At 73.4% G+C, this 114,257-nt stretch carries 102 protein-coding genes (1 of these 102 running past the window's edge); 45 read left to right on the top strand and 57 right to left on the bottom strand.

The features are described 5' to 3' along the window. Together QI554_RS00775 and QI554_RS00770 are read right to left on the bottom strand one after the other, a co-directional pair. Window positions 1–2,496: the 5' portion of an alpha/beta hydrolase fold domain-containing protein gene (locus QI554_RS00775; protein WP_281464622.1), read on the bottom strand. Its footprint begins 957 nt before the window's first position; only the first 2,496 of its 3,453 coding nucleotides appear in the window; its start codon is at window positions 2,494–2,496; its stop codon lies off the left edge, out of view. A 215-nt stretch (window positions 2,497–2,711) separates the two neighbouring features. Next, window positions 2,712–3,386, bottom strand: a complete 675-nt coding sequence (locus tag QI554_RS00770) for a DUF4097 family beta strand repeat-containing protein (protein ID WP_281464620.1) — start codon at window positions 3,384–3,386, stop codon at window positions 2,712–2,714. Between the two features lie 252 nt (window positions 3,387–3,638). Here QI554_RS00770 and QI554_RS00765 point away from each other — a divergent pair, with 252 nt between their 5' ends. From QI554_RS00765 to QI554_RS00755, 3 genes are all read left to right on the top strand, one after another. Then, window positions 3,639–4,373: a GbsR/MarR family transcriptional regulator gene (locus QI554_RS00765; protein ID WP_281465161.1), complete on the top strand. Its 735-nt coding sequence runs from the start codon at window positions 3,639–3,641 to the stop codon at window positions 4,371–4,373. Between the two features lie 70 nt (window positions 4,374–4,443). Next, a complete protein-coding gene (locus QI554_RS00760) occupies window positions 4,444–7,251 on the top strand; it encodes a VWD domain-containing protein (protein ID WP_281464618.1) in 2,808 nt (935 codons plus the stop codon). 119 nt (window positions 7,252–7,370) lie between these two features. Further along, window positions 7,371–7,823, top strand: a complete 453-nt coding sequence (locus QI554_RS00755) for a DUF6247 family protein (RefSeq protein WP_281464616.1) — start codon at window positions 7,371–7,373, stop codon at window positions 7,821–7,823. A gap of 164 nt (window positions 7,824–7,987) precedes the next feature. Here the strand turns inward: QI554_RS00755 and QI554_RS00750 are convergent, their stop codons facing one another. Both QI554_RS00750 and QI554_RS00745 read right to left on the bottom strand, forming a co-directional pair. Beyond that, the gene (locus tag QI554_RS00750) at window positions 7,988–8,683 is read right to left on the bottom strand and encodes a hypothetical protein (protein WP_281464615.1); all 696 of its coding nucleotides are present in this window, start codon (window positions 8,681–8,683) and stop codon (window positions 7,988–7,990) included. Continuing rightward, window positions 8,680–10,371: an amidohydrolase family protein gene (locus tag QI554_RS00745; RefSeq protein ID WP_281464613.1), complete on the bottom strand. Its 1,692-nt coding sequence runs from the start codon at window positions 10,369–10,371 to the stop codon at window positions 8,680–8,682. The genes QI554_RS00750 and QI554_RS00745 overlap by 4 nt, the downstream gene beginning before the upstream one ends. 152 nt (window positions 10,372–10,523) lie before the next feature. Here QI554_RS00745 and QI554_RS00740 point away from each other — a divergent pair, with 152 nt between their 5' ends. After that, on the top strand, window positions 10,524–11,342 hold the full coding sequence (locus QI554_RS00740) for a uracil-DNA glycosylase family protein (RefSeq protein ID WP_281464611.1): 819 nt from the start codon (window positions 10,524–10,526) through the stop codon (window positions 11,340–11,342). 18 nt (window positions 11,343–11,360) lie between these two features. On the opposite strand, the gene QI554_RS00735 is transcribed toward QI554_RS00740, so the two are convergent. Then, window positions 11,361–13,613 (bottom strand): hypothetical protein, encoded by a 2,253-nt coding sequence (locus QI554_RS00735; protein WP_281464609.1) that lies wholly within the window; start codon window positions 13,611–13,613, stop codon window positions 11,361–11,363. A gap of 199 nt (window positions 13,614–13,812) precedes the next feature. Here QI554_RS00735 and QI554_RS00730 point away from each other — a divergent pair, with 199 nt between their 5' ends. Continuing rightward, window positions 13,813–14,931 carry a baeRF3 domain-containing protein gene (locus QI554_RS00730; protein WP_281464607.1) on the top strand — a complete coding sequence of 373 codons (1,119 nt, stop codon included), beginning with the start codon at window positions 13,813–13,815 and terminating at the stop codon, window positions 14,929–14,931. 18 nt (window positions 14,932–14,949) lie between these two features. On the opposite strand, the gene QI554_RS00725 is transcribed toward QI554_RS00730, so the two are convergent. Together QI554_RS00725 and QI554_RS00720 are read right to left on the bottom strand one after the other, a co-directional pair. Then, on the bottom strand, window positions 14,950–16,239 hold the full coding sequence (locus QI554_RS00725; protein WP_281464605.1) for an FUSC family protein: 1,290 nt from the start codon (window positions 16,237–16,239) through the stop codon (window positions 14,950–14,952). 42 nt (window positions 16,240–16,281) lie between these two features. Continuing rightward, entirely contained in the window at window positions 16,282–16,680 is a 399-nt protein-coding gene (locus QI554_RS00720) for a hypothetical protein (RefSeq protein ID WP_281464603.1), read from the bottom strand. Window positions 16,681–16,938: 258 nt separating this feature from the next. Between QI554_RS00720 and QI554_RS00715 the strand changes: the two genes are divergently transcribed. From QI554_RS00715 to QI554_RS00700, 4 genes are all read left to right on the top strand, one after another. Next, on the top strand, window positions 16,939–17,928 hold the full coding sequence (locus QI554_RS00715; RefSeq protein ID WP_281464601.1) for a polysaccharide deacetylase family protein: 990 nt from the start codon (window positions 16,939–16,941) through the stop codon (window positions 17,926–17,928). Between the two features lie 611 nt (window positions 17,929–18,539). Beyond that, window positions 18,540–19,634, top strand: coding sequence for a baeRF2 domain-containing protein (locus tag QI554_RS00710; protein WP_281464599.1), 1,095 nt, complete (start codon window positions 18,540–18,542; stop codon window positions 19,632–19,634). Window positions 19,635–19,661: 27 nt separating this feature from the next. Next, window positions 19,662–20,957 carry a phosphoribosyltransferase family protein gene (locus QI554_RS00705; RefSeq protein ID WP_281464597.1) on the top strand — a complete coding sequence of 432 codons (1,296 nt, stop codon included), beginning with the start codon at window positions 19,662–19,664 and terminating at the stop codon, window positions 20,955–20,957. Window positions 20,958–21,237: 280 nt separating this feature from the next. Beyond that, on the top strand, window positions 21,238–21,675 hold the full coding sequence (locus QI554_RS00700) for a hypothetical protein (protein WP_281464595.1): 438 nt from the start codon (window positions 21,238–21,240) through the stop codon (window positions 21,673–21,675). Between the two features lie 53 nt (window positions 21,676–21,728). On the opposite strand, the gene QI554_RS00695 is transcribed toward QI554_RS00700, so the two are convergent. After that, entirely contained in the window at window positions 21,729–22,853 is a 1,125-nt protein-coding gene (locus QI554_RS00695; protein ID WP_281464593.1) for a carboxylate-amine ligase, read from the bottom strand. Window positions 22,854–22,990: 137 nt separating this feature from the next. Between QI554_RS00695 and QI554_RS00690 the strand changes: the two genes are divergently transcribed. Next, window positions 22,991–23,380 carry a trypco2 family protein gene (locus QI554_RS00690; protein ID WP_281464591.1) on the top strand — a complete coding sequence of 130 codons (390 nt, stop codon included), beginning with the start codon at window positions 22,991–22,993 and terminating at the stop codon, window positions 23,378–23,380. Between the two features lie 235 nt (window positions 23,381–23,615). Here the strand turns inward: QI554_RS00690 and QI554_RS00685 are convergent, their stop codons facing one another. From QI554_RS00685 to QI554_RS00650, 8 genes are all read right to left on the bottom strand, one after another. After that, window positions 23,616–24,545, bottom strand: coding sequence for a class I SAM-dependent methyltransferase (locus QI554_RS00685; protein WP_281464589.1), 930 nt, complete (start codon window positions 24,543–24,545; stop codon window positions 23,616–23,618). A 109-nt stretch (window positions 24,546–24,654) separates the two neighbouring features. Next, window positions 24,655–25,257, bottom strand: a complete 603-nt coding sequence (locus QI554_RS00680) for a helix-turn-helix domain-containing protein (protein WP_281464587.1) — start codon at window positions 25,255–25,257, stop codon at window positions 24,655–24,657. Between the two features lie 176 nt (window positions 25,258–25,433). Then, complete coding sequence (locus tag QI554_RS00675; RefSeq protein ID WP_281464585.1) at window positions 25,434–26,510, bottom strand: ABC transporter ATP-binding protein; 1,077 nt, start codon at window positions 26,508–26,510, stop codon at window positions 25,434–25,436. Then, window positions 26,507–27,529 carry an ABC transporter ATP-binding protein gene (locus tag QI554_RS00670; protein ID WP_281464583.1) on the bottom strand — a complete coding sequence of 341 codons (1,023 nt, stop codon included), beginning with the start codon at window positions 27,527–27,529 and terminating at the stop codon, window positions 26,507–26,509. The genes QI554_RS00675 and QI554_RS00670 overlap by 4 nt, the downstream gene beginning before the upstream one ends. 7 nt (window positions 27,530–27,536) lie before the next feature. Beyond that, window positions 27,537–28,547, bottom strand: a complete 1,011-nt coding sequence (locus tag QI554_RS00665; RefSeq protein ID WP_281464581.1) for an ABC transporter permease — start codon at window positions 28,545–28,547, stop codon at window positions 27,537–27,539. Window positions 28,548–28,589: 42 nt separating this feature from the next. Next, window positions 28,590–30,413, bottom strand: coding sequence for an ABC transporter substrate-binding protein (locus QI554_RS00660; protein ID WP_281464579.1), 1,824 nt, complete (start codon window positions 30,411–30,413; stop codon window positions 28,590–28,592). A gap of 74 nt (window positions 30,414–30,487) precedes the next feature. Further along, window positions 30,488–31,486, bottom strand: a complete 999-nt coding sequence (locus QI554_RS00655) for an ABC transporter permease (RefSeq protein WP_281464577.1) — start codon at window positions 31,484–31,486, stop codon at window positions 30,488–30,490. 296 nt (window positions 31,487–31,782) lie between these two features. Then, window positions 31,783–32,661, bottom strand: a complete 879-nt coding sequence (locus tag QI554_RS00650) for a metallophosphoesterase family protein (protein WP_281464575.1) — start codon at window positions 32,659–32,661, stop codon at window positions 31,783–31,785. Between the two features lie 204 nt (window positions 32,662–32,865). Between QI554_RS00650 and QI554_RS00645 the strand changes: the two genes are divergently transcribed. Together QI554_RS00645 and QI554_RS00640 are read left to right on the top strand one after the other, a co-directional pair. Beyond that, window positions 32,866–33,711: an ATP-grasp domain-containing protein gene (locus tag QI554_RS00645; protein ID WP_281464573.1), complete on the top strand. Its 846-nt coding sequence runs from the start codon at window positions 32,866–32,868 to the stop codon at window positions 33,709–33,711. Further along, the gene (locus QI554_RS00640; RefSeq protein ID WP_281464571.1) at window positions 33,708–34,538 is read left to right on the top strand and encodes an ATP-grasp domain-containing protein; all 831 of its coding nucleotides are present in this window, start codon (window positions 33,708–33,710) and stop codon (window positions 34,536–34,538) included. The genes QI554_RS00645 and QI554_RS00640 overlap by 4 nt, the downstream gene beginning before the upstream one ends. Here QI554_RS00640 and QI554_RS00635 read toward each other — a convergent pair. The 4 genes from QI554_RS00635 to QI554_RS00620 form a co-directional block, all read right to left on the bottom strand. Then, window positions 34,464–35,177 (bottom strand): HAD family hydrolase, encoded by a 714-nt coding sequence (locus QI554_RS00635; protein WP_281464569.1) that lies wholly within the window; start codon window positions 35,175–35,177, stop codon window positions 34,464–34,466. The two genes, QI554_RS00640 and QI554_RS00635, sit on opposite strands and share 75 nt — an antisense overlap. 125 nt (window positions 35,178–35,302) lie before the next feature. Then, the gene (locus QI554_RS00630; RefSeq protein ID WP_281464567.1) at window positions 35,303–36,262 is read right to left on the bottom strand and encodes a fumarylacetoacetate hydrolase family protein; all 960 of its coding nucleotides are present in this window, start codon (window positions 36,260–36,262) and stop codon (window positions 35,303–35,305) included. Between the two features lie 72 nt (window positions 36,263–36,334). Next, window positions 36,335–36,742 carry an MmyB family transcriptional regulator gene (locus QI554_RS00625; RefSeq protein ID WP_281464565.1) on the bottom strand — a complete coding sequence of 136 codons (408 nt, stop codon included), beginning with the start codon at window positions 36,740–36,742 and terminating at the stop codon, window positions 36,335–36,337. Between the two features lie 140 nt (window positions 36,743–36,882). Further along, window positions 36,883–37,677 carry an alpha/beta fold hydrolase gene (locus QI554_RS00620; protein ID WP_281464562.1) on the bottom strand — a complete coding sequence of 265 codons (795 nt, stop codon included), beginning with the start codon at window positions 37,675–37,677 and terminating at the stop codon, window positions 36,883–36,885. Between the two features lie 146 nt (window positions 37,678–37,823). On the opposite strand from QI554_RS00620, the gene QI554_RS00615 reads away from it, so the two are divergent. From QI554_RS00615 to QI554_RS00605, 3 genes are all read left to right on the top strand, one after another. Beyond that, window positions 37,824–38,660, top strand: coding sequence for an alpha/beta fold hydrolase (locus QI554_RS00615; protein WP_281464560.1), 837 nt, complete (start codon window positions 37,824–37,826; stop codon window positions 38,658–38,660). Window positions 38,661–38,827: 167 nt separating this feature from the next. Further along, window positions 38,828–39,889 carry a class I SAM-dependent methyltransferase gene (locus tag QI554_RS00610; RefSeq protein ID WP_281464558.1) on the top strand — a complete coding sequence of 354 codons (1,062 nt, stop codon included), beginning with the start codon at window positions 38,828–38,830 and terminating at the stop codon, window positions 39,887–39,889. Window positions 39,890–40,132: 243 nt separating this feature from the next. Beyond that, window positions 40,133–43,711, top strand: a complete 3,579-nt coding sequence (locus QI554_RS00605; protein ID WP_281464556.1) for a LuxR C-terminal-related transcriptional regulator — start codon at window positions 40,133–40,135, stop codon at window positions 43,709–43,711. Between the two features lie 5 nt (window positions 43,712–43,716). Here the strand turns inward: QI554_RS00605 and QI554_RS00600 are convergent, their stop codons facing one another. The 5 genes from QI554_RS00600 to QI554_RS00580 form a co-directional block, all read right to left on the bottom strand. Next, window positions 43,717–44,094, bottom strand: coding sequence for a RidA family protein (locus QI554_RS00600; protein WP_281464554.1), 378 nt, complete (start codon window positions 44,092–44,094; stop codon window positions 43,717–43,719). Window positions 44,095–44,415: 321 nt separating this feature from the next. Beyond that, complete coding sequence (locus QI554_RS00595) at window positions 44,416–44,613, bottom strand: hypothetical protein (protein ID WP_281464552.1); 198 nt, start codon at window positions 44,611–44,613, stop codon at window positions 44,416–44,418. Next, on the bottom strand, window positions 44,606–44,803 hold the full coding sequence (locus QI554_RS00590; RefSeq protein WP_281464550.1) for a hypothetical protein: 198 nt from the start codon (window positions 44,801–44,803) through the stop codon (window positions 44,606–44,608). Before QI554_RS00590 ends, QI554_RS00595 begins: the two co-directional genes overlap by 8 nt. A gap of 61 nt (window positions 44,804–44,864) precedes the next feature. Further along, window positions 44,865–46,577 (bottom strand): SulP family inorganic anion transporter, encoded by a 1,713-nt coding sequence (locus tag QI554_RS00585; protein WP_281464548.1) that lies wholly within the window; start codon window positions 46,575–46,577, stop codon window positions 44,865–44,867. After that, window positions 46,574–46,915 carry an ArsR/SmtB family transcription factor gene (locus QI554_RS00580; protein WP_281465159.1) on the bottom strand — a complete coding sequence of 114 codons (342 nt, stop codon included), beginning with the start codon at window positions 46,913–46,915 and terminating at the stop codon, window positions 46,574–46,576. Before QI554_RS00580 ends, QI554_RS00585 begins: the two co-directional genes overlap by 4 nt. A 329-nt stretch (window positions 46,916–47,244) precedes the next feature. On the opposite strand from QI554_RS00580, the gene QI554_RS00575 reads away from it, so the two are divergent. Next, window positions 47,245–47,814, top strand: coding sequence for a COG4315 family predicted lipoprotein (locus QI554_RS00575; protein ID WP_281464546.1), 570 nt, complete (start codon window positions 47,245–47,247; stop codon window positions 47,812–47,814). 72 nt (window positions 47,815–47,886) lie between these two features. Here the strand turns inward: QI554_RS00575 and QI554_RS00570 are convergent, their stop codons facing one another. The 3 genes from QI554_RS00570 to QI554_RS00560 form a co-directional block, all read right to left on the bottom strand. Further along, window positions 47,887–48,387: a GyrI-like domain-containing protein gene (locus QI554_RS00570; protein WP_281464544.1), complete on the bottom strand. Its 501-nt coding sequence runs from the start codon at window positions 48,385–48,387 to the stop codon at window positions 47,887–47,889. A gap of 98 nt (window positions 48,388–48,485) precedes the next feature. Next, complete coding sequence (locus QI554_RS00565) at window positions 48,486–48,854, bottom strand: YciI family protein (RefSeq protein ID WP_281464542.1); 369 nt, start codon at window positions 48,852–48,854, stop codon at window positions 48,486–48,488. A gap of 241 nt (window positions 48,855–49,095) precedes the next feature. Beyond that, a complete protein-coding gene (locus QI554_RS00560) occupies window positions 49,096–49,923 on the bottom strand; it encodes an oxygen-binding di-iron domain-containing protein (protein WP_281464540.1) in 828 nt (275 codons plus the stop codon). A gap of 318 nt (window positions 49,924–50,241) precedes the next feature. Between QI554_RS00560 and QI554_RS00555 the strand changes: the two genes are divergently transcribed. From QI554_RS00555 to QI554_RS00545, 3 genes are all read left to right on the top strand, one after another. Further along, the gene (locus QI554_RS00555) at window positions 50,242–54,150 is read left to right on the top strand and encodes an ATP-binding protein (RefSeq protein ID WP_281464538.1); all 3,909 of its coding nucleotides are present in this window, start codon (window positions 50,242–50,244) and stop codon (window positions 54,148–54,150) included. Between the two features lie 126 nt (window positions 54,151–54,276). Beyond that, complete coding sequence (gene ctaD / locus QI554_RS00550) at window positions 54,277–56,007, top strand: aa3-type cytochrome oxidase subunit I (RefSeq protein ID WP_281464536.1); 1,731 nt, start codon at window positions 54,277–54,279, stop codon at window positions 56,005–56,007. Next, complete coding sequence (locus QI554_RS00545) at window positions 56,004–56,366, top strand: hypothetical protein (RefSeq protein WP_281464534.1); 363 nt, start codon at window positions 56,004–56,006, stop codon at window positions 56,364–56,366. Before ctaD ends, QI554_RS00545 begins: the two co-directional genes overlap by 4 nt. Here QI554_RS00545 and QI554_RS00540 read toward each other — a convergent pair. The 3 genes from QI554_RS00540 to QI554_RS00530 form a co-directional block, all read right to left on the bottom strand. Beyond that, window positions 56,338–56,982 (bottom strand): hypothetical protein, encoded by a 645-nt coding sequence (locus QI554_RS00540; RefSeq protein ID WP_281464532.1) that lies wholly within the window; start codon window positions 56,980–56,982, stop codon window positions 56,338–56,340. The two genes, QI554_RS00545 and QI554_RS00540, sit on opposite strands and share 29 nt — an antisense overlap. Continuing rightward, window positions 56,982–57,638, bottom strand: coding sequence for a hypothetical protein (locus QI554_RS00535; protein ID WP_281464530.1), 657 nt, complete (start codon window positions 57,636–57,638; stop codon window positions 56,982–56,984). Before QI554_RS00535 ends, QI554_RS00540 begins: the two co-directional genes overlap by 1 nt. A 182-nt stretch (window positions 57,639–57,820) precedes the next feature. Continuing rightward, a complete protein-coding gene (locus QI554_RS00530; protein ID WP_281464528.1) occupies window positions 57,821–59,503 on the bottom strand; it encodes a TlrC/CarA/OleB/SrmB family ABC-F type ribosomal protection protein in 1,683 nt (560 codons plus the stop codon). Window positions 59,504–59,737: 234 nt separating this feature from the next. On the opposite strand from QI554_RS00530, the gene QI554_RS00525 reads away from it, so the two are divergent. Continuing rightward, complete coding sequence (locus QI554_RS00525; protein WP_281464526.1) at window positions 59,738–60,343, top strand: TetR/AcrR family transcriptional regulator; 606 nt, start codon at window positions 59,738–59,740, stop codon at window positions 60,341–60,343. A gap of 39 nt (window positions 60,344–60,382) precedes the next feature. Here QI554_RS00525 and QI554_RS00520 read toward each other — a convergent pair whose 3' ends face one another. Next, a complete protein-coding gene (locus QI554_RS00520; protein WP_281465157.1) occupies window positions 60,383–60,853 on the bottom strand; it encodes a hypothetical protein in 471 nt (156 codons plus the stop codon). Window positions 60,854–61,016: 163 nt separating this feature from the next. Beyond that, the gene (locus tag QI554_RS00515; protein WP_281464524.1) at window positions 61,017–61,436 is read right to left on the bottom strand and encodes a TOBE domain-containing protein; all 420 of its coding nucleotides are present in this window, start codon (window positions 61,434–61,436) and stop codon (window positions 61,017–61,019) included. A gap of 287 nt (window positions 61,437–61,723) precedes the next feature. Between QI554_RS00515 and QI554_RS00510 the strand changes: the two genes are divergently transcribed. The 3 genes from QI554_RS00510 to QI554_RS00500 are packed head-to-tail and all read left to right on the top strand — an operon-like array spanning window position 61,724 to window position 64,539. Continuing rightward, window positions 61,724–63,295 carry a PucR family transcriptional regulator gene (locus QI554_RS00510; RefSeq protein ID WP_281464522.1) on the top strand — a complete coding sequence of 524 codons (1,572 nt, stop codon included), beginning with the start codon at window positions 61,724–61,726 and terminating at the stop codon, window positions 63,293–63,295. A gap of 35 nt (window positions 63,296–63,330) precedes the next feature. Then, window positions 63,331–63,780 (top strand): SRPBCC family protein, encoded by a 450-nt coding sequence (locus QI554_RS00505; protein ID WP_281464520.1) that lies wholly within the window; start codon window positions 63,331–63,333, stop codon window positions 63,778–63,780. A gap of 18 nt (window positions 63,781–63,798) precedes the next feature. Next, window positions 63,799–64,539, top strand: a complete 741-nt coding sequence (locus QI554_RS00500) for a VOC family protein (protein ID WP_281464517.1) — start codon at window positions 63,799–63,801, stop codon at window positions 64,537–64,539. Between the two features lie 37 nt (window positions 64,540–64,576). Here QI554_RS00500 and QI554_RS00495 read toward each other — a convergent pair whose 3' ends face one another. Then, on the bottom strand, window positions 64,577–64,957 hold the full coding sequence (locus tag QI554_RS00495) for a hypothetical protein (RefSeq protein WP_281464515.1): 381 nt from the start codon (window positions 64,955–64,957) through the stop codon (window positions 64,577–64,579). A 164-nt stretch (window positions 64,958–65,121) separates the two neighbouring features. Here QI554_RS00495 and QI554_RS00490 point away from each other — a divergent pair, with 164 nt between their 5' ends. Continuing rightward, on the top strand, window positions 65,122–65,397 hold the full coding sequence (locus QI554_RS00490) for a DUF4873 domain-containing protein (protein WP_281464513.1): 276 nt from the start codon (window positions 65,122–65,124) through the stop codon (window positions 65,395–65,397). Window positions 65,398–65,485: 88 nt separating this feature from the next. Here the strand turns inward: QI554_RS00490 and QI554_RS00485 are convergent, their stop codons facing one another. The 3 genes from QI554_RS00485 to QI554_RS00475 are packed head-to-tail and all read right to left on the bottom strand — an operon-like array spanning window position 65,486 to window position 71,936. Beyond that, window positions 65,486–66,772: a type 1 periplasmic-binding domain-containing protein gene (locus QI554_RS00485; protein ID WP_281464511.1), complete on the bottom strand. Its 1,287-nt coding sequence runs from the start codon at window positions 66,770–66,772 to the stop codon at window positions 65,486–65,488. A 47-nt stretch (window positions 66,773–66,819) separates the two neighbouring features. Beyond that, on the bottom strand, window positions 66,820–69,663 hold the full coding sequence (locus QI554_RS00480) for a branched-chain amino acid ABC transporter permease/ATP-binding protein (RefSeq protein ID WP_281464509.1): 2,844 nt from the start codon (window positions 69,661–69,663) through the stop codon (window positions 66,820–66,822). After that, window positions 69,660–71,936, bottom strand: coding sequence for an ATP-binding protein (locus QI554_RS00475; RefSeq protein ID WP_281464507.1), 2,277 nt, complete (start codon window positions 71,934–71,936; stop codon window positions 69,660–69,662). Before QI554_RS00475 ends, QI554_RS00480 begins: the two co-directional genes overlap by 4 nt. Window positions 71,937–72,046: 110 nt before the next feature. On the opposite strand from QI554_RS00475, the gene QI554_RS00470 reads away from it, so the two are divergent. Together QI554_RS00470 and QI554_RS00465 are read left to right on the top strand one after the other, a co-directional pair. Then, complete coding sequence (locus QI554_RS00470; protein ID WP_281464505.1) at window positions 72,047–72,769, top strand: TetR/AcrR family transcriptional regulator; 723 nt, start codon at window positions 72,047–72,049, stop codon at window positions 72,767–72,769. A 98-nt stretch (window positions 72,770–72,867) separates the two neighbouring features. Beyond that, window positions 72,868–74,862 carry a protein kinase domain-containing protein gene (locus QI554_RS00465; RefSeq protein ID WP_281464503.1) on the top strand — a complete coding sequence of 665 codons (1,995 nt, stop codon included), beginning with the start codon at window positions 72,868–72,870 and terminating at the stop codon, window positions 74,860–74,862. A gap of 12 nt (window positions 74,863–74,874) precedes the next feature. Here QI554_RS00465 and QI554_RS00460 read toward each other — a convergent pair whose 3' ends face one another. The 5 genes from QI554_RS00460 to QI554_RS00440 form a co-directional block, all read right to left on the bottom strand. Then, a complete protein-coding gene (locus QI554_RS00460; protein WP_281464501.1) occupies window positions 74,875–75,735 on the bottom strand; it encodes a MerR family transcriptional regulator in 861 nt (286 codons plus the stop codon). An 87-nt stretch (window positions 75,736–75,822) separates the two neighbouring features. Continuing rightward, complete coding sequence (locus QI554_RS00455; protein ID WP_281464499.1) at window positions 75,823–76,449, bottom strand: TetR/AcrR family transcriptional regulator; 627 nt, start codon at window positions 76,447–76,449, stop codon at window positions 75,823–75,825. A gap of 53 nt (window positions 76,450–76,502) precedes the next feature. After that, the gene (locus QI554_RS00450) at window positions 76,503–78,029 is read right to left on the bottom strand and encodes an MFS transporter (protein ID WP_281464497.1); all 1,527 of its coding nucleotides are present in this window, start codon (window positions 78,027–78,029) and stop codon (window positions 76,503–76,505) included. A gap of 57 nt (window positions 78,030–78,086) precedes the next feature. Then, window positions 78,087–78,917: an arylamine N-acetyltransferase family protein gene (locus QI554_RS00445; RefSeq protein WP_281464495.1), complete on the bottom strand. Its 831-nt coding sequence runs from the start codon at window positions 78,915–78,917 to the stop codon at window positions 78,087–78,089. A gap of 129 nt (window positions 78,918–79,046) precedes the next feature. Next, on the bottom strand, window positions 79,047–79,934 hold the full coding sequence (locus QI554_RS00440; RefSeq protein WP_281464492.1) for an AraC family transcriptional regulator: 888 nt from the start codon (window positions 79,932–79,934) through the stop codon (window positions 79,047–79,049). A 332-nt stretch (window positions 79,935–80,266) separates the two neighbouring features. Between QI554_RS00440 and QI554_RS00435 the strand changes: the two genes are divergently transcribed. After that, complete coding sequence (locus tag QI554_RS00435; protein ID WP_281464490.1) at window positions 80,267–80,479, top strand: hypothetical protein; 213 nt, start codon at window positions 80,267–80,269, stop codon at window positions 80,477–80,479. Between the two features lie 54 nt (window positions 80,480–80,533). Further along, complete coding sequence (locus QI554_RS00430) at window positions 80,534–81,643, top strand: acyl-CoA dehydrogenase family protein (protein ID WP_281464488.1); 1,110 nt, start codon at window positions 80,534–80,536, stop codon at window positions 81,641–81,643. Window positions 81,644–81,670: 27 nt separating this feature from the next. Here the strand turns inward: QI554_RS00430 and QI554_RS00425 are convergent, their stop codons facing one another. The 3 genes from QI554_RS00425 to QI554_RS00415 all read right to left on the bottom strand — a co-directional run bounded on the left by QI554_RS00425 (window position 81,671) and on the right by QI554_RS00415 (window position 84,509). Then, window positions 81,671–82,972, bottom strand: a complete 1,302-nt coding sequence (locus QI554_RS00425) for a glycosyltransferase (protein WP_281464485.1) — start codon at window positions 82,970–82,972, stop codon at window positions 81,671–81,673. Continuing rightward, on the bottom strand, window positions 82,965–83,567 hold the full coding sequence (locus tag QI554_RS00420) for a TetR/AcrR family transcriptional regulator (RefSeq protein ID WP_281464483.1): 603 nt from the start codon (window positions 83,565–83,567) through the stop codon (window positions 82,965–82,967). The genes QI554_RS00425 and QI554_RS00420 overlap by 8 nt, the downstream gene beginning before the upstream one ends. A gap of 114 nt (window positions 83,568–83,681) precedes the next feature. Then, the gene (locus QI554_RS00415) at window positions 83,682–84,509 is read right to left on the bottom strand and encodes an AAC(3) family N-acetyltransferase (RefSeq protein WP_281464481.1); all 828 of its coding nucleotides are present in this window, start codon (window positions 84,507–84,509) and stop codon (window positions 83,682–83,684) included. Window positions 84,510–84,643: 134 nt separating this feature from the next. On the opposite strand from QI554_RS00415, the gene QI554_RS00410 reads away from it, so the two are divergent. Continuing rightward, the gene (locus tag QI554_RS00410; protein ID WP_281464479.1) at window positions 84,644–85,372 is read left to right on the top strand and encodes an ATP-binding protein; all 729 of its coding nucleotides are present in this window, start codon (window positions 84,644–84,646) and stop codon (window positions 85,370–85,372) included. A 38-nt stretch (window positions 85,373–85,410) separates the two neighbouring features. Continuing rightward, window positions 85,411–85,755, top strand: coding sequence for a hypothetical protein (locus tag QI554_RS00405; RefSeq protein WP_281464477.1), 345 nt, complete (start codon window positions 85,411–85,413; stop codon window positions 85,753–85,755). 85 nt (window positions 85,756–85,840) lie between these two features. Here the strand turns inward: QI554_RS00405 and QI554_RS00400 are convergent, their stop codons facing one another. The 3 genes from QI554_RS00400 to QI554_RS00390 form a co-directional block, all read right to left on the bottom strand. Beyond that, window positions 85,841–86,344, bottom strand: a complete 504-nt coding sequence (locus QI554_RS00400) for a nucleoside deaminase (protein WP_281464475.1) — start codon at window positions 86,342–86,344, stop codon at window positions 85,841–85,843. A 35-nt stretch (window positions 86,345–86,379) separates the two neighbouring features. Then, window positions 86,380–88,713, bottom strand: coding sequence for a xanthine dehydrogenase subunit D (pucD, locus tag QI554_RS00395; protein WP_281464473.1), 2,334 nt, complete (start codon window positions 88,711–88,713; stop codon window positions 86,380–86,382). 141 nt (window positions 88,714–88,854) lie between these two features. Continuing rightward, entirely contained in the window at window positions 88,855–89,550 is a 696-nt protein-coding gene (locus QI554_RS00390; protein WP_281464471.1) for a TetR/AcrR family transcriptional regulator, read from the bottom strand. Window positions 89,551–89,816: 266 nt separating this feature from the next. On the opposite strand from QI554_RS00390, the gene QI554_RS00385 reads away from it, so the two are divergent. Beyond that, window positions 89,817–91,220, top strand: coding sequence for an MFS transporter (locus tag QI554_RS00385; protein ID WP_425527898.1), 1,404 nt, complete (start codon window positions 89,817–89,819; stop codon window positions 91,218–91,220). On the opposite strand, the gene QI554_RS00380 is transcribed toward QI554_RS00385, so the two are convergent. Continuing rightward, window positions 91,200–92,117, bottom strand: coding sequence for a LysR family transcriptional regulator (locus QI554_RS00380; protein ID WP_281464467.1), 918 nt, complete (start codon window positions 92,115–92,117; stop codon window positions 91,200–91,202). The two genes, QI554_RS00385 and QI554_RS00380, sit on opposite strands and share 21 nt — an antisense overlap. Before the next feature lie 96 nt (window positions 92,118–92,213). Between QI554_RS00380 and QI554_RS00375 the strand changes: the two genes are divergently transcribed. The 3 genes from QI554_RS00375 to QI554_RS00365 are packed head-to-tail and all read left to right on the top strand — an operon-like array spanning window position 92,214 to window position 95,639. After that, window positions 92,214–92,936, top strand: a complete 723-nt coding sequence (locus QI554_RS00375; protein ID WP_281464465.1) for a succinate dehydrogenase cytochrome b subunit — start codon at window positions 92,214–92,216, stop codon at window positions 92,934–92,936. 4 nt (window positions 92,937–92,940) lie between these two features. Next, complete coding sequence (locus QI554_RS00370; protein WP_281464463.1) at window positions 92,941–94,887, top strand: fumarate reductase/succinate dehydrogenase flavoprotein subunit; 1,947 nt, start codon at window positions 92,941–92,943, stop codon at window positions 94,885–94,887. Continuing rightward, entirely contained in the window at window positions 94,884–95,639 is a 756-nt protein-coding gene (locus QI554_RS00365) for a succinate dehydrogenase/fumarate reductase iron-sulfur subunit (RefSeq protein ID WP_281464461.1), read from the top strand. The genes QI554_RS00370 and QI554_RS00365 overlap by 4 nt, the downstream gene beginning before the upstream one ends. Before the next feature lie 168 nt (window positions 95,640–95,807). Here QI554_RS00365 and QI554_RS00360 read toward each other — a convergent pair whose 3' ends face one another. The 4 genes from QI554_RS00360 to wrbA all read right to left on the bottom strand — a co-directional run bounded on the left by QI554_RS00360 (window position 95,808) and on the right by wrbA (window position 99,027). Next, on the bottom strand, window positions 95,808–96,161 hold the full coding sequence (locus tag QI554_RS00360) for a hypothetical protein (protein ID WP_281464459.1): 354 nt from the start codon (window positions 96,159–96,161) through the stop codon (window positions 95,808–95,810). A 75-nt stretch (window positions 96,162–96,236) separates the two neighbouring features. Continuing rightward, on the bottom strand, window positions 96,237–96,644 hold the full coding sequence (locus QI554_RS00355) for a DUF3224 domain-containing protein (RefSeq protein ID WP_281464457.1): 408 nt from the start codon (window positions 96,642–96,644) through the stop codon (window positions 96,237–96,239). 92 nt (window positions 96,645–96,736) lie between these two features. Continuing rightward, on the bottom strand, window positions 96,737–98,380 hold the full coding sequence (locus QI554_RS00350) for an MFS transporter (RefSeq protein WP_281464456.1): 1,644 nt from the start codon (window positions 98,378–98,380) through the stop codon (window positions 96,737–96,739). An 8-nt stretch (window positions 98,381–98,388) separates the two neighbouring features. Then, the gene (wrbA, locus tag QI554_RS00345; protein ID WP_281464454.1) at window positions 98,389–99,027 is read right to left on the bottom strand and encodes an NAD(P)H:quinone oxidoreductase; all 639 of its coding nucleotides are present in this window, start codon (window positions 99,025–99,027) and stop codon (window positions 98,389–98,391) included. 82 nt (window positions 99,028–99,109) lie between these two features. Here wrbA and QI554_RS00340 point away from each other — a divergent pair, with 82 nt between their 5' ends. Next, on the top strand, window positions 99,110–99,568 hold the full coding sequence (locus tag QI554_RS00340) for a MarR family winged helix-turn-helix transcriptional regulator (RefSeq protein WP_281464452.1): 459 nt from the start codon (window positions 99,110–99,112) through the stop codon (window positions 99,566–99,568). A gap of 50 nt (window positions 99,569–99,618) precedes the next feature. Here the strand turns inward: QI554_RS00340 and QI554_RS00335 are convergent, their stop codons facing one another. Then, window positions 99,619–101,082, bottom strand: a complete 1,464-nt coding sequence (locus QI554_RS00335; protein WP_281464450.1) for a hypothetical protein — start codon at window positions 101,080–101,082, stop codon at window positions 99,619–99,621. Window positions 101,083–101,247: 165 nt separating this feature from the next. On the opposite strand from QI554_RS00335, the gene QI554_RS00330 reads away from it, so the two are divergent. Continuing rightward, window positions 101,248–102,303: an agmatine deiminase family protein gene (locus QI554_RS00330; protein ID WP_281464448.1), complete on the top strand. Its 1,056-nt coding sequence runs from the start codon at window positions 101,248–101,250 to the stop codon at window positions 102,301–102,303. Window positions 102,304–102,546: 243 nt separating this feature from the next. Next, window positions 102,547–103,680: an agmatine deiminase family protein gene (locus QI554_RS00325; protein ID WP_281465155.1), complete on the top strand. Its 1,134-nt coding sequence runs from the start codon at window positions 102,547–102,549 to the stop codon at window positions 103,678–103,680. A 35-nt stretch (window positions 103,681–103,715) separates the two neighbouring features. Here the strand turns inward: QI554_RS00325 and QI554_RS00320 are convergent, their stop codons facing one another. Then, window positions 103,716–104,294, bottom strand: a complete 579-nt coding sequence (locus QI554_RS00320; protein WP_281464446.1) for a CGNR zinc finger domain-containing protein — start codon at window positions 104,292–104,294, stop codon at window positions 103,716–103,718. A 74-nt stretch (window positions 104,295–104,368) separates the two neighbouring features. Between QI554_RS00320 and QI554_RS00315 the strand changes: the two genes are divergently transcribed. From QI554_RS00315 to QI554_RS00305, 3 genes are all read left to right on the top strand, one after another. Then, window positions 104,369–105,625: an MFS transporter gene (locus QI554_RS00315; protein WP_281464444.1), complete on the top strand. Its 1,257-nt coding sequence runs from the start codon at window positions 104,369–104,371 to the stop codon at window positions 105,623–105,625. Window positions 105,626–105,715: 90 nt separating this feature from the next. Continuing rightward, window positions 105,716–106,057: an NIPSNAP family protein gene (locus tag QI554_RS00310; RefSeq protein WP_281464442.1), complete on the top strand. Its 342-nt coding sequence runs from the start codon at window positions 105,716–105,718 to the stop codon at window positions 106,055–106,057. Beyond that, window positions 106,054–106,569: a GNAT family N-acetyltransferase gene (locus QI554_RS00305; RefSeq protein ID WP_281464440.1), complete on the top strand. Its 516-nt coding sequence runs from the start codon at window positions 106,054–106,056 to the stop codon at window positions 106,567–106,569. Before QI554_RS00310 ends, QI554_RS00305 begins: the two co-directional genes overlap by 4 nt. A 13-nt stretch (window positions 106,570–106,582) precedes the next feature. On the opposite strand, the gene QI554_RS00300 is transcribed toward QI554_RS00305, so the two are convergent. After that, window positions 106,583–107,293 (bottom strand): AAA family ATPase, encoded by a 711-nt coding sequence (locus QI554_RS00300; RefSeq protein WP_281464438.1) that lies wholly within the window; start codon window positions 107,291–107,293, stop codon window positions 106,583–106,585. 124 nt (window positions 107,294–107,417) lie between these two features. Next, window positions 107,418–108,050, bottom strand: a complete 633-nt coding sequence (locus tag QI554_RS00295; RefSeq protein ID WP_281464436.1) for an AAA family ATPase — start codon at window positions 108,048–108,050, stop codon at window positions 107,418–107,420. 713 nt (window positions 108,051–108,763) lie between these two features. Here QI554_RS00295 and QI554_RS00290 point away from each other — a divergent pair. The 5 genes from QI554_RS00290 to QI554_RS43505 form a co-directional block, all read left to right on the top strand. Continuing rightward, window positions 108,764–110,029: a glycosyltransferase gene (locus QI554_RS00290; RefSeq protein ID WP_281464435.1), complete on the top strand. Its 1,266-nt coding sequence runs from the start codon at window positions 108,764–108,766 to the stop codon at window positions 110,027–110,029. 124 nt (window positions 110,030–110,153) lie between these two features. Then, window positions 110,154–111,179, top strand: a complete 1,026-nt coding sequence (locus QI554_RS00285; protein WP_281464434.1) for a UDP-glucuronic acid decarboxylase family protein — start codon at window positions 110,154–110,156, stop codon at window positions 111,177–111,179. Between the two features lie 10 nt (window positions 111,180–111,189). After that, a complete protein-coding gene (locus QI554_RS00280) occupies window positions 111,190–112,176 on the top strand; it encodes an NAD-dependent epimerase/dehydratase family protein (protein ID WP_281464433.1) in 987 nt (328 codons plus the stop codon). Then, window positions 112,164–112,946: a WecB/TagA/CpsF family glycosyltransferase gene (locus QI554_RS00275; protein WP_281464432.1), complete on the top strand. Its 783-nt coding sequence runs from the start codon at window positions 112,164–112,166 to the stop codon at window positions 112,944–112,946. The genes QI554_RS00280 and QI554_RS00275 overlap by 13 nt, the downstream gene beginning before the upstream one ends. 123 nt (window positions 112,947–113,069) lie before the next feature. Next, on the top strand, window positions 113,070–114,257 hold a 1,188-nt coding region (locus QI554_RS43505; RefSeq protein ID WP_281464431.1), incomplete at its 3' end, for a glycosyltransferase family 4 protein.

Genomic DNA, 114,257 nt, shown 5'->3' with positions numbered 1-114,257 from the left:
GGGGACGCCCGCCTCGGCGTCGACCTCGACGCGCTGGAGCGGCGGGTGCATCATCATCTCCGCGATGTCTCCGCTCGGAACGACGAGGTCGAAGCTCTCGGAGCGGCTCCCCACGGTGAGTTCGAGGTGTCCGGCGCCCAGCACGTCGAGCAGGTGGGCGCCGTCGGTCGTCGGCGTGATGCGCGTGCGCATGACGATGGACGCGGTCCCGGGCGGCATCGCGCCGGGGATGAACACGGCGTAGCTGTCGCACCGTTGGCCGGTGTCCAGTACCGAGCCGTCCACGCCGCGGAATTCCAGGCCGACGCCCGGACGCCCGGTGGCGGGGTCGACGGCGGTGGCGGACGGCAGCGGGGGGAGCCGGCGGTGGGTGAACACGCCCTCGCGTACCGTGATCTCGACGTCGGCGCCGAGCGCCGCGCGCAGTCCTTCGGGGACGCCGACGACGTGCGGCGGGGTCACGTGCGCGCTCCCGCCGCCCTGTGCGGAGAGGCGGACGGCGTTCGGGCCGATGAGTGCGACGCGTGCGATCGCGGCCTTGTCGACGGGGAGCGTGCCGCCGCGGTTCTCCAGGAGCACCATGGCACGCGCGGCGATCGCGCGGATCTGCGCGTCCGCGTCGGCGGGGGTGGTCACACCTTCGGGCGGGGCGGTGTCGCCCAGGACGCCGACGCGCGCCGCCAGTCGCAGGACGCGCAGCACCTTGTCGTCCAGCACCGCGGGGTCGACCCTGCCCTCGCGGAGGGCCTCGAGGAGGTGTTCGCTCCATACCGCGCCGAAGCCGGGCATCGCGACGTCGGTGCCGCCGAGGTAGGCGGGCTCGTTCGAACGCACCGCCATCCAGTCGGAGACCACGACGCCGTCGAATCCCCACTCGGCCTTGAGGACGTCGTTCTGGAGGCGGGAGTTCTCCGTCATGGAGTGGCCGTTGGTCGCGTTGTAGGCGGACATGACCAGCCAGACGCGGGCCTCGCGGACGGCGGCCTCGAACGGCGCGAGGTACACCTCGCGCAGTGCCCGCTCCCCCACGCGGCTGTCGTACGTCATCCGTTCGTTCTCGGAGTCGTTGGCGACGTAGTGCTTCATCGTCGCGGCGACGCCCGCGGACTGGACGCCCTCGACGAAGCCGACGCCGATCTTCGAGGTCAGCAGCGGGTCTTCGGAGTAGCACTCGAAGTGCCGTCCGCCGAGCGGCGAACGGTGCATGTTCACCGTGGGGGCGAGCAGGACCTGGATGTCCTTGTCGCGCGCCTGCGCGCCCATCAGGACGCCGACGCGGCGGGCGACCTCGGGGTCCCAGGTGGCGGCCTGCGCCGTGGGCGAGGGCAGCAGCAGCGAGGTGTCGCCGCTGTCGAGCTCCGTGCCGCGTACGCCGACCGGGCCGTCGGACATGCGCAGTTTGCGCAGGCCGATCTGCGGCAGCTCCGGCAGCGACCAGAAGTCCTCGCCGACGATCAGCCGCACCTTGTCTTCCAGTGACAACCGGGCTACCAGGCCGCGTAGTTCGTCGTCGCCGATCGACGCGCTCCTGCTGTGGTCGGCGGCGAACAGGTCGGCGAGCGCGTGCGCGGCGTCCGCCATGGCGGTCCGCGCGGTCCCGGACAGGCCGAGCATGTCGAAGCTGCCGTGGACCAGGCCCGGAACGTCCTGGTGCACCACGGGGATTCCCGCCGCGGCGAGCTTGGCGGCGTAGGCGGCGCCCTCGTCGCGCAGCGGGTCGTACTCGACGGTGACGACCAACGCGGGCGGGACCGACCCGAGGTCCTCCGCGAGCAGCGGTGACACGCGCGGGTCGGTGGGGTCGCCGTCGGGGCCGAGGTAGCGGGCGACCGCGCGGTGGAGTTCGGCGGTCTCGAACATGTAGCCCGTCGCGTACCGTTCGCGCGAGGGGTAGCCGTCGGCGTCGAGCCGCAGGTCGGTGGCCGGGTAGACGAGGAGCTGCGCGGCGAGCGGGACGCCGTGCTCCGGCGTGCGTTGGGCGAGCACGGCGGCCAGGTTGCCTCCCGCGCTGTCGCCGCCGACGCCGATCCGGGCCGGGTCGCCGCCGAGTTCGCGGATGTTGTCGCGCACCCAGCGCAGCGTGGCCGTGCAGTCGTCCAGCCCAGCCGGCCAGGGCGCCTCGGGGGCGAGCCGGTAGCCGACGGACACGACGGCGACCCTGGCGAGCTCGCACAGCGCGCGGGCGGCGGTGTCCCCTGTGTTCACGCTGCCGGACGCCCAGCCGCCGCCGTGCATCCACAGCAGCGTGGGCACCGGCCCGGGCTCCTCCCGCACGGGCAGGTAGACCCGCACGTCGACGGGCCCGGCGGGGCCGGGGACCGTCCTGTCCTCCGCCGACGCGACGGTGCCGCGCTCCTCGGGCGGAGTGACGAGCTCCGCGCCCGCCTCGTGCAGCGCCCGTCCCTCCTCCACGGTCGTGTCGGGGCCGCCGGTCAACTCGGGCGGCGCGTCACGCAGCACGTCGACGAGGGCGGCTATCTCGGGGGCGAGCGGCACTGGTGCTCCTTGGCGGTGGTACGGCGCGGACGAATTGTCTGCGGGCGCAGGAATATATTGTCGGCACCCGCAGAAAACAAGACTCCGCCCGCAGGCGCGCGACGCAGGCCCGCACGGCCGTACGGCCGCACAAACGCCACCGCCCTCCCGGCCGTAGCGGGGAGGGCGGTGGCGTGGAGTTCAGCGGGATCCCGTCCGGATCGGCGCTCCGCGAATCAGAGGCTGCGCGCGGTGATGTCGCCCTGGGCGACGGTGGCGTGGATGTTCAGCGCGGCCTCGGCGCCGTCGGCGTTCTTGAGCGCGTTGTCGATGCGGCCGTAGGTGGTGCCGGCGTCCAGGGTGGCCGAGACGCCGCGGGCGGCGTTCACGGTGATGTTGCCGGACTGGGTGCTCACCACGACCTTGCCCTGGTGGGCCTCGGCGACGGTGATGTCGCCGCGCATGGTGGTGATCTCGGCGGGACCGGCCAGGCGGCCGACGGCGACGCTGCCGTCCTGGAAGGCGAGGCGTGCGCTCGCGGCCTCGTCGAGCTTGATCGTCGCCTGGGCGCCCTCGAAGGCGACGTCGCCGAGCCGTCCGACGCCCCGGAGCTCGGCGCCGGCCGCCTTGGCCTCGACGTTCGAGCCGGCGGGCAGCTGGACGGTGACCTCGACGGACCCGGACGGGCCGAAGATCCGGTTCCGGGTGGCGGGCGAGGACACGATCCGCAGCACGCCGTCGGCGTAGCCGACTTCCGCCTGTTCCGCGGCCTTGACGTCGCGGCTCTTCGCGGCGTCCGCGGGCCGGACCTCGACGGTGGTGTCGGCCCGGTCGGCGGCGATGAGCTGGATGCGTCCGGCGGGGATGTCCAGGACGACCGAGACCGCGGCGGGGGTGTCGAACTTCTGCATCGTGCGCTCCTTCTGCTGTGTCGCGCGCCCCGAGGGCCCGCTCTTTCCGACAACGGAAACGCTACGTTGCATTCACCATCCTGGCAACACACACGTTGCGCCGAATGACCATTATTGCAGGCCACAGCCTCGCAATCGTTGCAACGGTCTCGCGTTTAACGCAACGACCGCACCTGACCACGTTGCAATGGAATGGCGGTGAACGCTACGCTGGGGGCCCTGGAGGCGCCACAGACCGCGAAGGAGACCGCGATGCCGGGAGGCAGACTCACCCAGCCCGAGCGCCGGCAGATCGCGCTGGGGCTCGCCGACGGCCTGGCGTACGCGGAGATCGCGCGGCGGCTCGACCGCCCGACCTCGACCGTCACGCGCGAGGTGCTGCGCAACGGCGGCCCCGCCGCCTACCAGGCCGACGCCGCGCACCGCGCCACCGAGCACCGCGCGCAGCGCCGCAGGCAGACCGCCCCGAGGGGCGGCACGACGCCCCCGCAGGCCCACGGGCGCGACGCCGACGCGGTGCGCGCGTACGAGGAGGCGTTCACCGCAGTCCTCACGCAGTCCGGGCTGCCCGCGATGATGTCCCGGGTGCTGGTCTGCCTCTACACGACGGACGCGGGCAGCCTCACCGCGTCCGAGCTCGTGCAGCGCCTCGGGGTCAGCCCGGCGTCGGTCTCCAAGGCGGTCGCGTTCCTCGAGGGCCAGGGGCTGGTGCGCCGCGAACGCGACGAACGCCGCCGTGAGCGCTACTTCGTCGACGACGACGTCTGGTACCAGTCGATGATGGCCAGCGTCCGGTCCACCGCGCAGGTCGTCGACGTCGCCCGGCAGGGGGTCGGCGTCCTCGGCCCCGGCACTCCGGCGGGCACCCGCCTCGAGAACATCGCGCGCTTCTGCGACTTCGTCTCCGAGAGCGTGGCCCGCGCCGCCGAGCAGGCCCGCGACATCCTGTACGCGAAGCCCGCCGCGCCGCCGGACGACCCGGTCTGAGACGGGCACCGGCATCCCCCGCACGGCCTAAGCGGGGAGTGCCCGCGCCCCGCCCGGGGACACGCACCCCATGGTCGCGTCCCGCTCGCGCAGCAAGCGCTCCCCCGGCACGAGGCTCCGGACCGCCGCGGCGTCACTCGCCGCGGCCGCGCTGCTGCTCGGCGGCTGCGGGTCGGACGGCGGCAAGGCCGAGGGCGGCGCCGTCGAACCCACCGCCTGGCAGAAGGTCCTGGAGATGACCGCGCCCGACGGCACCGTCTCCACGGCCATGGCGCTGTCCGCGTTCGCCACCGCCTTCGGCCCGATCCCCGGGGCACGGCCGCAGACCGGCAGCCTGACCGACCTGCGGACGGGCTCGGCGGCGCTGCGCTGGATCTCCGGGCGCTGGACGGACCTCACCGGAGAGCAGCAGCAGGCGGTGCGGGCGATGTCCGGCTGGGCCGACCTGCCGATCGGGTCCGGCACGGCGAACGCGCCCCAGGCCCGACCCGCCGCGCTCACCACCGCCCCGCAGAAGGCGCCGAGCTGCGCCGCCGGCACCCGGCCCGACCCGGAGTCGGCCCCCAAGGTCCGCGACTGGTGGACGAGGCTGTCCGCGAAGATGGGCGTGCCCGCGGCCTCGGCGCTCACGGTGTGCCGGACCGAAGGCAGCTTCACCCGGAGCCCGTCCGGCGTACCGGACCCCAAGGTTCCGGCCACCGGCGCCGGGTGGATCGACCCGTCGGGGCCGCAGTGCCGGATCGTCCTGTACCCGGCGTTCCGCGCGCCGACCATGGGCGACCCGCAGCGCGACGAGTTGCTCGTGCACGAACTGACGCACTGCGCCGAGGGGATCCTCCTCAACAACCCCGCGGCGTTCAACGCGATGCCGAACTGGGTCGCCGAGGGGCTCGCCGAGTGGACGTCCGGCAAGCTGACCGGCCACTACTCCAACCCCGGGACGTGGGGCCTCTACCTCAACCGCGCGCGCCCGATGCTGACGCAGCTCGGGTACTCGGCGGTGGGCTTCTGGTGGGAGCTGGACTACCGCGGCGTGGACGTGTGGGCGTCGTCCCGCGCCGCCGTCCTCGCCTCGGCCCCCGGCGGGGTCCCCAACGACGCGGGCGCCTTCGCCGCCGCGCTCGGCGGCAAACGGCAGCAGGTGCTGGAGGGCTGGCCCGCGAGCTACCTGCGCGACCTGCCCCGCCAACTCGCCTGGGACATCAACGGGGTGGGCATCACCGGCGACAAGCCCAAGCTGAACCCGCCGCTGCTGATCGCCAGTTCGAAGCAGACGGTCACCGTCACCAGCCCGGCGTTCGACCCGAACCTGACCCCGCTGGACATCACCGCGGAAGTGCTGCGCCTGTCCCCCGGCGGCGCGGTCTTCGGACGGTTCGGCCCCGGCCCGCACGGGGACTACCCGCTCAGCTCCCGCGCGGGCGAGGTCTTCTGCACGCTCGGCGCGAAGTGCGAGTGCCCCGAGGACACGCCGGGGGCGGGCACCCGCTTCGAACGCATCGATCCGGGACGCGGGTTCGTCGCGATCAGCGGCGGCGAGGCCGCCGCGTCGCTCGGCCTGACCGGGCAGACGCTCAAGAGCTTCTGCGGCGAGCCGAAGGACAAGCCCACGCCGAAGCCGCCGGCCAAGAACTGCTTCGGGCCGTGCCCGGACGGCCCGCACGCCGGCAGCAACGGCGACCCGCACCTGACGACGTTCGACCGCATGTACTACGACTTCCAGGCCGCGGGCGAGTTCACCCTGGTGGCCGCCACCGACGACGGGCTGCGCGTGCAGGCCCGGCAGGTGCCGTTCACCGGTTCGCCCCGGGTCAGCGTCAACGCCGCGGTGGCCGCGAGCGTCGCGGGTGACCGCGTCACCTTCACCCTCGATCCCGCGGTCGACGCCGGACCGACGGTCCGCCTCAACGGCGCGACGCTCACCCCCGGAGCCGAGACACCGCTCCCCGGCGGCGGCACGCTGACCGTCACCGGCGCCGGGCCCGACGCCGCGTACGGGCTCTTCTGGCCGGACCACACCGCGCTGTACGTCACGCCGATCGGCCACTACGGGCTCAAGGCCGACGTGGCCCTCCCCCTGTCCCGCCGGGGCCGCGTCCAGGGTCTGCTCGGCAACGCCGACGGCGCGGCCGCGAACGACCTCGACGCGGGCGACGGCCGCGTCCTCCAGCCGCCCACGAACGACGCGCCGCCGCCGTTCGAGGACCTCTACCACGCGTATGCCGACCACTGGCGGATCCGCCAGGAGGAGTCGCTGTTCGACTACGCGCCCGGCCAGTCGACCGCGACCTTCACCGACCGCGCGTTCCCGCAGCGCCCGGCCGACGTGGCGAGCGTGCCGGGCACCGAGGAGGCCCGCCCGGTGTGCGCGAGGGCCGGCGTCACCGTCCCGCAGCTCCTGGACGGGTGCGCGGTCGACGTGGCGCTCACCGGCCGCACCGAATTCGCCGACGCCGCCGCCGACCAGGAGGACTTCCTCGACGCGGCCCCGGTCGGCGGCACGCCCGAGCCGGTCGAGGCCCCGGACTCGGGCAAGCTGCTGGGGCCCTTCTCCGGCGACGGCTCCTGCCCCGTCACCGCCGGCTGGGTGGCCCAGTGCACCGGCACCCTCACTCCGGCGCAGCCCACCGCGACGATCAGGTTCTCCGTCTCGGGGTTCACGAAGCTCCTGTTCGTGGCCGAACCGGCCACCGACTGCCGCGTCCGCTTCGCGCTCTTCGCCTCCGGTTCCGACACACCGGTCCTCGACGACCGCTCGGTCTGCGACCTCAACGTCACCGGAATCGACCTCGCCCAGCCCGCGTACACGATCCGCCTGCGCTCCGACGAGCCGACGGCCACCCTCGCCTACGCCTTCACGATGGGCGGCATCGGCTGAGCAGTCCCGTCCGACGCGTGGCCACCGGGCGGCGACCACCGCCGCACGCCCGGTTGGTCGGACGCGGAATGTTCACCCGCCTCTCGCCCCGGCGATGCGGGTCGGCCACACTGACAGCCATGGGAAAGACCGGCTCGTCAGAGCGCAGCAGACCGGCGGTTCCACTGGAGATGACCGGACCGGCCGTCTACGCGGCGCTCGCCGACGACGACCGGCACAGGTTCGACGAGGCGTTCCGCGAGGCCCTCGACGAGGCGACCGCCACCTTCGACCTGGAACCGCTCAGCGAGGTCGTCCGCCGCTGGTGGGTGGCCTCCGGAGGCGACCCGGCGGTGGCCGAGGCCGACCGGGCCGCCGGAGCCGACCGCCCCCGCGTGCATCCGGTGAACGGTTCCGACCACCGCACGACCATGCCGTTCTCGGACGGCCGCGCGGTCGCGGTCCGCTTCGAGGAGGCGTTCCGCCACGCCGCCCAGGAGGCGGCGGAGACGCTCGACCACCTGCCGCTGCGCTACCTGGCGTCGGGCTACGCGGCGGACGAGGCCGCGGACGAGCGCGAGCAGCGCAACTGAGGCCCGGCGCCGGAGCCGACCGCGGAGGCCGCGCGGCACCGCCGGACCGGTCGGCGCCGGGTCACCGACCGGCGCCGACCCTGCCGCGGCCGACGGTTCCGCGGGCCCCGCGGTCGTTCAGCTCACACCCGTGCGGGCCTTCCCGAAAGCGGCTCCGGGCGGCGTCACTTCTTGCGCCGCGCCGAGCGCGACGTGTCGGCGATCTTGGTGTGCTTGCGCCACTCCGGGTACTGGGCGCCGAACAGCTGCTGGATCTTGCCCGCGGCGCTGGTCACCACGTAGCCGCCCTTGGTCATGTGGAACGGCGTGGTGACCTTGTCCAGCCAGTCGAACTGCTGGTGCTTGCCCGCCTGGCGGTCGAACCAGCGCGGGGTGACGAAGTTGGACACCGAGACCGCTCCGGCGCCGGGCACGTTGATCTCGTACGAGTCGGACTCGACCGGGTCGGCGACCTCCAGCGCGTACAGCGTGCCGGTGCCGTCGTCCGCCCACAGGTTCACGTGCGGGTCGACGAGGGTCTCCAGGACCTCGTGGCTGAGCACGGCCGAGACGCTGAGCGAGCCCTTGAGCACGGTGCCGCCGTTGTCGAGCACGGGGGCGGCGAACACGCGCCCGAAGATCAGCTCGCCCTCGGACTCGGTGTGCCAGCCCAGCGCGTCGGCCTGGTCCGGGTCGTCGAGGACGGCGATCACCCACGCCCCGGGAGGGGCCTCCTTCTCGCTGGCGGCGTACACCACGGGGATGGGCAGCACGCCCCAGGCCGGCGCGGCGTGCTTCTGCACCTGTGTCGCGCAGGCGCGGGTCATCGTGAGGACGTCCGCGTCCGTGCAGCGGGTCGACTTGTTGACGACGGTGATCATGACTTGCGTCCCTTCGGTCGTGCGGCGTGCGGGTCGTGCGGGTGGGCGTGCGCTTTGGACAGCAAGGCCACAAGCGCGGTCCGGTAGTGCTCGGGAAGGTCGATCTCGGCCCCGAGCCGCTTGAGGAACACGGCGTCGCGGGCGGCGGTGAGCCGGTCGAGGACGACGGCGGCGAGGTCGCGGGTGCGGACCGCGAAACCGCGCGGCGGCGGAGTGGGGCCGCTGGGCTCGCCCTCGGTGCCGGGCAGCGGCAGCCGGGGGCGCAACTCGGCTCCGGTGGGCTGGATTTCGTCGAGGGCCAGCCGCCAGTCCCCGTTGCTCTCGGACGTGCCGGCCCGGCGCGCGCGGCGGGCGCGACGCGCCGACGGCCGGGGCAGGTCCTGGAGCGCGCGGGTGAGTCGGTCGGTGGCCTCGGCGAGGGTGAGCCCGGCGACGAGCGGGTCGCCGGCCTCGTCGTGCAGGTTCAGCGCGCGGTCGGCCGGGACGCCGGGCCCCGCGTCCTCGATGTCGGCCTCGGACGCAAGGGCCTTCATGAGCCGGGTGGTCCCGTAGCGGGCGGTCCCGGCGATCACCACCAGGGCGATCTCGGTGTCCCGGGCGTCCACGAGGCGCGTGTACGGGTCGCCGTCCGCTTCGGCGACCACGAGCAGGTCGGCGTAGTGGCCGGGCTGGAGCGAGCCGAGCCGCTGGTCCCAGCGCAGGATCGCGGCGGCGTCGCACGTGGCCATGGCGACGAGTTCGCGGTCGCTGAAGACGGATCCGGCGGCCTGGGAGGCGAGTTGCGCGGCCTTGAGCTCGCCGAGCAGCCCCTTGCTGCCGGAGACCGACCAGTCCGAGCCGAGGCCGATCCGCACGCCCGCGGCCTTCGCGGCGGCGATGTCGGCGGTCTTGCCGTAGAGCAGCAGGTTGGACAGCGGCGACCACACCATCGACCCGCCGTGGTCGGCGAGGACCTGGAAGTCGTCCGCGGAGAGCGCGGTGCAGTGGATGCCGACGAGGTTGTCGGTGATCGCCCACTGCCCGGGCTCGATCTCCAGCGCCTGGAAATGCGCGCGGGCCGCGTCGTCGATGCCTTCGGCCAGGTGCAGCAGCAGGCGGTGCGGCTTGCGCAGCCGGTCGAGGAACTTGGCGGCCTCGGTGGCCTCGACGTCCGAGATCCGCGACAGCGCCTGCGGCAGGTCGGGGTCGCCCGTCTGCTCGACGTTGCGGACGACGCCGCGGTACATCCGGCGCGAGCCCGTGTTGCTGAACAGCGCGATGCCCTGGCTGGTGGTGGTGCCGTTCACCAGGGCCTTGGCCTCGACGTAGCGCACCACCGCGGGCATCAGCTGCGGGTCCTCGCCGAGCACGGTCATCGGCCCGGTGACCAGGCGGTGGTAGTCGGAGATCCCGCCCCACTGCGAGCGGTTGGTGAAGGCCCGGGGCACCTGCCACAACGGGAGTACGTCGTACGGCAGGTGGTTGTGCAGTTCGATCAGGCCGGGGTACACGGTGCCCCGGGTCGGCACGACGGCCACCTCGTCGAACCCGTCCGGCGGCGACGCCGTGGCGGGCTGGACGGCGGCGATGGTGGTGCCGTCGAGGTAGACGACGCCGTCGTCCAGCACCGTGCCGGCGGCGTCCATGGTCACGATCCGCCCGCGCAGCGCGGAGCGGGCGCCCTGTGGCGCGTCCGGGTTCGGCGGCATCCGACGGTCCCTCCGCTGCGCGACACGCCTGCCCGCTTCACAGCGTGACAGCCCCGTCACTGGCGATCATGGCGTCAGGGCAACGCTCCCACGCCCTCCGCCGTACCCCAAGCGCCCATTCGAAGGACACCGAAGCGACAGGAGCCCCTGGCATGCACGACTTCGACCCCGGCTACGGCCGTGAGCCCTACGCGTCCCTGGTCCGCACATTCCCCGGCACCGAGACCTACCCGAGCACCGACTTCCGCACCGAGTGGGGGCCGATCTTCCACCGGGGCCGCCTGGACGGGACGGCCAAGGTCCTCGTCCTCGGCCAGGACCCGGCCGCCCACGAGTCCGTCGCCCGGCGCATCCTGGTCGGCACCGCCGGCCGGCGCTTCCAGGGCTTCCTCGCCAAACTGGGCATCACCACCAGCTACACCCTGATCAACACGTTCCTGTACAGCGTCTACGGGCAGCACGCGGGCAACACCCACGCCCACGACCCGGCGATCGCCGCCTACCGGAACTCGTGGATCGACGCCCTCGTGACCGACAACCAGATCCGCGCCGTCGTCGCTCTGGGCAGTCTCGCCGACACCGCGTTCCAGGCCTGGAAGTCCACGTCGCCGAACGGCACTTCGTACACCGGCGCGTACCGGCACATCCTGCACCCCACGTATCCCGACAGCGCCGCCGCCTCGGGCACCGACCGCTCGGTGGCGATGGCGAAGATGCTCGCCGACTGGAACGGCGCCCTGGACGACCTCCACGGCGCCATTACCGACCCCGACCAGCCCACACCGCTCGTGCACTACGGCAGCGACCTCACCCCGGCCGACCTCGCCACCATCCCGGAGATGGACCTCCCGCCCGGGCTTCCGGCGTGGATGCGCTCCGACGAGCCGTGGGCGAGCCGCCAGGGGGCCACCGCCCCGGAGAAGCGCGCCACGATCGTCGTGCAGGTGCCGGAGGACCAGCGGCCCTTCTGACCCGCGGGCACGCGGCAATCAGGAACGGAACAGGCGTTGCCTCAGTGTCCGGTGGGCACTGAGGCGCCGTTCCAGGTCGGTGAAGACCGGCAGGGCGGCGAGGCCGCAGCGTTCCGCGCGGGCCCGCAGCCCGCGGAGCAGGCCATGGTAGTCGGCCCGGGCCCACCGCTGCAGGTCGGCGCGGGAGGTGATGCCGACGGCCAGGAACACCTGGAGTACGTCCGCCCGTTCGAAGTCTTCGTGTGTTCCCGCCAGTTCGGCGATGTCGGCGAGGTGCGCGACGACCAGGGGCGAGGCCTTGAGGTAGTCCGCGAGCACGGCGCGGTGCGCGTCGTCCGCGGTCCGCAGCCGCAGTTGGCGGAACGTGGTGACGCCGGCGGCGGAGAGCGCGTCGGAGTGCGCCGCGAAGGGCGGCAGGTCGAGCATGCCGACGCGGCGGAGGCCGAGGTCGCTGGCGGCCCGGCCCGACCAGCCGCCGTCCTGCAGGAGTTTCCAGAACGACGGGTCGTACAGCAGGCCTTGCCGGTCCTTGCCGGGGGCGAGCGCGAAGGTGAGGTAGTCGAGCGACTCGGTGGATCCGCGGCGGCCGGCGTCGAGTTCCTCCAGCAGGGCGAACGTCGCGGCGTAGTTCTTCGCGAGCCTGGGCGACGGATGCGGCATGCGTTCGGAAGCGTCCCAGGCCAGTTGGTCCGGCTTCGGGTCGTCGCCGGCGGCGAGGAAGCCGACCAGGGCCTTCAGGTTCCGGGCGGCCGGGTGCATGGCCTCGGTGAACCGGCCGACCGCCTCGTTCGCCTTGTCGGCGGCGTGGGCTTCGCAGCTGCGGACCAGGTCGTCCGCCGACCGCGTCGCCGCCGTCAGCGCCCGCTCGTGGTCGTCGCTCACCGGCTGCCCGTTGTTCAGCGCCATGAGGTAGTAGTTCGCGCGGATGGCCGTCTGGCTGAACATGACGCGCATGTTGACCACCTCCCAGCCGTCCTTCGCCTTACCGTCGACCTCGGAGAGCGCCCGCAGTTCGTCGAGCAGGCGGGCGAAGCGGAGGCGGTTCTCGGCGGTTCGTGGCGACGCCTCGAAGAGCGCGATGAGGTAGTCGAGCCGTCCGAGGCCGTAGCCGGGGTCCGCGTTGACGGACGCCCTGAGCAGTTCGAGACGCGTCTCGCCGTCGACCATCAGCGCCCGCTCTCCGGCGATCATCTGGAACGCGACGCTCCGCCAGTGGGTGGCACCGCACAGGCCCGTCCTGAGCTTCAGGTGCGCCTGGCTGAGCTGCAGCAGCACGCACGCCGCGGCGCTGGTCAACAGCTGGGCGCGGGCGCGGCCTTGCTCGGCCTCGAGCTGCGCTCCGTCGACTCCGGCGGCGAGTTCGGGCAGGCCGAGGTTCTTGCGGCTGATCACCTCGCTGTTGATGTGCAGGCCGTTGCGCGTGAGCGTGACCGCGACCCGGTTGAGGTCGACGAGGGTGACGCGGGCGCGCCAGGTGAGGCCGGGGCTGATCGCGTAGAGGATGCGGGCCATCGCGGTGGCGATCGCGCCGGCGGGGATGGCGCTGAGGTCCTCGCTGGTCAGCTTGCTGAGCTCGCTGCCGCGGGCGATGCCGAGTTCGGGCGCCTTGGTGCCGAGCGACTGCAGGCGGGCCAGGACGTAGTCGGTCGCGGCCGCGTCCACCTTGCCGTCGGCGCCCTGCGCCTCGACCTGGAGCTTGAGCTTCTGGCCGAGCGCGATGGATGTGGCGGTGACGCCGAGCACGGCCAGGGCGACGTACGCGACCAGGAGCCGGTCGTGCTCCCCCCACGAGAAGAAGCAGGAGACCAGGACCGCCCACACCAGCAGCACCACGCACAGCGTCTCGACGGGCAGCCCGCCGGTGCCCGCGTCGCGACGGACCCTGAAATCGCGCGTGACCTTGAGCTGCGTCGCGAACGCCGCCGGAAGCGCGACCCCGAGCGCCGCCCCGCACAGGAACACGGGGGTGAGCCAGGTCCCGTCGTCGAACGGGTGGCACATGGGGTACACCGGCAGGAACACCGCCGCCGCGAGCAGCGCCGTGTATCCGACGACCGTCCAGAAGGCGAGGGCCGGTTGCTCCCACGAGACGGTGTCCCGCCGGACCATGAACCGCGTGGTCAGCCCGCTGACCGCGACCAGCACGACCAGGGCGATCGCCAGCGGAACGATGAGTTGCGTGAGCGGCACGACCCATACGCGGTAGAACTCGTCCCAGCCGTTGGTGTCCAGGCCGTCGGTCGGTGTCGTCGTCCCCGTCAAGCGCTTCATCGCGGAACCTCGTGCGTGAATCAGCTCCCTTTTATCGACGCTAGGGCGTCCCTCCACGCCACGCACCCGGAAGTCGCGGCCGCGGCGGCGCGGTGCCACCCGCGTGGTCCACCCCGGTGGCGGGCCGGTGCGGGCCGCCGCACGGTGGAGGTGTGGCGGCTGTGCCGCGACACGCCCACCGACGAGAGCGGGAGTACGGATGGAGACCCAGGACCTGACCGCGGCCGTGCTGCGCGAGCTGCGTGCCGAACGGCCCTATCCGGCGGTCTCCGTCACGATGCCGACGCACCGCCGCGAGCCGGACAACGCGCAGGACCCGATCCGGCTGCGGAACCTCCTGGCCGAAGCGGGGCACCGCATCGACGGCGTGGCCGAGCTGTCGTCCGCCCAGCGCACGTCGCTCAAGGAGCAGTTGGAGCGCGCCGCCGCGGAGGTGGACCTGCGCTACGCGCTCGACGGGCTCGTGCTGTTCGCGACCGCCGACCGGTTCCAGTCCTGGACGCTCCCCCGCACGGTCCCCGAGCGGGTCGTGCTCGCGTCGAGCTTCCTCACGCGCAACCTGGTGGCGGCGCGCGAACAGACGCGCCCGTACTGGGTGATGGCGGTGGACAGCGAGCACAGCACGCTGTGGAGCGGGTCGGACGGGCGGCTCTCCGAGCACACCGGGCGGGGCTTCCCCGCCGAGCGCGAGGAGCTCGAGTTCAACCCGCAGCGCGAGGAGCGCATCGGCGACGAGCCGAGCACCTTCGCGGACGAGGAGACGCGCCGCTACCTGCGCGACGTGGACAGCGCCCTGGCGGACGTCCTCAAGGCGGCCCCCCGCCCGCTCTACCTCGTCGGCCTCGCGCAGGCGCTGAGCCTGCTGGACGACGTGGGGACCGCGGCCCACGGCGCCGCCGCCACGATCACCAAGGGCGGCCTGGCGGACGGCCCGGGCCCGGCGCTGGTCGAGGCCCTCCGCCCCGCGCTCGCCGACGTCGAGGCCGGCCGCCAGGAGCGCGCGGCCAAGCTCCTGGACGGCGCCCGCAGCCGCAAGTCCTACGCCGGCGGTCTGGACGACGTGTGGACGGCGGTGCGCGAAGGGCGCGCCGAGACCGTCGTCGTCGAAGCCACCTACCAGCGCACGGTCCGCATGACCGAAGGCCACCTCGAGCCCTTCACCGGCGACCTCGGCCCGGACGCCTGGGAGAACGGCGTGCGCGAGGACATCGTCGACGAGATCGTGGAAACGGCGCTGGACACGCACGCCGAGGTGCTGTTCGTCCCGGACGACGCGATCGCGGACAGCGGCCGGATCGCGGCGGCGCTCAGGTACTGACCCTGCGGGCGGCCCGGGTCACCGGGGGATCTGGGGCGGCCCCTGTGTCCAGGACTTGGCGGCCGCACCGCGGCTCCGGGACGCGGCCGAGCCCGGAGGGCCCGCGATTCGGGCCCGGCGCAGGCGCTTCAGGTGCCGGGCCGCGCGGGTCGCGCCGGTGTGGTGCTTGGCCGCGGCCAGCCGGGGCGCGGCGCGCTTGTCGACGTCCAGCTCGTCGAGGATCTGGTCGACGCTGGCCAGCAGGGATCCGTGCAGTTCCCACGTGTCGGGCTCGAACTCGGTCTCCGAGCGGAGCAGGCCCGCGATCCGGTCGCGGTCGCGGCGGCCCTCGGTGAGCGCGCGGCCGAGCTCGGCCTCGGCGTGCTCGGCGCGGTCGCTGACCTCCGCAGTGACCATGCGGCCGAAGCTCGTCACCGCGTCCGCGAGGTCGCGCAGCAGGTCGTCGAGGGCCGCCGCGACGTCCGCCGGGTACACGGCCTCGTAGCGGCCCGACTCCTGGCTCAGGTCGGACAGTCCCCGGCAGACCGAGCGCATCGTGACCGTGCAGTGCTCCAGGCTGTCGAGGCCGCTGCGCAGCACGATGCCGGCGTTCAAGGCGTGCCGTGCGGCACGCGGGTTGAGCCGCAGGCTCTCCTCGGCCTGGGACAGCGCGCCGTCGACCTGCACGATGTCGCCGTCCAGGACGCGCGCTTCCTCCAGCCAGGATTCCGCGTGCCGCGGTGAGGCGCCCTGCCGGAGGTCCTTGCCGATGCGGTTGAGCAGGCCGTTCAGGCGGACGCTGAGGTCTTCGATCGCCTCGCCCGCCGGCTGGATGTAGGTCGGCGGCGCGTAGATGAAGTTGCAGAGCATGCCGACGGCCACGCCGATGAGGGTCTCCCCGACCCGCCCGGCGGCCGTGGAGTGGGCGGCGTGCAGGTTGCCCACGCCCAGGACGAGCATGCCGCTGATCGCCACCTCCTCGACGAACGGGTCCACCCGCAGCAGATGCCCGGCGACCAGCGACGCGAGGATGAGAGCGCCCAGGCTCCACCAGTTCAGGTCCACCAGTTCCGCGAACCCGACGGCGATGAGCACGCCGAGCAGCACGCTGAACATGCGGCGGATGCCGGTGGTCAGGGTCGCGTAGGTGGTGACCTGGACCACCAGCAGCGCGGTCAGCGGTGCCAGCAGCGGTGCGGGGTTGTCGGACAGCCACAGCGCGACCACGAACGCGGCCACGGCGGCCACGGTCATACGCAGCGTCCGGACCACGACCGGCTCGTTGCGCCGCTTGACCAGGCCGAGGACGGGTTCCGGAGTGATCGGCATAAGGTTCCCATCCCCGCTGAACGGCCCGCCGACGCGGCCGTGTCAGCCCGCGCCGTGGAAGGTCACCACAACCTCCCTGCCTTCGTCCCACGAGTCGTCGCTGACGACGAGCGCGAACGCGAAGCGGATGCGCTTGACGGGCCGGCCGCGGGAGTTCAGCAGCACCAGTGCCAGGACCTCGTCGCTCGCGGTGGGGTCGTCGGCGCGGTTCGCGGCGACCCAGGCGGTGAAGGCCTCACTCCGGTCGGCGCCGCGGACGAGGATCATGTCGGTCACGTCGTGCGGCAGCACGCCGTCGTCGGCCATCGCTCCGTCCGGGTAGCGGTCGAGGCTGTCGACGTACTCCTGTTCGAACTCGAACACGCGGACGTCGCGCAGTGTCTCCACCGGGACACCGTCCAGCTCGACCTGCCACCTGCCGGTCAGATCCGCACGTGCCACCACGCCTCCCCCTGTCGGTCCTCTCGACCCCGCCCGTCACACCCGGGCGCACGGTCGCCCCCGGGCAGCTTTTCATGAGCGGATCTCGAACACGCGATCGACTTGAGCCGAGGCCGCTCAACCCAACAGCGTGCAAAATCACCCAAAAAAGGAAAATATTGGCAACTTGCCCGTTTGGATCACCCTTACGGTGGAAGAGCGACACGCGCCGACCGCGGCTTCCGCGGTCGGCGCCCGACTGTCCGAGGGAGTTTGCCCATGACCCGTCCGCCCCGCCGCATACGCCTGACCTCCGGCCTCCGTGTCCTCACGGGGGCCGCCGCACTCACGATCGGAGTCGCGGCCTGCGGAGTGGGCGGCTCGGCGGGGAGAGACGTGGCCGCCGGCGCGCACGCGGCGCCGGCACCGCTGCCGTCCCAGCGGTCGCAGGAGCCCCCGGCGTCGCCGTCCACCCAGCCGACGCAGCCGTCGACGTCCCCCACACCGTCGGCGAGCTCCGGCTCCCCCACGCCTTCCGGCACGCCGAGCACGTCTGGTTCCCGGACGCCGTCGGGCACGCCTTCGGCGCCCGGCACCGCCCGCGGAACGGCTCCCGCCCCGCCGCACTCGTCCAACGCGCGGCCCGGGATCCCGGACCAGGCGTCCGCGCCGCCGCTGATACGCCGCGCCGACGCGCCCGGCCGCACCGTCGCGCTCACGTTCGACGACGGCCCCAGCGCGCAGTGGACGCCGCAGATCCTCGAGGTGCTCGACCAGTACGGCGCCAAGGCCGTGTTCTGCCAGATCGGCCCCAACGCGACCGCGAACCCCCGCATGGTCAAGCGCGTCGTGGCCGACGGGCACCGGCTGTGCGACCACAGCATCACGCACGACGAGGGCATGGCGAAGCGCCCTCAGGCACAGATCCAGCACGAGGTCGACGGCGCCCGGCAGCAGATCGCGGCCGTGGCCCCGCCCGGCACCCCGGTGCACTGGTACCGCGCGCCCGGCGGCGGCTGGTCGTCCCAGATCCGGCAGACGGTCGCCGCGTCCGGGATGCGCTCGCTCGACTGGTCGGTCGACACCCGCGACTGGGAGAAGCCGGGCGTCGACGCGATCGTCGCCAACGTGAAGCGCGAGCTGCGGCCCGGCGGCGTGATCCTGATGCACGACGGCGGCGGCGACCGCGCCCAGACCGTCGCGGCGCTGAAGGAGATCCTGCCGTGGCTCGTCCAGGAGGGGTACACCTTCACGTTCCCCGCGTCCTGACCGGGGAGCCCGGCACCGGAGGCGGGGACCGGAGTCGCGGCGCGCGGAGCGGCCGGCTCGACGGGGAGGGACGTGACCGCTTCCCCGCGTCCTGGCCCGCCCCGCGCCGGAGGCGCCCGCCGCGACTCCGATCCCACCGCTCCGCCGCGGCCGGTCCTTGTCGCCCCAGGCGCGCGCGGGCGGCGGGCACTCGTGCGGCAGCGTGGACGGCGGCAGCGCGTCGTCCGGCACCGCGCCACTACCTGCGCCGACGCCGCGGCCACGGCCCTCCCCGTCGAGCCGCCCGCTCCGTTCCCCCGCGTCCCGGCCCGCCCCGCGCCGGAGGCGTGTAGGACGCCGCCGGTGCCGCCCCCTGCGTGTCGGCGCGGGGCGGTGTGGCGCCCGGGTCCCGCGCGCCCGCCGCGGGCGGGACCGGCGGCGCGAGGTGCCGGCCGCGGTGCCTCGGCGCGGGGCCGCGTAGCGCGGCGGGTCCCGGGCGCCCGCTCGCGGGCGGTTCCGGTGGGGCGCGCATTGGCATTCGGCCGCCCGGCGCGTGAGCCTGGAAGAGGAAGCCGATCCCAGACTCCCGTCCGCAGCCGTGCGCGCCCACGGCGCCGAAGTGGAGGGAAACCGTGAAGCTCACCTTCCTCGGACCGTTGTACGCCCGGCCCGGCCCGTACGCGTGCGCCTACCTGGACACCTCGCGTGACGTCGAGGAGCCCGACAGCGCGATCGACCGACGCCGACGGCACGTCCACGAGGAGCTGGCCGCGCAGGGCGCGGATGTGGCCAGCACCGGCACGGTCGCGCGCGTGCTGGGCGCCGACGAGGACATTCCGGGGCGCCACGGGCAGGCGGTGTTCGCCGCGCGCGGGCATCTGGCGCTGGTCGAGGAGCTGCCGCACCCGCCGGAGCGGGAGACGGCGACGTTCACCACCGTGCCGGACGCGATGCCGCTGGCCCGCCAGCACGCGCCGGACATCCCGTACGTGGCGGTCGCCGTGCACCGCGCGCACGATCCCGAGGACGTCCCGGTCGACGTGTGGGAGATCGGCGTGCAGTCCGGCCGCTGGCCGGTCGCGCGCCTGGCCCCCGGCCCCGTGGATCGCCGGACGGTGCCGTACGACCAGTGGCCGCGCGCCGCCGCGGAGGTCGCCGCGGGCCTCGCCGCCGCGGCCGACGGCGGCGAGGCGGAGACGATCGTGCTGTGCGGGCCGCCGCGGATGACCACGGCTCTGGCGGGCCGGCTGCCCCGACGGCTGTCGGGCCGTGTCACACGCGTCGCCAAGGACGCGGACCGCGCCGAGGAGTGGCCGGAGCCGCCCGGGCGCGCCATCCTCGAAGCTGATCTCGCACGCGTGTTCGACGGCCGCCTGGCGGCACTCGACCAGCAGCGCCTGGAACGCTTCCGCTCCTGCCGGGCCCGCGGCGAGGGCTGCGTCGACGGCCTCGCCGACACGCTGGACGCGCTGCGCCGCGGCGAGGTCGAGGCGCTGTTCGTCACCGACCCTCCCGAGCCCCGCCCGCCGCTGTACGTCGGGGTCACACCCAGGCAGGTCGGGCTGAGCGCCGAGGAGGTGTTCGCGCAAGGCGTGGACTCGTGCTGGCAGGAGTCGGCGCCGGACGCCGCGCTGATCCGGGTCGCGGTGGGAACCGGCGCGGACCTCGTCGTCGTCGCCCGGAACCGCCTCGCCCTCGCCGACGGCGTGGGGGCGCTGCTGCGCTAGTCCGACGATCCGGAGGAGGCGACGACCATGACCTACGCCGACCGCCGCGAGGCGGGCATGGAGCTCGCACCGCTCCTGGAACACCTGCGCGGCGCGGACGTCGTCGTGGTCGGGCTGCCCCGCGGCGGCGTCCCCGTCGCGTACGAGGTCGCCCGCTCGCTCGGCGCGCCGCTGGACGTGATCGCGGTCCGCAAGCTCGGCGCGCCGTTCCAGCCCGAGCTGGCGATGGGCGCGATCGGCGAGGACGGCACGCGCGTCCTGCACGAGGAGGTCCTGCGCGGCTTCGACATCAGCGGCGCCGAACTCGCCGACGCCGAGGAGCGGGCCCGCGAGGAGATCGCGGCCCGCACGGCGCGGTGGCGCGCCGACCGCGACCCGGTGCCGCTCAAGGGCCGTACCGCGGTGGTCGTCGACGACGGGGTGGCCACCGGATCCACCGCCCGCGCGGCCTGCCAGGTGGCCCGGGCCCGCGGCGCCGAACGGGTCGTTCTCGCCGTGCCGGTCGGCCCGCCCGACCTGGCCCGGGCGATGGCCGACGTCGCCGACGAGGTGGTGTGCGCGATGACGCCGGTGTTCTTCCACGCGGTCGCGCAGGGCTATGTCGACTTCACCCAGACGACGGACGACGAGGTGACCGCGCTGCTCGACCGCGCGGCGCACCCGGAAGACACCGAAGTCACCCCGGACCCGCCCGCCTTCGACGACGAGGTCGAGGTCGACGTCGGACCGGTGCGCCTGCCGGGCCACCTCACCCTGCCCGACGGGGCATCCGGAGCCGTCGTGTTCGCCCACGGCAGCGGCAGCAGCCGCCACAGCCCGCGCAACCGCGCGGTCGCCGCCCACCTCAACCGCGCGGGGCTCGGCACACTCCTCTTCGACCTGCTGACCCTCGACGAAGAACCCGACCGCGACCGCGTGTTCGACATCCCGTTCCTCGCCGAACGCCTCCTCGGCGCGGTCCGCTGGCTGCGCCGCCGGCCCGACACGACCGGCATCGCGATCGGCGTCTTCGGCGCCAGCACCGGCGCGGGCGCCGCCCTCTGGGCCGCCGCCGAACACGACAGCGGCATCAGCGCCGTCGTCTCCCGAGGCGGCCGCCCCGACCTCGCCGCCGACCGCCTCGACGACGTCACCGCCCCGACGCTCCTCATCGTCGGCGGCAACGACCCCCAGGTCCTCGCCCTCAACCACGACGCCTACGACCGACTCCCCGGCACCAAGCACCTGACCGTCGTCTCGGGCGCCACCCACCTGTTCGAGGAACCGGGCGCGATGAACGTCGTGGCGGGCCAGGCCGCGCGGTGGTTCACGACGCACCTGTGAGCGAGCGGGGTCGAGGGCGGCGCGGGCGAACGTGCACCGCCGGCACCGACCGAGACCCGCGCGCGGCCTGCTTGCCCCGCCGACCGAGACGCACTACCGGACGCGCATACCGCGCCCGACCGCAACCGGGCCGACGACTCGCCGCTGCTACCCCCGTCGACGAACGATCCCGGCCCCGGCCGCAGCTCGACGTGCGTCGGATGCCGGCCCGGACCGGGGACCGGCCCCGCGCGGCGGCCTACGATATTGGGGAATCCGTACTGACAGAGGTCTCCCCACCATGAGCACGACCACGCCCGGACAGCCCGCCTTCGAAGACCTCATGGCCGAGGTCATGGCCGACGCCGAACGCTTCGGCCACCGCGAGCACGTGCGGCTCACGTGGCTGGCCGTCCGCCGGTGCGGCGTGCCCGGGGCGGTCGACCTCGTCGGCAACGGCATCCGGCGTACCGCGGCCAGGGCGGGTGTCCCCGAGAAGTTCCACGCGACCATGACCCGCGCGTGGGTGGAACTCGTCGGCCACCACGCGGCCGCGGACCCCCGCGACGATTTCGCGGCCTTCGCCGAGGCGAACCCGGACCTGCTGGACAAGGACCTGCTGACCCGGTTCTACCGCGAGGAGACCCTGGCCGGCGCACCCGCTAAATCGCGATGGATCGCGCCCGACCGCGCGGCGTTCCCGTGGGAGCGGGGCGGGGCGGTGTCCGACCGCGGGTGATGCCCCGCGGGCCGCGCGGGGACGCGGACGGGCGTCGGAGAAGGGTCGTCCCGTCAGGTCGGCGGGGTGTCGGGGTGGCGGGTTTCCGTGGCCAGGCGCTGGACCAGGGTGCGGAGCGGGGTGCCGGCTTCGGCGGCCCGGCGGAGGCGGGATGCTGATCCGCCGGTGGCGAGTTCGGTGTCGGCCAGCGCGGTGACGCGGTCGTGGTCGCCGTGTGCCTGGAGGGTCGGCTCGTGGCGCTTCAGGAGTGCGCGGACGAGGTCGGCGGCGGGGACGGCGTGGCCGGAGACCGGGTCGAGCAGGTCACCGGCGAGGCCGGAGCGGGCGGCGCGCCAGGTGGCCGCGCGGAGCCATTGCTGGCGGGGCACGCGCGGGGCCCCGCCGGTGCCGACGGCCTGGCACGCGTCCACGACCATGGCGCGGAAGAGGCCGGCGAGCAGGACCACGGTGTCGACGCGCGGGCACGAGTCGCAGACGCGCAGTTCCAGCGTCCGCTGGTGCTCCGACGGGCGGATGTCGTAGTAGACCATGCCCCGGTCGCCGATGACCTCGCCCGCGAGCAGGGCGTCGACGAGCGCGTCGTACTCGGCGGCGGAGGCGAAGGACCCGGGTGGGCCGGCGCTGGGCCAACGCTGCATGACCAGGGTGCGCCAGCTCGCGTAGCCGGTGTCGGTGCCCAGCCAGAACGGCGAACTCGCGGACAAGGCGAGGAGGACCGGGAGCCATGGTGCCAGCACGCCCATGGCCCGGACGCCGGTGTCGCGGTCGGGCACGTCGACGTGCACCTGGGCGGCGCAGACCAGTTGCTCGTCGGCGACCGCCCCGTACTCGCGCGAGATGTGCTCGTAGCGGGGCGCGGCGGTCACGTCGACGCTGCCGGTCTCGGACAGCGGCACACTGCCCGCCGCCACGACGGCCAGGCCCAGAGGTTCGGCCGCGGCCGCCAACCGCCGGCGCGCGCGGACCAGGTCGGCCCGCAGCGCGTCAAGGGTGGTGTGGACGTCGCTGTTGGTCTCGACGACGGACTGCTGGAACTCGCGGACGAACGTGCGTTCCGGCAGCCGGTCGAGCAGCCCCGGCGCGGCGGGCGCCAGCAGGCCGGTGGCCGCGTCGACGATGTGGAACTCCTCCTCGACCCCGACCGCGACACCGCCGTCCGGCCCGGATCGGTCGTCCACGTGTGGCTCCTCCTCGGCGGGGAACGGTTCGGCCGTACGTACCTCGGCGTGCGGACACGTCGCGACGCACGCGGCCCTTCGCTTGCGGCTGCTGCCCCGAAGACGCCGGATCAACCGTGGCCCGCCGGACCGCCGCGATGAGCCGTACACCGGACCGGGCCGCCGACTACACTCCGGTCCTCGACGGGCACAACGGCGTGCGGGGGGGGTTGCACATGTCGACGGAGTCGTGGGCGGAACTCGGAGACGCCATCGGGGCGATCCGCCAGGAGCTCCAACGGGCCATGGCGGACGGCGACGGTCAGCAGCTGCGTTTCCGGGCCGGCCCGGTCGAACTGGAGTTCACCGTCGAGGTGACCTTGGAAGGCAGCGCGGGAACGAAGGTTCGGGTCCTGCCGTGGAGCGTCGAGGCCAAGGGCGGCGTGACGGCGGCGCGTTCCAATCGCGTCAAGATCACCCTCCAGCCGGTCGACGCGGACGGCGCCGACGCCGAGATCAGCTCCAGCAGCGACCGGCGCCCTGAGTAGGACACCGAACGTCTCAGTCCACAGCTGAGAGCCGGACCACGCCCACGGACGCGGTCCGTCCGCTCACGCTCGCGGCACACGCCCGCCGGCGCCCGGCCTCGACCGGGACGGGCGCCTGCTCGGGGCCCCCCTCCCCCGCCGGGATACACGACGTCCAACGCGCTCCCGGGCGTCACGGAGTCCATCAGCACAGCCACCCCGTCGGTCGCCCAGACCCCGCAGTCCTCCCACGCGGTCAGCGGGGGCGGCGGGCGGCCCAGGTGGTGCGTTCGGTGCGGACGGTCAGGTCGCGGCGGCGCAGGATGCTCTGCGGGCTGTCGGGATCGAGGAGCCGGTCGAGGGCCGCGAGGTCTTCCGAGGGCAGGGTGTCACCGATGCTGCCGCGCATGCGTTCGAAGGCTCCGAGGGCGTAGCGGGCGACGGCGGGGTTGTCGGTGCCGTCGAGGTCGACCTTGACGGTGCCCTTGTCGACGACGGTGAACCCGGCGGCGGTCAGCAGGGGTTCCCAGTCGGCACCGCGGTAGGGCATGTGCTCGGCGTGGAGGCGGTCGCTCGCCGCGTGGCAGCGTTCTTCGAGGCCGGGGCGGTCCTCGGGGGCGTTGTCGGGGAGGAACCGCGGCAGGCCGGACAGCTCGACGAGGGCGAACAGGCCGCCGGGCGGGAGCGCGTCGTGGACGGCCCGCAGCGCGTGGTCGGGGTCGGCCATGTGGTGCATCGACGCCGAGGCCCAGACGAGGTCGGGAGTGCCGAGGTCGGGCCAGGCGGTGTCGAGGTCGGCCTGGACGGCGTGGACGCGGTCGCCGAGGTCGCGCGCGGCGGCGTTCCGCCGGAGCCGGTCGAGGTGCTCCGCCGAGGAGTCGACGGCGGTGACGTGGGCCTCGGGGAAACGGGCGAGGAGGGCGAACGTCCCTGCGCCGGTGCCGCAGCCGAGATCGACGATGCGGCGCGGGGCCGCGCCCAGCGGCAGCCACGCGGTGATGGCATCGGTGTACTCGGCGAGCACTTCGGCGTCGAGGTCGAGCAGCTCCGCCGTCCCGGCGCCGTCGTGGGCGCCGTCGTGGGCGCCGTCGTGGTCGTGGGCGTGGGCGTGCTGATGCGAGTGCCCGTGCTGGTGCTGCGGTCCGTACCGGTGAGCGTGCCGGTCGTGCGGAGCGGGGTGGGTCATGGCGTCACCCTAGGTCGGCCGTGGGCGTGGATCGGCGCGGCTTGCCGGACCGGCAAGGCGATGCCCCTCCGGCCTGCCGTACGCGCAAGGCGCCATGGTCGAGCGGGGGTCAGCGGCTGGCGCGCCGCGTACCGCCGGCGTCGCGATCGCCGTCCCCGCGCTCGTGGTCGCGGCGGGCGACGCGGTCGAAGATGCCGAGGATCTCGCAGGGCCCGCCCTCGGCGCCGATGGCGTGCGGGAGCATCGTCGGGAACTCCGCGGCCTGGTTGGTCTCGACGCGCAGGCGGCGGTTGCCCAGCAGCAGGACGGCGGTGCCGGACAGCACGACGAGCCATTCGCGCCCGGGGTGGGCGCGCATCCGCGCGGGGTTGTCCGGCGGCGGCTCGGTGATGCGCTGCCGGACGACGGTCATGCCGGGTTCCGCCTTGACGGGCCAGCGCATCAGGCCGCGGGCGGCGTCGGTCATCGGGCTGACGACCACGTCGTCGGCGGCGGTCTCGACGAGCTGGTCGAGGCTGGTGTCGAGGGCGCGGGCGAGTGTGACGAGGCTGTCGAGCGCGAGCCGCCGCTGGCCGTTCTCGATGCGGCTGAGCGTGGACGGACTGAGCCGCGCCCGCCCGGCCAGCTCGTCGAGCGACCACCCTTGCGCGACCCGCAGCGCCCGGATGCGCCTGCGGACCAGGGTGTCGAGGTCACCGTCGTCTTGCGTCATGAGCAACAGCGTATGCCGCTGCTGCAAAGCTTGAGGGCGGCCACCACGCCGCCCGCATTGTCGGTCCGCGCCGCGACCGTCCGTCGGCTCACCGCACCCGCGCCCGGGAGGAGACACACAGCGCGCGGCTTCGCCCATGGGCGGGTCGGGGCTGGTGGTTCGGTCGGCCGAGCCGGTCAGGAATTCGGTTTGGCCAGGCTGACGGGGCCCTTCGTCCCGGCCGGCTCGTTCTCCGGGAAGTGGCAGGCCACCTGGTGGCCCGACCGCAGTTCGCGCAGGGGTGGTTCGACCTGGCGGCAGATCTCCTGGGCCTTCCAGCAGCGGGTGTGGAAGCGGCAGGCCGGGGGCGGGTCGATCGGGGAGGGGACGTCGCCGCTGAGGAGGATGCGCCGGTTGCGGTCGCGGCCGCCGGCCTGCGGGACCGGGACGGCGGACATCAGCGCGACGGTGTACGGGTGCATCGGCGTCCGGTACAGCGACTCGCGCCCGCCGACCTCGACGATCTTGCCGAGGTACATCACGGCGACCCGGTCGGACACGTGCCGCACCACGGCCAGGTCGTGCGCGATGATCACGTAGGTCAGGCCGAGTTCGTCCTGGAGGTCGTCGAGCAGGTTGACGATCTGCGCCTGGATCGACACGTCCAGCGCGGACACCGGCTCGTCGGCCACGATCATCTTCGGCCGCAGCGCCAACGCCCGGGCCACGCCGATGCGTTGCCGCTGGCCGCCGGAGAACTCGTGCGGGTAGCGGTTGTAGTGCTCGGGGTTGAGGCCGCACAGTTCGAGCAGGTCCTGCACCGCGCGTTTGATGCCCTGCTCGGTCTTGATGTGCTGGAGCCGGAACGGCGCTCCGACGATCCGGCCGACGGTGTGCCGGGGGTTCAGGGACGAGTACGGGTCCTGGAAGACCATCTGGAGGTCGCGGCGGTGCGACCGCATCGCGCCGCGGCTCAGGTGCGTGATGTCGTGTCCCTCGAACGTGATCCGCCCGGCGGTGGGTTCGTCGAGCCGCATGACCAGCCGCGCGGTGGTGGACTTGCCGCAGCCGGACTCGCCGACGATGCCGAGCGTCTGGCCGGGTTCGACGGTGAAGTCGATGCCGTCCACGGCGCGGACGGCGGAGATCTCGCGCTGCATCAGGCCGTGCCGGATCGGGAAGTGCTTGACGAGTCCGGAGACCTCGAGCAGTGGGGCGTCCGGGGGCCGCTCGGTCGGCGTCTTCGCCTTGCCGTTGCCCAGGGAAATTCTCATAGCCGCGGTCGCACCTCCTCGCGGAACACCCGTGCGCGGACCTCCGCTTCGAGGTGGCACGCCACGAGGTGCCCCGGCTCGCCCGTCTCGCGCAGCTTCGGCACCTCGTCGAACGAGCGTGTGCCGTTGAGCTTCGCGTACGGGCACCTCGGGTGGAACGGGCACCCTTCCGGCACCCGGATCAGGCTCGGCGGCTGCCCGGTGATGGGCACGAGCCGTTCCTGCCGCTCGCGGTCCATGCGCGGGACGGAGCTGAGCAGCCCCCACGTGTACGGGTGCTGGGGCCGGTTGAACACCGATTCGGCGGGGCCGGTCTCGGCGCTCTTGCCGGCGTACATCACCAGGACGTCGTCGGCGAGTTCGGCGACGACGCCCAGGTCGTGCGTGATGATCATGACGGCGGAGCCGAACTCCTGCTGGAGGTCCCGGATCAGGTCGAGGATCTGCGCCTGCACGGTGACGTCGAGCGCCGTGGTCGGCTCGTCGGCGATGAGCAGGTCCGGGTCGTTGACGAGCGCCATGGCGATCATCGCGCGCTGCCGCATGCCGCCGGAGAACTGGTGCGGGTAGTCGTTGGCGCGGCGGTCGGGCTGCGGGATGCCGACGCGGCGCAGCATCTCGACGGTGCGCGTGCGGGCCTCGTGGCGGCCGGCCTTCGGGTGGTGGACCTTGTAGGCCTCGTCGATCTGCCGCCCGACCGTGTAGAAGGGGTGCAGCGACGTGAGCGGGTCCTGGAAGATCATCGCCATGCGCCGCCCGCGCAGCCGCCGCACGGCCTCCGGGGAGGCGCCGACCAGTTCCTGCCCGTCGAGCAGGATCCGGCCGTTGATGTTCACGCGTGCGCTGCGGTGCAGTCCCATGACGGCCAGCGAGGTGACAGACTTGCCGGAGCCTGACTCGCCGACGATGCCGAGCGTGCGGCCCTGTTCGAGGCCGAAGGACAGTCCGTCCACGGCGCGGACCACGCCGTCCTCGGTGCTGAACGTGACGTGCAGGTCGTCTACTTCGAGGAAACTCATGGCGGCCTCACGAATATCGCACGCGCGGGTCGAGGACGACGTACAGGATGTCGACGAGCAGGTTCGCGATGACGATGAAGAACGCCGCGAGCGTGGTGACCGCCATGATCTTGGGCAGGTCGTTCTCGTTGATCGCTTGGACGGCGTACTGCCCCACCCCCGGGAGTGAGAACGCCGTCTCGGTGAGCACCGCGCCGCCGAGCAGCAACCCCAGGTCGAGGCCGAAGATCGTGACGATCGGGGTGAGGGCCGCGCGCAGGCCGTGCCGTACGACGACGACGCGCTCGTTCAGCCCTTTCGCGCGTGCGGTGCGGATGTAGTCCTCGGCCATCGTCTCGAGCATCCCGGCGCGCGTCAGCCGGGCGTATAGGGCCGAATAGAGGAAGGCAAGGGTCACCCAGGGCAGGACGAGGTTCTTCGCCCAGGCGACCGGATCCTGTGTCAGTGGTACGTAGTGCAGGTTGGGGAAGATCGCCCACTTGTAGCTGAACAGCGAGAGCGACACCAGCGCGGTGAAGAAGATCGGGAGCGACACGCCGGCGAGGGCGATGCCCATCGACAGCCGGTCGAAGATGCTTCCGCGCTTGAGCGCCGAGATGACGCCGATCGTGACGCCGGTGAAGACCCAGATCACCGCGGCGCCGAAGGCGAGGGACAGCGTGACGGGCAGCCGCTGCGTGATCTGCGGCCACACCGGCAGGTGGGTCTTGAACGAGTAGCCGAAGCACGGCACCGCGCAGTGCGACGCGTCCGGCCCGTAGTGGAACGTGCGGCCGGCGAAGATGCCGTGGATGAACTGCCAGTACTGCGTGTAGAGCGGCTGGTCGAACCCGAGGTTCTTCTTGACCGCCGCGAGCGCCTCCGGGCTCGGGTCGCGGCCGACGTACTGTGCGGCGAGCTGCGAGCTGGACTCCCCGGCGAGGCGCGGCACCAGGAAGAAAATCGCGAACGTGATGGCGCTCACGACAAACAGCAGCAGTATCGCCGCCAGCGTGCGTCGTATGACGTATGCACCCACGACCCGTCACCCGGGTTTCGGGCTACCGCCCGACGGCACCGGTTACTTGGTGCCGACGAGCAGGTAGTCGTACATGCCGTACGCCGGCGTCACGAACACGTTGGTCGCGGCGTCCGGTCGGTACAGCGGGTCGAGGCGGTACAGCAGCGGGACCAGCGGGGCCTGCTGCATGGCCGCCTTGTCGATGTCACCCCACGCCGCGGTGCGCGCGGCGTTGTCGGTGTTGGAGATCGCGGCCGCCAGCATCTGGTTGACGTTGGGGTCGTTCAACTCGGACAGGTTGCTGTTCCCGGACGCCTTGATCGCGTTGCCGTCCAGGATCTGTTCCAGGAAGCCGTAGCCGGTCGGCCAGTCAGGGGCCCAGGCCATCATCATCAGGCCGAGGTCGTTGGCGTGGACGAACGCCGGAGCTCCCGCGTTGTCGGTGAAGTACTTGCCCGACGGGTACTGCTGGATGTTGACGTTGATTCCCACCTGCTTCAGGGAGGCTTGGACGGCCTGCGCGATGGCGACCTCGTTCGGCCGGTCGGAGCGTGCCGAGAGGTTGGTGCTGAAGCCGTCGGGGTGGCCGCACTGCGCGAGCTGGTCCTTGGCCTTCTGGAGGCCGTCGGGCGAGTTCGCGCCCTTGTTGTCGGTGGTCGGGTACGCGTTGTACGGCGTGTATCCGCTGACCGAGGTCGGCAGGATCGTGCTCGCGATCTCACCGCGGATCGGCCCGCCGGTGGCGGTCTGCACCGACTGCTTGTCGATGGCGTATTCCACCGCCTGCCGGCAGTGGACGTTGTCGAGCGGCGCGACGTTGGTGGACATCGCCACATAGGCGAGCGCACCGCTGACGGCGTCGTCGACGTGTGCCTTCTGCTGCGGGTTGCCGAGGACGGTGGCCTGAGTGGCCGCCGCCATTCCGGCTCCGGCGAGGTCCATCGTCGCGTTGCCCGCGATCAGGTTGTTGTCGACCGTGGTCTGCGCGATGTTGAACTGCACGTTGATCCGGTCCGGGTACTGCTTGCGGATCGGGTCGCTGGCCGGGTTCCAGTTCGGGTTCTTGACCAGGCTGGCGCCGACGCCGTCCTGGTAGGACGCGAACATGTACGAGCCGGACGCCACCACGTTCTTGACGTAGTCGGAGCCGTTGTCCTTCGCCTGCGGAACCGGCGCGGTCTCCGGGCTGCTCACCAGGTAGTCGAAGTCCGCGAAGGGCTGGTTGAGGTGGAAGACGATGGTGGTCGCGTCGGGTGTCTCAATGGAGTTGAGGCCGCCCGTCTTGTCCTTGTACGGCCCCTGGTAGGCCGGGGTGTTGTCCTGCAGGTACTGGTGGAAGTACGTCGGCCCGTTGGACAGCGCCTCGGGGGCGAAGTTGCTGCGCTCGACGGCGTACTTGACGTCGGCCGTGGTGATCGGCGTGCCGTCGGAGTACTTCAGGTCGGGCCTGATGTGGTACGTCCACGTCCGTCCGCCGTCGCTCGGCGCGCCGAGGCCGGAGGCCAGGTCCGGGACGAGCTTGAGCCCGTCCTGCCCGGGAGCCGGCTGGAACGTGGTGAGCGCACGCGTGTACAGCCGCGAAAAGTCCCACATGAACGCGTAGTACGTGTTGCCCGGGTCCATCGAGTCGGGCGTGCTGGACAGCTGGTACGTGACCGTGCCGCCGGCGTGGTCCGACTCGTTGACGATCCCCTTGTTGCCCGCGTTGAACTCGGCCTTGGCCGAGGACCCCGACGGGCCGGCACCGCTGCTGGTGCTGCTTCCCCCGGACGATCCGCACGAGGTCATCACGAGCGCACCCGTGGCGGCCACGGCGATGATCGCTGCGGTCTTCCCCCGGCGTCCCCCCGTCCGTCGCCGGACGCGTTTCGTACTGCCGGGCATGGTCTGACTCCTCTCGGAACGGTGAGCTGGATGGGACGCGGTAGGGCGCGGAGCGCGCGGGTCGCCGGGCGACATCACAGGCCCCGCGGGTCGAGGGCGTCGCGCAGCCCGTCGCCGAGCAGGTTGAACGCCAGGACGGTGACGAAGATGGCGAGGCCGGGCACGATCATGAACTCCGGGTCGGCCTGGTAGAGGCTCACGGCCTGGTTGAGCATGCCGCCCCAGGACGCCTGCGGCGGTTGGATGCCGACGCCGAGGAAACTCAGGCCGGCCTCGAACAGGATGTTCGTCGGGATCAGCAGCGTCGCGTACACGATGATCGGCGCGACGAGGTTGGGAAGCAGTTCGCGGAAGAGGATGTACGGGCCGCGTGCGCCCAGGCTGCGCGCCGCGTCGACGAACTCCCGCGAGCGCAGCGACAGCGTCTGGCCGCGGATGATGCGGCCCATATAGGGCCAGCTGAAGAAGCCGATGACGAAGATCAGGACGCTGATGTGCAGCGTGAGGCCGTGCAGTCCGAACGCGCCGTTCTGCAGGGACGCGGACAGCGCGATGGCGAACAGAAGCAACGGGAACGCGAGGAAGATGTCCATGAGGCGGCTGATCACGCTGTCGACCCAGCCTCCGTAGTAGCCCGCGGTCACCCCGAAGACCACGCCGAGGACGACGGACAGCAGCGTCGCGCCGAACGCCACCGCGAGCGACACCCACGAGCCCTCGATGATGCGGGCGAGCAGGTCGCGGCCGAACTGCGGCTCGACCCCCAGCGGGTGGTCCCAGCTGATGCCGCCGAGGGCGCCCTTGGGGCGCAGCAGCTCGGGGTTGATCAGATCCTGGTGGAACCTGTTCGGGTCGAGGGAGAAGATGCGCTCGATCGGCTTGGCCAGCAGCGCCATGAGGACCAGGCAGCCGGCGACGATGCCGCCGGCGACCGCCCAGCGGTCCCGCTTGAACCGCACCCAGGCGATCTGCCAGGGCGAACGCCCCTCGACGGCCTGCGAGGAGACGCCGGAGAGCGTCGCTTCCGGACGCGCCTCTTCGGCCGACTCGGGGAATTCGACGGGACTGACCATCGCTGCGCAGCCTCCCAGGCTTGCGGAGACCGGCGCCCACCCCGAGCTTCGGGTCAGCGAAGAGGCGCCTGTGTCACGGGTGTCACGGGAACTATGTGCTGAAGCTGTGTGTCACAACCGGCTCGTGTGCCGCTGGTCCGTCACCCGCTCTCGCGCTGTCAGGCGTGTTAGGTGCCGGGCGCCGTGCCGTTCGGCGGGTCGCCCGCAGAGCGCCGCTACCCCGTGCGCGGTGGATGACGCAGCACTGTTTTCCGCGTCACCACGCACCCACGGGTCGCGCCGTTCGGAACCGGGCGTCAGCGCGCCGCGGCGACCAGTCCGGCCAGGTCCAGGCTGTCCCCGCACACCTCGGTGAGCCACGCGTCGTCGATGTACTCGAACACGCCCGTCTCGGTGTCGAGCAGGCCGACGCTCCCGTCCGTCACCCGCTGCTCGGGGTTGACGGGCTCCGGATCCCACTTGGTCACCCGCGGCCGCACCAGCTGCGCCAGCGCGAACGACGTCGTCCGCCCGTAATAGCGCGGCCCGTTGGGGTGGTGGTAGTGGCCGCTGATGTGGAACCGCGGCTGGAGGTGCTCGATGAGCCGGGTCAGCTTGGCAGACCCCTGGACCTCGCCGTGGCGGTTCTGCGACATGCCGTACGGGCCGTCGTGGGTGACCAGGACGTCCACGCCGCCGGGCTCGGCGGCCATCAGCCGGTCGTACGCGTCGGGCTCGAAGTCCATGTATCCGGGGGACTCGATGAGGCCGAGGAACGCCGTCCGCTCCCCCGCGACGTCCACCACGTTGCCGCAGGCCACATGCCGGTACGCGCCCAGCGGATCCACCGGCACGACGTCCGCGCCCGCGGCCTCGTGCAGCCCGTCCAGCCACTCGTGGTCCTCGTGGTTGCCGCTGACGAACAGCACCGCCGGGACCTCGTCGAGGGCCGCGCGGACGCCTTCCGCGAACCCCGGCGCCGGGTCGAGCAGCCGGACGAAGTCGCCCTGCGCCGGGTGGTCCCGGCCGAACCGCCGGCTCGGCTCGTCGTACCGCTCGGGCGTCGGATAGGCGCCGAGGTCCCCCACCTGCACCACGGCGTCGAGCCGGACCCCGCGCCGGGCCTGCAGCATCACGGCGGCACCGAGCGCGTGCAGCACACAGCCGTGGACATCCCCTAAGAACGCGATCTTCATCTGCGCATCCCCCTCTCGCGTGCCGGCTTTCGGCACATCGCGAGCGTGGCACACCGCGCCGCCTGTCGGGCACGAGTCGGCGGCCCGCGTGCCGGAGCACGGGTGAGCGGTGGGCGGGGCGCCGTCGTGCGCGCCGGAGTGGAATCCTTGTCGCGGCGTATTTCCACCGGCCGGGTCGCGGCCACGGCGGACGGGTGTGGCGGTGTGAAGCTCTGCTTCCTGGTCGAGGACAAGTACCGGCGTGACGGCATGCCGCTCGACCTCATCGGGCGGTTGTCCGCGTGGGGCCACGAGGTCGACGTCGTCGAGCCCGGCCGGTCGCTGGTACCGCTAGACGTCCTGCGGCGGCGCGGGCACGACGCGTGGATCCTCAAGACCGTCTCCGAAGGCCCCGGCCTGAGCCTGCTCGACGCCGCGGCTGCCTGCGGGATCACCACGATCAACGACGCGCGGGCGGTGCGCTCGGTCCGCGACAAGGCGGTCGCGGCCGCGGTGGCCCGGCGGTGCGCGCTGCCGGTGCCGGAGACGCTGTACGCGGCGGTGGCGGACGTCGTCGACGTGGTGGACCCCGACCGGTATCCGATCGTCGTGAAACCGGTCGCCGGGCACGCGGGCAAGTCGGTCCACCTCGTCCGCACCCCGGACGAACTGGCCGCGGCGCGGGACGCTCTGCGTGGGACGGGCGCGGTCCTGGTGCAGTCGTACGTCCCCAACTCGGGCGTCGACTACAAGGTCTACAGCCTCGGCGGGGACATCCACGCGACGCTGCGCACCTCGCCGCTGCACCCGGATCGCGCGGTCCGCCCGCGCGAGGTGCCGGTACCGGACGACATGGCGCGCACGGTCGCGGGCATCGGCGAGGTGTTCGGCCTCGACCTGTTCGGCGTGGACGTCGTGGAGGGCCCGGACGGCTGGGTGGTCGTGGACGTCAACGACTTCCCGAGCTTCCGCGCCGTACCCGACGCCGTCGACCGCGTGGCCCGCACCATCCTGCGGCTGGCGGCACGCCCGGTCGTCCCGCCGCAGGGCCGTTCCTGGACGGCCGTGTGAGGATCGCCGTCATCGTCGAGCGGGACGACCACGCCATGCTGGTGGAGTACGCGGCGCTGATGCGCGCCCGCGGCCACGAGGTGGCGTGGCAGCACCCCGGCGCCCGCCGACCCGACCTCTCCGCCGACCTGTACCTGCTGAAGTCGCGCACCCCGCGGGCGCTCCGGCTCGGACGCCGGGCCGAGGCCCTGGGCGCCGCGGTGTGCAACACCGTGGCAGCGACCGAGGCCTGCGTGGACCGCGCGGCGATGGCCGCGCAGGCGCGCGCCGCCGGGCTGCCGTTCCCCGTGACGCACGTGTACCCGCGCGGCGCCGCGGTGTCGGCGCCCGGTCGGCTCATCATGAAGAGCCGGTACTGCCGGCACGACGAACCGCTGCCCGTCGTCGGCGAGGCCGCCGACCTGCGCGCCGCCGGGTGGCGGGACGAGCCGGTGATCGCGCAGGAGTTCGCCGAGGGCGACGGCTGGGACCACAAGTTCTGGGTCATCGGCGACCGGGTCTTCGCCGGCCTGCGGCGGCCTCCGCTGGACGGCGCGGCGGGCGACCCCAAGCACACCGTGCCCGTGCCGAACGTGCCGTCGGACCGGCTCGACCTCGCCCGCGCCGTCGGCGGCGCGTTCGGGCTGCGCGTGTACGGCGTCGACATCATCGCCAGCGACGCGGGGCCCGTGGTCGTCGACGTCAACGCCTTCCCCGGCTTCAGCGGCCTGCCCGGCGCGGCCGAGGCGCTGGCCGACCTGACACCGCGCGTGCTAGACGGGGACGGCGCCGAGGGCCCCGAGGTAGTCGGGCAGTTCCGAGATGTGCCGGAGCGTGTCCGGGCGTGACAGGTCCACCCCGTCGCGGCGGTCCGCGCGCGGCACGTGCACGGACTGGAACCCGTGCGCGCGCGGGCCGAAGACGTCCTTGGCGAGGTTGTCACCCACGAACAGGATGTGCTCGGCCGGGACCCCGCAGGCCGCCACGACGGCGGCGTAGAACCGCGGGTGCGGCTTGCGGTAGCCGATCTCGCAGGACAGCACCGCGTCGGCGAAGCAGTGCGCGATCCCGGCCGCGGTGAGCGTCGCCTTCCGGGCGCGGAGCGAACGCTCGGTGTTGCACGCCAGGACGCACCGCCAGCCGCGCCGGTGCAGCCGCCGCACGGCGGCCGCCGCCTCGGGGTCCACGGCCGCATCGGGCACCGCGGCGAACACGGCTTCGGCGGCCGCGACCGGGTCGGGGACGTCGGCGCCGGACCGGGCCGCCGCCTGCGCGATCACCGTGGCGAACGCGGTGTGCGTGTGCGCCCGCCGGTCGGCCCGGGCGACCTCGTCCTCGACCGCGTCGAACGCTTCCCGGAAGGCCGCCGGGAGCGGCCGGCCCAGCAGGTCCGCGAGCACGGACGCGACGAGGGACGCGTCGGGGTTGGGTCCCGGCCATGCCAGCGTTCCGCTGAAGTCGATCGCCAGTGCCCGGATGTCGTGCATGACCGCCCCCCTTCGCCCGCAGAGCGGTCCGTGGTGTTGGCGGTCATGCTAAGGCCCTCTGACCGGCCACGACGACGCGGCGTGCCCGCGCCGACGCGGCCGGTCCGAACCGGTCTACGGCCGCGTCACGGCCGGTCGCGCGGGCGGCGTCGCCCGGTCGGGATCGGCAGCTGCGCGACGCCGGGCACCACGGTGTTGGAGACCGTGCCGATGCCTTCCACCGTGAGGGTGACCGTGTCCCCGGGCTTCAGCGGCGCGGGCTCCCGCGTGCCGCGTACGCCCCACAGTTCGGCGAGGCAGCCACCGTTGCCGCACGTGCCCGAGCCCAGGACGTCGCCGGGGCGGACGGCGGTGCCGCGCGAGGCGTAGGCGACCATCTCCTCGAACGTCCAACTCATGTTGGACAGCAGGTCCTTGCCGACGACCTCGCCGTTCACCTCTGCGGTCAGCGCCATGCGGAGGAAGCCGTCGGCGTCGCGGAACCGCTCGAGTTCGTCGGCCGTGACCAGGTACGGGCCGAGCGTGGTCGCGGTGTCCTTGCCCTTGCACGGGCCGAGGTTCACCTGCATCTCGCGGGACTGGAGGTCGCGGGCGGACCAGTCGTTGAAGACGGTGTAGCCGACGATGTGTTCGCGGGCCTGCTCAGGGGTGAGGTCCCGGCCCTCCCTGCCGATCACGGCGGCCACTTCGAGCTCGAAGTCGAGCACGGTGGACCCGGGCGGAACGGGCACGTCGTCGTCCGGGCCGATCACCGCGTACGGGTTGGTGAAGTAGAACGTCGGCGCGTCGTACCAGGCGTCGGGCACACCGGCGGTGCCCTTCACGGAGCGGAGTGCGCCCTCGACGTGCTCCTCGAAGGTCATGAAGTCGCGCACGGTGGGCGGCTGGAGGGGCGCGAGGAGCCGAACCTCGCTCTCGTGCGGACCGGCGGGCCCGGCGAGGGCGGCGGCGCCTGCGGTGTGCAGTGCCTCGTCGCGGACGAGCGCGAGCAGGTCGTCGTGGCCGGTCAGCGGGTGCAGGTGCCCGTCGTCGGCGAGGACGCCGACGTGGGTGCCGTCGTTGTGGGTGTAGCGGGCGAAGCGCATGGGATCTCCGGCTCCGAGGCTCAGACGGGTGGGCGACCAAAATCGTAGATGGCGCCGTGCTGGCGTGGCCGCTCAGCTCGCCGCGTGCAACAGGGTTGTCTCGCGGCCCGGTTCCGTTTGGCCTGGCGGCGCCGCGCGGCCAAGGTGCCAGTGGCGGCGGAACACCGGGCTCTGCTCCGACATGCCCGCCACCAGCGCAGCGAGCACGGCGTCGTCGGGGCGGTCCGCGTGGTACGCGCGCAGCCCGGCGACGAGGTCGGCGCCGACGGTGTCCTGCAACGGCCGGTTCCGGGCCGCGGAGGCGACCGGGCAGCAGAACACCTGCCACAGCAGGTTGCGTTCGTGCGCTGGACGCGCCTCCAGGTCACCCATCAGCCGCGCGGCGACCGGGTTCCAGACGAGGATGTCGAACGTCGGCCCGACCACCAACGCCGGTGTGCGGTCCAGCGTGTCGAGCAGCGCCCGCGTCGTGGCGCCCACGCGCGTGACCGCGGTCCGACGCGGTGCGGGGGTCGCCGCGAGCCGGAGCACGTACGCGTGTTCGTCGGCGTCCAGCGGCAGGGCGCGGGCGACGGCGTGCAGGACGGACGGAGCGGCCTGTGTGGAGGGGTCGGCGTCGGTCAGCCTGCGAGGAAGTCCGCGACCAACCCGCCCAGCACGTCCGGGCGTTCGAGGTGCACGTCGTGGCCTGCCCCCGGGACGCTCACCGCGACCGTGTCCGGCCGTCGGCGCAGCATGTCGGCGACCTCGTCCCCCGGGATGAACCCCGACTGCGCGAACACCGCCAGCGTGGGGCAGGTGACGCGCTCCCATTCGGCCCAGTAGGCGCGTTCCGCGAGCTCCGCGACCGAACGCACCATCGCCTCGGGGTCGAAGCGCGGCCACCAGCCCCCGTCGCGTTCCTCCAGCCCGGCCGCCCAGCCCTCGGCGGCCGGGCCGGCGCCGAAGAACGCGGCCGCCTCCGCGCGCGAGGGGAACGGTGTCGGCCAGGACTCCAGCCAGCCGCCGATGTCGTCGGTGATGTCGGGACTCGGTCCACCCGCCCCGGCCTCGACCAGCACGAGCGCGGCGACCCGCTCCGGATGCGCGGCGGCGGTCAGCATCGCGGTGTGGCCACCGAGCGACTGCCCGACCAGCACCGCCTCGTCGAACCCGACGTGGTCGAGGACGGCGACCACGTCGGCCACGTACGCGGCGCGCGAGCAGTCCACGGGCGCGCGCTCGGCGGCCCCGTGCGCGCGCTGGTCCACGGCGACGACCCGGTGCCGGGCGGCGAGCGGCCGCGCGACGGCGTCCCACTCCCCCGCGTGCCCGGCCAGCCCGTGCAGCATGACGACGGCCGGCCCTGCCCCGCCCGAGTCGCGGCACACCAGGCGCACGCCGTCGCGCCGGAGAACGACCTCGGTCCAGTCCACGCGTGCCCCCGTACGTACGCACCGATCCGTGCCCGCCCAACCCTAGCGATCATGAACCGGGTGCCGTCGGTCTCGCAGTCCCACTCCGATGTGGCGTCCCGCAGCTTGGCGCCCGCGGCGGCACAATGGGCGCGATGAGCGAACACATGATTGACACACGCGGTGTCTCGCTGTGCACCGAGTCCTTCGGGGATCCGTCGGACCCGCCGGTCCTGCTCGTCATGGGCAGCGGCGCCTCGATGCTCTGGTGGGACGCCGACTTCTGCCGGATGCTCGCCGACCGCGGACGGTTCGTGATCCGCTACGACCACCGCGACACCGGCCGCTCGACCACCTACGAGCCGGGCCAGCCGGGCTACACCGGCGTGGATCTGGCCGACGACGCCGTCGGCGTGCTCGACGCCTATGGGCTGCCCGCCGCCCACCTGGTGGGGGTGTCGGCCGGCGGGGGGCTCGCGCAGCTGGCCGCCCTCGACCACCCGGAGCGCGTCCGCTCCCTCGTCCTCGTCAGCACCACCCGCGCGGTCCCCGGCGGCCCCGAACTACCCCCGCCGACCGAGGACTTCATGCACTTCGCCGCGTCCGCACACGTCGACTGGTCGCAACCCGACTCGGTCGTCGACTACCTCGTCGACTACTCCCGTGTACTCACCGGCGGGCGGCGGCCGTTCGACGAACTTGCGGCCCGCGACCTCGTGCGCCGCGACGTCGAGCGGGCGCACGACATCGCCGCCATCCAGAACCACGACGTCCTTCCAGACGACGACCGCACGCACCCGCCTCTGTCGTCAATCGCCGTACCCACGCTGGTGATCCACGGCACCGCGGACCCGATGTTCCCGCTCGCGCACGGCGAGGCGCTCGCCGACGCCATCCCGGGCACGGCGCTGTTGCCTCTGGAAGACGCGGGCCACGGCGTCGAACGACCCGACTGGGAAACGATCGTCCGCGCCGTCGTCGCCCACACCGCTCCGCGGAGCTAGTGCACGCCACTTCCGGGTCGCGGGCCGCGTCGGCGGGTGGTCCGTGGGCGGTCCGTGGCGGGTACGGATCCGTGGTTCCCGTGGCCGGCACGGAGGTGCCGGGGGCGGGCTCCGCATGAGGCTTTTCTCCGTTGGGATTTCCCCCAAGCGAGAGAAGGAGACTCACCATGACCCACATCGACCAGGAGAAGCTCGAGCGGTTCGTCGGCCAGGCCGTCGGCGACATGGCCGCGGCGATCTCCGGGCTGCTGGTGCACGTCGGCGACCGGCTCGGGCTGTACCAGGCGATGGCCGGCGCCGGGCCGCTCACCGCCGAGGAGTTGGCGCGGCGTACCGGCACGACGGCCCGGTACGTCCGCGAGTGGCTGTGCAACCAGGCCGCCGGCGGCTACGTCGTCCACGATCCCGAGCACGACACGTTCGAACTCCCGGCCGAGCACGGCGCGGTGCTCGCCCACGAGGACAGTCCGGTGTTCCTGGGCGGTGCGTACGAGGCGATCGCCTCCTGCTACTCCGACCACGCCATGCTCATCGAGGCGTTCCGCACGGGCTCCGGAGTCGGCTGGGAGCGGCACGACCACCGGCTGTTCTCCGGCGTCCGCCGCCTCTTCCACCCCAGCTACACCAACTTCCTGACCAGCGCCTGGATCCCGGCCCTGGACGGGGTCGAGGCCAAGCTCAAGGCCGGCGCCAGCGTGGCCGACATCGGCTGCGGCCTGGGTTCGTCGACCGTCATCATGGCCGAGGCCTACCCGCACTCGACGTTCGCCGGCTTCGACTACCACGGCCCGTCCCTCGAGGCCGCGCGCGGCGCGGCCGCCGAGGCGTCGGTGCAGCACCGGGTGCGGTTCGAGACCGCGGCCGCCGACGCCTTCCCCGGCACCGGGTTCGACCTGATCTGCCTGTTCGACTGCCTGCACGACATGGGCGACCCGGTAGGCGCGGCCCGGCACGTCCGCCAGGCCCTCGCCCACGACGGGACGCTGATGCTGGTCGAGCCGAACGCCGGCAACACCCTGCAGGACAACCTGAATCCGGTGGGCCGGACCTTCTACGGGTTCTCCACCACGGTGTGCACTCCGGCCTCGCTCGCCCAGCCTGTGGGCCTGGGCCTGGGCGCCCAGGCGGGGCCGTCGCGGCTGACCCAGGTGCTCACCGAGGCCGGGTTCTCCCGGGTACGGGTGGCGGCCGAGACTCCGTTCAGCCTGGTTCTCGAAGCCCGTCCTTGACCGGAGGTTCCGCCGGGCGGTCGGGGGCCGCCCAGAGGGGGGAACCGGTGCCGGTCGGTTGTCGCGGACAGCCGACCGGCGCCGGGGGTTCGCGGCACAGCGCCGCCGACGGCCGCTCACGCACCGTCGGCACGGCCCGCCGCCGGACACCTTGTCGGCCATGACTCGCACATCACGTCGCGAGTCCGTCGGATCAGGCGCGGTTCCGCACGGCGGCCCCGACCGCTGGGCGACAATGACGTGATGCGCACCGACCCGACCCCCTTCGCCGCGGTCGTCTCCGGCCGGGAAGCGGAGGTGCTCGCCGCCGTCGGGGAGCACCTGACGAACGCCGAGATCGCGGAACGGCTGTTCATCTCGGTGCGGACGGTCGAGAGCCACGTCTCCTCGCTGCTGCGGAAGCTCGGGGTGGGCGACCGCCGCGCGTTGGCCGGGCTGGCGGGGAGCGCGGCCGACGGTGCCGCGGCGCAGGCTGAACGGCGGCGTCAGGCCGCGTCGCTGCCCACGCCGTTGACGCCGTTCGTCGGCCGCGCGGACGAACGCGCGGCCCTGGCGGCCGCGTTGGCCGAGCGGCGACTGGTCACCGCGGTGGGCCCGGGCGGCATCGGCAAGACCCGGCTGGCGCTGGCGGTCGCCGCCGAACAGGCCGGGCGGTTCGCCGACGGCGTCTGGTACGTCGACCTGGTCCCGGTGACCGACCACGCGATGGTGGGCCCTGCGGTGGCCGACGCGCTCGGCCTGGGCGAGCAACCCGGGCGGTCCGCCGAGGAGTCGGTGACCGCCTGGCTCGCCGACCGTGAGGCGCTGCTGGTCCTGGACAACTGCGAGCATCTCGCCGACGGAGTCGTCATGGTGGTCGAGCGACTGCTGACGGCCTGCCCGCGGGTTCGGGTCCTGGCGACCAGCCGGGCGCGGCTCCTGGTGCCGCACGAACGGGTGTTCTCCGTCCCCGGGTTGGCGGTGTCCGGCGACGGCGGCGACGCGGTCGAGCTGTTCCTCGACCGGGTCGCGTCGGCCGACGCCCCGGAGCGGACCGTCGACCGGCACCGGATCGCCGGGATCTGCCGCGGCCTCGACGGCGTCGCGCTCGCGATCGAGCTGGCCGCCGCCCGGCTGCCCGCGCTGGGGTTGGACGGCCTGGAGGCCGGGCTCGACGACCGGCTCGGACTGCTGGCCGGCGGGCGACGGCTGGACGACCGGCACCGGTCGCTGCGCTCCGCGCTGGACTGGAGCCACGCGCTCCTGGACGAGGCCGAACAGGCGGTGCTGCGGCGCGTATCGGTGTTCTCCACGCCGTTCACCGCCGAGGCGGCCGGAACGCTCGTCGCGGGCTGGCCGCCGGCCGGCGCGGGCATAGCCGCCGGGCTGGCGCGGCTCGCCGACCACAGCCTTCTGACGGCGATCGCCGCGCCGGACGCCGCGACCCGGTACCGGGTGCTGGAGACCATCCGCCAGTACGGCGCCGAACGCCTGGCCCGCACCGGCGAGTCGGTCGAGGCCCGGGCCCGGCATCTGCGCTGGTGCCTCGCCCAGGCGGAGGCCGTGCGGGAGTCGCTGCGGGCGGGCGGGGACGACGAGGGGACGGCGCCCGAGCGGCTCATGCCCGGCGGGATCGTCGGCGGACCGCAGGCGTCCGAGGGGGTCGCGGGCGGACCGCGGGCGACCGACGGGGGCGCGAACGCATCGCGCAGGCCCGACCAACTAGGCTCCGACAGAATCCCGTTCGACCGGCACGCCGCCGCACGGCTCGCCTTCGACCGGATCGCGGACGAGTTGCTCGCCGCGCTGGACTGGGCGGCCGGGGAACCGGACCGCCGCGCCGACGCCTACGCGCTCGCGACCCTTCTGGCCGACCTGTACTTCGAGATCGGCCGCCCCCGCGAGACGCAACGGCGGTACGAGCAGGCCGCCTTACTCGCCGCCGACGACCGCGAGGCGGCGGCCGCGTTCGCGAATGCGGCCGCCGCCGCGGAGATCCGGCACTTCGGCGGGGAGGCGATCAGGCTCCACCGCGCCTGCGCCGAGGCCGCACTGCGCGCGGGCGACCGGCCGCTGGCGGCGTGCCACGTGGCGCTGGTCGCGGAGCGGGTCAAGCGCGGTCCCGGTCTCGTGCAGGCCGACGCCATACCTGACGTCGCCGCCGCGATCGCCGAAGCGGCCCGGCTCGCGGACGGCGACCCGGCGGCACTGGCCCGCATCGCGGTCGCCGAGGGGTTCAGCAGCACGGCGTCGGCGATCGCCGACGGCGAGCCCGTTGCCGGAACGGTCGACGGGGACGGGGCACCGATCAGCAGTACGGCGACGATCCCGACCGAAGGCAACCTAGGCCCGGGGCAACTCGTCGGCATTGGAAGACCGTTCAGCCGAACGGCCACGACAACCGACAACGGCTCCGCCTTCGCGCCGACCAGCAACGACGCAACGCCACCGAGCGGCGCGGCCTCGGCGCCGGCCGACGGCGGCCCTGCCCTCGGGCGAAGCAGCGACGACAGAGCCCCGTTGAGCGGTAAGGGCTCGGCGCCGGCGGACGGTGACCCCGCGTCCGAACGCACCGGCGGTGACGGACCACCGCTCAGCAGTGGCTCAGCGGCGTCAGCCCGTGGTGGCACCGATGCCGACCGCCACGACGGCGCCGCCCCGGCGGACGACGGAACATCGTCGAGCCGTACGGCTTCGGCGCCGACCGATCGCGGCCCCGTGTCCAAGCGAACCGACCGTGACGGACCACCGCTCAGCGGTGCGGCGACGGGCCGCGGTGGCTCTGGCGCCGTCCGCGAGGTCGGCGGCGCCGCCCCGGCCTCGCTCGCCTCAGCCGCCGCCGACGTTCCCCACCGTCCGTCGCCCGGCACCGAATCCGCCGAGCACGCCCTCGCCCTTGCCCGTCGGGCGGGCGATCCGCTGGCCGAGAGTGCCGCGCTCGATCTGCTGACCAGCATTCAGCTGGCCCGCGGCGAGATACGCGCCGCCGCCGACAGCTCCGCGCAACGGACAGCCCTGCTCGCGCCGTTCCGGGACCGGGCGCTCGCCTGCGGGCTGGAGTTGTTCGACGCGTACCAGATGGCCGCCGAGACGGCTCTCGCGGTCGGTGACCTGCCCGCGGCGCGGCGGCTCGCCGAGCAGGTCCGTGATCTGCCCTTCTACCGCGAGGAGGGCCATCTGGCCACGGCCCGCCTGCTGGTGGTGACCGCGTTCACCGGGGACTGGGACGAACACGCCGTCTTCGGCGAGCGGTTCCTGCACGGATGGGAGCGCGCGGGGCGGCCGAGGGCGGGCAACCTCAGCCGGGCGCCGTACGCCGCCGCGGCCGTGTGCGGGTTGCGCGGTGACGAGGCCGGCCGTGCCCGGTGGCTCGCGGTGGTCGACGCCATCGCCAATCCGAGCGTCCCGATCTCGCGGATCCACCACGGCGAGTTCTTCGACGCGCTCGTGCTGCTGCACCGCGGTCGGGCGCGGGAGGCGGTGGCCCTGCTGTCCACGCCGCCGGAGGAGTTGCGGACCTGGTACAGCGGCATGTGGCGGACCTTGTACGCGTCCGTGTGGGCCGAGGCGGCCGTTCTCGCCGGCGAGCCCTCCGCCGCGGACCGGATCGCCCGGGCGCGCCGCGACGCCGCCGACAACCCGGTCGCGCTGGCGGTCGTGGAGCGGGCCGCGGCGCTCGCCGCGGGCGACCGGAAGGCGGTGCTCGCCACCGCGGACCCGCTGCGCGCGGCGGGCTGCCGCTACCAGTGGGCCCGCACGCTGGTCCTCGCCGGCGGCCCGGAGCGGGCCCGGGGCCTGGAGGAGCTGGCGGCGATGGGCGCGGCGCCGATGGCGGCGGACTGACGGCGTCAGGCCTCGGCGATCACAGCGACGGAGATCTTCATCCCGTCGGGCCGGATCGGGAGTCGAGCCCCCTGCCGGGCCGGGGGCTCGGCCGGGAACCACCGCGCCCACTCCTCGTTCATCCCGGCGAAGTCCTCTTCGTCGGCGAGGATGAAGGTCGCGCTGAGCACCTTCTCGAGGCCGCTCCCCGCGGCGTTCAGGACTGCCTCGACGTTGGTGAGGCACTGCCGGGTCTGCTCCTGGATCGTCGTTCCGACGATCCGGCCGGTGACGGGGTCCAGCGGCGCCTGGCCGGACACGAACACCAGCCCCGCGCCGCGGACCGCCTGGCTGTAGACGGACGAGGCCGGGGCGTCGGGCGTGCGGACGATGTGCCTGGACATGGCGGTCAGCTCCTCGGACTGCGGGGCCGGCACGGGCCGTACCCCGGTCGGGCGAACGGCTGTCCCGTTCGCCACGAGCTTCGGCCGACCCCCGCTCACCCCGCATCCGTGCCGACCACGGAACCCCGTCCGTACCGGGCGTTGCGGTGTCGGCCGGATAGACGGCCTCGATGGCCCCAGGCGTGGTACCCAGCTGGAGGACGTCCGCACTCGGCGCTCTCCTCGAACGCCTCGCGGCACGGTGGCGACGCCGGCCTCCGGACACGCCGGGTCTCGGCCGTATGGCGGCCGGGAATTCACCCGGGTGGAGACGGGCGCGGTTCAGGTGCCGCCGTGGCCGGTCAGGTAGATCACGAGCCAGATGACGCCGCCGATCAGGTGGGTGCCGAAGAAGAACACGAACATCCAGCGCAGCACGCCGCGTTCGATGTCCTTCTGGGACTCGCCGCGGCGGACGGGCGGGGTGGGCGGCGATGCGGGCTGTGGGGCGGCCGGCTGTGCCGTCGGGGTGTCAGGCATCGGTGTTCTCCTGTGCGGTGGCCGGGAGTTCGTCGGCGGGTGCCGCGGGCCGGCGGCGGGGGCTGATGCGGAGACGCCTTCCGTGGGCGGCCGCCTCGTCGAGGAGGACGCGCACGGTGTCGGCGTCGGCGAGCACCGGCCCGGCGGGTGGTTCGTCGTCCGGGGTGATGACGGTGATCTCGTAGGACATCGGGCGTCTCCTCTCGGGTGGGGCGCGGTCGGGTCGGCGGCGGCGCGGATCGGCGGCCGCGTCAGGGGTTCTCGGCGTCGGGGGTCGCCGCGGCGGGGACGAGGCGGTGCAAGTCGGCGCGGGCGGCCGCGATCGCCTCCGGCGTGGTGGCGAACACCCGTTTCTGGGCGCGGAGTTCGTCGAGGACGCCGAGGGCGTCCAGGGTGCGGTCGTGGCCGTCGCGGGTGCCGGAGACGTAGACGGCCGTTCCACGGTGGTGGAGCCGGTCGACGGCGTCCTTGAGCACCAGCGCGCCGGAGGCGTCCAGTGCCGTGACCCGGGACATGCGCAGGATGACCGCGTGGACGTCCGCGACTTCCGACAGTTCGAGCAGGAACCGGTGCGCGGCGGCGAAGAACAGCGGTCCGTCGATGCGGTACGCCACGATGTGCTCTGCCAGCAGCGCGTGTTCCTCGTCGGTGTGGTCCTCGGGCAGGTCGTCCTTCAGCGGCACCTGGTCGAGCCGGGCGTTGCGGGCCACCGCGCGGAGCGCGAGCGCGCCGGCGACCAGGAGTCCGAGGACGACGGCTTTGACCAGGTCGAGCGCGAGCGTCGCGGCCGCCGTCGCGACCAGCACCAGCGCGTCCGAGCGCGTGGACCGGACCATGGCGCGTACTGAGCCGACCTCGACCATGCGTACCGCGGTCGCGACCAGCACCCCGGCGAGGGCCGCCAGCGGGATCTTCGCGACCAGCCCGGACGCGGCGAACACCACTGCCGCCAGCACCAGTCCGTGCGTCACCGCCGCGAGGCGGGAGACCGCTCCCGTACGGACGTTCACGGCGGTGCGCGCGATCGCGGCCGTCGCCGGGACGCCCCCGAACAGCGGCACGGCGAGGTTGGCGATGCCCTGGCCGAACAACTCCCGATCCGGGTCGTGCTTCTGATTGACCGTCATGCCGTCGGCCACGGTCGCCGACAGCAGCGACTCCAGGGCGGCCAGCGCGGCGACCGCGACGGCGGGCGCGAGGAGCGAGGCCGTCGCCGACAGGTCGAGGAATCCCAGCGAGGGGGCGGGCAGCCCGGCCGGGAGTTCGCCGATGCGGGCGACGTCCAGGTGCGCGGCCTGGGCGAGCGCCGTCGCCGCCACGACGGCGAGCAGCGAGAACGGGATGCCGGGCCGCCACCGCGCGCCGGCCAGCATCAGCGCCGCAACGCCCGCGGAGAGCGCCAGCGCGGTCCCGTGCGGGTTCCGCGCGAACTCCTCGACGGCGCGCCACGCCACGACGGCGGTCTTGTCCCCCTCCGGGGCGGGCACGCCGAGCGCCGCGGGGACCTGCTGCAACGCGATGACCGCGGCGATGCCGAGCGTGAAGCCCTCCACCACCGGCGCGGGCACGTACGCCATGTACCGCCCGGCGCGCGCGAGCGCCAGCGCGATCAGCAGCAGGCCGGCGAGGAATCCGACGGTCAACACGCCGGACGCGCCGTACTCGTGCACGATCGGCACGAGCACGACCGTCATCGCCCCGGTCGGGCCGGACACCTGGAGGTTCGACCCGCCGAACACCGCCGCCAGCACGCCCGCGACCACGGCGGTCGCGAGCCCGGCCTCGGCGCCCAGGCCCGACGAGATGCCGAAGCCGAGGGCGAGCGGCAGCGCGACGACGGCGACGGTGAGGCCGGCGACCAGGTCCCGGCGCGGCCGGCGGCGCGCGGCGTCCAGGTCGGCACGGCACGGCAGCAGCGCCCGGACCCGGGCGTACGCCGCCCCGGCGGCGGCACGCGCGCTCACGGGGCGGTAGCCGCGGCCTCGCGCAGTTCGTCCAGCAGTTCGTTCTGCCCGACAAGCATCTCGGTCAGGATGCGCCTGGCCGCGCGGAGGAGGTCGGCGACGTCCGGCCCGGCCAGCTGGTAGACCACGGTGGAGCCGTCGCGCACGGACAGCACGATGCCGGACCGGCGCAGCACCGCGAGCTGCTGCGACAGGTTCGACGGCTCGACCTCGATCTGCGCCAGCAGGTCGCGCACCGGCATCGGGCCGTCCTGCAGCAGCTCCAGCACCCGGATCCGCACGGGGTGCCCGAGCATGCGGAAGAACTCCGCCTTCGCCTGATACAGCGGAACCGGCACCATTACTCAGCCCCTTTCGCACGGGTCGGTCTCGGCGGCGTCCGGGCGCGTCGCGCCGAGGAGGCCGACCGCGCGCCCGACTGACCCGGCCGACCGCACATGACCAGAGCCGAACGGCCCTCACAGCCCGTCGGGCGGCCCTCCTGGCATGTACGGGATCATCATGTGTCGAATTGAAGATTCTTTCAAGTCGTCAATCGATGGCGGGCGCGTGCATCTGGCGCAGACGTCTTCGCTCGGTCGGGTTACGGCCTGGCGTGGCTGACCGGACGCCGCCACGTCCTCGGCGGTACTGGTGCTCCCGTCCCCGCTTGTGCCTGAGGAGAGACGTGCCCCGTCCCCGCCTGGTGATCGCGTCGATCGGCGCCGCGGCCCTGGCCGCCGCGCTGGTCGGCGGCTGCTCCGACAACAACAAGTCGTCGACCTCCAAGACGAGCCCGCCGGCGAGCAGCGCTCCGGCCGCCCCGCCGGTCGCGCCCGTCTATCCGTCGGCGAGTCCCACGGCCGGCGCGACCGGCAGTCCGGGCGTCGGCGCCGCCTCCCTCTCGACGCAGAGCGTCGACAGGTTCGGGCAGGTCCTGGTCGATGCCAAGAGCAAGACGCTCTACCTGTTCGAGGCGGACACCTCCTCGACCTCGACCTGCTACGACTCCTGCGCCGCCGCGTGGCCCCCCGCACTGGTCACCGGCACGCCGACAGCCGGGTCCGGCGTGGACCAGTCGAAGCTGTCCACCACCACCCGCCAGGACGGCGGGACCCAGCTGGTCTACAACGGCCACCCGCTGTACACGTACACCGGGGACACCGCGTCCGGCCAAGCCAACGGCGAGGAGTCCACGGCGTTCGGCGCCAAGTGGTACCTCGTCAACGGCGACGGCAACAAGGTCGAAGGCGACTGACCCCGCACGCGAAGGGGCGGCGCGGCCCGAGAACCGCGCCGCCCCTTCGCCGTGGTGCGCGCCGCATGCGGGTCAGGCCGCGATCAACCAGGTCAGCTCGGTCCGCAGGTCGCGCGGGTCCATGTCCGGTGCCGGCTGGGTCACGTACGTCTCCCACCGGAGTTCGCCGCCGGCGAGGCCCTGACCGGCCATCCACGCGCCGAGCCGCTCCCACGACGCGCCCAGCGCGTCGAACGCCCCGTAGTGCACCAGCCGGGCCGCCCGGCCGCCCGGGAGCGACGCGGGGACGACGTCTCCGTCCGCGGTCATCGGATGATCCGTCGGAAACCCGATCTCGAGGTCGAGCGGCTCGATCGGCAGCCCCCGGTACACACAGAACGCCGGGCCCGCGACGGCCACGCCCTGCGCGGCCAACGCCGCGCCCATGGCCTTGAACGACCCGTCGAAGAAGTCCCGCAGCCCCGCGAACGTGACCGTCCCGCGAACGACCGCCGTGGACATCGGCACGAGGGAGACCAGTTCGGGCTCCCCGGGGCCCTGCGCCGGATGCGGCTCGGGTTCGTTGCTGCTCATGCTGCTCCTGTCGTCGGCCTGCTGCGTGCGCGGTCCCGGATCCGCGCTCGCATCCACCATGGGCCAAACACGGCGGCGGTGCAGGTCAACTCGCTTAGTCAGCCCGGAAAGCCGTCCGGAGGGGCGTCCATACAGGGGCGCACCTCGATCGGGGCGTCGGCCGCCGCGCTGATCCGGGCGGCGATGTCGAGGGCGCGGGCCTCGTCCTCGACGTCGACGATCCAGAACCCGGCCAGCGAGCCCTCAGGGTCGGCATAGGCGCCGTCGGTGGCGACCGGGATGCCCTCGTACGGGCGGACGGTCTTCGCCTGCGCGGCCTCGGCGAGGCCCTGCTGGAAGACGAGTTCGCCCGACGCCGCCAGCTCCTGGTCGATCCGCCGCATGAACGCGATCATCTCGGCGATCCACGCGGTCGGCCTCCCCGCGAGGTCGGCCTGCCCGCCGAAGGTCATCAGCATGTACTTCATGCCCCCATCATCACGCCGGTGCCGGCGGGGCGGCGGCAACCTCGCCCCGGACGGACGGCGCGCCCGCCGCGCGGAGGGCTCACTCTCCGCGCGGCGGGCTCTTGCGGCGGCCGCACCCCCATGGACACGGCCGCAGTTCACCGGCGCTCCCCCCAGGGAGCCGGTTCACCGTGCGGAGCTCCCCCACTCCGCACGGCGGTTCATCGGACGGCCGGGCCCGTTCGCCCGCCGCTTCCCGGCGTCAGACGCGCACCGGCTCGTGCAGGCCGGCCGCGGCCAGGATCTCGTCGAGGACCGGCTGGCCCGGGGCCGGGACGACCGGCGCCCCGGCCATGGCGTGCGCCTTCAGGTACGCGTCGGCCAGCCCGTCCTCGCGCAGCACCGGTCCGTGGCACGATGCCGCGACCTTGACCGGCAGGGCCGCGAGTTCGTCGAGGTGTCGGCCGTAGCGGTCGGCGTCGAGCCAGCCGTGCCACGGGTTGCTCATGCTGTTGAACGGCATGAACACCTCGTCCCACAGGCCCGGCGGCAGGTCGCCCTGCTCGTGGATCTCGCCCGGCGTCGGCGCCCCGAACGCGTCCGCGGCCCACATCACGCCTGTCGCGGTGTCGACGAAGCCGCGCGTTGTCGGTGCGTCGAACTGCGGCGGCAGGATCGCCTGGAGCGTGCGGTCGCCGAGGTCGAGGCGCTCCCCCGGGTTGAGCCACCGCATGCGGTGCGGCGGGACGGGGGTGTGCACGGACATGCGCTGCCACGCGCCGAAGTCGGTCACGAGTGTGGCGTTCGGGCACATCTCCAGGGCCGTCGCGAGGTTGCCCATGTGGTCCATGTCCTCGTGGGACAGGAAGATCCACCGCACGTCCTCGGGCTCGACGATGCCGAACACGTCCTCGCGCCACGCGTCGGCGTGGATCAGCGCGCCGGTGTCGACGAGCACGGGCTGCTCGCCGGTGACGACCATCGAGTTCACCGGCACGAACCCTGCCTCGCCCGCCGGCACCAGGCGCGGGACGAGCCACGTCTCGGCGGCGACGCGGTACGGCGTGCAACGGGGTACGTCGGTGGTCATGAGTGCTCCCTCGGCAGGTTCCTGGCGTCTCGTCGGCCGTTCGGGCGTCCGCCCGTCGCTCCGACGTGATGAGCTTCGGGCAGCGGCCTTACCGGACACTTGCCGTGCGGTTGTCGCGACCCGCTTATGAAAAGCCTCGGCACTTACAGCCCACTTGCGGAGGACTTGCGGCCGTGCGGGACGCGTCCCGTACGGCCGCCCACGTCGGCCGTCACCCCCTGGCTCTGCGCGCGGCGTTCGAGCGCGCGATCATGGAGGCGGTCATCCCGTGGGGGCGGGGAAGCGGGCGACGAGGAGAAGGACGAGGTGGGGGGACGGATGTCCCGCGACGACGCGGCGACGTGGACGGCCGTCGGCGACGAGGCCGACACGGGTGGGGCCGTGTCCTCCGGCACGGACGCACGCGGGGACGCCACGGTGCCGGCACGCCGGGAGGCCTCGGTGGCGGCACGCCCCGGCACCGGCGTCGCCGAGGAGGCGGGACCCCCCGCCGCCGACGGTCCGGTCGAACGAGTGGGTCAGACTGCCGGTGCGGACACACTCGCCGGTGCGGGCCTCACGGTGGCCGTGCTCGGCCCGCTGTCGGCCGCCGTCGACGGCCGTGACGTGCCGCTGCCCGGCCGCCGCGAGCGCATGGTCCTCGCGGTGCTGGCCGCCGCCCGCCGCTCCCCGGTGGCCGCGGACCGGCTCATCGACGAGCTGTGGGCGGGCGGTCCCCCGGCCACCGCCGCGGCCGCGCTCCAGGTGTGCGTGTCGCGGCTGCGCTCGACGTTGGAGCCGGGCAGGCGGCCGCGGACCGCGTCGGTCATCGTGACCACGCCGGGCGGCTACGAGTTGCGGCTCCCGCACGACGCCGTGGACGCCGACCGCTTCGCCGACGCTCTGGACGACGCCCGAGCCGCGTTGTCGGCCGGCCATGTCGTGGCCGCCCTTGCCCGCCTGGACGCGGGCCTCGCACTGTGGCGGGGCGCGGCGTACGCGGACCGCGGTGACCTGGTGGGCCCCGGCGAGGAGGCCGGCCGACTGGACGAGCTGCGGCTGCTCGCGTACGAACTGCGCCTGGACGCCATGCTCGCCCTCGGCCGGCACGCCGAGGCCGTACCGGACGCCGAACTGCTGGTACGCGAGCACCCGTTCCGCGAACGGCTGACGGAACTCGCCGCGCTCGCCCTCTACCGCAGCGGCAGGCAGGCGGACGCCCTCGCCGTGCTGGCCCGTACGCGCAAGCGCCTCGCGGACGAACTGGGGGTGGATCCGCGCCCGGCGCTGCGGTCGTTGGAGAGCGACATTCTCGCGCAGGCACCGCGACTGGACGCGGGGGTGCGGGCGACGTACCTGCTGCCGGCCGGGCCGGGCGCCGGGGACGGCCGGGTCGGCATGCCGGAGTCCGTGTCGGCGCCGTCCCCGGCGCTCGCGCCGGTGGCCCCGGGGACGCCCGCGATCACCCCGCACACACCCACCGCGTCCACGCCCGCGAGCCACCTCGCGGCCGCTCGCGTGCGACCGGACGCGGCCGACGCGCGACATGCCGGGCGGACGGCCGCCCTGGCCCCGTCGCCCCCCGTCCCTGGCGCGCCTGCCGTCGCGGCCCCGCCCGCCGAACCGCTCACGGGCGCCCTCCCGCGGCCCGGCTCGGACGCCGACGGCCCCGCCCCCATCATCGGCCGCCGACCCCAGCTCGCGGCACTCGACGTCGCGCTCGCCGACACCCTCGCCGGCCGCGGCGGGCTCGTGGTCGTCAGCGGCGAGCCCGGTATCGGCAAGACCCGCCTGCTGGCCGAGCTCCGCGACCGGGCCCGGCTGCTCGGCGTACGCACACTGTGGGGGCGCTGCCACGAGACCGACGCCGCGCCCGCGTTCTGGGCCTGGCGCGCCATCGTGCGCGACGCGGACGGCGACCCGTCCGGGTCGGACAACGCACCGGGCGGATCCGCCTTCCTCGGCGTCGACGGCGCGCACGCCGCCGACGGCCCCGACACCGGCGAGCTCGGCATGCCGAGCGCCCCCTGGCGCGTGTACGAGGCCGTCACACAGCGGCTCGCACGGCACGCGGCCGCGCACGGACCGGTCGCCGTCGTCCTCGACGACATCCACTGGGCCGACCCGTCGTCGTTGCACCTGCTCGGCTACGCGGCCGAGATGCTCGCGGGCCACCCCGTCCTGCTCGCGGTCACCATGCGCGACAACCATCCCCGCCCCGACACCGCGCTGGACGCCTGCCTGGCGACCCTCGCGCGCAGCCATCCCGTCCGGCTGCACCTGGCCGGCCTGGACCCGGCGGAGATCGGCGAGCTCCTGCGCCAGAGCGTCGGCGCGGACATCGGCTGCGCCATCGCGAACATGATCCACGCCCGCGCCGACGGAAATCCTTTCTACGCCCGGGAGTTGGCTCGGCTTCTCGCGCGCGACACCGGGTTCGACATGACCGGGGCGCGGTCCCCGGAGGTCCCGGAGATCCCCGAGATCCCGGACGGGGTGCGCGACGTCGTCCGCCGCCGCGTCGGGCTGCTTCCCGAGACCGGCCGCACCGTGCTGCGCCTCGCGTCGGTCGCCGGCCGGGGCGTCGACGCGGACCTGCTCGCCGAGGTGTCCGGCGGCGCCCTGGACGACCTGCTCGACGCGTGCGACCTCGCCGCCGCACACGGCCTCCTCGAGGAAACCGGCGCGGGGCACTACCGGTTCACCCACGCGCTGGTGCGCGAGACGCTGTACGACGACCTCGGCGCGGGGCGGCGCGGCCGACTGCACGGCGACATCGGGTCCGTGCTGGAGGGCAGGCTGCCGGAGCGGCCCGAGCTGCTCGACGACGTGGCGTACCACCTCGCGCTCGGCGCGGCCATGCGTCCCGCGCTCGCCGACGCGGCGGTGCGGCACGGCATCGCGGCGGCGCGGCAGGCGGGCCTCCAGTACGCGTACGACGACGCGTGCGCGCGGTGGCAGCGCACGGCCGACCTCGTCGCGGCCCGGCCGGGCCTCGACCCGCGGGTGCGCTTCGACGTGATGCACGGGCTGGGCACGGCCCGTCGGCAAATCGGCGATCTGGCAGGCGCGCAGCGGGCGTTGACCGACGCCGTGCGGCTTGCGCGCGAGCTGGACGACGCCGAACTGCTCGCCGTCGCGGCGGTCGCGAACGGCGGGCCCGAATTGTGGAACTGGCGCGAGTACGGGGCGTACGACACCGAGGTGATCGCGGTCCTGGAGCAGTCCCACGCGGCGCTCCCGGACGGTCCCCTGCGCTGCCGCGTGACCGCGAACCTCGCGGTCGAACTCGTCTACACGTGGGACGCGCGCCGGGCCGACGCGTTGTCGGCGGAGGCGGTCGAGGCGGCCCGGCGGTTGGGCGACCCGGAGACCCTCATGTACGCCCTCGGCTGCCGCTACCTCGCGATCTGGCGCCCCGGGACGGCGCCGGAGCGGCTCGCCGCGGTCGAGGAACTCACCGCCCTCGTCCGGTCCCTGGGCTGCACCGACCTCGAACTGGTGGCCCGGTTCCTCCGCGCGGTGGCGCTGGTCGAGCTGGGGCGGGTCGCCGAGGCGGACGCCCAGGCGGCGGCGTGCGAGGCGCTCGCCGCGCGGCTGAGGCGCAGCAGCACGGCGATCCAGCTGACGTGGTGGCAGTGCATGCGGATGCTCATGGACGGACGCGGCGAGGACGTCCTGGCGCTGCTTCCCGACGCCGTCCGCACGCACCGCGCGACGACGCTCGTGGGGCACTCCGAGTGCGAGGGCGCGGCGCTCGCGCAGGCCGCGGAACTGACCGGACGCCTGCACGAGGTGCTGCCGAGGCTCGTCGAACTGGTGGACGGGTCGCCGTACCCGGTGTTCCACGCCGTGGTCGCGCGGGCGGCGCTGGTCGCGGGGCGTCCGGAACTCGCGGCCCGGCTGCTGCCGCCCGCCCCGCCCGCCGACTTCGCGGGCAGCTGGCAGTCGCTGGCCACGGACTGCCTGCGCGCCGAAGTCCTGGCCGGGTTGGGGCGGTTGGCGGAGATGGCGCAGGCTGAGGAGCGGATCCGCCCGTACGCCGACACGATCGCGATGTACGGCAGCATCGGGTGCTTCGGATCCGCCCACTACTACCTGGGCGTCTGTGCCGAGGCCCGCGGCGACACCGCGGCGGCGGCGGAGGCCTTCACCCGCGCGGCCGACGCCCACCGCGCGGCGGGTGTGCGGTCCTGGCTGTCCCGCAGCGAGACCCGGCTCGCGGCCCTCGGGAAACCCGGGGGCTGACGGCGGATTCACCCGGTTGCCGCGCCTGGCCCCCGGATGGGGGACGGTGTCGCGGCCATCCGGAGGGGCGGGTTCCGGGACGATGCGCTGAGATCCGGATCTCCGACACCCGCGAGGTACCCGCCCATGACTGTTGAGGCCGGCACGGCGCGCTACGCCACCGCCGCGCGTCGCATCCCTCCCCGCCCCAAAGCGCCCGGCAACACCGTCGTCAGGTGGATGACCACCACCGACCACAAGACCATCGGCAGCCTGTATCTGATCACGTCGTTCGTCTTCTTCGTGTTCGGCGGCATCATGGCGCTGGTCATGCGCGCGGAGCTCGCCCGCCCGGGCATGCAGTTCCTGACCAACGAGCAGTTCAACCAGCTGTTCACGATGCACGGCACGGTCATGCTGCTGATGTTCGCGACGCCGCTGTTCGCCGGTTTCACGAACTGGATCATGCCGTTGCAGATCGGGGCGCCGGACGTCGCGTTCCCACGGCTCAACATGCTGGCGTACTGGCTCTACCTGTTCGGCTCGACCATCGCCGTGGCGGGGTTCCTGACCCCGCAGGGCGCGGCCGACTTCGGCTGGTTCGCGTACGCGCCGCTCAACGACGCGGTGCGATCCCCCGGCATCGGTGCCGACATGTGGATCATGGGCCTGGCGTTCTCCGGCTTCGGCACCATCCTCGGTGCGGTCAACTTCATCACGACGATCATCGCGATGCGGGCGCCCGGCCTGACGATGTTCCGGATGCCGATCTTCTGCTGGAACATCCTGCTGACGTCGCTGCTCGTCCTGTTCGCGTTCCCGGTGCTGGCCGCCGCGCTGCTGTGCCTCGAGGCCGACCGCAAGTTCGGCGCGCACATCTTCGACGCGGCCAACGGCGGCGCGCTCCTATGGCAGCACCTCTTCTGGTTCTTCGGCCATCCCGAGGTGTACATCATCGCGCTGCCGTTCTTCGGCATCGTCTCGGAAGTCATCCCCGTCTTCTCCCGCAAGCCGATGTTCGGCTACAAGGGCCTGATCGGCGCCACGATCGCCATCGCGGGTCTGTCGGTGGCGGTGTGGGCGCACCACATGTTCGCCACGGGCTCCGTCATGCTGCCGTTCTTCTCGTTGATGACGTTCCTGATCGCGGTGCCCACCGGAGTGAAGTTCTTCAACTGGATCGGCACCATGTGGCGCGGGTCCCTGAGCTTCGAGACGCCGATGCTGTGGACGGTCGGGTTCCTGGTGACGTTCGTGTTCGGCGGTCTGACCGGCGTCATCCTCGCCTCGCCGCCGCTCGACTTCCACGTGTCCGACTCGTACTTCGTCGTCGCCCACTTCCACTACGTGGTGTTCGGCACGGTCGTGTTCGCGATGTTCGCCGGCTTCCACTTCTGGTGGCCGAAGTTCACCGGCAAGATGCTCGACGAGCGGCTCGGGAAGATCTGCTTCTGGACGCTCTTCGTCGGTTTCCACACGACGTTCCTGGTGCAGCACTGGCTCGGTGCGGAGGGCATGCCCCGCCGCTACGCCGACTACCTCGCCTCGGACGGCTTCACCTCGCTGAACATGGTGTCGACGATCGGCTCGTTCCTGCTGGGGCTGTCGGTCCTCCCGTTCCTGTACAACGTGTGGAAGACGCAGATGTACGGCAAGAAGGTCACGGTCGACGACCCGTGGGGCTACGGCCGTTCGCTCGAGTGGGCGACCTCCTGCCCGCCGCCGCGGCACAACTTCACCTCGATGCCGCGCATCACCTCCGAGTCCCCCGCGTTCGACCTGCACCACCCCGAGATCTCGGCGCTCGAGGTGACCTACGGCAGGGAGTACGACACGCTCGCCACCCGCACCGAGTCCGAGGGCGACGACCGCGCGTGACCCCCGACGACGACGTCCAGGCGGGACTCGCCCGCCTGGACGGCTACCTGTACTGGCAGCACCAGCTGGCGGAGGGCCGGGCGTACGCCGAGGCCGCCGCCGACCACCTCCCGTGGATGACCACGGCCCAGCGTGAGGACCTCGTCCGCGTCCTCAGCGCCGCGCACACCGAGATGGCCCGCGGCACCGTGCGGCAACTCGCCACCCGTGCGCAGGAACTGCGCGCCGAATACGAGCAGCGCTACCGCGGCCTGCGGCGGCGCATGGCCGTGACGGTGGTCACCGCCACCGCACTCGCGGCCGCCCTCGCGGGCCTCACCACACCGTGGCTCATCGGCCTGGTGCTGGTCTCCCGCTGACGCGGGGCGGCCCCGCGGCGGCCGACGGCGCCGACGCGCCGCCTACAGCAGGACGTACGCCGGCAGCAGCGCCACGACGGCTCCGAGGGGCAGCAGCCACACCGTGAACGGGGCGGGCGTGTGCCGGTCCTGTTCCGTGGGGCGCACCAGTCGTGGTCAGGGCGGTTCGGGTCACGGCGGTTCGGGTCGCGTCGGCTCCGCCGGGAACGGTGAGTGCGACGGCCGCGCCCGCCACCGGCATGCCGTACAGCACCGCCTCGGACATGCGCTCCGAGGCGCCCGGTCCCGGCAGGTCGCAGACGAACAGCGGGGTGTGGCCGAAGTGGTCGTCCGCCGGGTAGACGACCGTCCGGCCGGGGCGCGGCTCGCGGGCGAGGACCAGACGCGCGGGCGACGTGCCGGTGAGCAGGCGTGCCGCACGCCGCGGCGTGACGAGCGTGCCGGCCAGGACGACGAACCCGGCCCCGGCGGCCGACAGGCCCGCCCAGGCCAGGGGTGAGAGGTCTGTCAGGTCGGCGGCGTAGGAGTAGCCGCGGTAGTAGAGCGCACCGTCCCTTTCGGACTCCTCCCCGGGGCGGGGCGGTGGCTTCCCGGACCCGTCTTCGACGGCCACCATCAATACGTGGTGCCCCTCTTCTCCTTGGGGATCAGCAGGCTTTCGTACGCCACCACGGGCGCGTCGGATCGGTCCGGCTTCACGCCCGCACCGAACGCCGCGCACAGCACCGCGACCGCGACCACCACCGCGGAAGCGCCCGCCGTACGCACGAGCCGCCGCCGGTCCCGCAGGGCCGACGACGGGACCGCGGCCTGATCGAGCCCGTCGGCGGCCAGCACCTCGGCCTGTCTGCGCGCCGCGACCAGCCGTGCGACCGACGCCGCGAGCCCCCACGCCAGGCCGGCCGCCAGGAGACCCCAGCGCCACGCGGCGTCGTCCGTCACCGGATCCGCGTACGCGGCGGCGACCGCGACGGCTGGCACACACAGCACCGCCAGCACCGCCAGCCTGACCAGGGACACGACGTACACCACGACGAGCCCAAAGGTCACCGGCAAGGCCGCGCCCGGGGCACAGGTGCCTCCGGACGGGCACCCCTCCGGCTCCGCCGTGAAGAGCACGGTGAGCGCGGCCGCGACCATGGCCGCGACAGGCCACCCCGCCCGCAGGAACCACGGCACGTGGACGGCCGCCCAGACCTCGGCATCGGCGGTCGTCCACGGCCGCACACCGGCCGGCTTGTCCCCTTCGGACAGGACTGTGTGATCAAGCACCGGCGCAGTATCGCGGACCGCCCCGACACGGCAGGCGCGTTGTCCGGAGCGCGCGACCACCGTACGAACGTCGGGGATCACCCGGGTTGTTGCGCGTGTCCTGCCCCTCCCGCCTGCGGTCAGCCGGGCCCGCCGAGCGCGGCGGCGGAGAAGGCTCCCTACCGCCACCGCGCTCGGGCCTGTCACGCCGCGGCGTGGACCCGTGTGCCGGACTCGACGACCCGGCCGGCGTCGAGGGCCAGGCGGGTGCCGGAGAAGCGGCTGCGCATGCGGCGGTCGTGGGTGACGATCACGACCGCGCCCGGGTAGTCGGCCAAGGCCGCCTCCAGTTCCTCCACCAGGGCCGGGGCCAGGTGGTTCGTGGGTTCGTCGAGGAGCAGCAGGTCGACCGGGTCGGCGACCAGCCGGGCGAGTTCGATGCGGCGGCGCTGCCCGTAGGACAGCGTCCCGACCGTGCGGTGCAGGTCTGCGGGGGCGAACAGGCCGAGCGAGAGCAGGTGCTCGGCGTGCCCGTCCAGGTCGCCCGGTCGGCCCTGTGCGAAGGCCTCGACCACCGTCGTCCCGGGCGGCCACGGGGTTTCCTCCTGCCGCAGGTGGCCGACCCGCCCGTGGATGTGCACCGTCCCCTCGTCGGGCGGGAGTTCGCCCGCTATGACGCGCATGAGCGTGGTCTTGCCGGCGCCGTTGGGGCCGGTGACGAGCAGTCGTTCGCCCGCCCCGACGGCCAGTGACGGCATGTGCAGACGGGTGCCGACGCGGACGCCGTCGAGCGTGACCGGGCTCTTCCCGCCTCCCGACTCCGGCCGCCCGAGAGCCCTTTCGCCGCCCTCGGTCGTGATCCGCGCGGCGAACACCAACGGCTCGGGCGGCGGCGCGACCGGGTCGCCGGTCAGCCGCGCCACCCGCTCCTTCGCGTTGCGGATGCGCCCCATCGCCCCGTGGCCGCGCCCGCGGGCCCGGAACGCGCCGTGCCCGAACACCGCGAGCGGGACCTTCGTCGGTATCGCCGCCATGCGCGCGACGTTGGACTCGACCAGCTGTCGGTTGCGCGACAGTTCGGCCTTCCAGTCCTCGTACTCGCGCAGCCTGCGCCGACGCTCGGCGGCCTTGGCGGCGAGGTAGCCGTCGTAGCCGTCGCCGTAGCGGGTGACCCGGCCCTCCGCGACCTCCAGGATCGTGGTCGCTACGCGCTCGAGGAACACCCGGTCGTGGGTGACCGCGAGCACCGTGCCGCGGTGCGCGCGCAGGTGGCCCTCGAGCCAGGCGACGGCCTGGTCGTCGAGGTCGTTCGTCGGCTCGTCCAGCAGCAGGAGCTCGGGCCGGGACGCGAGGGTCGCGGCCAGCGCGAGCCGGGAGCGCTCGCCGCCGGACAGCGCGCCGAGCGGCCGCCCGCGGTCCAGGCCGGGCAGGCCGAGGCCGTGCAGCGCGACGTCGACGCGGGCGTCGGCGTCGTAGCCGCCGCGGGCCTCGTACCGCGCGACCAGAGCGCCGTACTCCTCCAGCGCCGCCGCCAGTTCGCCGTCGTGCAGGCCGCGCAGCCCTGCCTCGGCCTCGCGCATGCCGGCCTCGAGGCCGCGCAGGTCGGCGAGTGCGAGGTCGACGGCGTCCTGGACGGTCGCGGTCGGCGGCAGTTCGAGGGTCTGGGCGAGGTAGCCCACGCCGCCCGGCGCGACCACGGTGACCTCGCCGCCGTCGGGCCGGTCCACGCCGGCGACGAGGCGGAGCAGTGTGGACTTGCCCGCGCCGTTGTCTCCTATGATCCCGGCCTTCTCCCCCGGCCTGACGGTGATCGACACCGCGTCCAGGACGACGTGGTCGTCGTAGGAGCGCGAGACGTCGTGCAGGGACAGTTGTGAACGGAACATGGATGCATCCCCCTGTTCTCGGCAGAGCCGGTGGTGTCGGTCGTGGTGGAGGCTCCGCGGTGTGCGCGGCGGGGTTCGGCGGCGGGCTGGACCGGTCAGGCTGACTCTCCTTCGACGTCGACTTCGAATCTCCGAGACGAGACGGTCCGTCTCGTCGACGTGCTCGAGTATGCAGCGCCAGGTCGGCCGAGTCAAGACGGACCGTCTCGTCTCACCAACTGCTACCGTGGCCTCGTGACGCCGACCTCAGCCCCAGCCCCGAACGCCGCCCGCCGCCGCGAGTCGTCCCGCCGCGCGATCCTCACCGCGGCCTTCGAGCTCGCCGGCGAACTCGGGTACGCGAAGCTGAGCATCGAGGCGATCGCCGCGCGCGCGGGCGTGGGCAAGCAGACGATCTACCGCTGGTGGCCGACCAAGGGCGCCGTGCTGATCGACGCGTTCCTCCTGCTCAGTGAGACCGAGGCGGGCGACACCGAACTTCCGGACACCGGCGACCTCGAAGCCGACCTCAAGGCCGTCCTGCACGCGACGGTCACCGAGCTCAACGACCCGCGTATCGCCGAACCGATGCGCGCGCTCACGGTGGAGGTGGCGACCGACCCCGCCCTGGCCGCGACGTACGCCGAACGCCTCGACGAGCCGGTCCGCGAGCTCAAGCGGCATCGCCTGCGCGCCGCCCAGGAGGCCGGGCAACTCGTCGACGACGTCGACCTCGACACCGCGATCGACGTCATCTGGGGCCCGGTGCTCAACCGCTGGCTGTTGCGCACCGGCCCGCTGACCCACGCGTACGCCGACTCGGTCGTCGAGACGGCGCTCCATAGCCTCCGCCCCGCCTGACCACCGGGCGGCGGGCCCGACACGTCGGGCCAGGCGGCCTCAGCGCCCGGCCGGCTCGCTGAAGATCCGCAGTTCCACGATGCCGCTGACGTTCCGCGCCCCGCACACGTCCCCGGGCACCACGAGCTGCGGCCCCTCGTCGTCGAGCGCGAGCCCGTCGCGCGTGACGCCGAGCAGCACCGGCCCGTTCCCGAACTCCGGGTCGATCTCCGCCCAGGAGAGCACGACGAGGTGACCGTCCGCGCCGCGCAGCGAGATGAGGAACCGCAGCCGGTCCTTGCGCTCGTTCGGGACGAACGCCGGGCCGGCGAGGGCCGCCACGTCCAGGAGCAGCGGCCCGCTGAAGGCGTGCCGCCGTACGCCGCTCTTGCGGCAGGTGAACGTGACGGCGCGCTCCTGCTGCGGCAGCGACCGCAGGTCGTCCATCGCGACGACGCGCGGGGAACGGACTTCGCCCCCGAGGCGCATCACACCGCCCGCGGCAAGTCCCGCCGCTCCGGTCCGCTCCATCGCCACGCCAACCCCCCCGCCGCCCCGCGAACGCCGCTCCGTGTCCGGAAGGTCCACGGTAGATCAGCATTCCGCAAAAGCAATACAGAAGGGTCTCTTGACATCGCAGAAGCGAGATGGATCGGGGGGAGACTCTTGATACTGCGCCCGCGGACGCCACCCCCTACGCGGCGCCGAGCGACACCTCCGTCGACTTGACCAGCGCCGTCACCTCGACCCCCGCCGCCAGCCCCAGGTCCTCGACCGCGTCCTTCGTGATCGCCGCCGTCAGCTCCCCGCCCGCCACCGCGACCTTGACGGACGCCATGGCGCCGCCCGCGTTGACGTCGGTGACCGTGCCGGGCAGCCGGTTGCGGATGGACAGCCCGTCGACGGACCCGGTCGCCAGCGCGACCTCGGTCGACTTCACCAGCACCCGAACGGGCGAACCGGACGCGAGGGCGAGCTCCTTGGCCGCTTCCAGGGTGATCGCGGCGGTGACCTCCTGCCCGCCGACGAGGCGGACCTTGACGGTCGCCATGGCCTCGCCCGGGCTGACGGAACTGACGGTGCCCGCGATCTGGTTGCGGATGCTCAGGCTCATCGGGAGGCCTCACTGAGGGGTGCGGTCGACGGGTCGCCGGGGTGCACACCGGGCGGCCCGCGGCATTCCGCATGCTATGCCCGTTGATCCGTTTCAGGGCGATTCATCCCACCCCGTGTCGCTCAGGCGCCGGCCGCGCCCGGCCACGCGTCGTCGTGTCGCCCGGTTTTGGCGGATCAGCCAAAGCGCGACGGCATCGCACCCTCGCATTTGCGGGTTCCTGATGATTGATCAACACGCACTTGCCCGTGTCTCCTTGGAGGGCCCTCGATAACAGGAGACAGCTGATGAAGGTCGCGGACCTCCTCGCCGTCGACGCGTTGGACCTGGCCGCCGTGTGGGCCGACGACGACCAACTGGACCGACGCATCAACGGCATCACCGCCACCGACCTCGAGGACCCGGCGCGCTTCCTCCGTGCGGGTGAAGCCGTCCTGACGGGCCTGGTGTGGTGGAGCCCGAGGGGCGATCCGGCCACCGCCGACCGGTTCGCCGCCTCGCTGGAATCCGCGGGCGCGGCCTGCCTGTTGGCAGGCGAGGAGACCCACGGCGCCGTCCCGGAGCCGGTGGTGGCCGCGTGCCGCCGCCGCGACATCCCGGTGCTCGCCGTTCCGGCGCACATCTCGTTCCGGTCCATCACCGACACCGTGTACCTGCGGTTGTGGGGCGACATCACCGGACATGCCGAGGACGGGCACACGCCGGCCACGCCCGTACGCGAACACCTGCGCGACCTGGCCGCGAACGGTGCGTCCCCGCAGCAGCTCATGGACGCGGCCTTCGCCGACCTCGGGCCGGCGGCGTGCCGGCTCGTCACCGCGACCGGGCGCACACTCGCCCGGACACCGGCCGCGCCCGATCTGCCCGCCGCCGAACTGGCCGCGAGGCGCGCGGAGCCGTCCCACACCGTGCGGATAGACGGCGAAGCGGGGCCGTACGACGCGTGGTTCCTGCACACCGGCGACCCGGCAGACAGGTGCTCGGCCGGTGCCCCGCGGCGGCTCGTCCAGGACCTGGCGGACGCGCTGGCGCAGGGCCGGCACGCCGCGGCGACGGATCGCTCGACGGCGCGCGGCGCGGCGGCCGAACTCGTCGGCATCCTGCGGTCGAACGGCCGGGGAGAGCGGTGGGTGGGGGCGGCGTTGCGGAACTGCGGGCTGCCGGCGGCCGGGCCGTACCGGGTCGTCGCCCTGGCCGTCGAGCCGGGTGAAGCCTCACCGGCATCGAACAACCTTTCCTCGAAGGAACGTTCGTCACCGGCGGCCGCCGCGCTCGAGGAGCTGCTGGCCCACTCCCCCGGCCGCCCGTACGCCGTCGCGGCGACCGGCCCCGACGAGGCCGTCGCTGTGGTCGTGGTCGGCGACGGCGCCGACCTCGGGCTTCGCCGGCTGCTGCCGCTCCTCCGGCACTGCGACCCGGACGCCGGCGTGCGCGTCGGCATCAGCGCGACCGCCATGACCGCCGAACACCTGTCCGACGCACTGCAGCAGGCCCGGTACAGCCTGGACGCCGCGCGCTCCTCGGCGCCGTCCGCCGCCGACGACGTCGTGACGACGGATGACCTGACCACGGTCGCCGCACTGGTCTCGGGCATCCCGGCCGCCGCCCGCGCCGCGTTCGCCGCCCACGTGCTCGGCCCGCTCGTCGCACGCCCGACGACGACCCACACCGCCCTACTCTCCACGCTGGCCCTGTTCCTCGCCAACAACGGCTCGTGGATCCGCACCGCCGAGGACCTCGACCTGCACGTCAACACCGTCCGCTACCGCATCGCCCGCATCGAGCACCTGATCGGGCGCGACCTGGGCAGCCTGGACGACCGGCTGGACGTGCGCGTGGCGCTGCTCTGCCCCCGCTGACGGCACCGTCGAAGGTCGTCGCCTAGTGTTCGCACGTGCCGCGCTTCGAACTCGTCACCCGCATCAACGCCTCGGCCGAACGTGTTTTCGACGCCTCGCTCGAGGTCGAGGTCCACACCGACTCCATGGCCGGTTCCGACGAGCAGGCCGTCGGCGGGGTCACGGAGGGGCGGCTGGCCCTCGGCGACACGGTGACCTGGCGCGCCCGGCACTTCGGCGTGTGGTGGCGGATGACGTCCGAGATCACGTCGTACGACCGCCCGTACGCCTTCGTCGACGAACAGGTCCGCGGCCCGTTCGCCCACTGGCGGCACGAACACCGGTTCGAGACCGACGGTGCGGGGACGGTGATGACGGATGTGATCGACTACAAGGCACCGCTCGGCCCGCTGGGCGCCATCGCGGAGCGGGCCGTGCTGCACCGCTACATGGTCAGGCTCATCCGAGACCGCAACGAGCACATCAAGACCACACTGGAAACCTGACCCCTGGGAGGAGCCGCTGTGATCCGCTGGGTATACGCGTTCATCGACCGGCCGCGCGCCGACTTCGACCAGGGCCGGGTGTTCTGGTCGACCGTGACCGAGACATCGTTTTCCGAACTACGCGGAGACCAGGGCGAGTTCGTCACGCTCCTGCCCAAGGACGGCGACCCGTGCCTCAAGGTGCAGGCGGTCGACGGGGCCGGCGGCATCCACCTCGACCTCGCCTGCGAGGACGTCGAGGCCGAGCAGGCCCGCGCGGAGGCCATCGGCGCGACCGTGGAGACCCCGCACGACGGCTGGACGGTGATGCGCTCGCCCGCCGGGCTCCTGTTCTGCCTCGTCCCCTGGTACGGCGAGGCCACCCGCCCCGACGTCGTGACCGCGCCCGACGGCTCGGTCAGCCGCGCCGACCAGGTCTGCGTCGACGTAGCACCGGACCTGCACGACACCGAAGCCGACTTCTGGGCCGCCCTGACCGGCTGGGACCGGACCGCGGCCGCCCTGCCGGAGTTCGCCCGCATCGCGCCCCCACCGGACCTGCCGATCCGCCTCCTCGTCCAACGCCTGGGCGAGCCCCGCCCGACCTCCGCCCACCTCGACGTGGCCTGCGCGGACGTCGCCTCCACCCGCGCCCTCCACGAAACCCTCGGCGCCACCGTCGTGAGCTCGGGCCCCTGGTGGACCACCATGCACGACCCGGCCGGCGGAACCTACTGCCTGACGGGCCGCGACCCGCGCACCGGAACGATCCCCCGCTGACCGACCCGGACGGGTACGACGACGGGCGCTGCGGCCACTAGAGGAACCCCAGCGGGACGCTCCTGTCGACGCAGAACCGCAGGACACGCGCGAGGCCGCGGGCGTCCTCGACATGGTGCGCCACGAGCGGGTCGGCCTCCTTCGCCCATGCGTCGGCGACGACCTCGAGCCGGGCGAGAACGGCGGCGCACTGGGCCGGCGACAGGTCGGCCCCGCCGACGTCGGGATGGTCGAGGAGGGGCTCCAGCGCCGTCGCCACCTCGTTCCAGGGTCGGTCGCCGCCGAACCCGTACATCGCGTCGAGGTCGAAACCCTCGGCGTGGGCCAGCCGTCGACGGAACTCGTCAAAGCCGCGGTAGGACCACGAGACGTCCGGGCTGCCGGTGTCGCCGTCGGCGGGGTAGAGAACCAGTCCCATGTCTCCCCCTCTGTGTCGGAGTCAGGATCGACGAGAGGCACAGCAGCGGCAACCGAATAGCTCAGACCGGCGAACGGCCATGGTGGCAAGGGAGCCGCGGGTTTCGGGTATGGCGCAGCGGGAACCCGGACCGGACTCGTGTTCCACCGGATCAAGGACGTCGCATGGAGAACTACGCCGGCACCGCCACCATCCTCGCGGGCGGCACGTCGTACCCCTGCACGGCCGAGCTGGTCGCGGCCGAGTTCGGCGCCGGCGGGACCGCCGAGTGGGGCGGGCGGCTCTCCGTCGAGGACCCGGACACGGCGTGGGCGGTCACGGACGCCGCGGACCCGCACGTGCGGCTCGACGGCGGCGAGGGCCCCTTCACGGTCGCCGAGGTCGAGGGCGACACGGTGCTGCGGATCGTGGGCGCGGGACCGGTTCCCTGGCGTACGTAGCGGCCTGACGGAACGGGATCCGAGCGCAGGTCAGCCGCCCCGCGGTCGTCCGCCGGCCGGCCGCTCGCGGGCCGGCCTCGTTTCGCGGTCAGCCCTTCCCGGCGCCGTATGCGACGAGGCTTCCCTGGGCCGGGTCGTACGTCCACAGCTGGGTCCGCCCGCCGCTGCCCGCCGGTTTGCCGGGGCCGTAGACCGTCGGGCCGTTGCCGCCGGGGACGGTGAAGGCGCCGAGCGCGAAGCCCGCGTCCTGGAACGTCGCGTAGTCGAGGCCGCGGCCGGCCTTGGTCGCGATCGCGGTGAAGAGGGACAGGTCGGCGCACGCGCCCTGGATCGAGGAAGGCGACGGTGCGCCGGCGTCGGGGTCGCCTCCGGGGTGGGCCTGGGCGTTCTTGGCGTGGAGGGCCTGGGTGACGGAGTCGGCGCACTCCTTGTAGGTCGCCTCGTCCCAGTCGACGGACCCGCCCGCGATCACCGCGTTGTCGAACACCGAGGCGTCGCTGTGGTTCGCGTCGTACGCGCCGATCTGCCAGTCGAGGTACATCATCCGGGGCCGCCACCCGGTCGCCGCGATCGCCTCGGTCAAGACCGTGACGGCCGAGCCGACCGGGATGACGACGTCGGCGCCGGACGCGCGCAGCCGCTGCGCGACGATGCCGGACTGCGCGTCGACGGCGGCGGTGTCGAACGACGCCGGGTCCATGACCGCCGTCGCCACGGGGTGCACCCCGGCCCGTTCCAGCGCGGGCACCACGACGTCGTCGCGTATCTGCTGGTCGACGGCGGCGCTGACGACGGCCACCTTGTGCCCGGCCAGCAGACCCGCCGCGGCCAGTGCCTCTACCGCGGCGGCGGCCTCGTCGCCGCCGCGCGAGGTGCTGAACCACGGCGCGTGGGCGCGGGCGTACATTTTCTCGGTGAGCGGGCCGCCGATCACGGCGGTGCGGTGTGTCTCCACGTAGCACATGGTCTGTTCGAAGACGAAGAACCCGATCGCGGCGAAGACCTTCTGATCCTCCGTCAGTCGTACGCAGGCCTCTTGCGCCGGAGCGGTGCCGACGGGGTTGTTGGCGACGAAGACGGGGACGATGCGACGTCCGTTGACGCCGCCGCGCGCGTTGATGCGGTCGATGAGCGCGCGGTACATGCCCTCGAAGTCCTCGTCGCCCATCTGCACGAAGGCGCTGATGGCCGCGGCGTCGGGGTACAGCACGCCGATCTTGATCTCGGTGTCGGTGACGCCGGGCGCGGTCTTCGGCATCGGCGGCGCGGACTGCGGTCCCGGGCGCCCGGCCTGCGGCGGCGGGGTGGCGACGCAGCCGCTGACGGCGAGGCTCAGCGCGAGGGCGGTCGCGGCGATCAACCTGGTTGTGCGCATGGTGCGTTCGTCCCCTTGGTGGTGGTGCGGTCGGGTCACTCGCGCGGTCAGTGCGCGGCGGTCGCCGGTGCCCGGCTGCGTTCGATGGCACGCCGGTCGGTGCCGAGGTAGCCGGCGATCACCGCGGGGTCGTCGCGTACGGCGTCGGGTGTGCCGTGGGCGATGACACGGCCCGCTTGCAGGCAGTAGACGCGGTCGCTGATCGCCATGATGAGCGGCATGTCGTGCTCGATCACCAGGAGCGCGGCGCCGAGTTCGCGGCGGACCTCGTGGATGAGCGGTGCGAACGCCTCGGTTTCGCGTTGTGCGAGGCCGGCGGTCGGCTCGTCCAGGCACACCACGCGGGCGTCGAGGGCGAGGACGCCGCCGAGTTCGACGACGCGCCGGGTGCCGGTGGACAGTTCGGCGATCGGCGTGTCCGCGTACCGGCCGAGGCCGAGCAGGCCGACGAGGTCGTCGGCGGCCGCGCGGCGGGCGCGTTCGGCGCGGAAGGTGTGCGGCAGGTGCAGCGCGGTGGCCGCGAGCGGGGTGCGGCCGCGGGACTCGAGGGCGAGCCGCAGCGTCTCGCGGACCGTCAACTCGGGGAAGAGCCTTGCGGCTTGGAACGTGCGGCCGAGACCGAGGGCGGCCCGGTGGTGGGGTCGCAGCCGCGACACGTCGGTGCCGAGGACGGTGACCGTGCCGTCGGCGGGGACGTAGCCGCCGATCGCGTCCATCAGCGTGGACTTTCCGGCGCCGTTGGGGCCGATCAGCCCGACGACCTCGCCCTGGTGGACCTGGATGCCGACGCCGTCGACGGCGGTGAGGCCGCCGAAGGCCACGCGCACGTCGCGGGTCTCCAGGACCGGGCCGTCGGGGCGCAGGGCCAGGCGTCGCGCCCGGGGGACGGCGCGCAGTCCGGGCCGCGGGGAGTCGTCAGCCGCGGGCCCGGGGACGGCCTCGGCGTGCGGGTCCGGTGCGAACCGCCGGATCAGTGCCGCGCGCAGTGCGTACGCCGGCTGCACGAGCCCGCCCGGGGCGTAGAGCAGCAGCATGAGCAGCCCGATCCCGGAGACCAGCAGCGGCGCGAGGGCGTTGCCGGGGAACAGCGCGGGGACGCCGACCACCCAGGCGGCACCGAGCACCGGCCCGGCGACCGAGCCCTGTCCGCCGATGACCGCGATCGCCACCAGGGTCAGCGAGTCGTTCGCGAGGAAGTACCTTTCGCCCCACGGGATCGACTGCAGGGCCGCGCCCAGCAGTGCGCCGCCGATTCCGGCGATGCCTCCGGAGAGGGCGAACAGGCCGACGCGGATGCGCCCGGCCGCGACGGTGTAGGCGGCGGCGCCGTCCTCGTTGTCGCGTACCGCGATCGCCGCGCGCCCGATGCCCGAGGCGCGCAGCCGTGCCACGACCGCGAGCACGACGACGAGCACCGCCAACACCAGGTAGTAGTAGGCACGTTGGCCGGACACGTCGATGCCGAAGACGGTCGTGCGCGGGAACGGCACCGCCGCGCCGAAGTCGCCGGAGAAGAACCGCTTGCGGTACAGGAACTGCTCGCAGGCGATGGCGAACGCGAAGGTGCCGACGGCGAGCATCAGTCCGCGCACCCGCAACGCCCCGAGGCCGACGACGGCGGCCAGCACGGCCGTTCCGCACGCCGCGACGAGGACGGCGACCGGGAAGACCATGCCCTGGACGGTCACCCAGCCCAGCGGTCCGAGGTCGAGGATCACCCCCCGGTTGAGCGTGGCCGCGCCGAGCGCGCCGAGGCCTGCGAACGCCATCTGCCCCAACGAGACCTGGCCGGTCCACCCGGTCACCATCGTCAGCGACGCCGCGCACAGCGCGAGTGCCAGGCCGGTGGTGAACAGCATTTGCCGGGAGGCGAGTCCGGTTGTCAGCGGCAGCGCCAGCCCGACGGCGAGCAGCGCGGCCATGCCGAACCGGTCGATGTTCCGCAGCCACCAGGGTGCGCCTGGCGGGACGGGGCGCTTGGCGGTGCGGTACGCGAACACCGCGGGCTCGTCGGCACGTCCGTTCTTGCCGCGGCGCCCGATCACCGCGATGCCGACGAGCACCCCGAGCATCAGGACGAGGTCGAACAGCCCGGTCTGGTCGAGGAAGCGGTACTTGACGCAGGCCTCGGCGACGCCGATGCCCGTCCCGGCCACGAGTGCGCCGCGGAACGACGTCATGCGGGCGAGCACCGCGGCCGCGAGCGCGCGCACCAGCGTGCCGGGCCCGAGCTGGGTGAGGTCGTGCACGCTGCCGTGCCGGCCGCTGATGAGGATCAGCGAAATGGTCGACAGCAGGCCTGCCGCACCCCATACGGCGGTGGACACCAGCTTGGGGCTGATGCCGGAAAGCCGGGCCAGGTCGGGGTTGTTCGCCACGGCGCGCACCGCGCCGCCGACCGCGGTCCGGTCGAGCACCCAGGCCAGCAGCGCCGCCGTCACCGGGACGACGACCAGCACGGACAGCTGCGGGCCGGTGACGCGCAGGCCGTCCCACGGCTGCCAGGTCCCCGACCACGGCACGGGATACCGCGCGCCACGTTCGTCGAGGTGCGGGTAGGCGACGGCCACGAGGAGCGCGATCTGCGCGATACCGATGGTGGCGACCATGACCACGACCCGCGGCGCAGTGAACAGGCGGCGGATGACGGCGAGTTCCATGACCACGCCGAACAGCGTCCCGGCCGCGAGGGCGACCGGAAGCGCCAGCGGCCACGGCACGTGGTACCGCACGGCGAGCAGCGCGAACAACCCCGAGCCCACGAGGCCGCCGTTGCCGACCGCGAAGTTCACCACGCGCGTGGACCGGTGGACGAGCACGACGCCCATCGCGAGCAGTCCGAAGACCATGCCGTTGACGAGGCCGTCGAAGAGGACCTGGGTGGTGATCACCGGCCCGCTCCCTCGGTTGCCCCGACTCCCCCGACGCCCCCGACGGTTCCGACTGCGGCGCCGAGGAAGACGGCCTTGGCGAGGTCGTCGCGGGCGGCCAGCTCGGCGGCCGGCCCGCTGAAGCGCACGCGCCCCTTGTCCAGGAAGACCGCGCGGTCGGCGACGGACAGCGCCAGGTCGAGGGACTGCTCGACGATGACGACGCCGACCCCGTCGTCGCGCAACTCCTCCAGGACACCGAGGAGTTCCTGGACGGTCACCGGTGCCAGGCCGAGCGACAGTTCGTCGACGAGCAGCACCTCCGGGTCGTGGACGAGCACCATGGCCAGGGCCAGGAGCTGCTGCCGGCCGCCGGACAGCGCGTCCGCCCGAGTGTCCTGACGGTCCGCCAGATCCGGGAACCGGGCGAGGGCGCGGGCGATGCGCCGCTCGCGGTCGGCGGGGTCGCGGCGGTAGGCGAACGCGGCGGCTTCCAGGTTGCGGCGGACCGTCAGTTCGGGGAACACCCCCTTGCCGCCCGGCAGGAGGCGCACCCCGAGGCGGCCTCGGCGTTCGGGCGTGGTGAAGGTGATGTCGCGGCCGTCCATCCGGACCACGCCGCGGGTGGGTGTCACGAGCCCGGCGAGGGCGCGCAGCGCGGTGGACTTGCCCGCGCCGTTGGTGCCCAGCAGGGCCAGGATCTCGCCGCGCCGCACCTCCAGCGAGACGCCGAAGAGGATGCGGACCGGCCCGTACGAGACGTCGGCCTCGGACAGGTGCAGCGCCGGGACGTCTCCGGGCGCCTCGGCGAGGCGCCTGTTCTCCGCCTCCTCCTCACGCAACTCGGCGACCACGAGTGCGAGATCGTCGCGGATGCTCGCCGAACTGCGCAGCATCATCGCGCCGCCGACCACGGTCGCCGGGACGCAGATCAGCAGCGTCGCGACGCGCGGCCCGTACTGGTCGGCCAGCAGCGCGGACAGCAGCGCGCCGCCGGTCGCACCGACGAAGAAGATGTGCACGGAGGCCATGGCCGCGCCCATGCCGCGCAGTTTGTACGGCACGACGGACTGCAGCGCCGGTGTGAGCATCGTGAGCGCCGTGGACATCGCCACCGCGCCGGGTGTCAGGGCGAGGGTGAACAGCGCCAGATTGGGCATCGCGTACTGCACGGGCATCAGCAGCCCGGCGGGCATCACCAGGTAGCCGACGACCGCGAGGGCGCGCGCCGGGTCGCGGCGGTAGAGGCGGTCGAACCGCCGGCCGACGAGCGGCAGGACGACCAGTGCGGCGGCGCCCGCCGCGGCGGAGGCGAGGCCGCGTTCGAAGGCGCTTGCGCCGTAGCGCTGTTCCACGAACAGGTTGGCCAGCACCGGGACGGTGAAGAGGCCGAACCCGAGCGCCGAGCAGGCGGCGATCATCCCCTTGAGGGTGGCGATGCGGTTGAGGCGCGCGAACGCCGCTTCCACGGACACCGGCTCGGCGGACGAGGCATCGGGCGATGCCGTGGCGGACTCCCCCAGCACGGCGGCGCGTTCGTGCCGGCCGCGCTCCGGCTCGGGCAGCCGCAGGGCCGCCAGGCCGGCGATCGCGGACGGCAGCCCGAGCAGCAGGAACGCCCAGCGCCAGCCCTCGTCGCCGCCCGCCCAGCCCGCGATGCCGCCGACCGCGAGCGGGCTGAGCATGCCCGCCGCGCGAGCGGCAGTGCCGTGCGCGGCCCCGAGGCGGCCGCGCACCCCGACCGGGTAGGTGTCCGCGAGGAGTGAGGCGCCGACCGGGAGGTTCGCGGACTTCGCGACGCCGACGCCGAGGCGGGCCAGGAAGAACTGGAAGATGTTCCCGGCCAGTCCGCACAGCGCGACGAGCACGCCGAAGGCCACCCCCGCGCAGCCCGCGATGCGGCCGCGCGGATAGCGGTCGGCGAGCCAGCCCATCGGGAGCGTCCCGAGCACGATGAACGCGCCCGCGGCGGAACTGATCACCACGATGGCCCCGTTGCCGACGCCGAAGCTGTCGCGCAGCTCGGGGGCGAGCACGCCCAGTGCGGCGCTTTCGAGTTCGTCGAACGCGACGAGCGCCATCAGGACGAGGAAGGCCGCGGACCCGGATGCCGACAGGCCGTCCCGGAGTCGGAGCTCGGGCGCGCCGACGCCGGGGGCGGACGGGTCGCCGCCGGGTGCCGACGGCGTGTCGCCGCGCGGCGTCCGTCCTGCCGCTCGCCCGTCGTCGGCTTCGATCAGGCCGTGTGCGAGACGGGCGACCGTCTCGTCCCCCACGGCGTGATGCTGCGTCATGCAGGCCCCCGTCGCCCGTTGTCCGCGTATTCGTGCAGGTATGCGTGTGGGAATCGATCGAACTCCGGGGAGCGTAGACGCAAATGCCGAACTCGACTAGCTTTTCGCGCATGGAATCCGAGCCGGGCGAGCCCGGGCCGAGCGAGCGGGTGTCGCGCAAGGACATGATCCGCAACCCACGGGGCAGGTACGCCAAAGGCGTCGTGCGACGCCAGCAGATCCTCGACGTCGCGCTGGAGGTGTTCGCGACGCTCGGCGAAAAGGGCGCCCTGCTCAAGGAGGTCGCCGAACGCATGGGCATGTCCCAGGCCGGCGTCCTCCACTACTTCGGCTCGCGCGAAGGCCTGTTGCTGTGGGTGCTGGCCGAACGCGGCCGGGTGGTCGCCGACGACGTCCTCAAGGTCCGCTACGGCAACCCCCTCACCCCGCTGGGCGAGATGCTCCGCCGCAACGCCGAAGTCCCGGGCCTGGTACGCCTGCACGTGAGCATGGCCGCCGCGGCCGGCTACCCCGAACACCCCGCCCACGACTTCTTCGACGTCCGCAACACGGACATCGGCGGCGCGCTGCGCAACGGCCTCGCCAAACTCGAACGGCAGGGCCGCATACGCCCCGGCGTCGACCTGGACGCCGTCGTCGCCCTCGCCCTCGCGGCCGTGGACGGCGTCCAGCACCAGTGGCTGATCGACCCGTCCGTGGACATGGGCGGCGTCATCGACACGATCGTCTCGCTGGTCGTGGTCGACGCACCGCCGCCGGCCGAGGCCGAGGCCGGGAACGAGGACGAAGGCCAGGCCGGGGACCAGGACGAGGAAGACGCAGCGTCCTCCTAAGCGCCTCCACCCCCGGTGATCGTTCCCCGGAGCTCCCGGCCCCTGCGAGAATCGCATCCGCTGTGCAGCGGCGGGTCGTTCGGCGGGCGGGGGTACGGGTGGAGGCACTGCAGGACGGCGACCCGCGGCAGGCGGGCCCGTACCGGCTCACGCACCGGCTGGGCGGCGGCGGCATGGGCCAGGTGTTCCTGGGGAGTTCGCCGGGCGGCAGGCCGGTCGCCGTCAAGATGATCCGCCCGGACCTGGCCCGGGAGCCCGACTTCAGGCGCCGGTTCGCCCGCGAGGTCGGTGCGGCGCGCAAGGTGGGCGGCTTCTACACGGCGCAGGTCGTCGGCGCCGACCCCGACGGGAACCCGCCGTGGATGGCGACCGCGTACATCCCCGGCCCCTCGCTGTCCGAGGCGGTCGCCTGCCACGGGCCGCTGCGCGAGGACGGGCTCCGGATCCTGGGCGCGGGCGTCGCCGAGGGCCTGGCCGCCGTGCACGGGTGCGGGCTCGTCCACCGCGACCTCAAGCCGGGCAACGTGATCCTCGCCGACGACGGCCCGCGCGTCATCGACTTCGGCATCGCCCGCGCGCTCGACGCCTCGACCAGCACGAAGGTCATCGGCACGCCCGGCTTCATGTCGCCCGAGCAGATCCGCAACGGCCCCGTCGGCACGGCGAGCGACGTGTTCTGCCTCGGCGCGGTCCTGGTGTACGCCGCCACCGGGTCCGGCCCGTTCGGCGCGGGCCGCCCGGACGTCGTGCTCTACCGCATCGTCCACGAGGAGCCCGACCTCCGCCTGCTCGGCGGCCTGCCGTACGACCTCGTCGGCCTGCTCTCCGCCTGCCTCGCCAAGGACCCTGCGGCCCGGCCCCCGCTCGACGTCGTCCTCGAACGCCTGGCCGCGCCGCCCGTCCCGCTCGGCACCCCCGGGCACGGGCTCGCCGCGAGCGATCTGGGCCTCGTCCCCGGCGACCCGCGCGTCCTGGGCGACCGTCAGCTGGTGCTCGAGTACCTGAGCGGCCGGATGACGTACGAGGAGCAGCCGTGGATGTTCGACGACGACGTCCTGATGTTCGCCGTGGCCCGGTTGTGGCGCGCGGACCGGCGGTGGGTCGTCGCGCAGGTCGCGTCCGGGGTCTGGCCCGAGAGTCTGCGCCGTTCCGTGGCGGTCCAGACGATGGACGGCGAGTTCATCGTCCGGACGGAGTACTACCTCGGCAAGCCGCGTCACGAATCGGCCGCGGACCGCCGTGGCGGACCGCCGGTGCACGGGGCGGCCACCGGTCCCGTGCCCGCACCGCCGCCGACCACCCCGCGCGCGCCCGGACCGGTGCTGCACTATGCGGCCGCCTCTCACCGCGGCCTCCTCGCCGACGTCAACCAGGACTGCGGCTACGCGGGCCCGCACCTGCTGGCGGTGGCCGACGGCGGCGCGGGGCGGCGCGCGGGCAACATCGCGGCGGCCGAAGTGGTGGCCTGCCTCGTCGACTTGGACGGCGTTCCCTCGTCCGCCCCGTTGACGTCGCTGCATGAGGCCGCGGCACGAGCCGACCGACGGCTGCGCGAGCTGGCGTCCTCCGCCACCGGCCTGGACGGGCTGGGCACCACACTCACCGCCATGTACTGCACCGGCGGGCGCGCCGCGCTGCTCCACATCGGCGACTCCCGCGCCTACCTGCTCCGCGACGACGAGCTGTTCCAGATCACCCGTGACCACACCGCGGTGCAGCGCCTGCTCGACGAAGGACGGATCACCGACGATGAGGCCGCCGTGCACCCCGAACGCTCCATCGTCACACGCCTGTTGACGGGCGACGGCCGAGCCGAGCCGGACGTGGCCCTCCGCGAGATCCGACCCGGCGACCGGTACCTGTTCTGCACCGACGGCGTCTCCGACCTGGTCGGCCCGGAAAGGCTTTACGGCTGCCTCGCCACCCGGATGTCGCCCGCGGACTCGGTTGCCGAACTGATCCAACTGGCCCTGCGGGCGGGCGGCCCAGACAACGCCACCTGCGTCGTGGCCGATGTCGTCGCCCCCGACGATCAGGCCGCGCGCGGCTTCGCCGGCGTGCCGGTCGTCGTCGGCGCGGCCGACCGGGGCTGACCCGGTCGAGGGCTATGCCGGACGGTCTCCCGTGATCGTCGTACGTTCCAGGTCCCGGCTGTGGAGGTAGGGCACCGCCGCGTCCAGGACGTGCTCGTCGTCGGCGGCGTCCGCCCAGTTCGGGTAGTACGTCTCGCGCGGCGGCGCGCTCTGCCTGAGGCCTCGTTCGTCCAGCCATGTCGCCAACGCCGCGAACGCCCCGACGACCGTGGTGTATTCGGCTTGCCCCTTGGTGAGTTCGATGTACGCCTGCCGGTGCGCGGCCTCCAACCGCACGCCGATCCGCCCGGCGGGCTCGATCGCGTTGGCCGTCGGGGCGCACACCTCGACCGGGCCGTCGCCGTCCTCGTCGACCACGCCGTGGTAGACGGCGAACACCGGCCCCGACAGGCACGCGCCCGCCGCCCGCAGATGCGCGAACAACCGCTGCGAGGCCTCACCGAGGAACTCCGCGAGGCCGTCGGCCGTCACGTGCGCCTGCGTGAACACCACCTTCCGCTCCGGGACTTCGCGCTCGGCGATCACGAACACCGGCTCTCCCCCGCCCTTCAACCCGCTCTGGATCCGCCCGGCGAGCAGCCGCCGCGCCCGGTACTCCTGGTCCCGGGTCCGCCAGTACCCGGCAACCAGGTCCGCCGCCGCCTCACCGTCCGCGGCCAGCACCGGCCCGATGAGCGCCAGGGGCATGCCGATCGCCCGGAGCAGCGTGATCAGCCGCGCCTGCGCCACCTGCTCGGGCCGGTAGTGGCGGACGCGCGTACGGGGATCCACGTACGCGGGGACGAGCAGGCCCTTGTCCGCGTACAGCCGCAGCGCCTTGAGACTGAGCCGGCTGCGGGCGGCGAACTCCCCGATGACCACAAGATCTCGCATGGCGTCATCGTGGCGCCTCCCCCAGGGGCAGCGGCAACCCCGACCCCGACGACGGGAAGGACACGGGCACGCCCAAGCGGCGCGGTGTCAGCGGCCGGGGTCGGAGGGGGACCGCAGAGCCGGGAGGATCGTCGCCACCAGGACCTCGGGGGCGCGGTCCGCCGTGAGGCGTTCGTTGTTGACGTCGTCGGCGGCGGCGTGCATCAGGCTGTAGACGGTGGTCAGCAGCCAGTCCGTCGGCAGGTCGGTGCGGAAGTCGCCTTCCTCGCGGCCGCGTTCGACGAGGCGCTCGACGTGGACCATGGCCCGGTGGTGGTGCTGCCGCATCTGCGCCGCGGGCAGTTCGTGCTGGGCGACCGCGAAGAGGCGGCGGTGCCGGTCGAGGACGTGCCAGGAGGTGCGGATGAGCCGGTCCAGCGCTTCGGCCGCGCTCCCCCGCTCGGGCTGCGCCGCCTCGATGGCGGCCGCGGCCTCGGTCACCGCGCGTTCGAGCACCGCGCCCAGGAGTGCCTCGCGGGACGGGAAGTGCGCGTACAGGGTGACGCGTCCGACGCCGGCGGTGCGGGCGAGTTCGGCCATGCTCAGCCCGGGGTCCCCGGCCAGGCCGGCCTGGGCGGCGTCGATGATCGCCTCGATGCTGCGTTCGGCGTCGGCCCGGCGCCGGGGGCCCGAGGAACCCGCGCCGCCGCCTGTACGTGTGTTGGTGCCTGCCACAGTCGTCCACCCTAGGGGCCGGGCCGCGCGGGCCCGGCACCCCGTCCGCCGGGTCAGTGCGCGAACATCGGCCGGTCGGTCTCCGGCGGCAGTCCGCCCGGGAGCAGGACGGCCGCGCCGATCGCCACCACACCGGCCGCGACGGCCGCGGCGGTGAAGGCCGTTCCTATGCCGTCCGCCGACATCCGCGCCGCCCCGACGGCGTCCAGGCTGGACGCCGCTATCGACGACATGACCGCGATCCCGAGCGTGCCGCCCAGCTCGTGCCCGGTGTTCACGAGGCCGGACGCCGCGCCCGCGTCGTGCGGCCCGACGTACGCCAGCGCCGTCGTCGTCGCCGCCACGAACGCCGCGCCGAGCCCGACGCCCGCGAGCACGAAGCCCGGCAGCACGTGCGCCCACGCGCTCCCGCCCTGCGGCAGGCGGCTCAGCCACAGGGCGCCGCCTCCCGCGAGCACGAAGCCGGTGACCGCGGCGGGTCGGCCGCCGTGCCGGGCCACGACGTGCATGCCGAGGTGCGAGCCGAGGCCGATGGCGACCGCGACGGGCAGGAACACCAGGCCGGTGTGCAGCGCGTCGAGGCCTAGCGTGCGCTGCATGTACTGCGACGCCAGGAAGAAGAAGGACAGCAGCAGGCCGGACGCGGCCAGCATGACCGCGTTGCCGGACAGCACCGCCCGCCGCCCCTGTTCCGGCAGCCGGACGAGCGGCTCCGCGGCACGGCGCTCGATCACGACGAACAACGCGGCCGCCGCGGCCCCGGCGCCGAACGCCGCGAGAGTCAGCCCGTCTCCCCAGCCGTCGTCGCCCGCGCGCACCAGCGCGTAGATCAGCGCCCCGACCGCGCCCGTGGCCGCCAGCGCGCCGGGGACGTCTATACGCCCGCCGCCGCGCCCGGAGCCGCCGTCGACCAGCACGGGCACGGCCACCGCCAGGGCGACGCCGACCGGCACGTTCACGAAGAACGCCCACTCCCAGCCGGGCCCGTCCGTGAACACGCCGCCGAGCAGCACGCCGACGGCCGCCCCCGCACCGCCGAGCGCGGCCCACACGCCGAGCGCCTTGTTGCGCTCGGGGCCGTGGAACGTCGTCGTCAGGATCGAGAGTGCGGCGGGCGAGAGCATCGCCGCGCCGACGCCCTGCAACGCCCGGGCGGTGATCAGGGCCTCGGGCCCGTCGGCGAGCCCCGACCCGAGCGACGCGGCCGTGAAGACGACCAGGCCGACGACGAACACGTTCCGGCGCCCGTACACGTCGGCCATCCGCCCGCCCAAGAGCATCAGCCCGCCGAAGCACAGCGTGTACGCCGTGACCACCCACGTCGACGCGGCCCGGCCGAGGCCGAGCTCGCGGCCCATGACCGGCAGCGCGACGTTCACCACGGTCACGTCGAGGATCACCATGAACTGCGCGAGGCACAGCGCCGCGAGCACCCACCACCGGCGTGCGGCCGATCCGGTCGAGGCCTCCGAGGGGCCGTGACCGTGGTCGTCGGCCTGCTCGTGCCCGTGGGCTGCGCCGGGCCGCCGTTCCCCGGTCGAGGCGTGCGTGTGCACCACTACCCCCAAGAAGTCGAACACCACTGTTCGCTTTAGCGTACGACGGCATCCGCGAAATGTCGAACAGTGGTGTTCGGGTTACTCCTCGGGCGGGCGCTCCGCGACCCAGCGGAGCAGCAGTGCCTCCTCGTCCGGCGTCAGAGGCACCTCCAGCACCCGCAGCCAGTCCGCGAATTCACCGTCACGCAGCGGCCGGTACTCGGTCGGCGCGCCCGGCTGCCGCACGGCGACCGTGGCGTGGGTGACGGTGACGTGCCGGTCCGGGAGGTGGCGGGTGAGCATGAGCGTGCGGCGGAAGATCGAATCCGGGAAAGTGGCGGTGAAGTGGTTCCCCATCACGATGTCGACGGGGATCACGGGCAGTTCGTCCGTCGTGTGCATCATCATCCAGCCGCCGTCGCGCCAGCGGCGCATCTCCCAGGCGCCGTAGTCGTTGCGGTCGACGCGGTACTCCCAGCCCAGGTAGTCGTCGCTCGCGCCGTCCTCGAGCGCGATCGGGCGCAGCAGGCTCATCCCGAAGCCGACGTCGCACAGCAGCCGTCCGTCGAGGTTCACCTCGACGACCATGTGGGTGCGGCCCGCCTGGCTGCCGTCCGCCGGGTCGCCGACCCGGCCCAGGTGGCGGCGCACGTCGTACCCGAGCCGCTCCAGCGCCGCGGAGAAGATCGTCGAGTGCTCGAAGCAGTAGCCGCCTCGACCTCGGCCGACGAACTTCTGCTGCACGGTCTTGAGGTCCACGCCCGGGGGCCGGTCGAGCACCACGTCGATGTTGTCGAAGGTGAAGGTGCGCACGTGCGCTTCGTGCAGTTCGTCCAACGCCTTGCGGCTCGGTTCGCGGGCGGGCAGCCCGAGGCGGGCCAGGTATCCGTCGAGGTCGAGCTCGTCGACCTGCCAAAGATCGTTCGTCACGGCAGGAGTCAACCAGTCCCTGCGCCGCGGTCATCCCGGCGCGCGTGACGAGTTCCGCCCGGGGACGGTCGGCGGCGGTCGGCGGCGGTCGGCGGCACCACGACCCGTCGTGGGCCGGTCGTACCGCCGTCAGACGGCCACCTTCGCGTCCAGGTCGACCGCGCGGTTCGCGGCCCACGGCGAGGTCGCGCACTGCTTCGGCGACGCGCCCGCGAGTTCGCGGAAGTCGCGGCTCAGGTGGGCCTGGTCGTAGAAGCCGCAGGCGGCCGAGACCTCGGCGAGGCCGGCGGCGCCCGGCCGGGACAGCATGGACAGCGCCTGCTGGAAGCGGGCCACGCGCGCGACGGCCTTCGGGGTCAGGCCGACCTGCTGGGTGAAGCGGCGCAGCAGGTGCTTGTGGCTCCAGCCGACCTCGTCCGCGATCTTCGCGATGGGGGCGGCGCCCGGCGCGGTCGTGATCAGCCGCCACGCGTGGGCGACCTGCGGGGCCGCCGCCGGGCCCTCGTCGACGCGGGCGAGGAGGGCGTTGTCCAGGAGGTCGAAGCGGCGCGTCCAGTCGCGGGTGGCGGCGAGGCGTTCGGCGAGTTCGTCGGCTTCGCGGCCGAGCACGTCGCGGAGTTCGACGACGCTGTTGGACAGTTCGGACAGCGGCATCGCGAGCAGGCGGTACGCGCCGAGCGGTGTGAGCTCCACGCGCAGCGCGTCGTGGTCTCCGGGGTGCTCGCACACGCCGGGGCTGTCCTCGAGGCCGCTGAAGAGCGATCCGATCGGTCGCGTGCGCGGCTGCGGGTCGCGTAAGCGGGCGAAGCGGGTGTAGGGCGGGCCGAAGTTGACGATGAGCGCGACGCGTCCGGTGGGGACGAGCCGGACGGCGTAGTGGGAACGGGGGCCGCCCACGTACGCGGCGCGCTCGTGGACGTACGGCTCCAGTACGGGGTGAAGGGGTCGGGTGACCCGCCACAGCGGCCCGACCCGGATCACGCTGAAGTCCCGGCCGGGACGGGGGCGATCGGGCACGGCCGCGGAGTCTAATCGCGGGATTGGAACAGGTTCTAGTCCCAGGTGGCGGAGCGGGCGCGTTTTGGACATCGGGAAGCCGCGTCCGACCGGGGCATCCCGGGTCGGCCCCACCTTTGCCGGACCGGCGCCCGCCGGTGTTGAGCAGCGGGTTCGGCGTGCCGTTCGGGACGGTGGTGAGCTTGCCCGCGGACGCGTCCGCTTTCGTCCACGCCTCAAGGGTGGCCGACGACGCCCCGCCGGTGGCCTTGTACAGCGCTGCGACGCCGGCCGTGTACGGGACGGGGTGGCCGTTCCGTGGGCGACGCCCGGCGCGGCGCTAGCCTGGGGGCGTGAGCAGCACTCCCCCGTCCGGTTCCGCCGCGTTGGACCGCCTCCACCGCTGGGAGGACGCGGGCGGGGTGTGGCGGCTGCTGGCCGTCACGAACAGCGGCGCGAGCGTCGCGCTCTACCGCTGCGACGGCGGCGAGGAGGTCGAGCGCGTCGGCTCGGCCGACCCGGAGTTCCTCGCGTACCTGGCGGACCGGCCCCGCAGCGACACCTGAGCGTCCTCGGCGAAGTGCCGGTCCGGCCACGCGACCTCGGCCTAAGCTGTCCCGGTGACCTCACCGTTTGCGGTTTCCGGGAACGAACAACGGTTTGTCGACGCGGCGCGCGACCTCGCGCCGGGCTTCGCGGCCAGAGCGCACGAGCACGACGCCGAGGCCACCGTGCCGGTCGGCAACCTGACGGCGCTGCACGAGGCGGGCCTCGATATGGCCGCGATGCCGGAGGAGCGGGGCGGGTCGGGCCTCTCGTACCAGGCGCTCGGGGAGATCTTCCGGGTCGTCGGCAAGGCGTGCCCGTCGACCGCGTGCGTCTGGATGATGCACCTCGGCGCGGCCCAGGCGCTCGTGTCCTACGGGCCGCCGGTCTACGCGGAAGCGCTGCGTGCCGGAAAGCGGTTCGCGAACGCGCTGTCCGAGCCCACCGGCGGCAACCTGTTCCTCATGCCGCTCCAGCGCGCCGAGCCGGCGGACGGCGGGCACGTCCTCGACGGCGCGAAGCGGTTCGTGTCCGGCTGTGAGATCGCCGACCACTTCCTGGTCAACGCCCTGCTCGACGACGGCCCGGCGTTCTTCGGCGTGTCCCGCGACGACAGTGTCGAGATGGTGCCGATCTGGGACTCGATGGGCCTGCGCGGCACCCGCAGCCAACTCGTGCACTTCCGCAAGACCTTGCTGCGCAGCGACAACCGGTGCCGGATCACCGACCCGCTGGCGCCGAACATCATCGCGCTCGGGCTGCCCTGGCTGTCCATCGGCATCGCCGAGGCCACCCTGGACGCGCTGACCGACCACGCGCGCAGCCGCGTCGTGCCGAGTACCGGCCGGCCCGTCGGCGACATGCAGTGGGTCCACTTCGACGCCGCCGACGCCCACGTCAAGCTCCTGGCCGCGCGCACCCTCGCCGAACGCGCCATGTGGCTGGCCGACCACGGCGACCCCGGCACGCTCCCGGCCGCGGTCGAAGCCAAGCTCTACGCGAACCAAGTGGCCAAGGACATCGCCGAGTTCGCCCTGCGGGTCGGCGGCGGCTCCGGCTACCTGCGCACCTCCCCCATCCAACGCCACTTCCGCGACGCGCAGGCCGGGGCGCTCATGGCGTTCTCGACCGAGGTCTGCCGCGACATGATCGGCAGGCAGCTCATGGGCACCGTGGAGGCGTAGCGCTGGACGGGGGTTCCCGGCCCGGCGTCAGCTCGCCAACGTGTGTTCCTGACCTGAGGGTTCGTCGGCCTCCGACACTCCCGCGAGGGCTTCGAGTTCGGCGACCGCGAGGTCCGTCCGCGTCTCGGCGGCGATCTCGTCCGCCATCCGCTGCGCGGCCTGCCGGAAGGTCGGGTCGTTCAAGACGCGTTCGACCGCGCGGGCGATGGCGCGGGCGGAGCTCTTCTTGCCCACGGTGACCCCGGCGCCCGTCGTTTCGACGTGATGGGCCACCTCGACCTGGTCGCGGCCGAGCGGCACGCAGACCAGGGGGACACCGGCCGCCAGGGACTTGACCGTCGTCCCGTGGCCGGCGTGGGTGACGGTCACCGCGGCGTGCCGCAACGCGATGTTGTGCGGCGCGGAGGCGGTGACCAGCACGTTGTCGGGCGCGCGTACCGCCGCCGGGTCGACGGCCGGGCCGGTGGTCAGCAACCCGCGTACCGGCAGCGTGCCGAGGGCTTCCGCGATCCGTTCCAACAGCGCGTGCTGGTCCATGAACGACGAGCTCAGGCCGACCAGAACCAGCGGTGCGTCACCTTCGGGCAGCGTCAACTCCCCTGCCCAGGAAGGGTCGTCGAGCCGCGGCCCGACGTGGCGTACGACGTCGGGGAAGAGCCTGGCGGGGTAGTCGAACGCGCGCGGGGACAGCACCAGCGTCCGGTCGACGCGCTCGAACGCCTCGAAGCCGGAGGCCAGCGGCGGCAGGCCGTTCGCGACACGGGCGGCGTTGAGGGGCGGCAGTCCCTTCTTCCACGGCATGGCGGCCAGTCGGAGCATGAGCCGGTCGCGGAGGCGCCCCGCCGCGCCCTTCGCGGGGGCGAGTCCGGCGCCGGGAACGGGCGCGCCCGGTGTGGGAAGCGGGTACAGGGTCGTCACGAGCGAAGCCTGCGGTATGCCGGCCGCCTCGCCGGCGGTGAACGCGCCGAGCAGCATGTGCTCGGCGACGAGCACGTCGGTTGGACGGGCCCGCAACTCGGCCAGCGTGTCCCGTGCGTAGTCGGCGGCGGGGCCGCAGACGATGCGGTCGCGGAGCCGGGCGAAGGCGCCGATGGGTGTTCGGGCCTCGAAGTCCTTGATGACGTCCTTGGCCGGATCACTCGGGTCACCCTGCGGCGCGGTGGTCCAAGCGATCGCCTCCAGTCCCGCGGCGGCGATCTCGTCGTGCAGCGAGGTGTCGGCCAACACCCGGACCCCGTGGCCGCGTTCGCGCAGCGCCCGGGCGACCGAGAGCACGGGCGGCACGGCTCCGCCGCCGGCCCACGTGGCGAAGAGGAAGTTCTTAGGCATCGTGCCCCCTCCGAGGGTCGATCGAGGTCAGCAGGTCGCGCATCGCCCGCTCGGCGTCCTCACGCGACAGGCCCAGGTCGCGCCGCCACAGCTTCCACAGATAGAGGTCCGTCGCGGCGTAGTGCAGGTTGAGCGCGTGCTCACGCTCCGGCCCCGTTTCGGGGAGCCGGTCGGCGAACACCTTTTCCAGCCAGGCCCGATGCAGCCCACGCGCATGAGCGGCGGCCCGCCCGGCGACGGGGATCCGGTCCATCTGCGCGATCCAGAGCGCGTTGGCGTCCCCGTGCTGCTCGTAGTCCGCGAACAGCACCGCGACGATCGCCTCCACGTCCCCGACCGGCGCCTGCCGGGCCAGCTCCGTCTGAGAAGCCATCAGATCGGCGGCGGCCTCGGCGAGTCCGTCCTTGCCGCCGAAGTGGTTGACGACCGTCTGCACCGACACGCCCGCCTGGTCCGCGACGTGCTGCAACGTGACGTCGTCGTACCACCGCTGCGCCCAGAGCACGAGCGCCGCCTCCAGGACCCGCATCCGCGTGACCTCGATGGCGGCGGCACGCGCACCCATGCGGTACGGACGCCGACTCTCACTTTCCATGGAGTCATGTCTATATTCAATTGATGCAACGGTCAAACGAAAGAACAGCCGGTGGTGATACGCCTCCGGCCGGCCGCTTCCGCCTGATCGCCGACCATCCCGCGTCTGAGTTCCTCAGGCCGGGTCGGCTCCCGTGGACAGGGCGGGCGCGGGGCGGTGCTTGGCGAGCCAGGTCTGGGCGTAGGCGACGGCGTCCGCGAGGGGGAACAGGTGGGCCTCGGCGCCGCCGACCGTGCCTTGGACGACGGGGTGGTCCCGGGCGAAGTCGGCGCCCAGGTCGGCGAATCCGTCCTCGTTGATCGCGGTGTCGCGCACCTGCGTCCAGCGGCGTCCCTCGGGGGTCATGGCGGCGAACGCGTTGTCGGTCTGCGGGGCGTCGATCCGGTACTCGGCCAGGTGGAACGCGGTGCACGAACCGAACCCCGCACCGAGCAGCAGGACCAGCGCGCCGGACTCCTCCAGCCGGGCCAGCGGGCTCCGCTCGCCAAGCCGGCAGTCCAGGGCGTGCCCGTCGGTGATCACCGACGCGCGCGGGCCGACGGCGGCGAACGAGGTCTGCGGATGTGCGCTGCGCACCGCGCCGGGCCAGGTGCGGAGCGTCTCGGGGACGACACCGACGCCGTACGCGGGGGTGGTACGCCGGTCGTAGGCCGGCATCGACGACCGGATCTCCTCCCACCAGGCCTCGGGCACCGGCGGGTTGCCCCACGCGGCGGGATCGGAGTTGTTGCCGGAATGCGTCGGCATCACCAGCGTTCCCTCGGCGCCCAGCACGTCCAAGAGCGCCTGCACGACGGCGACCGGGCCACCGCACACCCACCCGAAGGCGCTTAACGAGGTGTGCACCAGCACCGTCTGGCACCGCCGCACACCGAGAGCGTCCAGGTCCCGGGCGAGCGTCTCGCGCGTGCAGAGCGGTCCGGACTGAGGAGTCGTCGACATGACCAGTCAGTATGGTCGCCGTCGCGTCCCTCCAACGGAACATCCGTCAAGACGGCGGCTGTTGGACATCGCTGCCGGCAATCTCGCACAGGCCGCTACCGCCCGCAGGGGTGGCCGTGCGGAAGAATGACCTGATGGGGGAACAGACTCCGGTCTACGACGCGAGCCAGATCCAGGTCCTGCAAGAGGCAGACGTCCAACGCGTGCGGCCCCGCATGTACTTCGGCGCCGAACGCGACGACCCGATGCTGCCCCTCGGGGTGCTGATCCACGTCGTCGAGGACGCCGTCGGGGAACGACCGGTCGGCCCGGTGTTGACGGTGCGGGTCGTCGTGGAGGGCGATCTCTGTTTCCGGGTCGAGGACGACGGGCCCGGGTTGCCGACCGCGCCGACCGGGGGGACGTTCGACCCGGCCCCTATGGTGGTCCGCGTGTTCGAGAGCTCGAACTCGGCCCCGCGCGGCGGGCTGGGCGTCGGCACCGCGATGTGCTCGCAGGTCACGGCCGCCGTCCGGCGGGACGGGCACTGCTACCACGTCGACGCCGGGCCGTACCGCAGAGCGTCGCTGACCGACCTCGGCCCGGCCGAAGGCCACGGCACCAGCGTCCGGTTCGTGTTGGACGAGGACTACCTCCCCGAAGGCGCGGCCCTGCCCCTCGACCCGGCACCCTCCATCGCGGCCGCGCTGACCGCGCCGGCCCCGTTCGGCAGGAACCGCACGCTCGGCCGCACCGACCTCGTGGTCCACGACGAGCGCACCGGCTCCCGCACGCACCTGACCGTGCTCCCCCGAGGCGTTCGCCGCTGCCCCGACTGCTACTTCGCCCCCGACGCGCCTTTGGCCGCGCCGAGGGCCTGGTGAGTGCGGCCGGCGGGCGAGCGGCGTCGTAGGCTCCGCGCATGCACAACACCCTCACGGAGCACGCCCGGTGTCTTTTCGGTGACGAGTACCGGCCTACCCCTGACTGCGGGCGTGAGCATGATGAGCACTTCTTCGTCGAGGAGCTGACGTTCGCCGACGCGGACGCGATTCTGGCGATGCTGCGGGAGCTCTGCCCGCAGATCGTGGACGGGCTGCTGCCGGTGTGGGTGCGGAATCTGGCGTATCGCCTGGTGCTGCTGCAGCGGCCCGACGAGCCGGCGTTGTTGCGTGAGGCGGCCCAGAGCCTGTGGATGCACGGGCCGGACTGGGACCACATCGCGACCGGGCTGGTGGCGCGGGCGGAGGTGGTGGAGGCGGGGTGAGCGTGACGCGGCTGTGCGGGACAGCCCGCGGGGGCCGCCTTGTCGGACCTGGGTGGTCCTTGAGGCGGCCCCCGTCAGGCGGCGGTCAGTAGTCGATGCGGTCGGACTTGGCGAGCCAGGCGTCGAAGGGGGCGGTGCGGTTGGGGAGGTCGAGGTGTTCGACCGGGGTCGGCCACATCCAGGCGGGCTTCTTCTCGAAGAGGTCGTAGAACTTGCGGTCGTCGAAGCCGGCGACGGCCGCGTCGTCGCGGTCGGCGCAGTAGACGATGCGGTCGACGCGGGCCCACAGTGCCGAGGAGAGGCACATGGGACACGGTTCGCAGGAGGTCACCAGGATGCACCCGTCGAGCGAGAACGTGTCGAGCACCTTGCACGCGGCGCGCATGGCGCTGACCTCGGCGTGTGCGGTCGGGTCCAGGGTGGCGGTGACCTGGTTGTTCCCGATCGCGACGATCCGGTCGCCCTTGGCGACGAGGGCGCCGAACGGGCCGCCGCCGTTCGCGACGCTGGTGGTGGCCAGTCTGATCGCCTCGTCCATCCAGGCGCGCTCGAGGTCCTGGACGCTCGTTCCCTGGGTGTGCGTGGTCATAGTTGCTCCTTCTCGGTGGTGATGAGAGGTGCTGCTCAGGCTCGGGCGAACGCGGGGCCGCAGATGTGCTCGGGCCCGACCGGGGTGTGGGTGAGGTCGAGCCCCGTCGCGTTGCGGATGGCGTTCACGATCGCCGGGGTGGCGGAGATGGTGGGTGGTTCGCCGACGCCGCGGACGCCGTAGGGCGAGTTGGGGTCGGCCCGTTCGATGACGTCGATGGTCATGGGCGGGGTGTCCATGATCGTCGGGATCAGGTAGTCGGTGAACGACGGGTTGCGGATGTGGCCGCCTTCGACCTGGATCTCCTCCATGACGGCGAGACCGAGGCCCTGCGTGGAGCCGCCTTGGATCTGGGCGACGACGGCGTCGGGGTTGACGGCCTTGCCGACGTCCTGCGCGCAGTCGAGCCGGACGACCTTGACGAGTCCGAGCTCGGTGTCGACGTCGACCACGGCCCGGTGTGCGGAGTAGGCGTGTTGGACGTGCACGCGCGGGCTCTGCCCGGTCACCGGGTCGAGTTCGTAGGTCCGCAGGTGGTGGTACTCGCGGGTCTCCTCGATCACGTCGTCGCCGAGGACGTCGGCGATGTCGGCGATGACTCCGGTGGTCGACGAGACGACCTTGCCGCCGACGAGCGACAGGTCCGCGGGCCGTTCGCCGAACCGCCGGGCGGCCTTGGCGAAGAGCACGTCGCGCACGGCCTCGCACGCGTTCTTGACGGCACCGCCGGTGACGTACGTCTGCCGGGACGCCGAACTCGAGCCCGCGTCGCCGACGTTGGTGTCGTTCGGGTGGATGTTGACGCGTTCCACGGCGAGTTCGGTGCGGGCGATCTGCTGCTGCACGGTCACCAGGCCCTGCCCGACCTCGGCCGCCGCGGTGTGCACCATGGCGACGGGTTCGCCGCCGATGACCTCGAGCCGCACCCGGGCGGTGGAGTAGTCGTCGGCGCCTTCGGCGTAGGAGACGTTCTTGATGATCACGCTGTAGCCGACGCCGCGGACGACGCCCTCGCCGTGCGTGGTGTTGGAGATGCCGCCGGGCAGGTCGCGGACGTCCGCCGGCGCGGTCCGGTTCTCCAGCGGCATCGGCAACCGCTTGAGCCGTTCGAGGAGTTCGGCGACGGGCGCCGGGGAGTCGAGCACCTGCCCGGTGTGCAGGGTCGAGCCCTCGCTGACGGCGTTGATCTGCCGCAGCAGCACCGGGTCCATGTCCAGCGCCTTGGCGAGCTTGTCCATCTGGGACTCGTACGCGTAGGCGGGCTGCACCGCGCCGAGGCCGCGCATCGCGCCGCACGGCGGGTTGTTCGTGTAGAGGCCCCAGCCCTCGATCCTGACGTTGGGCACCTCGTAGGGGCCGGTGCCAAGCGACGTGGCGTTGCTGACCACGACCGGGGTCTTCGAGGCGTACGCGCCGCCGTCGAAGTACATCCTGGCCTTGATGTAGACGAGCTTGCCGTCCTTGGTGGCGCCGTGCTCGTAGTACATCTTCGCGGGGTGCCGGTGGACGTGGCCGTAGAAGGACTCCTCGCGGCCGTAGACCATCTTCACCGGCCGGCCGGTGTGCAGCGCGAGCATGCAGCAGTGGATCTGCATGGACAGGTCCTCGCGGCCGCCGAACGCGCCGCCGACGCCGGACATGGTGAAACGTACCTTCTCGAGCGGAAGCCCGAGCGCCCGCGCGGTCTGGCGCTGGTCGACGTGCAGCCACTGGGTGGCGAGGAACAGGTCGACGCCGCCGTCCTCGTCGGGGATCGCCAGGCCGGACTCCGGCCCGAGGAACGCCTGGTCCTGCATGCCGAGCGTGTAGACGTCGGACACGACCACGTCGGCCACCGCGTCGGGGTCGCCCTGGACGATCGGCTGGTAGCGCACCACGTTGCCGCCGGGGTGCAGCGCGGGCAGCGTGTCGTCGTGCGCGGCGCGCTCCGGGTCGGTGACCGGCTCGAGGACCTCGTACGCGACCACGATCTTCTCCAGCGCGCGCCGGGCGGTCTCGGGGTGGTCGGCGGCGACGAGGGCGACGGGCTCGCCCTTGTAGCGGACGACGTCCTCGGCGAGCGCCGGCGTGTCGGCGGTCTTCAGGCCGTAGATGTTCTCGCCGGGGACGTCCTGGTGGGTCAGCACCGCCGAGACGCCGGGGTGCGCGAGCGCGGGGCCGGTGTCGACCGACAGGATCCGCGCGTACGGGTGGGGGCTGCGCAGTGTCGCGCCCCAGAGCATCCCGTCCGCCCACAGGTCCGAGGAGTAGGCGAACTCCCCGCGGACCTTGAGCGTCCCGTCCGGCCGCAGCGGGCTGGTGCCGATACCGCCCGTGATCACCTCGTCGAGGCGCTGCGGCGTGCGGGCGGGGGATGTCTGGTCGGTCACCAAGCCTCCACGGTCGGCTTTTCGGCGGTCGGAATTTCCGGTTCAGCTCGTGAAAGGAAGTAGACAGCCAAGTCGGTGGAGAGCGCTAAGGGCGGAAGACATGAAAAGGTCCGCCGCCTGACACCGGCCGTTCATCGAGTGCTACAAGCGGCTTGTAGCCTTCGCCAGCATTCCGTCGACGAAGATCCGCAGGCCTTCGGGGTACGTGTCGCGCTGCGCGAACTGCGCCCAGCGGTCGAAGACGGCGGCCAGGTGGGGGAGCTTTTCCGGGTCGAAGGCCTCGCTGAAGACGCGGTCCGGGTCTTGCGCGCGCCGGCGGGCGGTGTTGGCGCGGACCAGGACCTCGCCGACGGTGTAGTACCAGATGCCGCGGAAGACGTCGACGGACTGGGCGGGCGTGCAGCCGTAGTCGTCGGCGCCGGCCACGATGGCCTCGACCATCCACAGCGCGTTTTCGTCCAGGAGCCCGACGAAACCGTCGGCGGTGAGGATCTCCGCGGCCCACGGCCAGGACGCGAGGGCGTCGCGCATCGCGGTGGCGGCCGCGACGATGCGGTCGCGCGGGTCGCTGGGCAGCGTGGGGCGGCCGAGTTCGGCCGTGTACTGGTTGAGCATGAGGACGAGCAGGTCGTCCTTGTTGCGGATGTGGTGGTAGAGCGTCGTCGCCCCGATGCCGAGCTCCGCGGCCAGTCTGCGGATCGTCAGTTTCTCCCAGCCGTCGCGGTCGATGAGGCGGCGGGCCGCCGCCAGGATCTCGGCGCGCGAGGTGACGGGCGGGCGGCCGGTGCGGCCTTGTGGCGCGGGCGCTGCGGCGGAGGCCGCGGACGGTCGGGGCATCGCTCCATCATGCCGCGCCGCCCTCCCCCGGCCACGGCCCGGCGCGTCTTCCCGCCACCCGCGGATCCCTTCCCGGTCGACGCACGCCCCTCGCGATGCTACTTTCGGAACATGTTCGAAAAGTCGGCGAACAGCACCTGGGGGTGACGTCTGTGATGACGAACAAGTTGGAGAGCAAGGGGCGTTGGGACGCGAAGCGTCCGGACGAAGGACGCCCGGGAGTGCGGCCGGGCCGGATCCTCGCGGTCGTGGCGGTCGTCCAGTTCATGGTGTCGCTGGACCTGTCCGTCGTGAACGTCGGCCTGCCCGAGATCGCCGCCGGCCTCGGCTTCAGCGCGGTGGGCCTGACCTGGGTCATCCACGCCTACGCGCTCACCTTCGGCGGCCTGCTCCTGCTGGGCGGCAAGGCCGCCGACCGGTACGGCCGCAAGCGCATGCTGCTGGGCGGCCTCGCCCTGTTCGGCGCGGCCTCGCTCCTCGGCGGCTTCGCGCAGGACCCCGGCCAGCTGGTCGCCGCGCGAGCCGCCCAGGGCGTCGGTGCCGCCGCGCTCGCGCCCGCCGCGCTGGCGCTGCTGACCACGACGTTTCCCGAGGGCAAGGCCCGCGTGAAGGCGTTCGGCGTGTGGAGTGCGACGAACGCGGCGGGCGGCGCCCTCGGCGTCCTCGTCGGCGGGATCCTGACCGAGTACGCAGGCTGGCGCTGGGTCATGTTCGTGAACGTGCCGATGGCGGCGGCCGCGCTGGCGCTGGCCTGGCGGGGCGTCCCGGCGGGGACGGCGGCGGCACGCGGCGGACGCCCGGACGCGCTGGGCGCGGTGCTGGCCGCGTCCGGCATGACGCTGCTGGTGTTCGGCGTCGTGCGCACGGACCGGTACGCCTGGACGTCCGCGGTCACCCTCGGCACGCTCGCGGCCGCGCTCGTGCTGCTGGCCGCGTTCGTGTACGTCGAGCACACCACCGCCCGCGAACCCCTCGTCCGGCTCGGCCTGTTCACGAACCGCTCGGTGGCCGGCGCGAACGCGTTCAACCTGGTGGTCGGCGCGGGCATGGCCTCGTCGTTCTACTTCATGTCGCTGTACCTGCAGCGCGTGCTGGGGACGGGCGCGGCCATGACCGGGCTGATGTTCCTGCCGTTCGCCCTGGGCGTGGTGGCCGGGTCGGTGGTGGCCGTCAAGCTGGGCTACCGGCTGCCGCCGCGCACGCTGATGCTCGTCGGCGCACTGCTGACCGCGGCCGGGTTCGCGTGGTTCGGCCTGATCAGCGCGGACGGGACGTTCCTGACCGACGTCCTCGGGCCGTCGCTCGTCGCCAGCGTCGGCTTCGGGATGTGCCTCGGCCCGCTGGTGTCCGTCGCGACGGCGGGCGTCGCCCCGCACGAGGCCGGCACCGCGTCCGGGCTGCTCAACAGCTCGCGGCAGATCGGCGCCTCGCTCGGCCTCGCCGCGCTGGGCACCGCGGCCCACGACCGTACCGGCGACGCCGTCACGCCCGGGGCGCTCAACGACGGCTACGCGCTGGGCCTGACCGTGTGCGCGGTGCTGCTGCTCGCGGCGGCGCTGATCGCGCGGGCGGTGCTGCCCAGGACCGGTACGACGGCGCCCGACGCGCAGGCCGGGCAGCCCGAGGCGGAGCCCGAGGAGGAGCCCGAGCTAGTCCCCGCGCGGGACTGACCCCGGGCCCAGGTCCAGGTGCTCCAGCAGGACGCCCCACAGCTCGCGCGCGGCGCGCGGCGGCGGGGCGTCCTTGCGGTGCGCGACCGCGACCGTGCGGCGCAGCGGCTCCCCCGCGAACGCCGTCACCCGCAGCCCGGAGCGGGCCGCGACCATGCCCGGGACCACCGCGACGCCCAACCCCGCGCGCACGAAGCCGAGCACCGCGTCCATCTCGCCGCCCTCGACGGTGAACGACGGCTCGAACCCGGCCGCGCGGCAGGCCGCCAGCGTCATCTCGCGCAGGTCGTAGCCGCGCCGGAACATCACCATGGGCAGGCCCCGCAGGTCGGCCACGCGGATCCGGGCGCCGGCCCGCCGGGTCGGCGGGGGTTCGTCGGGCGACGACACGACGACGAGGTCCTCGCGGAGGAGCTCGGCCGTGGTCAGGGCGGGCGCGCCGGGCCCGAGCGGGGTGATGACCAGCGCCACGTCGAGCCCGCCGGCCGCCAGGCTGCGCACCAGGTCCTGTGAGCCGCCCTCGTCCACGAACAGCTCGATGCCGGGATAGCGCGCGTGGTAGACGCGCAGGACGTCCGGCACGAGGCTGGCGCACAGGCTCGGGGGCGCGCCGAGCCGCACCCGGCCGCGGCGCAGCTGGGCGACCTCGTGGACCTCACGGCGCGCGGTGTCGGTGTCGGCGAGGATCCGCCGGGCCACGGGCAGCAGGGCCTCGCCGGCGTCCGTGAGCGTGATGTTTCCACGTGCCCGGTGGAACAGCTCCGCGCCCAGCTCGTGCTCGAGCGCCCGGATCTGCTGGGACAGCGACGGCTGGGCGACGTGCAGGGCCTCGGCGGCCCGGGTGAAGTGCCGGAGTTCGGCCACGGTCGCGAAGTAGCGGAGTTGCTGGAGCTGCACCGTCGCCACGATACCCAGTCACGATAGGCAGTGACTATGGAAAGGAGTCGGATCATGTCTTGGACGCATCGAGAGCCCCGGCTTTAGCGTCCCTGCATGGCACTGGCGACCCGGACACAGCACGCACAGCACCCGCAGCACCCCCCGTCCCTCCTCGGCTCCCTGTGGCGCTCCACCGTCGGCAAGAAGGCGGTCATGGCGGTCACCGGGCTGATCATGCTCGCGTACCTGGTCGCCCACATGATCGGCAACCTGAAGATCTTCTTCGGGCCCGGCGAGTTCGACCACTACGCGCACTGGCTGCGGACCATCGGCGGGCCGGTGCTCCACTACGAGTGGTTCCTGTGGATCCTCCGGGTCGTGCTGGTCGCCGCGGTCGTGCTGCACGGGGTGGCCGCGTACCAGCTCAGCCGCCGCGACCTGGCGGCGCGGCCGGTCAAGTACGCGCGGCCGCGGGCGCGCACCAGCTACGCGACGCGCACGATGCGCTGGGGCGGTGTCATCCTCGGGCTGTTCGTCGTGTGGCACATCCTCGACCTGACCACGCTGACGGTGAACCCGAACGCGCAGCACGGCCACCCGTACGCCAACGTCGTGGCGTCGTTCGACCGATGGTACGTCGCCGCCTTCTACATCGCGGCGATGCTCGCGCTCGGGCTGCACATCCGGCACGGCTTCTGGAGCGCCGCGCAGACCCTCGGCGCGAACTCGCCGCGCCGCGACCGGGCGTTCAAGGCCGCGGCGAACGCGCTCGCGGCGCTGCTGACCGTCGGCTTCGTGTCCGTACCCGTCGCCGTCCTGACCGGAATCGTGAGCTGAACCCATGACCGACTACACCGCGTACGGCGTCGGGGACCCCGTCGCCGACACCAAGGCCCCCGACGGCCCGATCGCCGAACGCTGGGACCGCCGCCGCTTCGAGGCGAAGCTCGTCAACCCCGCCAACCGGCGCAAGCACACCGTCATCGTCGTCGGCACCGGCCTGGCCGGCGGCGCGGCCGGCGCCACGCTCGCCGAACAGGGCTACCGCGTCGTGCAGTTCTGCTACCAGGACTCGCCGCGCCGGGCGCACTCGATCGCGGCGCAGGGCGGCATCAACGCGGCGAAGAACTACCGCAACGACGGCGACTCCGTGCACCGGCTCTTCTACGACACCGTCAAGGGCGGCGACTTCCGCGCCCGCGAGTCCAACGTGCACCGGCTCGCGCAGATCTCGCTGCAGATCATCGACCAGTGCGTCGCCCAGGGCGTGCCGTTCGCCCGCGAGTACGGCGGCCTGCTCGACACCCGGTCGTTCGGCGGCGTGCAGGTGTCGCGGACGTTCTACGCCCGCGGGCAGACCGGGCAGCAGCTGCTGCTCGGCGCGTACCAGGCGCTGTCGCGGCAGATCGACGCCGGGACCGTGGAGATGCACCCGCGCACCGAGATGCTCGACCTGGTCGTCGTCGACGGGCGGGCCCGCGGCGTCGTCGCCCGCGACCTGGTCACCGGCCGCGTCGACACCTACTTCGCCGACGCGGTGGTGCTGGCGAGCGGCGGCTACGGCAACGTCTTCTACCTGTCGACGAACGCCAAGAACTCCAACGCCACCGCCGTCTGGCGGGCCCACCGGCGCGGCGCGCTGTTCGCGAACCCGTGCTTCACGCAGATCCACCCCACCTGCATCCCGCGCTCCGGCGACCACCAGTCGAAGCTGACGCTGATGAGCGAGTCGCTGCGCAACGACGGCCGGATCTGGGTGCCCGTGGCGAAGGGCGACACGCGGCCGCCGAACGAGATCCCCGAGGACGAACGCGACTACTACCTGGAGCGGATGTACCCGTCCTTCGGCAACCTGGTCCCCCGCGACATCGCGTCGCGCGCCGCGAAGAACGTGTGCGACGAGGGCCGCGGCGTCGGGCCCGGCGGCCAGGGCGTGTACCTGGACTTCGCCGACGCGATCCGGCGCATGGGGCGGGCGGCGGTCGACGCGAAGTACGGGAACCTGTTCGAGATGTACGAGCGGATCACCGCCGAGGACCCGTACCAGGTGCCGATGCGCATCTACCCGGCGATCCACTACACGATGGGCGGCCTGTGGGTCGACTACGACCTCCAGACCACCGTGCCGGGCCTGTTCGCCATCGGGGAGGCCAACTTCTCCGACCACGGCGCGAACCGGCTCGGCGCGTCCGCGCTCATGCAGGGGCTCGCGGACGGCTACTTCGTGCTGCCGGCCACCATCAACGACTACCTCGCCCGCCATCCCCACGACGAGGTCCTGGCCGACCACCCGGCCGCCGTCGCCGTGGTGGCGGAGGTGACCGCCCGGCTGGACCGGCTGCTCGCCGTCGACGGCGACCGCACGCCCGACTCGTTCCACCGCGAACTCGGCGAACTCCTGTGGGACGAATGCGGAATGGCCCGCAACGAGGCCGGACTGCGCAAGGCCCTCGGCCGGATCCCGGAACTGCGCGAGGAGTTCTGGCGGCGGGTCAAGGTGCCGGGCACGGGCGCGGAGCTGAACCAGTCGCTGGAGAAGGCCAACCGCATCGTCGACTACCTCGAACTCGCCGAACTCACATGCCTGGACGCCCTGCACCGCACCGAGTCGTGCGGCGGCCACTTCCGCGAGGAGAGCCAGACCCCGGACGGCGAGGCGGCACGCCGGGACGAGCTGTTCTCGTACACGGCCGCCTGGGAGTTCACGGGCACGGGACGCCCTCCCGTCCTGCACAAGGAAGACCTCGTCTTCGAGCACGTCCACCCCACCCAGCGGAGCTACACGTGAAGTTCACCCTGCGCGTCTGGCGCCAGCGCGACGCGGCCGCGGCCGGCGCGATGACCACCTACGAGGTCGACGGCGTCAGCGCGGACATGTCGTTCCTCGAAATGCTCGACCACCTCAACGAGCGGCTGATCCTCTCCGGCGACACCCCGGTGGCGTTCGACCACGACTGCCGCGAAGGCATCTGCGGCGCCTGCGGCGTCGTCATCAACGGCCAGGCCCACGGGCCCGAGCGGACCACGGCCTGCCAACTCCACATGCGGCACTTCCGCGACGGCGACACCATCGACGTCGAGCCGTGGCGCGCCGAGGCGTTCCCGGTCGTCCGGGACCTCGTCGTCGACCGGTCCGCCTTCGACCGGGTCATCGCGTCGGGCGGCTACGTCTCCGTCCCGACCGGCTCCGCACCGGAGGCGCACGCGACCCCGGTCCCGAAGGCCGCCGCCGACCTGGCCTTCGACCACGCCGCCTGCATCGGCTGCGGCGCCTGCGTCGCGGCCTGCCCCAACGGCTCGGCGATGCTCTTCACGGCGGCCAAGGTCGTCCACCTGAACGCCCTCCCCCAGGGCGCGCCGGAACGCGAGTCCCGCGTCCTCGACATGGTCGACACGATGGACGCCCAGGGCTTCGGCGGCTGCACCAACACCGGCGAATGCGCGACCGCCTGCCCGAAGGGCATCCCGCTCTCGGCGATCGGCACCCTGAACCGCGAGTACCTCCGCGCGACCGTCAAGGGCCGCGGAAACCGCGACTGAGGCCCACCGATCACAGCGGGGGCGTCACCTGGAGGATGTAGAGGGTCTCCTGGCGCTGAATCAGGAGGTAGTCGAACATGCCGCCGACCCGGGTCTCCTCGTCGGGGTGATATTCCCAACTCCAGCTCACGACAGGCGATTCTAAGCGGCCGAGCGAGACCGGAGCGGTCAGTCGCGAACGGCCCGCATAGCCTCGTCCAGAATGCGGGAGACATCGTCCATCGCCGCCAGCCAGCCGGGATCGGCCTTGTCGAGGACCTGCGCCGCGTGGACGGCATCGCGGTAGCGCGCGGCGGTAGCCGGTTGCCGCGCGATCTCGATGTCCCGCGACCATGCCAACAGGAACATCCGGACCGGAGCGACACTCCCCTGGGCAGCCGCGAGGTCGAAGGCCTCGTCTTTCAGCGCCTCGAATTCGGCGATCCGGTAGGGGGCGACCTGGGCCAACGCGACACGCAGGGCCCCGACGGTGCGTTCCGGTCGGGGGATGATCGGATCCGACGCATGCGTCTGTGCACTCACCGGGGATCTCCTCCCCACAGTACTGGTCCAGACTATGCCGGGGCATCGCAAGGCACCCCGCCCCACCGCGTCCGGTCAGGCGACCTCGTAGTCGAACCAGATGCGGTGCGTGCCGTCGGGGTCGACGGTCATGCTGCCGGTGCCTGAGATGCCCGTCAGGTCGCCGGTGCCGCTGGACGGTACGACGACGAAGAACTCGGCGGTGCGGTCGCTGCCGGAAGTCGTCGCCGAGTGGGCGAAGTTGAAGGTGCCCGTGCGGCCGTTCAGGGATCCTTCGAAGGACTCCATGGCCACGTAGGTGCCGACCCCGCTCGCCTGGTCGAACGCTGCGGTGAACAGCGTCGAGGAGCGCCCCACGACGTCGCCCTCGTACTCCTTCTCCATCGTGGCGACCCCGACCGGCGTCGCGGTGACGACGGCGGGCGTCGGGACCAGTTCCGTCGGGACGAAGGCCTTGACGCTGAAGGTTCCGGAGGCGTGCATGGGGCCGATCGTAGCTTCCCGGTGGGCCGCCGGTGGCGAGGGCCGGCCACCGGTCCCGGGCGGCTGGGTGCCGTCCGGGACCGGCTTTCGCGTCAGGGCTTGGGCGGGCGTGGGAGGAGCAGGCTCGTGGCGGCGATCGCCAGGGCGAGGCCGGCGGCGAGGAGGAAGACCAGGTCGTAGCCGGAGGCGAGGGCGTCGGTCGCGGTGGTGGTGTCGGAGCTTGCGGCGGCCCGGGTGTCGGCGGCGGTGGAGAGGAGGGCGAGGCCGATCGATCCGCCGAGCTGGCTCGCGGTGTTGGCCACGCCGCCGACGATGCCGGCGTCGCGGGCGGGGGCGTCGGCGGTCGCGGCGGCCATCAGGGTGGGGAAGGTCAGGCCGATGCCGACGGCGATGAGCAGGGTCGGGCCGAGGACGCCGATGAGGTAGCCGCTTTGCGCGTCGGCCTGGGCGAGCCAGCCGAAGCCGGCGAGGAAGCAGGCGGATCCGGCGAGGACGAGCGGCCGTACACCGGTGCGCGGGAGCAGCGCGGCGGCCCGGCCTGCGACCAGCATGAACGTTACGGCGGCGGGTGTCTGGCCGAGGCCGGCGCGCAGGGCGCCGTACCCGAGGACGTCCTGGAGGAAGAGGGACGTGAAGTACCACATCGCGATGGCGATGCCGCCGAACAGGAGGAGCATGCCGTTGCCGACGGCCACCCCGCGGATGCGGAACAGGTGCGGGGGCAGCAGCGGCCGGTCGGCGAAGCGGGCCTCGGTGACCGCGAAGAGGACGAGGAGGGCCAGGCCCGCGACGGCGGGCACGACGACGTGTGCGGACGTCCAGCCGTGGTCGGTGCTCTGCATGACGCCGTAGACGAGCGCGGCGAGCCCGGCGGTGCCGGTGACGGCGCCGACGAGGTCGAGGGGTTCGCGGTGCTGCGGTCGGGTGCCGGTGAGGGAGGTCGCGGCGACGGCGATCAGCGCGGCGCCGACGGGGACGTTGATGAGGAACACCCAGCGCCACGACAGGCCGCTGGTGAGCGCCCCGCCCGCGAGCGCGCCGGCCATGCCGCCGACTCCGCCTGCGGCCGACCAGGCACCGAACGCCCGGGCGCGGGCGGGGCCTTCGGCGAACGTGGTGTTGAGGACGGCGAGCGTGGCCGGGGCCAGCAGCGCAGCGCCGACGCCCTGTACGGCACGCGCCGCGACCAGGACCCCAGGGGTCGTGGCCAGACCGCCGGCCAGGCTCGCGGCGGAGAAGACGAGCAGGCCTGTGGTCAGCATCCTGCGCTGCCCGAACAGGTCGGCGGCGCGTCCGCCGAGCAGCATGAACCCGGCGAAGGTCAGCAGGTAGGCGTTGACGACCCAGGCGAGACCGGACGAACCGAAACCGAGGTCGCGGTCGACGGAAGGCAGGGCGACGTTCACGATCGACGCGTCGAGGATGACCATGAACTGGCAGGCGCAGACGAGCGCGAGGACCAGGCGGGTGCGCGCGGCGTCGTGGGGCTCGGGTGCGGTGGTGTCCTGCGGCTTGGGGGACGTCGTGAGCACGGCGTCCTCGTGGGCGACGGTCGAAGCGGAGGTGGGGTCCTGCGGTTCGGGGGACGTCGTGGGTGCGGGCGCGGCGGCGTCCTCCGGCGTGGGCAGCGCGAGCGTCGACGCGGGGGCGGCGTCCCGCTGCGCGGTGGACCTCGCCGTTGCGGCGGCGTCCTGCGACGTGGGGGCGGTGGGCACGGGGCGGGCGTCTGAGGTCATCTCGGCGCTCACGCGTCCTGCAGTGCCGCGTCGACGGACTGGGCGCCTGCGCGGAGGCGGATGGCGGTTTGCGCGAGCCGCCGGCCCTGGTACCGGGCGGCCTCGAGCGTCGCCTCGTCGGGGCCGGCGCCCGACGGGCCGGTCACCGCGGAGGTGCCGTACGGGTTGCCGCCCGCGGCGTAGACCGCCGGGTCGGTGAATCCGGGCGGCACGATCAGCGCGCCCCAGTGGTAGAAGACGTTGCCCAGCGACAGCAGCGTGGCCTCGCTGCCGCCGTGCCGGTTGAACGCCGAGGTGAACGCGGTGACCGGCTTGTCGGCCAGGGCGCCCTCGCGCCACAGGCCGCCGGCCTGGTCGAGGAACTGCTTGAGCTGTGCGGCGGGCGCGCCGAAGCGGGTCGGCGTGCCGAAGGCGTACGCGTCGGCCCAGGCCAGGTCGTCGAGCGCGGCCTCGGCGAGCGACGCGGTGGCGTCGACGTGGCGCCGCCACTGCGGGTTCTCGTCGATCGCGCTGTCGGGCGCGAGCTCGGCGACCCGCCGCAGCCGGACGTCGGCTCCCGTGGCGGCGGCGCCTTCGGCGACGGCCTCGGCGAGGGCGTGCACGGAGCCGCTGGCGCTGTAGTAGATGACGGCGACCTTCACGGTCATGTCGGGACTCCCCGGGGTCACGTAGAATTAGTTATGCGGATAAGCTTATGCGCATAACTAATCTGATCGTCAAGGAGCCGCCGTGGACTTCGCCCAAGCCGATGCCCTCAACCAGGCCATCCGCCTGCTGAGCCTGCGCCACCGCGCCCGCACCGCGGCCCTGCTCGCCCCGCTCGGCCTCCACCCGGGCCAGGAGGCCCTCCTCCTCGAGCTCGCCCGCACCGGCCCGCGCATCCAGGCGCAGCTCAGCGACGCGCTGGGCTGCGAGCCGCCGAGCGTCACCCTGATGACCCGCAAACTCGAGGCCGCCGGCCACATCCGCCGCACGCCGGACCCTTCCGACAAGCGCGCGAGCATCGTCGAACTGACGGACAGCGGACGGGCGTTGACGGAACAGGTCAAGGAACTGTGGCGCGGCCTGGCCGCCGAGACCGTGGCCGGCCTCCCGGCCGGGACGGTGGCCGAACTACCGGGCCTGCTCGGGACGTTGACGACCAACGTGGACACCCGCCCCGGCCGCGGCGGTCAGGGCCGGGAGTAGCCCCCGCGAGGCCGCCCCTCAGCCCCTTCCGCAGCCCGCGGAGCCCGGCCTCACAGACCCGCGAGCACCAGGAGCCGGTGCATCTGCGCCGGCGGCAGGCTCGGGTTGCCGGCGGCGGCCTTGGCGACCCACGCGGACGGGTCGGCCACCAGTTCGAGCAGAACGCCGAGCGGCAGTCGCGGATGCGCGGCGACCTCACAGCGCACCGTGGAGTCGGGATCGGCCGCCAGCAGCCCGAGCAACTGCGCGGGTAGATCGGGGTCACGCGGCGCGAGCAGGCGCATCCGCGGATCGGGGTCGGAGGCCAGTCGCCGCAAGACGGACACGGGGAGGGGGAAGTCGTCTGCCGGACGCCACGGCGACCCCTTGGGCGCGTCGTACGTGCGGTCGATGCGCTCAGCGGTGGCGGGGTCGACCTGATCACGGGCGTGTTGCGCCGCCTTCGTGCGGACGCGACTGTCCTCGTCGTGCAGCAGCCTCGCCACGACCGCCGCCGGGAGGCCGTCCGCCTGCGCGGCCGCAGCCCGGAAACCCGGGTAGGGCGAGTCGACGTACGGCAACGGGTCGGCCGTCACCCACGGCAGGCGCAGCGAGGCCAGCTCCGAGCGGGCCATCCGGCCCATGAACTGCCGCTCCACCACCTCGTCGTCCAGGTCCACCTCGGGCCAGGTCGGCAGGTTCGCGTCGGCCAGGATCCCGGCGTGGATCGCGGCTCGGGTCGCCTCCGGCGTGTCTTGGCGGGCGAAGACGCGGACCCGGACCTGCGGGCTGGGGTCCTCGGCGAGCAGCTCGCGCGACCGGGCCGGGAGGTCGGGATGCTCCGCGACCTGTTCGCGCACGGCGTCGTCCGGATCCGCGGCCAGTCGACGCGCCGCCTCGGCGCCCAGCGCGCAGTGCCGCACCGCCCCGGCGCGCGTGACCGGGTCGGCCAGCAGCGCCGGGAGCAGGTCGGCGGGCGGTACGGGGTGGGGCGAGCGGGCGTAGTACGTCGAGCAGGCCGCCGCGCGGACGGAGTCCGCCACGTCGGTCAGCAACCGCCGCCGAACCGCCTCCGGGGCCTGCGGCCACCATCGGGCGAGCGTGGCGCGGACCTCCGGCTCGGGGTCGTCGGCCAGCCGGGCGCGCACGTCGGCCGGCGCATCGTCGCTCTCCGCCACATTTCGGCGGACAAGCACATCGGGGTCGTCGACCAGCCGCTCGAAGACCTCGCGCGGCACACCTCCAGAAACCGCGAGAGCAGCGCGTATCGCCGGACGCGGGTGCTCGGCGAGCACGAGCCGGACCGCGTGCGGGGTGCGGCTGTTGAGTGCGAGCGAGTGCGTGAGCCAATGGTGGTCCGCCGCGAGGATCTCGGCGACCACGTCGTCCGTCAGATCCGGACGCTTGGCGACCGTGCCCATGCCCCTGCGGTACGCCACCAGCCGACGCACGAGCTCGGGCGGCAGCGCGGGGTTCCGCGCGAGCCCCTCCACGACCTCGCCGAGGTGTGGCGGCAACGGCTCGGCGTCCGACACGGCGATTCCCCTCGGCCTGGTCAGGCGTGGTCCCCTAACGCAGGACGACGCTATCGGGGAACGGCAGCCGCCACTCCCCTCCCAGACGTATCGGCGGTTCCCGGGCCGGGCGCAGCGCCGCCCACACGCTTGACTGAAATTTCAGTCAGTGAGACAGTCGAGGGCATGACGCAGCCCAGCCGCACCGTCGCCGCCGAGTCCTCCTCCCCCACCGCGTGGCGCATGCCCGCCGAGTGGGCGCCGCACGAGCGGACGCTCATGGCCTGGCCGACGCGCAAGAGCCTGTGGGGCCCGTACTTCGACGAGGCGCGGGCCGAGTACGCGGCGACCGCCAATGCGATCGCGGCGTTCGAGCCGGTGCTGATGGTCGCCAACCCGGGCCAGGGGGCGGAGGCCCGGGCCGCGTGCACGGCGGGCGTGACGGTCGTCGAGCTGGCGATCGACGACTCGTGGCTGCGCGACTCCGGCCCGCTGGTCGTCCTCGACGGCGAAGGACGCCGCGCCGCGGTCGACTTCAGGTTCAACTCGTGGGGCGGGCGGTTCCTGCCGTACGACCAGGACGCGACCGTCAGCCGCCGCCTGCTGTCGGTCCTCGGCATCGAGCGCGTCGACTCGGGCATGGTCCTCGAGGGCGGTTCCATCACCGTCGACGGCGAGGGGACGCTCATCACCACGGAGCAGTGCCTCCTGAACCACAACCGCAACCCGTACCTGACCCGCGAGGAGATCGAGGCCGAGCTCATGACGCGGCTCGGGGTCACGAAGGTGGTCTGGCTGCCCTTCGGGCACGCGGCGGACGAGCACACGGACGGCCACGTCGACGGCGTGTGCACGTACGTCCGGCCCGGCGTCGTCCTCGCCCAGTCGTGCGACGACCCGGCCAACCCGGACCACGCGCGCATGGCCGCCAACCTCGAGGTCCTGCGCACGACGACGGACGCCGCCGGGCGGAAGTTCGAGGTCCTCGAGATGCCGCAGTACCCCGTGCACACGCTGCCCGACGGCACGAAGACGTCGGTGTCGTACGCGAACTTCTACGTCGCCAACGGCGCCGTGATCGTCCCGACCGCCGGCCACCCGCTCGACGAGCCCGCCCTCGCCCAGATCGCCGACGCGTTCCCCGACCGCGAGGTCGTAGGCGTCCCGGGCAACGTCGTGTCGTACGGCGGCGGAGGCGTGCACTGCATCACGCAGCAGGTGCCGGCGGCCGTCCGGCCGTAACGCCAACGCACGTCGGTGCATGTCCGCGCGGTTCCGCGCGGTTCCGCGCGGACGTGGAGCCGCCGCGCGACGGCCCGCCCCCTCACTTTCACCCGTTCGCCGCGCCACTCGCGCCGCGAACCCCCTCTACACCGCCCCGGATCGGGCACCTGCTCGGCGGGCGCCCCCTGTCGTACCACCGCACCACCGGAGGATCCTGTGCCAGCGTCATCCCGCCCGTCCCGCCGGACCTTCCTGACGTCGATGGTCGGCGTCGGCGCGGTCGCCGTCGGCCTGGCCGGCTGCTCGGACTCCTCCGGAACGGACGGTGAGGCCGGGCCCGAGACCTCCGGCACGTCCGCCCCCGGGACGTCGGGCTCCCCGTCGACGCGTCGGTTCGGCGCCGAATGGGACAGCCACGCCCGCACGTTCATGTCGTGGCCCGCGTCGACCGGCATCTGGGGACCCGACCTGGCCGCGGTGCGCCGGGACATCACCGGGATCGCCCGCGCGATCGCCGCGACCGAGCCCGTCGTGCTGCTCGCACGCCCCGAACAGGCCGACGACGCGCAGAACGCGTGCGGCTCCGACGTCGAGGTCGTGCCGATCCCCGTGGACGACCTGTGGGCGCGCGACACCGTGCCCGTGTTCGTGGAGGAGGCCGGCGCGGTCCACGGCGTCGACTTCAACTTCAACGGCTGGGGCGACAAGCAGGCCCACGGGCACGACGCGCTGGTCGCGCGCGAGGTGCTCGCCAAGTACGGGATCCCGCGCGACCAGACCTGGATCACGGCGGAGGGCGGCTCGTTCGAGACGGACGGCGCCGGGACGCTCATGGTCACCGAGAGCTCCGTGGTCAACGACAACCGCAACCCGGGCAAGAGCCGGCAGCAGATCGAGGACGAGCTCAAGCGCGTCCTCGGTGTCACGAAGGTGATCTGGTTCGAGGGCGTGCGCGGCAAGGACATCACCGACGCGCACGTCGACTCGCTCGCCCGCTTCGTCGCGCCGGGCGTGGTGCTGCTCGACAAGGCGTTCCCCGGCGAGCCCGCCGACTCGTGGTCGCGCTCCGCGGACCAGGCCCGTGCGGTGCTCAAGGACGCCACCGACGCGCGCGGCAAGACCCTCCAGGTCATCGACCTGCCGCAGCCCGATCCGCAGGAAATGACCGGCCACGGCGACGACTTCGTGTCGTCGTACGTCAACTTCTTCATCGGCAACAAGGCGGTGTTCCTGCCGCGCTTCGGCGACAAGGCCGCGGACGACCGCGCCCGCGGGATCCTGCGCGACCACTTCCCGGACCGGGACGTCGTTTCGCTGCGGATCGACACGATCGCGTCCGGTGGCGGCGGGATCCACTGCGCGACGCACGACCAGCCGGGCACGCCCGCGCCCTGATCCGCGCGGAGTCGAGCACGGCGCGCACGGCGCCCTCACGCCTGGGCGGCCTGCCGGGCCCGGTACGCCGCCGCCTTCGTGCGGTTCTGGCACGCCGTCGAGCAGAACTGCCGCCCGGCGTTGCGGGAGGTGTCGACGTAGACGCGGTCGCAGTGGGCCGCCTGGCAGACGCCGAGGCGGCCGGCGAGCTCGCCGCCGAGGAGCATGGCGAGGCCGGTGGCGCAGCCGGCCGTCCAGGACGTGGCGAACGAGTCGTCGGCGCCGTGGAAGTGAACGCGCCAGGGCCCGTCGGGGGCACGGCCGAGGAGCGGGCGGGCGCCGCTGGTGGCGAGGAGGGCGTTGAGCGCCCCGGCCGCGTCGTCCATCCGGTCGGCGGCGACGGCTTCGAAGACGCGGCGCAGGTCGGCGGCGCTGCGCGCGAGGTGTTCGGCGTCGGCGGGCCCGTTCGGGCGGACGAGTATGGAGGGTTCGGCCAGCGCGTCGACGACGGCGGCGACCAGGTCGTCGCCGCGCGGTGCGGTGTACGGCCGGCCGCGGGACTCGCCGTCGGTCAGCGCGTTCACGAGCGCCACGGTGCCGTCGAGCAGCACCGTCATGTGACTGTCGAACAACACTTGACCAGTCACTCCCTTCCGATCTAGCGTCTCCGTCACTGACATTACCTGATTCACCAGTGACGGGGGTACACATGGGTGTCTTCGCCGCGCGCGGCGCCGCGATGCCGCGCACCGTACGGCTCCTGCTGGTCGCCCGCGCGGTCAACCGGCTCGGCGCGTTCTCCGTGCCGTTCCTGACCGTGCTGATCAGCGAGGACTACGGCGCGGGCGTGACGACCGCGGGACTGGTCGCCGCCGGGTTCGGCCTCGCGTCGATCCCGTCGCGGCTCGCGGGCGCGCGGTTCGCCGACGTGATCGGGCCGCGCCGCACGATCGTGCTGGGCATGGTCGGCTGCGCCGTCGCCCAGCTCGGCATCGCCCTGTCGCACTCGCTGGTCGCCGTCGGGGCGTTCGCGGTGCTGCTCGGCCTCGCGTACGAGCTGTACGAGCCACCGAGCCAGGCCATGATCGCCGACAGCGTCGCCCAGCACGAGCGGGTCCGCGCGTACAGCCTGCTGAACGCCGCCCTCGCGGTCGGCGGCATGGGCGCCGGCCTCATCGCCGCCGCCGTCGGACGCTGGGACCTGCGCTGGCTGTTCGTCGTGGACGCGGTGAGCTGCCTGGCGTGCGCGCTCCTCGTCGGGCGGGCGCTGCCGGCCGACCCGCCGCGCGACGCCGACACCGCGCGGCCGAGCGCCGACACACGCGTGCGCCCCTGGCACGACCGCGCGCTGCTGCTCATGCTCGCCTGCGGCACCGTCTACGCGCTGGTCTACCTCCAAGTGGTCATGGCGCTCCCCCTCGCCCTCGAAATCCGCGGCATGGCCGCGGCCGACGCGGGCTGGCTCTTCACGGCGTCGGCGCTGACCGTCGTGGCGTCCCAACCCCTCGTGCGGGTACCGCGGTTCGCGGCCCTGCCGAATCCCGCCGCGCTCGCGCTCGGCTACCTGCTGTCGGCCGCGGGCCTGACCGGGCTGGCCGCCGCGCACTCGCTCGCGGCCTCGGTCGGCGCCGTGGTCGTGTGGAGCGTCGGCGAACTCATCGTGCTCGGACGGGCCTACGCCCTGGTCGCCGACCTCGCCCCGCCCGGCGCGACCGGCCGCTACCTGGCGGTGTTCGGCATCAGCTGGGGCATCGCGGGCGTGGCCGCGCCGGTGGTCGGCACCCAGCTCCTCGACCGGTCCGGGCCGGCCGCGCTGTGGGCCGGGACCGCCGCCGTATGCGTGATGCTCGCGGCCGTGCAACCGTACGCCGCACGGGTGCTGTGCACCCGCCGGGCCTCCGCCGCACCGGACGCGGTGACCCGCGCGGTCGGCGTGCGCGACGCGGCGGCACAGCCCGCGGAGTGACGGTGGCGGCACGTCCGGTGCCACATCCGTCACCTGCGAGGATGGCGTCCGGCAGCGGCAAAGGCGCCGCGGCGACGGAACGGGGCAGACGTGATCACGATCCACCTGAAGTACGAGATCGACCCGGACAAACTGGCCGACTTCGAGGAGTACGGCCGACGCTGGGTCCGGCTGGTCAACCACTTCGGCGGCGACCACCACGGATACTTCCTGCCGAGCGAGGGCGACAGCGACATCGCGTATGCGCTGTTCACGTTCCCCGGCTTCGCCGAGTACGAGGTGTACCGCAAGGCGAGCGCGTCCGACCCGGAGTGCCAGGCCGCGATCGAGCTCGCCCGGACCACCAAGTGCATCCGCCGCTACGAACGCCGCTTCCTGCGCCCGCTCGACACGGAGGCGGGCGCAGAGGGCGACGCGGGCACCGACCGGTGAGCGCTCCCGAGGTCGTCCGGCTCGACCACTACGGCAAGGCCGGCCAGGCCGCGATCCTCGGTGACGGCCCGGACCCGTTCGGCGTCGCGGACGTCGGGTTCACCTGGCTGCCCAAGGAGCTGCACTTCGGTGTCATGTGGGACGGCCGCCTGGTCGCGCACACCGGCTTGCTGCGGATACCGGTGACGCTGGCCGGGACCGACACCGACGTCATAGGCGTCGGCGGCGTCGCGGTGGCCACCGACGCGCGCGGACAGGGCCTGGCCCGGCTGGTGGTCGGCGCGGCGGTCGACCACGCGCGTACATTGGGGCCGGAGTTCGGGCTGTTGTTCTGCCGCCCGCCGCTGGTCGCGCTGTACGAACGGCTGGGCTGGCACCGCGTCGAGAACGACGTCGTCGTGGAGCAGCCGGACGGGCCCGCCGTGATGCCGCTGGCGACGATGTGGACGCCGCTGCGGGACGGCGCCGCCTGGCCGGACGGAGACCTGAGGCTGCGGTCGTTCCCGATGTGAGCCGAGCTGAACCTCACCGGGTCCCGAAGCGGATCTCGCGCAGCCCTCGCGCGGTCGTCCTGCTGAGCACCACGGCCGACGCCCACCCCGGCGCGGGCGCACCGGCCGCCGCGAGGCGGTCGAGCGCCCGCCGGGTGCGGACGCAGTGCCGCGCGAACTGCCGCGCGGACAGGGCCCGCCCTCGGGCGCGCTGGCCGGCGAGCGCGGTCTCGGCGCCGACGTCGAGGAACAGCAGGTGAACGGCGCGGCCCTGACGCCGCGCGGTCCCCGCGAGCCAGCGGCGCACCAACGGCACGGTCCCGCAGTCGTGGACGACGACCGGCCCGCCGCGGCGCAGCGCGGCGCGCAGCCGGCCGTAGTGGACGAGGCGTACGAGCGGGCGCACGAGCAGGTACGGCAGCCGACGCGGTGTGCGGGCCTGGAACCACACGCGCACGTGCCCGGAGTCGATCAGCGGCACGCACACGCAGCGGGCCATCAGCGTGCTCTTGCCCGCACCGGGAAGGCCGGTGACGACGACGATGTCGGTGTCCCCGTACAGGAGCGTGCGCGGCTGGGGCTGCGCGGTGCGCAGGTCGTGGAGGCGGTGCGGCCGGAGCGGGACGGCGGCCGGTATCGCGGCCGGTATCGCGGCCGGTGCCGGGCGCGGTGGGCGGACGGTCGTGGCCTGGGGTGGCTCGGTACAGACGGTGAGGCCGTCTTCGGGTGCGGAATCCCCGTGCATCGCCGCGTTCGCCCCCCAAGGCCGTCGGACCGGCCCGGTCCGCCGCCGACCCGGCGCGCCCCGTACCGAAGAAGCAGCCCCGCCGGCATGACCGTTCGGGGTCGTCGGAGGGGCGGCCGATATCCTACAGATCTGTCGTTGTTGCCCGCATCGCGAAGTCGACGGATTGCAGGCGCTCGGCGGACGGGCGGCTGAGCAGCGTGACGGACGCCCACCCGCGCGGAGCCGCCCCGTCGGCGTCCAGTCGGCCCAGCAGGCGGCGGGCGTTCACCCGGTGCCGGGCGAACCGCTGTGCGGGGACGGCGCGGCCGCGCTCCCGCTGCCCGGCCAGCGCGGTGTCGGCGGGCACGTCGAGGAACAGCAGGTGCACGTCGCGCCCGCGGCGGCGCGCCGACCGGGCGACCCAGCGCCGTACCAGCGGGACGGCGCCGAAGTCGTGGAAGACCAACGGCCCTTCGGCACGCAGCGCGGCGTTCAGCCGCCTCAGGTGGGCGATCCGGACGACGGGCCGCACGAGCCGGTAGGGCACCCAGCGCGGCAGCCGAGTCTGGTACCGCTTGCGCGTGTGCTGCGAGTCGACGACGGGCACGCGGACGCAGCGCGCGATGAGCGTGCTCTTCCCGGACCCGGGCAGCCCGGCGACGACCAGCACCGCCGACGGCCCGTACTCGAGCACAGCAGGCGACGGCCCGCCGCGCAGGTCACAGACCCCGACGGGCCGCAGCGGGGCCGGATGTCGGACATCGGAGCTGGGCACGAGCCGCACGATATCCGCCCGCGCTCCGGAGCGTGCGTCCGGTGAACCGGTCACACGCCGCCGCCGAGGCACGAAGCACCACCACCGTGCCCGAACCGATCCGACCCGACGCCACCTCCCCGGTCACCCCGCACGCGGGCAGCCGCCGGCCGGCGCAAGCGGCCGCCGACACCCGACGGGGCACGACGGGCCGGGAGCCGGGCAGGGCGGGTCGAGGAGCGGGCCGGGAGCCGGGCAGGGCCGGAAGGCCGGGCGGGCGGGCCTGACCGGAATCGCTCGGATACCGCCGCCGCTCACCGCGTCCGAATCCGCCACGCAGCCGCGACCGCCCTCGCGGGCGGCGTCGGCACGCGTCCAGGGCGCCCGCCGCCACCCCGCAAGCGCCACACGGCACGGCGCTCGTCGCACGCCCGTCGTGCACGGCGTGGACTTGTGCACCCGTTTCGCGCTCGCCGCCGTCCCGTGCGCGCCACCAAGCACGGCGCACGCCGCGCCGTCATGCGCGGCCTGGGCTTATGCGTCCGTTTCGGGGCCGCCTTCCGCGTCGTTCGGGTCACACGCCGCCCCGCGTTGTGGTGGGCTCGAAGCATCGGTTCGGACGTTACTGCGTCTCGGTGAGGGGGTTCACTGGACCCGGTGACGTCGTGATCGGTCGTGACGGCCGCTGGTCAAGCATGGGGGTAGGCGGACGGATCACACGGGTGGGGGGACGGGTGCGTGGCGACACGGTTACGGCGGGGTGTTCCGTCCTGGTCGGCGGGGTGCGGCCGGCGGTGCGGGAGGGGCGGCGGGTCCTCGGGGCGTTGCAACGGCTGGCGTGCGGTGGCCAGGTCGCGGAGCCCGATGCCGCGCCGGGGTGGGAGGGGGTCGGCGCCGAGCCCGTCGGGCCCGGACGGCTGCGGGTGCTGCTCGTGGTGGACGACCTGCGGATCGGCGGCGCGCAGCGGCAAGTGACCGGCTTGGCCGTCGCGTTGGCGGCGCGCGGGCACCGGGTGGTGCTGGCGTGCACGGAGGCGGGTCCGCCGGCGGCGGCGTTGTCGGGGGCGGGCGTGCGGGTGGTGGTGCTGGGACGACGGCGGGTCGCGAAGCGGGTCAGTCTCGGGTTCGCGGTGCGGATCGCGCGGCTGGCACGGTCGGGGCGGTTCGACGTGGTTCACGCGCACGTGCACGCGGCGTCGATGGCGGCCGCGTTGGCGGGCACGGTCACGGGTGTGCCGGTGGTGGTCACGGAGCACAGCATGGCGTCGTGGCGCGGGGTGCTCGCCCGGGCGTACAGCCGTCCGTTGTACCGGCGTTGCGCGGTGGTGCTGGCGGTGTCGGAGCAGATCCGGGAGCGCCTGTGCACGGTCGACCGGGTGCCGGAGGGTCGGGTGCGCGTGGTCGGCACGGCGTTGTTCGCCCGTCCGCCGGTGTCGAGGGGTGACGTGCCGCGGGGCGAGGCCCCGACGGTGGGGGTGGTGGCGCGGCTGCAGCCGGAGAAGGGCGTCGAGCACTTCGTGCGGGCGGCGGCGCTGGTCGCGGAGCGGCATCCGCGGGCGCGCTTCGCGGTGGTCGGCGGAGGGCCGCTGCGCCGCGGGCTGGAGGAACTCGCGGGCACGCTGGGTGTCGCGGACCGGGTCCGGTTCCTCGGCGCGCGGACCGACGGGCCCGCGGCGGTCGCAGGCCTGGACGTGCTGTGCGTCCCGTCGTTGACCGAGGGCGCGCCGCTGGTGGTGCTGGAGGCGATGGCCGCGGGCGTGCCGGTGGTGGCGGCGGCCGTCGGCGCGATCCCCCGGCAGCTCGACCACGGCCGGGCGGGTGTGCTGGTGCCTCCGGCCGATCCGGACGCGCTGGCGGCGGCCTTGGGCCGGCTGGTCGCGGACCCGCGCGAGCGGCGGCGGGTGGGCATGGCGGGGCGGCTGCGCTTCGACGGCCTGCCGGACCCGGCGTCGGTCACGGACGCGGTGGAGGACGTGTACCGGAGGCACCTCCGGCGGTGACCCGCCGTGGTACCGCCCTGCGCTGATCGGGTGGGAATCGGCGCGAATCGCGGCGCGTCTTCGCAAAACCGGATGAACCAGACGTTGTGGTGGTGGCTGTCCTCCGTCGGCAAGGAAGGCATCCATGCGTAAGCGTGTCGTCGTCACTGGGGGTGCCGGGTTCATCGGCTCCCACCTTTGCGAGCGGCTGATCGCGGACGGGTATTCGGTGCTGTGCGCCGACAACCTGCTGACCAGTTCGCTCGACAACCTCGCCGGGCTCGCCGGCGAACCAGGGTTCGAATTCCTGGAACAGGACGTGTCCGACGGCCTCGCCGTCAGCGGCAAGGTCGCCATAGTCCTGCACTTCGCGTCGCCGGCCTCGCCGGTCGACTATGCACGGCACCCACTCGAGACGCTGCGGGTCGGGTCCGTGGGCACCATGAACTGCCTGGAACTGGCGCGGGAGAAGAACGCGCGGTTCCTGATCGCGTCCACGTCGGAGGTGTACGGCGACCCCGCCGAGCACCCGCAGCGTGAGTCGTACTGGGGCAACGTCAATCCGATCGGACCGCGCGCCTGCTACGACGAGGCGAAGCGTTTCTCCGAGGCGGCGGCCGCCACATACCGCTCGCTCGGCACCGACGCCGCGATCATCCGGATCTTCAACACCTTCGGCCCGCGCATGCGCCCGGCGGACGGCCGGGCCATCCCGACCTTCATCCGGCAGCTGCTCGACGGCGAGCCGCTGACGGTGGCCGGAGACGGCTCGCAGACCCGCTCGTTCTGCTACGTCGACGACCTGGTCGACGGCATCGTGCGGATGGCGCGCTCCAACGTGCCCGGCCCGGTCAACCTCGGCAATCCGACCGAGCTGACGATCCTCGACCTGGCCCACCGCATCCGCGAACTCGCGGAGTCCGCCGTCGAGATCCGGCACGTACCGCTTCCGGTGGACGACCCGCGGGTGCGCCGCCCGGACATCGGGCTCGCGCTCGAGCTCCTCGACTGGCGGCCGGTCACGCCGTTCGAGCAGGCACTGTCCCAGACCTTCGCGTGGTGCTCGGCCCACTGGGCTCCCGCCGCGCACACCGCGGGACCGGCCACCGCCGGCGTCCCCGTCGCAGCACCGGTCGCGGCGAACGCGGCCACCCCCGTCCTCGCTTCCTAGGGAGACCTTGATGCACTGTGCCGACCCCGTCGACGCGGTGGTGACCGGCGCCGGCGGCTTCATCGGCGGGCACCTCACCAGAGCCCTGCTCGCCGAAGGCAAGACCGTCCGCGCCGTCGACCGCAAGCCGTTGGACGAGTGGTACCAGGCGCACCCGGACGCCCACAACGTGGTCGCCGACCTGAGCCTCGCCGAGAACTGCGCGAAGTCCGTCGAGGGCGGCGCCGCCGAGGTGTACCACCTGGCCGCCGACATGGGCGGAATGGGCTTCATCGAGAACAACAAGGCCGCCTGCATGCTGTCGGTGCTGCCGTCGACGCACATGCTGCTCGCCGCGCGCGACGCCGAGGTGGACCGGTTCTTCTACGCGTCGTCGGCCTGCGTGTACGCCGCCGACAAGCAGACCGAGGCCGCCGTGCTCCCGCTCCGCGAGGAGGACGCCTATCCCGCCATGCCGGAGGACGGCTACGGCTGGGAGAAGCTCTTCACCGAGCGGATGGCCCGGCACTTCCGCGAGGACTACGGCCTGGCCACGCGGATCGCGCGCTACCACAACATCTACGGGCCGCACGGCACGTGGGACGGCGGCCGTGAGAAGGCCCCCGCCGCCGCGTGCCGCAAGGTCGCGGTCGCCGCGCTCACCGGCGCGAGGGAGATCGAGATCTGGGGCGACGGCGAGCAGACCCGCAGCTTCACGTACATCGAGGACTGCGTGACCGGCACGGTGCGGCTCACCCGCAGCGACACGGTCGAGCCGCTCAACGTCGGCTCGGACGAACTCGTCTCCATCAACCGGCTGTACGCCATCGTGGCCGACATCGCCGGCGTCGACCTGACGTACCGGCACATCCCGGGCCCGCTCGGCGTACGCGGCCGCAACAGCGACAACACCCGTATCGTCAAGGAGCTTTCGTGGGCTCCGTCGACGCCGCTGCAGCGCGGCCTCGAGGCGACGTACCGGTGGGTCTACGACCAGGTCAAGGCATGCCTGAACTGACCGAGGCCCTCCACCGGGTGGACGTCCTGGGCGTCGGGGTCAGCACGGTCAACCCGCGCAGCGCCCTCGACGAGGTGACCCGCTGGATCGACACCGGCCGCCGTGAGTACGTGTGCGTCACCGGCGTGCACGGCGTCATGGAGGCCCAGCGCGATCCGGAACTCCTGCGCATCCACAACGCGTCCGGGCTGACCGTGCCGGACGGTATGCCGATGGTGTGGGCGGGACACCGCGTAGGCGCGGGCTGGATGGCCCGCGTCTACGGCCCGGACTTCATGCTCGACGTCCTGGCGCGCGCCGCCGAACGCGGGTGGAGCTCCTACCTGTACGGCGGCGCCGAAGGCGTTCCCGAGCTGCTCGGCGAACGCCTCGTCGAGCGCTTCCCCGGCCTGAAGATCGCGGGCGCCTACTCCCCGCCGTTCCGCCCGCTGACCGAGGCGGAGGACGCCGAGGTCGTCGAGCGGATCAACGCGAGCGGCGCCGACCTGGTGTGGGTGGGCCTGTCCACCCCGAAGCAGGAGCGGTGGATGGCGTCGCACCGCGAACGGCTCGCCGCGAACGTGCTGTTCGGCGTCGGCGCGGCGTTCGACCAGCACGCGGGGCGGGCACGCCCCGCGCCGCCGTGGCTCCAGGAGCGGGGCCTGGAGTGGGCGTACCGGCTGGTGAAGGAGCCGCGCCGGCTGTGGCGCCGCTACCTGCGCAACAACCCGGCGTACCTGGCGCGCAGCGTCCTCCGCCCGCCGCGGCTGCGGCCCGTCGACGAGGGGTGAGCGCGCTGCGCGTCGCCGTCGTGCACAGCTTCTACTCCTCGGCGCAGCCCAGCGGGGAGAACGCCTGCGTGGTCGACCAGGTGCGGGTGCTGCGCGAGGCGGGGCACGAGGTCGAGGTCGTCGGTGCACACACCGACGACCTCGCCGCCGGTCGGCTCTATCCGCTGCGTGGGGGGGGCCCCCCGGGCCCCCGGCGCGCGCGAGCCGCGGGGGGGGCCGCCCCCCCCCGCCCCCCCCCCCCCCCCCCCCACGCCGCTCGCCGCCCTCCGCGCGTTCCGCCCGGATGTCGTCCATGTGCACAACCTGTTCCCGAACTTCACCCGGCACTGGGTGCGCGACTGGACGGGTCCGCTGGTCGCGACGCTGCACAACTTCCGCCCGCTGTGCGCCGGGGCGAACCTCTACCGCTCGGGCGCGACGTGCACGGCGTGCCCGGACGGCGACCGATGGGCGGGCCTGCGGAACGGCTGCTACCGGGGGTCGCGAGCGGCGACGGCGCCGCTCGCGTGGGCCAACCGGCGCGGCGCGGCGGCCGATCCGCTGTTGGGCCGGGCCGACCGCCTGGTGACCATCGCGGAGTTGAGCCGACGTATGTACACGCGCGTCGGGGTGGCGGCCGAACGCACGGTGCTGATCCCGAACTTCGTCGACGAGGCCGGTCCCGATCCGGCGCGGCCGACAGGACGTCCAGGCGAACCCGGCGGCCTCGAACCGGTACCGACCGCGGACCGGCGCACAGCCGCCGAACCGCCGTCCGCACCGCGCGACCGCTGGCTCTTCGCCGGCCGTCTCTCCGCCGAGAAGGGCGTCGTCGAACTCCTCCGCGTCTGGCCGCACGACCAGGGTCTCGACGTGGTCGGCGACGGCGAACTCGCCGACGCCGCACGGGCCGTGGCCCCCTCGTCGGTGCGGTTCCTCGGCCCGCTGCCGCGCGCCGAGCTGCGCGGAATCCTGCCCGCCTACCGCGGCCTGGTCTTCCCGAGCCGCTGCTTCGAAGGCGCGCCGCTGATCGAGGTCGAGGCCTATGCGGCCGGCCTTCCCGTGCTCGCCTTCGACGGCTCGTCGGTCGCCGAGACCGTGCGGGCGCTCGGCACCGGCCGCGTCGTCACGTGGGAGGAACCGCTCGGCGCCGCGCTCCGCGCCGCCGCCGCCGCGTTCCCCGACCTGCGGGGGCACTGCCGAGCGGTGTTCGCCGAGCACTTCACCCCGCGCGCCTGGCTGGCCCGGACGGAAAAGGTGTACGCCGACGTCGTGGGGGGGTGCCGCGGGGGCGCCCCCCCCGCCGGGGGCGGGGTGCGGGGCCCGCCGGGG

This window comes from Yinghuangia seranimata (genome assembly GCF_029953285.1).
In the GTDB taxonomy this organism is placed as follows: Bacteria; Actinomycetota; Actinomycetes; order Streptomycetales; family Streptomycetaceae; genus Yinghuangia; species Yinghuangia seranimata.
Note: the sequence above shows the minus strand (reverse complement) of the source record. Positions and strands in the feature narration are given on the sequence as shown.

What these genes read in the sequence shown, in the direction of transcription:
- QI554_RS00555 (WP_281464538.1), top strand. Translation starts at nt 50,242, where the DNA reads ATGTCCCGCGACGACGCGGCGACGTGGACGGCCGTCGGCGACGAGGCC.
- QI554_RS00275 (WP_281464432.1), top strand. Translation starts at nt 112,164, where the DNA reads ATGCCTGAACTGACCGAGGCCCTCCACCGGGTGGACGTCCTGGGCGTC.
- QI554_RS00485 (WP_281464511.1), bottom strand. Translation starts at nt 66,772, where the DNA reads ATGCGCACAACCAGGTTGATCGCCGCGACCGCCCTCGCGCTGAGCCTC.
- QI554_RS00280 (WP_281464433.1), top strand. Translation starts at nt 111,190, where the DNA reads ATGCACTGTGCCGACCCCGTCGACGCGGTGGTGACCGGCGCCGGCGGC.
- QI554_RS00715 (WP_281464601.1), top strand. Translation starts at nt 16,939, where the DNA reads ATGACCCGTCCGCCCCGCCGCATACGCCTGACCTCCGGCCTCCGTGTC.
- QI554_RS00705 (WP_281464597.1), top strand. Translation starts at nt 19,662, where the DNA reads ATGACCTACGCCGACCGCCGCGAGGCGGGCATGGAGCTCGCACCGCTC.
- QI554_RS00350 (WP_281464456.1), bottom strand. Translation starts at nt 98,380, where the DNA reads ATGACCTCAGACGCCCGCCCCGTGCCCACCGCCCCCACGTCGCAGGAC.
- QI554_RS00600 (WP_281464554.1), bottom strand. Translation starts at nt 44,094, where the DNA reads ATGTCCAGGCACATCGTCCGCACGCCCGACGCCCCGGCCTCGTCCGTC.
- QI554_RS00520 (WP_281465157.1), bottom strand. Translation starts at nt 60,853, where the DNA reads ATGGAGCGGACCGGAGCGGCGGGACTTGCCGCGGGCGGTGTGATGCGC.
- QI554_RS00750 (WP_281464615.1), bottom strand. Translation starts at nt 8,683, where the DNA reads ATGATCACCGTCGTCAACAAGTCGACCCGCTGCACGGACGCGGACGTC.
- QI554_RS00590 (WP_281464550.1), bottom strand. Translation starts at nt 44,803, where the DNA reads ATGTCCTACGAGATCACCGTCATCACCCCGGACGACGAACCACCCGCC.
- QI554_RS00355 (WP_281464457.1), bottom strand. Translation starts at nt 96,644, where the DNA reads ATGCACGCCTCCGGAACCTTCAGCGTCAAGGCCTTCGTCCCGACGGAA.
- QI554_RS00745 (WP_281464613.1), bottom strand. Translation starts at nt 10,371, where the DNA reads ATGCCGCCGAACCCGGACGCGCCACAGGGCGCCCGCTCCGCGCTGCGC.
- wrbA (WP_281464454.1), bottom strand. Translation starts at nt 99,027, where the DNA reads ATGACCGTGAAGGTCGCCGTCATCTACTACAGCGCCAGCGGCTCCGTG.
- QI554_RS00495 (WP_281464515.1), bottom strand. Translation starts at nt 64,957, where the DNA reads ATGGGACTGGTTCTCTACCCCGCCGACGGCGACACCGGCAGCCCGGAC.
- QI554_RS00685 (WP_281464589.1), bottom strand. Translation starts at nt 24,545, where the DNA reads ATGACCCACCCCGCTCCGCACGACCGGCACGCTCACCGGTACGGACCG.
- QI554_RS00675 (WP_281464585.1), bottom strand. Translation starts at nt 26,510, where the DNA reads ATGAGAATTTCCCTGGGCAACGGCAAGGCGAAGACGCCGACCGAGCGG.
- QI554_RS00770 (WP_281464620.1), bottom strand. Translation starts at nt 3,386, where the DNA reads ATGCAGAAGTTCGACACCCCCGCCGCGGTCTCGGTCGTCCTGGACATC.
- QI554_RS00765 (WP_281465161.1), top strand. Translation starts at nt 3,639, where the DNA reads ATGCCGGGAGGCAGACTCACCCAGCCCGAGCGCCGGCAGATCGCGCTG.
- QI554_RS00510 (WP_281464522.1), top strand. Translation starts at nt 61,724, where the DNA reads ATGAAGGTCGCGGACCTCCTCGCCGTCGACGCGTTGGACCTGGCCGCC.
- QI554_RS00390 (WP_281464471.1), bottom strand. Translation starts at nt 89,550, where the DNA reads ATGCCCCGACCGTCCGCGGCCTCCGCCGCAGCGCCCGCGCCACAAGGC.
- QI554_RS00420 (WP_281464483.1), bottom strand. Translation starts at nt 83,567, where the DNA reads ATGGAAAGTGAGAGTCGGCGTCCGTACCGCATGGGTGCGCGTGCCGCC.
- QI554_RS00760 (WP_281464618.1), top strand. Translation starts at nt 4,444, where the DNA reads ATGGTCGCGTCCCGCTCGCGCAGCAAGCGCTCCCCCGGCACGAGGCTC.
- QI554_RS00680 (WP_281464587.1), bottom strand. Translation starts at nt 25,257, where the DNA reads ATGACGCAAGACGACGGTGACCTCGACACCCTGGTCCGCAGGCGCATC.
- QI554_RS00475 (WP_281464507.1), bottom strand. Translation starts at nt 71,936, where the DNA reads ATGACGCAGCATCACGCCGTGGGGGACGAGACGGTCGCCCGTCTCGCA.
- QI554_RS00300 (WP_281464438.1), bottom strand. Translation starts at nt 107,293, where the DNA reads ATGCACGGGGATTCCGCACCCGAAGACGGCCTCACCGTCTGTACCGAG.
- QI554_RS00595 (WP_281464552.1), bottom strand. Translation starts at nt 44,613, where the DNA reads ATGCCTGACACCCCGACGGCACAGCCGGCCGCCCCACAGCCCGCATCG.
- QI554_RS00415 (WP_281464481.1), bottom strand. Translation starts at nt 84,509, where the DNA reads ATGTCGACGACTCCTCAGTCCGGACCGCTCTGCACGCGCGAGACGCTC.
- QI554_RS00490 (WP_281464513.1), top strand. Translation starts at nt 65,122, where the DNA reads ATGGAGAACTACGCCGGCACCGCCACCATCCTCGCGGGCGGCACGTCG.
- QI554_RS00515 (WP_281464524.1), bottom strand. Translation starts at nt 61,436, where the DNA reads ATGAGCCTGAGCATCCGCAACCAGATCGCGGGCACCGTCAGTTCCGTC.
- QI554_RS00565 (WP_281464542.1), bottom strand. Translation starts at nt 48,854, where the DNA reads ATGAAGTACATGCTGATGACCTTCGGCGGGCAGGCCGACCTCGCGGGG.
- QI554_RS00730 (WP_281464607.1), top strand. Translation starts at nt 13,813, where the DNA reads ATGGAGACCCAGGACCTGACCGCGGCCGTGCTGCGCGAGCTGCGTGCC.
- QI554_RS00605 (WP_281464556.1), top strand. Translation starts at nt 40,133, where the DNA reads ATGCGCACCGACCCGACCCCCTTCGCCGCGGTCGTCTCCGGCCGGGAA.
- QI554_RS00740 (WP_281464611.1), top strand. Translation starts at nt 10,524, where the DNA reads ATGCACGACTTCGACCCCGGCTACGGCCGTGAGCCCTACGCGTCCCTG.
- QI554_RS00325 (WP_281465155.1), top strand. Translation starts at nt 102,547, where the DNA reads ATGGTCGGCGTCGGCGCGGTCGCCGTCGGCCTGGCCGGCTGCTCGGAC.
- QI554_RS00330 (WP_281464448.1), top strand. Translation starts at nt 101,248, where the DNA reads ATGACGCAGCCCAGCCGCACCGTCGCCGCCGAGTCCTCCTCCCCCACC.
- QI554_RS00690 (WP_281464591.1), top strand. Translation starts at nt 22,991, where the DNA reads ATGAGCCGTACACCGGACCGGGCCGCCGACTACACTCCGGTCCTCGAC.
- QI554_RS00285 (WP_281464434.1), top strand. Translation starts at nt 110,154, where the DNA reads ATGCGTAAGCGTGTCGTCGTCACTGGGGGTGCCGGGTTCATCGGCTCC.
- QI554_RS00410 (WP_281464479.1), top strand. Translation starts at nt 84,644, where the DNA reads ATGGGGGAACAGACTCCGGTCTACGACGCGAGCCAGATCCAGGTCCTG.
- QI554_RS00610 (WP_281464558.1), top strand. Translation starts at nt 38,828, where the DNA reads ATGACCCACATCGACCAGGAGAAGCTCGAGCGGTTCGTCGGCCAGGCC.
- QI554_RS00630 (WP_281464567.1), bottom strand. Translation starts at nt 36,262, where the DNA reads ATGCGCTTCGCCCGCTACACCCACAACGACGGCACCCACGTCGGCGTC.
- QI554_RS00635 (WP_281464569.1), bottom strand. Translation starts at nt 35,177, where the DNA reads ATGCACGACATCCGGGCACTGGCGATCGACTTCAGCGGAACGCTGGCA.
- QI554_RS00755 (WP_281464616.1), top strand. Translation starts at nt 7,371, where the DNA reads ATGGGAAAGACCGGCTCGTCAGAGCGCAGCAGACCGGCGGTTCCACTG.
- QI554_RS00560 (WP_281464540.1), bottom strand. Translation starts at nt 49,923, where the DNA reads ATGACCACCGACGTACCCCGTTGCACGCCGTACCGCGTCGCCGCCGAG.
- QI554_RS00735 (WP_281464609.1), bottom strand. Translation starts at nt 13,613, where the DNA reads ATGAAGCGCTTGACGGGGACGACGACACCGACCGACGGCCTGGACACC.
- QI554_RS00725 (WP_281464605.1), bottom strand. Translation starts at nt 16,239, where the DNA reads ATGCCGATCACTCCGGAACCCGTCCTCGGCCTGGTCAAGCGGCGCAAC.
- QI554_RS00470 (WP_281464505.1), top strand. Translation starts at nt 72,047, where the DNA reads ATGGAATCCGAGCCGGGCGAGCCCGGGCCGAGCGAGCGGGTGTCGCGC.
- QI554_RS00315 (WP_281464444.1), top strand. Translation starts at nt 104,369, where the DNA reads ATGGGTGTCTTCGCCGCGCGCGGCGCCGCGATGCCGCGCACCGTACGG.
- QI554_RS00425 (WP_281464485.1), bottom strand. Translation starts at nt 82,972, where the DNA reads ATGCCTAAGAACTTCCTCTTCGCCACGTGGGCCGGCGGCGGAGCCGTG.
- QI554_RS00570 (WP_281464544.1), bottom strand. Translation starts at nt 48,387, where the DNA reads ATGAGCAGCAACGAACCCGAGCCGCATCCGGCGCAGGGCCCCGGGGAG.
- QI554_RS00400 (WP_281464475.1), bottom strand. Translation starts at nt 86,344, where the DNA reads ATGACCACGCACACCCAGGGAACGAGCGTCCAGGACCTCGAGCGCGCC.
- QI554_RS00700 (WP_281464595.1), top strand. Translation starts at nt 21,238, where the DNA reads ATGAGCACGACCACGCCCGGACAGCCCGCCTTCGAAGACCTCATGGCC.
- QI554_RS00370 (WP_281464463.1), top strand. Translation starts at nt 92,941, where the DNA reads ATGACCGACTACACCGCGTACGGCGTCGGGGACCCCGTCGCCGACACC.
- QI554_RS00385 (WP_425527898.1), top strand. Translation starts at nt 89,817, where the DNA reads ATGGTGTCGCTGGACCTGTCCGTCGTGAACGTCGGCCTGCCCGAGATC.
- ctaD (WP_281464536.1), top strand. Translation starts at nt 54,277, where the DNA reads ATGACTGTTGAGGCCGGCACGGCGCGCTACGCCACCGCCGCGCGTCGC.
- QI554_RS00670 (WP_281464583.1), bottom strand. Translation starts at nt 27,529, where the DNA reads ATGAGTTTCCTCGAAGTAGACGACCTGCACGTCACGTTCAGCACCGAG.
- QI554_RS00405 (WP_281464477.1), top strand. Translation starts at nt 85,411, where the DNA reads ATGCACAACACCCTCACGGAGCACGCCCGGTGTCTTTTCGGTGACGAG.
- QI554_RS00655 (WP_281464577.1), bottom strand. Translation starts at nt 31,486, where the DNA reads ATGGTCAGTCCCGTCGAATTCCCCGAGTCGGCCGAAGAGGCGCGTCCG.
- QI554_RS00460 (WP_281464501.1), bottom strand. Translation starts at nt 75,735, where the DNA reads ATGCGAGATCTTGTGGTCATCGGGGAGTTCGCCGCCCGCAGCCGGCTC.
- QI554_RS00375 (WP_281464465.1), top strand. Translation starts at nt 92,214, where the DNA reads ATGGCACTGGCGACCCGGACACAGCACGCACAGCACCCGCAGCACCCC.
- QI554_RS00540 (WP_281464532.1), bottom strand. Translation starts at nt 56,982, where the DNA reads ATGGTGGCCGTCGAAGACGGGTCCGGGAAGCCACCGCCCCGCCCCGGG.
- QI554_RS00615 (WP_281464560.1), top strand. Translation starts at nt 37,824, where the DNA reads ATGATTGACACACGCGGTGTCTCGCTGTGCACCGAGTCCTTCGGGGAT.
- QI554_RS00530 (WP_281464528.1), bottom strand. Translation starts at nt 59,503, where the DNA reads ATGTTCCGTTCACAACTGTCCCTGCACGACGTCTCGCGCTCCTACGAC.
- QI554_RS00660 (WP_281464579.1), bottom strand. Translation starts at nt 30,413, where the DNA reads ATGCCCGGCAGTACGAAACGCGTCCGGCGACGGACGGGGGGACGCCGG.
- QI554_RS00650 (WP_281464575.1), bottom strand. Translation starts at nt 32,661, where the DNA reads ATGAAGATCGCGTTCTTAGGGGATGTCCACGGCTGTGTGCTGCACGCG.